Annotated in this window: 87 protein-coding genes (2 of these 87 only partly in view); 46 read left to right on the forward strand and 41 right to left on the reverse strand. The window is 72.9% G+C overall.

What is annotated here, in order from left to right; genetic code table 11:
• The 5 genes from DV20_RS35230 to fusA all read left to right on the forward strand — a co-directional run.
• Positions 1-6,704 carry the 3' portion of a non-ribosomal peptide synthetase gene (locus DV20_RS35230; RefSeq protein WP_235191071.1) on the forward strand. 10,342 nt of this gene lie to the left of the window's left edge, so the window shows 6,704 of its 17,046 coding nt (coding positions 10,343-17,046); its start codon lies beyond the left edge, outside the window; the stop codon is at positions 6,702-6,704.
• Between the two features lie 19 nt (positions 6,705-6,723).
• A complete protein-coding gene (panD, locus tag DV20_RS35235) occupies positions 6,724-7,137 on the forward strand; it encodes an aspartate 1-decarboxylase (protein WP_043787605.1) in 414 nt (137 codons plus the stop codon).
• Positions 7,138-7,204: 67 nt separating this feature from the next.
• Positions 7,205-8,230, forward strand: coding sequence for an ABC transporter substrate-binding protein (locus tag DV20_RS35240; protein WP_043787606.1), 1,026 nt, complete (start codon positions 7,205-7,207; stop codon positions 8,228-8,230).
• Positions 8,231-8,241: 11 nt separating this feature from the next.
• Complete coding sequence (locus DV20_RS35245; RefSeq protein ID WP_043787607.1) at positions 8,242-8,451, forward strand: MbtH family protein; 210 nt, start codon at positions 8,242-8,244, stop codon at positions 8,449-8,451.
• A 480-nt stretch (positions 8,452-8,931) separates the two neighbouring features.
• On the forward strand, positions 8,932-10,875 hold the full coding sequence (gene fusA, locus DV20_RS35250; RefSeq protein WP_043787610.1) for an elongation factor G: 1,944 nt from the start codon (positions 8,932-8,934) through the stop codon (positions 10,873-10,875).
• Positions 10,876-10,975: 100 nt separating this feature from the next.
• On the opposite strand, the gene DV20_RS35255 is transcribed toward fusA, so the two are convergent.
• Together DV20_RS35255 and DV20_RS35260 are read right to left on the reverse strand one after the other, a co-directional pair.
• Positions 10,976-12,175 carry a cysteine desulfurase-like protein gene (locus tag DV20_RS35255; RefSeq protein ID WP_043787611.1) on the reverse strand — a complete coding sequence of 400 codons (1,200 nt, stop codon included), beginning with the start codon at positions 12,173-12,175 and terminating at the stop codon, positions 10,976-10,978.
• Between the two features lie 54 nt (positions 12,176-12,229).
• Positions 12,230-12,454: a hypothetical protein gene (locus DV20_RS35260; protein ID WP_043787613.1), complete on the reverse strand. Its 225-nt coding sequence runs from the start codon at positions 12,452-12,454 to the stop codon at positions 12,230-12,232.
• Between the two features lie 97 nt (positions 12,455-12,551).
• On the opposite strand from DV20_RS35260, the gene DV20_RS35265 reads away from it, so the two are divergent.
• Positions 12,552-13,802: a glycosyltransferase 87 family protein gene (locus tag DV20_RS35265; protein WP_043787615.1), complete on the forward strand. Its 1,251-nt coding sequence runs from the start codon at positions 12,552-12,554 to the stop codon at positions 13,800-13,802.
• Here DV20_RS35265 and DV20_RS35270 read toward each other — a convergent pair.
• Positions 13,753-14,187, reverse strand: coding sequence for a DUF4383 domain-containing protein (locus DV20_RS35270; protein WP_235191072.1), 435 nt, complete (start codon positions 14,185-14,187; stop codon positions 13,753-13,755). The genes DV20_RS35265 and DV20_RS35270 overlap by 50 nt on opposite strands.
• Positions 14,188-14,272: 85 nt before the next feature.
• On the opposite strand from DV20_RS35270, the gene DV20_RS35275 reads away from it, so the two are divergent.
• Positions 14,273-14,734: an SRPBCC family protein gene (locus DV20_RS35275; protein ID WP_043787616.1), complete on the forward strand. Its 462-nt coding sequence runs from the start codon at positions 14,273-14,275 to the stop codon at positions 14,732-14,734.
• Between the two features lie 13 nt (positions 14,735-14,747).
• Here the strand turns inward: DV20_RS35275 and DV20_RS35280 are convergent, their stop codons facing one another.
• The 4 genes from DV20_RS35280 to DV20_RS35295 are packed head-to-tail and all read right to left on the reverse strand — an operon-like array spanning position 14,748 to position 23,055.
• Positions 14,748-16,211, reverse strand: coding sequence for an MFS transporter (locus DV20_RS35280; protein ID WP_043787617.1), 1,464 nt, complete (start codon positions 16,209-16,211; stop codon positions 14,748-14,750).
• On the reverse strand, positions 16,202-20,662 hold the full coding sequence (locus DV20_RS35285; protein WP_043787618.1) for a type I polyketide synthase: 4,461 nt from the start codon (positions 20,660-20,662) through the stop codon (positions 16,202-16,204). The genes DV20_RS35280 and DV20_RS35285 overlap by 10 nt, the downstream gene beginning before the upstream one ends.
• On the reverse strand, positions 20,659-22,368 hold the full coding sequence (locus tag DV20_RS35290) for a fatty acyl-AMP ligase (protein WP_043787619.1): 1,710 nt from the start codon (positions 22,366-22,368) through the stop codon (positions 20,659-20,661). Before DV20_RS35290 ends, DV20_RS35285 begins: the two co-directional genes overlap by 4 nt.
• A gap of 18 nt (positions 22,369-22,386) precedes the next feature.
• Positions 22,387-23,055, reverse strand: a complete 669-nt coding sequence (locus DV20_RS35295; protein ID WP_043787621.1) for a hypothetical protein — start codon at positions 23,053-23,055, stop codon at positions 22,387-22,389.
• A 387-nt stretch (positions 23,056-23,442) separates the two neighbouring features.
• On the opposite strand from DV20_RS35295, the gene DV20_RS35300 reads away from it, so the two are divergent.
• The 3 genes from DV20_RS35300 (at position 23,443) to DV20_RS35310 (ending at position 26,844) form a co-directional block, all read left to right on the forward strand.
• Positions 23,443-24,447 carry an alpha/beta hydrolase gene (locus DV20_RS35300; RefSeq protein ID WP_235191074.1) on the forward strand — a complete coding sequence of 335 codons (1,005 nt, stop codon included), beginning with the start codon at positions 23,443-23,445 and terminating at the stop codon, positions 24,445-24,447.
• Entirely contained in the window at positions 24,444-25,274 is an 831-nt protein-coding gene (locus DV20_RS35305) for an SDR family NAD(P)-dependent oxidoreductase (RefSeq protein WP_043787623.1), read from the forward strand. The genes DV20_RS35300 and DV20_RS35305 overlap by 4 nt, the downstream gene beginning before the upstream one ends.
• A 355-nt stretch (positions 25,275-25,629) precedes the next feature.
• Positions 25,630-26,844 (forward strand): glycosyltransferase, encoded by a 1,215-nt coding sequence (locus tag DV20_RS35310; protein WP_043787625.1) that lies wholly within the window; start codon positions 25,630-25,632, stop codon positions 26,842-26,844.
• Here DV20_RS35310 and DV20_RS35315 read toward each other — a convergent pair.
• On the reverse strand, positions 26,841-27,830 hold the full coding sequence (locus tag DV20_RS35315) for a YdcF family protein (RefSeq protein WP_043787627.1): 990 nt from the start codon (positions 27,828-27,830) through the stop codon (positions 26,841-26,843). The two genes, DV20_RS35310 and DV20_RS35315, sit on opposite strands and share 4 nt — an antisense overlap.
• A 70-nt stretch (positions 27,831-27,900) precedes the next feature.
• Here DV20_RS35315 and DV20_RS35320 point away from each other — a divergent pair, with 70 nt between their 5' ends.
• Positions 27,901-28,266 (forward strand): DNA polymerase ligase N-terminal domain-containing protein, encoded by a 366-nt coding sequence (locus DV20_RS35320; RefSeq protein WP_235191075.1) that lies wholly within the window; start codon positions 27,901-27,903, stop codon positions 28,264-28,266.
• Positions 28,267-28,295: 29 nt separating this feature from the next.
• Here DV20_RS35320 and DV20_RS35325 read toward each other — a convergent pair whose 3' ends face one another.
• The 6 genes from DV20_RS35325 to DV20_RS35350 all read right to left on the reverse strand — a co-directional run bounded on the left by DV20_RS35325 (position 28,296) and on the right by DV20_RS35350 (position 34,490).
• Positions 28,296-28,991 carry a DUF998 domain-containing protein gene (locus DV20_RS35325; RefSeq protein ID WP_043787628.1) on the reverse strand — a complete coding sequence of 232 codons (696 nt, stop codon included), beginning with the start codon at positions 28,989-28,991 and terminating at the stop codon, positions 28,296-28,298.
• A gap of 110 nt (positions 28,992-29,101) precedes the next feature.
• On the reverse strand, positions 29,102-29,968 hold the full coding sequence (locus tag DV20_RS35330) for an NAD(+)/NADH kinase (protein ID WP_043787629.1): 867 nt from the start codon (positions 29,966-29,968) through the stop codon (positions 29,102-29,104).
• Between the two features lie 33 nt (positions 29,969-30,001).
• On the reverse strand, positions 30,002-31,480 hold the full coding sequence (locus DV20_RS35335; protein WP_043787630.1) for a flavin-containing monooxygenase: 1,479 nt from the start codon (positions 31,478-31,480) through the stop codon (positions 30,002-30,004).
• Position 31,481: 1 nt separating this feature from the next.
• Positions 31,482-32,324 (reverse strand): SDR family NAD(P)-dependent oxidoreductase, encoded by an 843-nt coding sequence (locus DV20_RS35340; protein WP_043787631.1) that lies wholly within the window; start codon positions 32,322-32,324, stop codon positions 31,482-31,484.
• Positions 32,308-33,198, reverse strand: coding sequence for an alpha/beta fold hydrolase (locus DV20_RS35345; RefSeq protein ID WP_043787633.1), 891 nt, complete (start codon positions 33,196-33,198; stop codon positions 32,308-32,310). Before DV20_RS35345 ends, DV20_RS35340 begins: the two co-directional genes overlap by 17 nt.
• Positions 33,195-34,490 carry a cytochrome P450 gene (locus tag DV20_RS35350; protein ID WP_043787634.1) on the reverse strand — a complete coding sequence of 432 codons (1,296 nt, stop codon included), beginning with the start codon at positions 34,488-34,490 and terminating at the stop codon, positions 33,195-33,197. Before DV20_RS35350 ends, DV20_RS35345 begins: the two co-directional genes overlap by 4 nt.
• Positions 34,491-34,575: 85 nt before the next feature.
• Between DV20_RS35350 and DV20_RS35355 the strand changes: the two genes are divergently transcribed.
• Positions 34,576-35,163 carry a TetR/AcrR family transcriptional regulator gene (locus DV20_RS35355; protein WP_043787635.1) on the forward strand — a complete coding sequence of 196 codons (588 nt, stop codon included), beginning with the start codon at positions 34,576-34,578 and terminating at the stop codon, positions 35,161-35,163.
• A gap of 1,241 nt (positions 35,164-36,404) precedes the next feature.
• Here the strand turns inward: DV20_RS35355 and DV20_RS35365 are convergent.
• Genes DV20_RS35365 through DV20_RS35385 form a run of 5 tightly spaced genes read right to left on the reverse strand, consistent with a single transcriptional unit; the run spans position 36,405 to position 40,300 of the window.
• Positions 36,405-36,683, reverse strand: coding sequence for an HPr family phosphocarrier protein (locus DV20_RS35365; RefSeq protein ID WP_043787636.1), 279 nt, complete (start codon positions 36,681-36,683; stop codon positions 36,405-36,407).
• A gap of 11 nt (positions 36,684-36,694) precedes the next feature.
• Positions 36,695-38,146: a PTS fructose transporter subunit IIC gene (locus tag DV20_RS35370; RefSeq protein WP_043787638.1), complete on the reverse strand. Its 1,452-nt coding sequence runs from the start codon at positions 38,144-38,146 to the stop codon at positions 36,695-36,697.
• A 2-nt stretch (positions 38,147-38,148) separates the two neighbouring features.
• Positions 38,149-38,601, reverse strand: a complete 453-nt coding sequence (locus DV20_RS35375) for a PTS sugar transporter subunit IIA (protein WP_043787639.1) — start codon at positions 38,599-38,601, stop codon at positions 38,149-38,151.
• Complete coding sequence (gene pfkB, locus DV20_RS35380; RefSeq protein ID WP_043787640.1) at positions 38,598-39,542, reverse strand: 1-phosphofructokinase; 945 nt, start codon at positions 39,540-39,542, stop codon at positions 38,598-38,600. Before pfkB ends, DV20_RS35375 begins: the two co-directional genes overlap by 4 nt.
• A complete protein-coding gene (locus tag DV20_RS35385) occupies positions 39,539-40,300 on the reverse strand; it encodes a DeoR/GlpR family DNA-binding transcription regulator (protein WP_043787641.1) in 762 nt (253 codons plus the stop codon). The genes pfkB and DV20_RS35385 overlap by 4 nt, the downstream gene beginning before the upstream one ends.
• Positions 40,301-40,403: 103 nt before the next feature.
• On the opposite strand from DV20_RS35385, the gene ptsP reads away from it, so the two are divergent.
• Entirely contained in the window at positions 40,404-41,981 is a 1,578-nt protein-coding gene (gene ptsP, locus DV20_RS35390; protein ID WP_043787642.1) for a phosphoenolpyruvate--protein phosphotransferase, read from the forward strand.
• Between the two features lie 12 nt (positions 41,982-41,993).
• Here ptsP and DV20_RS35395 read toward each other — a convergent pair whose 3' ends face one another.
• Positions 41,994-42,965 carry an SEFIR domain-containing protein gene (locus tag DV20_RS35395; protein WP_043787644.1) on the reverse strand — a complete coding sequence of 324 codons (972 nt, stop codon included), beginning with the start codon at positions 42,963-42,965 and terminating at the stop codon, positions 41,994-41,996.
• Positions 42,966-43,223: 258 nt separating this feature from the next.
• Between DV20_RS35395 and DV20_RS35400 the strand changes: the two genes are divergently transcribed.
• The 5 genes from DV20_RS35400 (at position 43,224) to DV20_RS35420 (ending at position 49,800) form a co-directional block, all read left to right on the forward strand.
• Positions 43,224-43,808 (forward strand): toll/interleukin-1 receptor domain-containing protein, encoded by a 585-nt coding sequence (locus tag DV20_RS35400; protein WP_043787645.1) that lies wholly within the window; start codon positions 43,224-43,226, stop codon positions 43,806-43,808.
• Between the two features lie 3 nt (positions 43,809-43,811).
• The gene (locus DV20_RS35405) at positions 43,812-45,455 is read left to right on the forward strand and encodes a CATRA system-associated protein (protein WP_043787646.1); all 1,644 of its coding nucleotides are present in this window, start codon (positions 43,812-43,814) and stop codon (positions 45,453-45,455) included.
• Positions 45,452-46,090: a hypothetical protein gene (locus DV20_RS35410; RefSeq protein WP_043787647.1), complete on the forward strand. Its 639-nt coding sequence runs from the start codon at positions 45,452-45,454 to the stop codon at positions 46,088-46,090. The genes DV20_RS35405 and DV20_RS35410 overlap by 4 nt, the downstream gene beginning before the upstream one ends.
• Complete coding sequence (locus DV20_RS35415) at positions 46,090-49,185, forward strand: ATP-binding protein (RefSeq protein ID WP_051736258.1); 3,096 nt, start codon at positions 46,090-46,092, stop codon at positions 49,183-49,185. The genes DV20_RS35410 and DV20_RS35415 overlap by 1 nt, the downstream gene beginning before the upstream one ends.
• A gap of 66 nt (positions 49,186-49,251) precedes the next feature.
• Complete coding sequence (locus tag DV20_RS35420; RefSeq protein ID WP_043787648.1) at positions 49,252-49,800, forward strand: dihydrofolate reductase family protein; 549 nt, start codon at positions 49,252-49,254, stop codon at positions 49,798-49,800.
• Positions 49,801-49,867: 67 nt separating this feature from the next.
• Here the strand turns inward: DV20_RS35420 and DV20_RS35425 are convergent, their stop codons facing one another.
• The 4 genes from DV20_RS35425 to DV20_RS35440 form a co-directional block, all read right to left on the reverse strand.
• On the reverse strand, positions 49,868-50,641 hold the full coding sequence (locus DV20_RS35425) for an Asp23/Gls24 family envelope stress response protein (protein WP_043787650.1): 774 nt from the start codon (positions 50,639-50,641) through the stop codon (positions 49,868-49,870).
• 220 nt (positions 50,642-50,861) lie between these two features.
• On the reverse strand, positions 50,862-52,091 hold the full coding sequence (locus DV20_RS35430; protein ID WP_235191076.1) for an SGNH/GDSL hydrolase family protein: 1,230 nt from the start codon (positions 52,089-52,091) through the stop codon (positions 50,862-50,864).
• Positions 52,088-54,385, reverse strand: a complete 2,298-nt coding sequence (locus tag DV20_RS35435) for a beta-xylosidase/alpha-l-arabinosidase (RefSeq protein WP_043787653.1) — start codon at positions 54,383-54,385, stop codon at positions 52,088-52,090. Before DV20_RS35435 ends, DV20_RS35430 begins: the two co-directional genes overlap by 4 nt.
• Before the next feature lie 48 nt (positions 54,386-54,433).
• Positions 54,434-55,444: a LacI family DNA-binding transcriptional regulator gene (locus DV20_RS35440; RefSeq protein ID WP_235191077.1), complete on the reverse strand. Its 1,011-nt coding sequence runs from the start codon at positions 55,442-55,444 to the stop codon at positions 54,434-54,436.
• 133 nt (positions 55,445-55,577) lie between these two features.
• Between DV20_RS35440 and DV20_RS35445 the strand changes: the two genes are divergently transcribed.
• The 4 genes from DV20_RS35445 to DV20_RS35460 are packed head-to-tail and all read left to right on the forward strand — an operon-like array spanning position 55,578 to position 61,740.
• On the forward strand, positions 55,578-56,888 hold the full coding sequence (locus DV20_RS35445; protein ID WP_043787655.1) for an extracellular solute-binding protein: 1,311 nt from the start codon (positions 55,578-55,580) through the stop codon (positions 56,886-56,888).
• The gene (locus DV20_RS35450) at positions 56,885-57,856 is read left to right on the forward strand and encodes a carbohydrate ABC transporter permease (RefSeq protein ID WP_043787656.1); all 972 of its coding nucleotides are present in this window, start codon (positions 56,885-56,887) and stop codon (positions 57,854-57,856) included. The genes DV20_RS35445 and DV20_RS35450 overlap by 4 nt, the downstream gene beginning before the upstream one ends.
• Positions 57,856-58,680, forward strand: a complete 825-nt coding sequence (locus DV20_RS35455; RefSeq protein WP_043787657.1) for a carbohydrate ABC transporter permease — start codon at positions 57,856-57,858, stop codon at positions 58,678-58,680. Before DV20_RS35450 ends, DV20_RS35455 begins: the two co-directional genes overlap by 1 nt.
• Before the next feature lie 15 nt (positions 58,681-58,695).
• Positions 58,696-61,740: a glycosyl hydrolase 115 family protein gene (locus tag DV20_RS35460; protein ID WP_043787658.1), complete on the forward strand. Its 3,045-nt coding sequence runs from the start codon at positions 58,696-58,698 to the stop codon at positions 61,738-61,740.
• Between the two features lie 179 nt (positions 61,741-61,919).
• Here DV20_RS35460 and DV20_RS35465 read toward each other — a convergent pair whose 3' ends face one another.
• Positions 61,920-62,990, reverse strand: a complete 1,071-nt coding sequence (locus DV20_RS35465; protein WP_043787659.1) for a LacI family DNA-binding transcriptional regulator — start codon at positions 62,988-62,990, stop codon at positions 61,920-61,922.
• A gap of 110 nt (positions 62,991-63,100) precedes the next feature.
• Between DV20_RS35465 and DV20_RS35470 the strand changes: the two genes are divergently transcribed.
• Positions 63,101-64,096: an endo-1,4-beta-xylanase gene (locus tag DV20_RS35470; RefSeq protein WP_051736260.1), complete on the forward strand. Its 996-nt coding sequence runs from the start codon at positions 63,101-63,103 to the stop codon at positions 64,094-64,096.
• A gap of 35 nt (positions 64,097-64,131) precedes the next feature.
• Here the strand turns inward: DV20_RS35470 and DV20_RS35475 are convergent, their stop codons facing one another.
• From DV20_RS35475 to DV20_RS35505, 7 genes are all read right to left on the reverse strand, one after another.
• On the reverse strand, positions 64,132-64,692 hold the full coding sequence (locus DV20_RS35475) for a polysaccharide deacetylase family protein (protein WP_043787661.1): 561 nt from the start codon (positions 64,690-64,692) through the stop codon (positions 64,132-64,134).
• A gap of 66 nt (positions 64,693-64,758) precedes the next feature.
• Positions 64,759-65,688 carry an acyl-CoA desaturase gene (locus DV20_RS35480; protein ID WP_043787662.1) on the reverse strand — a complete coding sequence of 310 codons (930 nt, stop codon included), beginning with the start codon at positions 65,686-65,688 and terminating at the stop codon, positions 64,759-64,761.
• A gap of 373 nt (positions 65,689-66,061) precedes the next feature.
• Positions 66,062-66,265 (reverse strand): cold-shock protein, encoded by a 204-nt coding sequence (locus tag DV20_RS35485; RefSeq protein ID WP_004558414.1) that lies wholly within the window; start codon positions 66,263-66,265, stop codon positions 66,062-66,064.
• Positions 66,266-66,365: 100 nt separating this feature from the next.
• A complete protein-coding gene (locus DV20_RS35490; protein ID WP_051736261.1) occupies positions 66,366-67,661 on the reverse strand; it encodes a class I SAM-dependent methyltransferase in 1,296 nt (431 codons plus the stop codon).
• Complete coding sequence (locus DV20_RS35495; RefSeq protein WP_043787663.1) at positions 67,643-69,049, reverse strand: FAD-binding oxidoreductase; 1,407 nt, start codon at positions 69,047-69,049, stop codon at positions 67,643-67,645. Before DV20_RS35495 ends, DV20_RS35490 begins: the two co-directional genes overlap by 19 nt.
• Positions 69,050-69,141: 92 nt before the next feature.
• Positions 69,142-69,681, reverse strand: coding sequence for a DivIVA domain-containing protein (locus tag DV20_RS35500; protein WP_043787664.1), 540 nt, complete (start codon positions 69,679-69,681; stop codon positions 69,142-69,144).
• The gene (locus tag DV20_RS35505) at positions 69,678-70,112 is read right to left on the reverse strand and encodes a DUF6292 family protein (RefSeq protein WP_043787665.1); all 435 of its coding nucleotides are present in this window, start codon (positions 70,110-70,112) and stop codon (positions 69,678-69,680) included. Before DV20_RS35505 ends, DV20_RS35500 begins: the two co-directional genes overlap by 4 nt.
• 186 nt (positions 70,113-70,298) lie before the next feature.
• On the opposite strand from DV20_RS35505, the gene DV20_RS35510 reads away from it, so the two are divergent.
• The 5 genes from DV20_RS35510 (at position 70,299) to DV20_RS35530 (ending at position 80,853) form a co-directional block, all read left to right on the forward strand.
• Positions 70,299-70,721: a DUF6292 family protein gene (locus DV20_RS35510; protein ID WP_043787666.1), complete on the forward strand. Its 423-nt coding sequence runs from the start codon at positions 70,299-70,301 to the stop codon at positions 70,719-70,721.
• 25 nt (positions 70,722-70,746) lie between these two features.
• Positions 70,747-72,603 carry a S9 family peptidase gene (locus DV20_RS35515; RefSeq protein ID WP_043787667.1) on the forward strand — a complete coding sequence of 619 codons (1,857 nt, stop codon included), beginning with the start codon at positions 70,747-70,749 and terminating at the stop codon, positions 72,601-72,603.
• A 44-nt stretch (positions 72,604-72,647) separates the two neighbouring features.
• Positions 72,648-73,604, forward strand: a complete 957-nt coding sequence (locus DV20_RS35520; RefSeq protein WP_043787669.1) for a magnesium transporter CorA family protein — start codon at positions 72,648-72,650, stop codon at positions 73,602-73,604.
• A gap of 317 nt (positions 73,605-73,921) precedes the next feature.
• Positions 73,922-78,481, forward strand: coding sequence for a HAMP domain-containing protein (locus DV20_RS35525; RefSeq protein ID WP_043787670.1), 4,560 nt, complete (start codon positions 73,922-73,924; stop codon positions 78,479-78,481).
• Complete coding sequence (locus tag DV20_RS35530; RefSeq protein ID WP_043787671.1) at positions 78,478-80,853, forward strand: SpoIIE family protein phosphatase; 2,376 nt, start codon at positions 78,478-78,480, stop codon at positions 80,851-80,853. The genes DV20_RS35525 and DV20_RS35530 overlap by 4 nt, the downstream gene beginning before the upstream one ends.
• A 202-nt stretch (positions 80,854-81,055) precedes the next feature.
• Here DV20_RS35530 and DV20_RS35535 read toward each other — a convergent pair whose 3' ends face one another.
• A complete protein-coding gene (locus tag DV20_RS35535) occupies positions 81,056-82,153 on the reverse strand; it encodes a calcium:proton antiporter (protein ID WP_043787673.1) in 1,098 nt (365 codons plus the stop codon).
• 51 nt (positions 82,154-82,204) lie between these two features.
• The gene (locus tag DV20_RS35540) at positions 82,205-83,119 is read right to left on the reverse strand and encodes a LysR family transcriptional regulator (protein ID WP_043787675.1); all 915 of its coding nucleotides are present in this window, start codon (positions 83,117-83,119) and stop codon (positions 82,205-82,207) included.
• Between the two features lie 70 nt (positions 83,120-83,189).
• On the opposite strand from DV20_RS35540, the gene DV20_RS35545 reads away from it, so the two are divergent.
• The 3 genes from DV20_RS35545 to DV20_RS35555 all read left to right on the forward strand — a co-directional run bounded on the left by DV20_RS35545 (position 83,190) and on the right by DV20_RS35555 (position 87,031).
• Positions 83,190-84,923, forward strand: a complete 1,734-nt coding sequence (locus tag DV20_RS35545; RefSeq protein ID WP_043787676.1) for a pyruvate dehydrogenase — start codon at positions 83,190-83,192, stop codon at positions 84,921-84,923.
• A gap of 832 nt (positions 84,924-85,755) precedes the next feature.
• Positions 85,756-86,268, forward strand: coding sequence for a hypothetical protein (locus tag DV20_RS46815; protein ID WP_235191078.1), 513 nt, complete (start codon positions 85,756-85,758; stop codon positions 86,266-86,268).
• 94 nt (positions 86,269-86,362) lie between these two features.
• A complete protein-coding gene (locus tag DV20_RS35555) occupies positions 86,363-87,031 on the forward strand; it encodes an HNH endonuclease family protein (protein WP_043787678.1) in 669 nt (222 codons plus the stop codon).
• Here the strand turns inward: DV20_RS35555 and DV20_RS35560 are convergent.
• Positions 87,028-87,780: a fructosamine kinase family protein gene (locus DV20_RS35560; protein WP_043787679.1), complete on the reverse strand. Its 753-nt coding sequence runs from the start codon at positions 87,778-87,780 to the stop codon at positions 87,028-87,030. The genes DV20_RS35555 and DV20_RS35560 overlap by 4 nt on opposite strands.
• A gap of 54 nt (positions 87,781-87,834) precedes the next feature.
• On the opposite strand from DV20_RS35560, the gene DV20_RS35565 reads away from it, so the two are divergent.
• Positions 87,835-88,191: an MmcQ/YjbR family DNA-binding protein gene (locus tag DV20_RS35565; protein ID WP_043787680.1), complete on the forward strand. Its 357-nt coding sequence runs from the start codon at positions 87,835-87,837 to the stop codon at positions 88,189-88,191.
• On the opposite strand, the gene DV20_RS35570 is transcribed toward DV20_RS35565, so the two are convergent.
• Together DV20_RS35570 and DV20_RS35575 are read right to left on the reverse strand one after the other, a co-directional pair.
• On the reverse strand, positions 88,116-88,970 hold the full coding sequence (locus DV20_RS35570) for a GNAT family N-acetyltransferase (protein WP_043787790.1): 855 nt from the start codon (positions 88,968-88,970) through the stop codon (positions 88,116-88,118). The two genes, DV20_RS35565 and DV20_RS35570, sit on opposite strands and share 76 nt — an antisense overlap.
• 41 nt (positions 88,971-89,011) lie before the next feature.
• Positions 89,012-91,084 carry a putative Ig domain-containing protein gene (locus DV20_RS35575; RefSeq protein WP_043787681.1) on the reverse strand — a complete coding sequence of 691 codons (2,073 nt, stop codon included), beginning with the start codon at positions 91,082-91,084 and terminating at the stop codon, positions 89,012-89,014.
• A gap of 207 nt (positions 91,085-91,291) precedes the next feature.
• Between DV20_RS35575 and DV20_RS35580 the strand changes: the two genes are divergently transcribed.
• A complete protein-coding gene (locus DV20_RS35580; RefSeq protein WP_043787682.1) occupies positions 91,292-92,488 on the forward strand; it encodes a phospholipase D-like domain-containing protein in 1,197 nt (398 codons plus the stop codon).
• Between the two features lie 31 nt (positions 92,489-92,519).
• Here DV20_RS35580 and DV20_RS35585 read toward each other — a convergent pair whose 3' ends face one another.
• Complete coding sequence (locus DV20_RS35585; protein ID WP_043787683.1) at positions 92,520-95,495, reverse strand: AfsR/SARP family transcriptional regulator; 2,976 nt, start codon at positions 95,493-95,495, stop codon at positions 92,520-92,522.
• A gap of 313 nt (positions 95,496-95,808) precedes the next feature.
• On the opposite strand from DV20_RS35585, the gene DV20_RS35590 reads away from it, so the two are divergent.
• Entirely contained in the window at positions 95,809-96,171 is a 363-nt protein-coding gene (locus DV20_RS35590) for a DUF488 domain-containing protein (protein WP_043787684.1), read from the forward strand.
• Between the two features lie 137 nt (positions 96,172-96,308).
• On the opposite strand, the gene DV20_RS35595 is transcribed toward DV20_RS35590, so the two are convergent.
• Entirely contained in the window at positions 96,309-97,307 is a 999-nt protein-coding gene (locus tag DV20_RS35595) for a LacI family DNA-binding transcriptional regulator (protein WP_407638370.1), read from the reverse strand.
• Positions 97,308-97,498: 191 nt separating this feature from the next.
• Between DV20_RS35595 and DV20_RS35600 the strand changes: the two genes are divergently transcribed.
• From DV20_RS35600 to DV20_RS35650, 11 genes are all read left to right on the forward strand, one after another.
• Positions 97,499-99,016 carry a sugar ABC transporter ATP-binding protein gene (locus DV20_RS35600; protein ID WP_043787686.1) on the forward strand — a complete coding sequence of 506 codons (1,518 nt, stop codon included), beginning with the start codon at positions 97,499-97,501 and terminating at the stop codon, positions 99,014-99,016.
• On the forward strand, positions 99,013-100,053 hold the full coding sequence (locus tag DV20_RS35605; protein ID WP_043787687.1) for an ABC transporter permease: 1,041 nt from the start codon (positions 99,013-99,015) through the stop codon (positions 100,051-100,053). The genes DV20_RS35600 and DV20_RS35605 overlap by 4 nt, the downstream gene beginning before the upstream one ends.
• A complete protein-coding gene (locus DV20_RS35610) occupies positions 100,046-101,038 on the forward strand; it encodes an ABC transporter permease (RefSeq protein ID WP_043787688.1) in 993 nt (330 codons plus the stop codon). The genes DV20_RS35605 and DV20_RS35610 overlap by 8 nt, the downstream gene beginning before the upstream one ends.
• A 5-nt stretch (positions 101,039-101,043) precedes the next feature.
• Positions 101,044-102,105 carry a rhamnose ABC transporter substrate-binding protein gene (rhaS, locus tag DV20_RS35615; protein ID WP_043787791.1) on the forward strand — a complete coding sequence of 354 codons (1,062 nt, stop codon included), beginning with the start codon at positions 101,044-101,046 and terminating at the stop codon, positions 102,103-102,105.
• Positions 102,105-102,440, forward strand: a complete 336-nt coding sequence (locus DV20_RS35620) for an L-rhamnose mutarotase (RefSeq protein ID WP_043787689.1) — start codon at positions 102,105-102,107, stop codon at positions 102,438-102,440. Before rhaS ends, DV20_RS35620 begins: the two co-directional genes overlap by 1 nt.
• A gap of 5 nt (positions 102,441-102,445) precedes the next feature.
• Entirely contained in the window at positions 102,446-103,612 is a 1,167-nt protein-coding gene (gene rhaI, locus DV20_RS35625) for an L-rhamnose isomerase (RefSeq protein ID WP_200876560.1), read from the forward strand.
• 2 nt (positions 103,613-103,614) lie between these two features.
• Positions 103,615-105,645: a bifunctional aldolase/short-chain dehydrogenase gene (locus tag DV20_RS35630; RefSeq protein ID WP_200876566.1), complete on the forward strand. Its 2,031-nt coding sequence runs from the start codon at positions 103,615-103,617 to the stop codon at positions 105,643-105,645.
• 8 nt (positions 105,646-105,653) lie between these two features.
• A complete protein-coding gene (locus DV20_RS35635; RefSeq protein WP_043787692.1) occupies positions 105,654-107,075 on the forward strand; it encodes an L-fucose/L-arabinose isomerase family protein in 1,422 nt (473 codons plus the stop codon).
• Positions 107,072-108,481, forward strand: coding sequence for a rhamnulokinase (locus DV20_RS35640; protein ID WP_043787693.1), 1,410 nt, complete (start codon positions 107,072-107,074; stop codon positions 108,479-108,481). The genes DV20_RS35635 and DV20_RS35640 overlap by 4 nt, the downstream gene beginning before the upstream one ends.
• A gap of 93 nt (positions 108,482-108,574) precedes the next feature.
• A complete protein-coding gene (locus tag DV20_RS35645; RefSeq protein WP_043787694.1) occupies positions 108,575-109,606 on the forward strand; it encodes a LacI family DNA-binding transcriptional regulator in 1,032 nt (343 codons plus the stop codon).
• A 267-nt stretch (positions 109,607-109,873) separates the two neighbouring features.
• Complete coding sequence (locus DV20_RS35650) at positions 109,874-113,098, forward strand: TIM-barrel domain-containing protein (protein ID WP_043787696.1); 3,225 nt, start codon at positions 109,874-109,876, stop codon at positions 113,096-113,098.
• Between the two features lie 44 nt (positions 113,099-113,142).
• Here the strand turns inward: DV20_RS35650 and DV20_RS35655 are convergent, their stop codons facing one another.
• Positions 113,143-113,679, reverse strand: coding sequence for a DUF305 domain-containing protein (locus DV20_RS35655; RefSeq protein WP_043787698.1), 537 nt, complete (start codon positions 113,677-113,679; stop codon positions 113,143-113,145).
• Positions 113,676-114,608: a DUF1996 domain-containing protein gene (locus tag DV20_RS35660; RefSeq protein ID WP_043787699.1), complete on the reverse strand. Its 933-nt coding sequence runs from the start codon at positions 114,606-114,608 to the stop codon at positions 113,676-113,678. Before DV20_RS35660 ends, DV20_RS35655 begins: the two co-directional genes overlap by 4 nt.
• A gap of 217 nt (positions 114,609-114,825) precedes the next feature.
• On the opposite strand from DV20_RS35660, the gene DV20_RS35665 reads away from it, so the two are divergent.
• Positions 114,826-115,343: the start of a discoidin domain-containing protein gene (locus tag DV20_RS35665; protein ID WP_084093830.1), read on the forward strand. 1,207 nt of this gene lie beyond the right edge of the window; 518 of the gene's 1,725 nt are visible here — the first part of the coding sequence; the start codon lies at positions 114,826-114,828; its stop codon lies off the right edge, out of view.

Consider the following 115,343-nt stretch of genomic DNA (forward strand, 5'->3'; position numbering starts at 1 on the left):
ACGCGACCCTCACCGCGGACGAGGGTGCCCTGGAAGTCGTGTTCACCACGGGCGAGCCCACGCGGATCCACCGGGCCCGTCCCGTCCGCGCCGCCCTCGAAGCGCTGGGCAACCACCCGGCCGGCCAGCGGGACACCGGCGCGCTGGTGGCGGCGCTGCGGGCGCACGTGCGCGACCGGCTGCCGCAGTACATGGTGCCCTCGGCGTTCGTGCTCCTCGACCGGCTCCCGCTGCTGGCGTCCGGCAAGCTGGACCGGCGCGCCCTGCCCAGCCCGGACCGGCAGGCGGTCACCGCCGGCCGTCCGCCGCGGACACCCGTCGAAGAGGTCCTCTGCGGGCTGTTCGCCGAGGTCCTCGACACGTCGTCGATCGGCGTCGACGACGACTTCTTCGCCCTCGGCGGGCATTCGCTGATGGCGACCCGCCTGGTCGCGCGCCTGCGCGCGGTCTTCGGCGTCGAGCTGCAGGTGCGGTCGGTGTTCGAGACGCCGACGGTGGCCGGGCTGGCCGCCCTGCTCGCGACGTCCGGCTCGGCGCCCGCCCGGCCCGCGCTCGTCCGCGCCGAGCCGCGGCCGGACGTGCTGCCGCTGTCGTTCGCCCAGCAGCGGCTGTGGTTCCTGCACCGGCTGGAAGGCCCGTCGGCGACGTACAACATGCCCTCGGCGGTCCGGCTGACCGGCGACCTCGACGTCGACGCGCTGCGCACGGCCCTGTCCGACGTGGTGGAGCGCCACGAGGCCCTGCGGACCGTCTTCCCCGGGATCGACGGGGAAGCCCGGCAGCTCGTCCTCGACGGCGTCACGGTCCCGCTGCCGGTCCGCGCGGTCACCGAGGCCACGCTCGCCGACGCGGTGTCCGAGGCGGCGGGCACGGCGTTCGAGCTGGAGTCGGAGCTCCCGCTGCGGGCACAGCTGCTGCGGCTGGGCGCTCGCGAGCACGTTCTGGTGCTGGTGTTCCACCACATCGCCTCGGACGGCTGGTCGACCGCGCCGCTGTGGCGAGACCTGGCGACGGCCTACACCGCCCGCCAGGCCGGCGAAGCTCCCCGGTGGACGCCGCTGCCGGTGCAGTACGCGGACTACACGCTGTGGCAGCGGGACGTCCTCGGCGAAGCCGTGATCGAACCGCAGCTGGCCTACTGGCGGGACACCCTCGCCGGGCTGCCCGAGCGGATCGAACTGCCCACCGACCGGCCGCACCCGGCGGAGGCGTCCTACCGCGGCGAGCAGTTCGCCTTCGGCTGGGACGCCGGACTCCACAACGGACTCGTCGAGCTGGCCCGCGCCTGCGGGGCCAGCGTGTTCATGGTCGTGCACGCCGGCCTCACCGCGGTGCTGACCCGGCTCGGCGCGGGCACCGACATCCCGCTCGGCACGTCCATCGCCGGGCGCACCGACGCCGCGCTCGACGACCTCGTCGGCTTCTTCGTCAACACCCTCGTCCTGCGGGTCGACACCGGCGGCGATCCGTCGTTCCGCGACCTCGTGGCGCGGGTGCGCGAGCGCAGCCTCGACGCCTACGCCCACCAGGACGTGCCGTTCGAGCGGCTGGTCGAAGCGCTGAACCCGGCCCGGTCGCTGGCCTACCACCCGCTGTTCCAGACGATGCTGGCCTGGCAGAACAACGCCGTCGCCGACCTCGCGCTGCCGGGGCTCACCGTCGCGGAGGAACCCGTCCGCACCGGCACCGCGCGGGCCGACCTGACGTTCTTCGTCGGCGAGGGGCCCGGCCACCGGACCGGGATCCGGGGCACGGCCGAATACAACAGCGACGTCTTCGACCGCGCGACCGTCGAGGCGATCCTGGAGCGCCTCCGCGTGCTCCTGGCCGCCGTCGTCGCCGACCCGGACACCCGGATCGGCGCCGTCGACCTGCTCACCGCCGCCGAACGCGACCAGCTCGCCGCCGACCCCGCGACACCCCTGCCCGCGGAGACGGCCGCCGAGCTGTTCGCCGCCCAGGTCGCGCGGACACCGGACGTTCCCGCTTTGGTGTTCGGCACCGAGCGGCTCACGTATGCCGAGCTGGACACGCGGGCCACAGCGCTGGCCCGGGCCCTGCTCGCGCGGGGCGCCGGCCCGGAACGCGTGGTGGCGGTCGCGCTGCCGCGGTCGGTGGAGCTGGTCGTCGCGCTCCTCGCGGTGCTCAAGACCGGCGCCGCCTACCTGCCCCTCGACCTCAACCACCCGGCGGACCGCATCGAGCTGATGCTCACCGACGCGGCTCCGCACCTGGTCATCGCCGAAGACGGCTTCGGGGATCGCCTGGTCCAGCCGGGTGACACCGCAGCGGAGCAGGCCTGGCCGTCGATCGGCCCGGACCACCCGGCGTACGTGATCTTCACGTCGGGCTCCACCGGACGCCCGAAGGCGGTCGCCGGCACCCAGCGCGCCCTGGCCAACCGGCTGCACTGGGGCCGGGACCTCGCCCGAGGCGTGCGGATGGCCAAGAGCGCCTTGACGTTCATCGACGGCTCGACCGAGCTGCTCGGCGGCCTCGTCGCGGGCGACCCCGTGGTCCTCGCCGACGACGCGACGGCCACCGACCCGATCGCCATGGCCGAATTCGTCCGGGAGACCGGCGCGCAGGTGCTCACCGTCGTCCCGAGCCTCCTCGACAGCTTCGCCGAGGACGCTCCGGCCGGCGCGTTCGACGCGGTGACCACCTGGATCACCAGCGGTGAACCGCTGACCGAAGCCCTCGCCGAGAAGGTCGCGGCTCGCTGGCCGTCGGCGAAACTGGTCAACCTCTACGGCTGTTCGGAAGTCGCGGGCGACAGCCTCGCCCAGGTCTGCGGGCCGGTGGCCATCGGGCGGCCGATCGCCAACACCCGCGCGTACGTCCTCGACGCCGCGCTGCGGCCGGTGCCGCCGGGCGTGCGCGGGGAGCTGTACCTGGCCGGAGCCGGCCTCGCGCGCGGCTACCTCGGCCGGCCGGCGCTCACCGCCGAACGGTTCGTCGCCTCACCGTTCGAGCGGGGGGAGCGGATGTACCGGACCGGTGACGTCGTCCGCCGCCGCGCGGACGGGACGCTGGAGTTCCTCGGCCGCGCCGACCAGCAGATCAAGATCCGCGGCTTCCGGGTGGAGCCCGGCGAAGTCGAAGCCGTGCTCACCACGGACGCCGCGGTGGCGCGCGCGGCCGTGATCGCCCGCGAGAACCGGCTCATCGCCTATGTGGCGCCCGCGGGCGACCCGGTCGCGCTCCGGGCCCTGGTGGCCGAACGGCTGCCGGAGTACCTGGTGCCCTCGGCCGTCGTCGTGCTGCCGGACCTGCCGGTCAACGCCCACGGCAAGCTCGACCGCGCCGCCCTGCCCGCGCCGGAGGTCCGCTCGTCCGGCCGGGTCGCGCGAACCCCGGCCGAGCAGGCGCTGTGCGAGCTGTTCGCCGACGTCCTCGGCGTCGCGGCGGTCGGCCCCGACGACGGGTTCTTCGCCCTCGGCGGGCACTCGCTGCTGGCGACGCGGCTGGTCAGCCGGATCCGCGCGCTGCTCGGCGTCGAAGTGCCGATCCGGGCCGTGTTCGACGCGCCGACCCCGGCCCGGCTCGCCGAGACACTGGACCCGGGCCGCCGCAGCCGGCCGGCCCTGGTCCCGGCGCGGCGGCCGGAGGTCCTGCCGCTGTCGTTCGCCCAGCAGCGGCTGTGGTTCCTCGACCGCCTCGACGGAGCCAGTGCGACCTACAACATCCCGTGGGCGTGGGAGCTCACCGGACCGGTCGACATCGATGCGCTGCAGGCCGCGTTGGCCGACGTCGTGGCGCGCCACGAGGTCCTCCGGACGCTCCTGGTCGAGGAGCACGGCACGCCCCGGCAGGTCGTGCTCGACCGGGCCCACCCGGTGCTGGTCACCGAGACCGTGTCCGCGGCGGAGCTCGACGAGCGCGTCACGGCGGCGGCGTCGCACTGCTTCACCCTCGACGCCGAGCTCCCGATCCGGGCGACCCTCGTCTCCGCCGGGCCGGAGCGGCACGTGTTCGTGCTGCTGGTGCACCACATCGCGGGTGACGGCTGGTCGCTGCCGCCGCTGAAGCGGGACCTCGACACGGCCTACGCGGCCCGGCTCCGCGGCCAGCGTCCCCAGTGGACGCCGTTGCCGGTGCAGTACGCCGACTACACGCTGTGGCAGCGGGAGATGTTCGGCCGCGCCGACGCCCCGGACAGCCTCCTCGGCCGCCAGGCGGCCTTCTGGCGGGACACCCTCGCCGGGATCCCCGACGAGCTGGCGCTCCCGGCCGGCCGGCCCCGCCCGGCGCGGTCGACGAACCGCGGCGCCGCCGTGCCGTTCACCGTGCCCGCCGACGTCCACCGGGGCCTGCGGGAGCTGGCCCACCGCAGCGACACCAGCACGTTCATGGTCCTGCAGGCGGCACTGGCCACCCTGCTGACCCGGCTCGGCGCGGGCACGGACATCCCGCTGGGCACGCCGGTGGCCGGCCGGACCGACCACGCGCTGGAGGACCTCGCCGGGTTCTTCGTCAACACGCTCGTCCTGCGCACCGACACCGGCGGCGACCCGACGTTCCGGCAGCTGCTGGACCGCGTCCGGGAGGCCGACCTGGCGGCGTACGCCCACCAGGACCTGCCCTTCGAGCACCTCGTCGAACTGCTCAACCCGCCGCGGTCGCTGGCCCGGCACCCGCTGTTCCAGGTCATGCTCGCGGTCTACCACTCGGGTTCGGAGCCGGAGCGGCTGCTCGGGCTGGACGCGGCCTACCGGGACACCGGGCTGCGGCAGGCGAAGTTCGACCTGTCGTTCGACCTGGTCGAAACGGCCGGCGGCATCGACGGCGACCTCGAATACAGTCTCGACCTCTTCGACGAGCCGGCCGCCCGGACGCTCACCGAGCGCCTGGTCCGGGTGCTGGCGGCGGTCGTCGCGGACCCGGACCGGCCGCTCAGCCGGATCGACGTCCTCGACTCTTCGGAACGGGACCGGATCCTGCGCGACTGGGGTGCCGGGGCGCCGCTGACGCTTTCGGCGCCGACAGTCGTCGACCGGCTGGCCGCCCAGGTGGCGGCGACGCCGGACGCGACCGCGCTGAGCGACGCGTCCTCGCGCGTCACGTTCGCGGAGTTCGCCGCGCGGACCGACCGCCTCGCCCGGTGGCTGGCGTCCCAGGGCGCGGGGCCGGAGAAGGTGGTGGCGCTGGTGCTGCCGCGGTCGGCGGCGGTCGTCGAGGCGATCTTCGGCGTGTTCAAGACGGGTGCGGCGTACCTGCCGGTCGACCCGGATCAGCCGGTGGACCGGATCTCGGCGATCCTCGCCGACGCCGGTGCCGCGCTCGTGCTCACCAGCCGTTCGCTCGCTGCCCCCGTCCCCGGCGCGCTGTTCATCGAGGACATTGTGGACAGTGACGCGGCGCTTGCCCCGCCGTCGCCCGCGAATCCGGCGTACGTGCTCTACACGTCCGGGTCCACCGGCAAGCCGAAGGGTGTGGTCGTCCCGCATTCCGGGCTGGTGAACCTGTTCCACAGCCACCGCGAGACGCTCTACCGCCCGGCCGTCGCCGCGGCGGGCGGCCGTCGGCTGCGGGTCGGGCACGCGTGGGCGTTCTTCTTCGACGCGTCCTGGCAGCCGCAGCTGTGGCTGCTCGACGGGCACGAGGTGCACGTCGTCGACGACGACACCCGCCGCGACCCGGACCGGCTGGCCGCGGTGGTGCGCGAGCGCGGGCTCGACTTCCTCGAGCTCACGCCGTCGCACTTCGCGCAGCTGGCCGCGGCCGGGGTGATCGCCGATGACCGCTGCGCCCTCGGCGTCGTCGGCGTCGGCGGTGAAGCCGTCTCGCAGACGCTGTGGGAGACCCTGGCGTCGATGCCCGGCACGGCGGCGTACAACCTCTACGGCCCCACCGAGGCCACTGTGGACGCTCTGGTGGGCCGCTTCGGCGACGCCGACCGGCCGGTGGTCGGCCGTCCGGTGCACAACACCCGCGCGTACGTCCTCGACGGCCGCCTCTCGCCGGTTCCCGCCGGGGTGCCGGGCGAGCTGTACCTGGCCGGCGCCGGGCTCGCCCGCGGCTACCACGGGCGGCCGGAACTCACCGCGGACCGGTTCGTCGCCGATCCCTTCGGGACGCCGGGGGAGCGGATGTACCGCACCGGCGACCTGGTGCGGTGGCGGCCGGACGGGCAGCTGGAGTACCTCGGCCGCACCGACGACCAGGTGAAGATCCGGGGCTTCCGGATCGAGCCGGGCGAGGTCGAGACGGCCCTGACCCGGCACGACGACGTGACGCAGGCGCTCGTCGTGGTCCGGGACGAGCGGCTGGTCGCGTACACGACTCCGGCGACCGCTGATCCGGTGGCACTGCGGGAGTTCCTCGCGCGGTCGCTGCCGGAGTACATGGTGCCGTCGGCGATCGTGCCCCTGGACGCCTTCCCGGTGACGCCCAACGGGAAGCTGGATCGCGCGGCGCTGCCCGCGCCCGAGTTCGAAACCCGCGGCCGGGCCCCGGAAACGGCCACGGAAAAGGCGCTCTGCGAGATCTTCGCGGAGGTGCTGGACCTCGCCGCCGTCGGCGCCGACGACGACCTGTTCACCCTCGGCGGGCATTCGATGCTGCTGGTGGTCCTGCGCAACCGCATCACCGAGCGGCTCGGGACCGAGCTGCCCATCGCCGAGTTCTTCCGCACCCCCACCGCGGCCGGGCTGGCCGCCGTGGTGGAACCGGGCTCCGCCACCCGGAACCCCGCAAATTGAACCGAGACACGGAGTAGACGTGCACCGCACCCTGATGAACGCCAAGATCCACCGCGCCACCGTCACGCAGGCCGACCTGCACTACGTCGGCTCGCTGACCATCGACGCGGACCTGATGGCCGCCGCGGACATCGTCGAGGGCGAGAAGGTCCAGGTCGTCGACATCACCAACGGCGCCCGGCTGGAGACCTACGCCATCACCGGCGAGCCGGGGTCCGGCGTGATCGGCGTCAACGGCGCCGCCGCGCACCTGGTGCACCCGGGCGACCTGGTCATCATCATCACCTACGCGCAGGTGGAGGAGGCCGAGCGCGCCGGGCACCGGCCGCGGGTGGTGCACGTGGACGCGGACAACCGGCAGGTGCACCTGGGTCACGACCCGGCCGAGCCGGTGCCCGGAGCGGAAGCGCAGCTGTCGGGCCGTGGGCGGTGACACAGTTGCCTTGCGAGGGTGCCCTAAATAAGGTGTGCCTATCCTAAAGCTCAGCGAGAGGTCGTTCATGTCCGTGTTCCAAGGCGCTGCCGGGCTCAGCCGGCGTGGTTTCCTGATCGGGGCGGGCGGCCTCGCGGCCGCCGCCGCCCTCACCGCGTGCGGCAGCGGGGACGACAAGAAAGCCGGTGGCGCCACCGGCCCGTGGGAGTTCACCGACGACCGCGGTCAGAAGGCCTCGCGCGACCAGCGTCCGGCGCGGGTGGTGGCCTACGCCAGCTCGGCCGCCGCGCTCTGGGACTACGGCGTCCGCCCGGTCGGGGTGTTCGGCCCGCAGAAGACGGCCGACGGCGGCAAGGAGATCCAGGCCGGCAACATCGACCTGAACGCCGTCACGTCGATCGGCAACGCCTGGGACGACTTCAGCATGGAGAAGTTCGCCGCGCTCCGGCCGGACCTGGTGGTCACCGGCCTGACCGGCACCAAGCCGACGGACATGTGGGTGCTCACCGACGACCTCGGCTCCAAGGTGCAGCAGGTCGCGCCGATTGTCGCGCTCTCGGAGTACAAGGTCACGCTGCCGAAGGTGATCGAGCGCTACTCGCAGCTCGCGGTCGCCCTGGGCGGCGACGCGAACTCGGAAACCATGAAGAAGGCCAAGGAGGACTTCGACAAGGCGTCCGAGGACCTGCGCGCGGCGGCCAAGGAGAAGGCCGGCCTCAAGGTCCTGGTGCTCTACGGCGACAAGGACGGCCTGTACATCGCGAAGCCCGACTTCTTCGCCGACCTTGCGTACTACCGCGAACTCGGCCTGGACATCGTCTCCGGCGGCGGCAGCGAGGACTACTGGGAGCAGCTGTCCTGGGAGCAGGCGGGCAAGTACCCGGCGGACCTGATCCTGACCGACTCGCGTTCGTACGCGCTGCCGCGCGCCCAGATGACGCAGTTCCCGACGTGGAACCAGCTGCCCGCGGTGAAGGCCGGGCAGCTCGGCGACTGGTCGGCCGAGCCGCGCTTCAACCACCTGCTCGCCACGCCGGTCATCCAGAAGCTGACCGCGCTGGTGAAGGGTGCCCGCACGGACATCACCGCCTGAGGAGGCCCGCCGTGACCAACCCGTTCGAAGACCCCGCCGGGACGTACCTGGTCCTGGTCAACGCCGAAAACCAGCACAGCCTGTGGCCGGAGTTCGCGGACGTCCCGTCCGGCTGGACGGTCGCCTTCGGCCCCTCGTCGCGCCAGGAGTGCCTGGACCACGTGGAAGCGAACTGGACGGACATGCGCCCCAAGTCCCTGGCCGACGCCATGGACGCCTGACCCCCCTCCCGCACGACACGCCGGGAGCCCCGCTCCCGGCGTGTCGTCCCCCCAGTCACGCGTGTCGTCCCCTCAAGCACGCGTGTCGTCCCCTCCGACACGCGAGATGCCCCTCCCCGCACGCGAGATGCCTCTCTGCGCACGCGAGATGCCTCTCGTAGCACGCAAGATCGCCGCTCGATCACGCGAGTGAAGTGGCCCCGGGCCATCCGACGCGCGCCGCCCCACGGAAATTGCGTTGGCCGCGGCCCCGCCCGCCGCTACCCTTTCCCGGAACTCGCCCACCGCGTCGAACGAAGGGAGCCGGCCGTGCGTCGTCACGCTGCCGTCGCTCCCCGCTCGCGGTCCGAGGTGATCCTCGTGTCTCCGCGTCCCCGGTGCCTGCCGCGCGGCTCGCACCGGATCCCGTGACGCCTTCCTGACCTCGCCGTCGCGGGGAATCGCGCCGTCCCGATCACTTCGTCCACAAAGGACAGCGTCGTGCGCACCCCAATCCTGGCCACCGTCCGCAACCTGGGCATCCTCGCCCACGTCGACGCGGGCAAGACCACCGTCACCGAACGGATCCTCCACCGCACCGGTACCACCCACAAGACCGGCGAGGTCCACGACGGCACCACCGTCACCGACTTCGACCCGCAGGAACGCGACCGCGGCATCACCATCTTCGCCGCGGCCGTCAGCTGCACGTGGGACGGCCACCGGCTCACCCTCATCGACACGCCCGGCCACGTCGACTTCACCGCCGAGGTCGAGCGGTCGCTGCGGGTGCTCGACGGCGCCGTCGCCGTGTTCGACGCCGTCGCCGGGGTCGAGCCGCAGAGCGAAACCGTGTGGCGGCAGGCCGATCGGTACGGCGTGCCGCGGATCGCCTTCGTCAACAAGCTCGACCGCGCGGGGGCCGACCTCGACGCCGCCGTCGCCTCGATCCGGGCGCGGCTGCACCCGGCGCCGCTGGTCGTGCAGCTGCCGATCGGGCGGGAGGACGGCTTCACCGGCGTCGTCGACCTCGTACGCCCGCGGGACGTGCCGGACGACCTCGTCGCCGAGGCCCGCCGGAGGCGCCGCGTGCTCGAGGAGGCCGTCGCCGAGCTGCACCCGGTGGCCCTCGACGAGTTCTGTGCCACCGGCACGGTCTCGGCCGAGACCCTGGAAAAGGCGCTGCGGGAGCTGACCCTCAGCGGGGCCGGGCTGGTCGTGCTGTGCGGGGCGGCCTACCGGGACCGCGGGATCGAGCCGTTGCTCGACGCCGTGGTCGCGTACCTGCCGTCGCCGGCGGACGTCCCGCCGGTGCGGCCCGACCGGCCCGCCGATCCGGCGGCGCCGCTGGCCGCGCTGGTGTTCAAGGTCGTCTCGACGGCCACGGGACGGCTGACGTACCTGCGGGTGTACTCGGGAACGCTGCGGAAGGGAGACCAGGTGGCGGACGCGGGACGCGTCGAACGCATCGCCCGCGTGCTGCGCGTGCAGGCCGACCGGCAGTCCGAAGTGGACAGTGCGGTGGCCGGCGACATCGTCGCGGTGGCCGGGCCGAAGGCGGCGCGCGTCGGCGCCACGCTCTGCGCGCCCGGCGCCCCGGTGCTGCTGGAGCCGCCGGTGACGGCGGACCCGGTGGTCTCGGTGGCGATCGAGGCCCGGCGCGACGGCGACCGGCTCACCGAGGCGCTCGCCCGGCTGGCCGAGGAGGATCCGTCGCTGGTCGTGCGGGTCGATCCGGAGACCGGGCAGACCGTGCTGTCCGGTCTCGGCGAGCTGCACCTGGAAGTGGCGGTGGAGAAGCTGCGGCGGGACCGCGGCCTCGAGGTCGTGGTGGGCCGTCCTTCGGTGGCGTACCGCGAGACGGTGGTCAGCGGCGTGTCCGGGCTGGTCTACCGCCACGTCAAGCAGGACGGCGGGGCGGGCCAGTTCGCCCACGTGGTCCTGGACGTCGCCCCGGCGGCCGACGGCTTCGAGTTCGCCTCGGCGGTCGTCGGCGGCCGGGTGCCGCGGGAGTACGTCCGCGCGGTCGAGGCGGGCTGCCGTGACGCGCTGGCGGAGGGACCGCTGGGCGGGCACCCGGTGACGGGCCTGCGCGTGACGCTGACCGACGGGGCGACGCACCCGAAGGACTCGTCGGACCTGGCGTTCCGCACGGCGGGGCGGCTCGGGCTGCGTGAGGCGCTGCGCCGCTCGGTGCTGCGGTTGCTGGAGCCGGTGGCCGAGGTGTCGGTGACGGTCCCGCCCGAGGCGGTCGGCGGCGTGCTCGGCGACCTCGCGGCGCGCCGGGGCCGGGTCGCGGGTTCGGAGGTGCGGCCGGGCACGGCGGTGGTGACGGCGACGGTGCCGGTGGCGGAGCTGTTCGGCTACGCCACCCGGTTGCGGAGCCGGACCCAGGGCCGGGGCACGTTCACCGCCCGGCCGGCGGGGTTCGCTCCGGCGCCGTAGCACGTCGTGAATGACTCATTCGGGGCCTGCGAGGTCCTGAATGAGTCATTCACGACTCGGCATCAGGGACCCGTTCGGCGCCTCAGGGCAGGGGAGCGCCTCAGCCACGGGCAAGGGACTCCACGCCGGCCAGCAGCCGGTCCACGTCGTCCTCCGTCGTGTAAGGCGCGATGCCCGTCCGCACCGCTCCGGCGTCGCCGAGCCCGAGGTGCCGCGAGCACTCGATCGCGTAGAAACTGCCCGCCGGAGCGTTCACCCCCCGCGCGCCGAGGTGCTCGTACACCGCCTGCGACGCGACCCCGGCCACCGCGAACAGCACCGTCGGAGTCCGGTGCCGCTCCGGTGCCCCGTACCGCGTGACGCCCGGCAGCGCGGCCAGACCGGCGTCGAGCCGCGCCAGCAGGGCGTTCTCGTGCTCCTCCAGCCCCGCCATCGATCCCCGCAACCGCGATCGGCGGGACCCCGTCCCCGGTACCAGCCCGGCGAGGAAGTCGATCGCCGCGGTCGTGCCCGCCAGCAGCTCGTACGGCAGGGTGCCCAGCTCGAACCGTTCCGGGACCGCGTTGGTCGACGGCAGCAGCTTGTCCGGGTGCAGCGTCTCGAGCGCCGCCGGCGCCGCCGCGACCACGCCGAGGTGCGGGCCGAGGAACTTGTACGGCGAGCACGCGTAGAAATCGGCCCCGAGCTCCGTGATGTCCACCAGGGCGTGCGGGGTCAGGTGGACGCCGTCGACGTACAGCAGCGCGCCCGCGGCGTGCACCTGCGCCGCGATCGCCGGGATGTCCGGGCGCGTGCCCAGGAGGTTGGACGCCGCCGTCACCGCGACCAGCCGCGTCCGCTCGGACAGCAGCGGGCCGATCGGGGCGAGTTCGCCCGTGCCCGGGTCGAAATCCACCCAGCGCACGGTGGCGCCGGCCGCCGCCGCGGCCTGGACCCACGGGCGGATGTTGGCGTCGTGGTCGAGGCGGGTCACCACGACTTCGTCGCCCGGGCCCCACTTCTGGGCCAGCGTCCGGGAGAAGTCGTAGGTCAGCTGGGTCATGCTGCGGCCGAAGACGACGCCGGCCGGATCGGCGGCCAGCAGGTCGGCGACGGCGAGCCGGGCTTCGGTGACGACCGCGCTCGCCCGGCGCTCGGCCGCGGTGACGACGCCGCGGTTGGCGATCGCCGCGCACAGCGTGCCGGCCACCGCCTCCCCGACGACGTCGGGGACCTGCGAGCCACCCGGTCCGTCGAAGTGGGCGGCGCCGCCGTCGAGGGCGGGGAAGTGCGCTCGGATCGCCTGAACGTCGTAGGTCACGGCGCCAGCATGCCCAACCCGGGCCACCGGCCTCAAGATCCGCCCGGTGGGAAGTCAGCGCCCGCGGTTGCGGGGGTGCTCGCGGGCCCGGCGTTCGTTGCCGTGCTTGTAGTTGCCGGTCACCCGCGCCATCAGCAGCTGCGGGTCGTCACCCCGGGCCACCGCGGCCAGGAACCGGGCGGCGGCGGCCGCGCGCAGCGTCCCGGCGGGCCGCCCGTGGTGCGTGATCGTCACGGTGCCGCCCTCGTCGCGGTAGGCGAAGCCCTCCGGTGTCCCCATGCGCCCAGGGTGGCACGGGCGGCAACCGGTTTTCCCCGGGTCGGTTCCGGGGGGTTCCCGGATGGTGCCCGGGCCGGGACCCGACAGAATGCGAGGAATGACCGGAGGGGGAGCAGCGGCGCGGGCCAGGCCGGGGAGCTCGTGGGTCCTGCTCGGCGCGCAGCCGCTCGTGCTGGTGGCGGTGCTCGTGTCGTACAACGGCGGCCGGTGGCGGTTCCCGGCCTACCGCGTGGACCTCGACGTCTACCGGCTCGGCTCGACGGCGCTCCTGCACGGCCAGGCGCTGTACGGAACGCTGCCGCCCACCGGCGACGGCCAGTTCCTGCTCTTCACCTACCCGCCGTTCGCGGCGATCGTGCTGACCCCGCTGGCCGTGCTGCCGTACTGGGCCGCCTGCCTCGCGCTCACCCTGCTCACGCTCGGCGTGCTGGCGGTGGTCCTGGTGACGGTGCTGCGCGCGTTCGGCGCACGCTGCGACCGGCGGCGGGTGGCGGCGCTGCTGCTCGCCGCCGAGGTGCTGGAGCCGGTGCTGCGCACGCTCTACGCGGGGCAGCTCGACCTGCTGCTGCTGGCGCTGGTCGTGCTGGACGTTCTGGTGGACACCCCGCGCTGGCCGCGTGGCCTGCTGATCGGCCTCGCCGCCGCGGTGAAACTGACCCCGGCGGTGTTCCTGCTGTACTTCCTGTTCCGCCGCGACACGCGGACGGTGGTGACCGCCGCCGTGACGTTCCTGGCCGCGACGGCGCTGGGTTTCCTGCTGGCCGGCGCCGGCTCGGTGCGGTACTGGACGAGCGCGCTGTGGGACACCGGCCGCGTCGGCGAGCCGACCTACGCCGGCAACCAGTCGCTGCTCGGGCTGCTGGCCAGGGCCGGGGTGTCGCCGGAGGCGCGAACGGCGTGGTGGCTGCCGCTGGTGGCCGTCGTGCTCGTGCTGACGGCGTGGGGCGTGCGGCGCGCGCTGGCCGCGGGGGAGCTGACCGTCGCGCTCGGCCTCAACGCGCTCGGCGGGCTCCTGGTTTCGCCGATCTCCTGGACCCACCACTGGGTCTGGGCCGTGGTGGTCCTGCTCGGCTGGGCGGAGCTGGCCCGCCGGACCCGGCGGCGGGCGTTCGCGGTGCCGGCCGCGACGGGCGCGGTGCTCTTCGTCGCCGGGCCGCAGTGGTGGTGGCCGCGCGGCGGAGAGGTCGAACGGCACTGGGCCTTCGTCCAGCAGCTCACCGGCAACGGCTATGTCCTCTTCGGACTCGCGGTGCTGCTGACCGCGGTGCTGGTGCGGTTCCCGCGGCGGGAGGACCCGCTCAGCGGCGCCGTGCCCGCCCGCGCCGGAGCCAGCCCACGCCCAGGATGAGCATCGCCGTGCCGAGCGCCAGGTCGAGGCAGATCCCCGCGGTGTTCAGCGGCAGCGTGTCGGTGATCGCGGACGGCAGCGGCAGCAGCCCGGCCAGCCCCACCACGGCGTAGCAGGCACCGGCGACGACCAGGAACCGGGCGGCCCAGCGCGAGGAGCGGGTGCAGAACACGGCGGTGGCACCGGTCAGCAGGTGGACCAGCGTCCACACCCCGGAGACGGCGAGCACGCCGAACAGCACGCGCGGGCCACCGCCGGCCGGGACCCCGAACATCAGCTCCAGCGCGGCGAGGACGAGGAACAGCAGGCCGATCAGCATGCCCATGCCCTGCACGGGGGCGGGACCCCGCCGGGGGGCCCGGGTCTCGGGTTCGGTGGCCGTCATGCCTTCGGAGTTCCCCGCCGGCACCCTTTTAATGCACCGCATCAGGGGTATCCGGGCGATCCGGACGCCGACGAGGAGTGAGACGATGACCGAGTACCGCCACAGCGTGACCGCCGACATCCCCGCGGACGAGCTGTTCGCGTTCTTGAGCCACCCGGAGAACCTGCCCCGGTACTTCCCGGAGATGAAGGTCGCCGAGCCGAAGGGCGGGGACAGCGTCCACGTGGAGGCCGAGGTGCACGGGAAGCGCGTCGCGGGCGAGGCGTGGCTGCACACCGACCCGGCGACCCGGTCGCTGAAGTGGGGCGCGGAGGGACCCGACGACTACCACGGTGAACTGCGCATCGCCGAAGACGGCCCGGCGTCGTCGGAAATCACCGTCACGCTGCACAGCGTCCGCGAAGCCGAAGGCGACGAGGTCCAGCAGGGCCTCGAGCGCACGATCGCGGCGATGACGCACGCCGCGTCCGCCGACGCCGACGTCGAGGCGGCCGAGAGCCAGGGCGGCTGGACCTCCTACGACGACAAGAAGGACACGCCGAACTGAGGCGTATAACGACCTATACGTCTCCGCTGGTGAAGAACGAAAGCAGCGCGGCGACCACGAAAAGCCCGCACGCGACGGCCGCGGCGGCCTGCACACTCGCGGTGCAGGCCGCCCGGGCCGCCGCGAGCAGCTCGGGGGCCGCCGCCAGGCCGTGGGCCGCGGCTTCGGCCTGTGCCGGCCCGGCCGAAGCCAGCCGGGCCGCCGCGTCCGGCACGCCGGGCGGCAGCACCAGGCGGGCGGTGTAGACCGCGGCCGCCAGTGAGCCGAACGCCGTCGTGCCCAGGCCGGCGCCCAGCTCGTAACCGGTCTTCTCGACCGCGGCCGCGCCGCCCGCCCGGTCGGCGGGTGCGGCCGTCAGCAGCGTGTCCGTGCTCGACGTCAGCGCGAGGGCCATGCCCAGGCCGGCGCCGATCAGCGCGCCGCCGAGCCACCACGGCGACGTCAGCCCGCCCGCCGCCGGGACGCCGAGGGACGCGGCCGCCGTGGCGAACCCGGTCGTGCGGACGCGGGCGTTGCCGAACCGGTCCAGCAGCGCCGGGGCCACCACGCTGCCCACCGCGGACGCGCCGAGCACGAGCAGCAGCCGCGCCGCCGCGGCGGTCGGGGAGAGGCCGAGCACCACCTGCAGGTACTGGGCGAGCAGCAGGCCGAGCCCGACCAGCGTGCTCATCACCAGCAGCACCCCGCCGGCCGCGGCCGGCACGCCCGGCCGCCGGAAGAGGGCGAGGTCCAGCAGCGGAGCAGCGGCCCGCCGCTGGCGGCGCACGAAGAGGGCGAGCAGGACGCACCCGGCCGCCCCCGCCGCGAAGCCGCCCCCCGACGGCCCGACGGCGGCGGCGATCCCGAGCACCCCGCCGGCGGCGAGGACGGCGCTGAGCGCGTCCCACGGGGCGGGCCCGGGCGGGCTCCGCGGCAGCCACCGCAGCGCCGCCACCACGGCGGCCAGGATGACCGGCGGGTTGACCAGGAACGTCGCCCGCCAGCCCCACAGCTGGACCAGCAGCCCGCCGAGGACCGGCCCGAACACCGAGCCGGTCCCGGCGATGCCGCTGCACACCGCGATCGCCGTGCGGCGACGGCGCCGGTCCGGGAACAGTTCCCGCAGCAGCGACATCGTCACCGGCATGATGAGGGCGCCCCCGACGCCGAGCGTCGCGCGGCCGGCGAGGAGGGCCGGGACGCCGGGGGCGAACGCGCAGCCGAGTGAGGCCAGCCCGAACACCGCGTAGCCGAGGACGAGCACCCGCCGCCGTCCGAAGCGGTCGCCGAGGGTGCCGAACGGCAGGAGCAGCGGGGCCGCGGCGAGCGGGTAGCTCGCCACGATCCACACCTGGGCGGCGGCGCCGGGCCGCAGCTGCCGGACGAGGTCGGGCAGCGCGACGTGCAGCACGGTGGCGTCGACCGCGACGAGGAAGAGCCCGGCACCGAGCACGGCCAGCAGCGGCCACGCGCGGACGCCCGCCCGGGTCACGGCCACAGCAGGCCCGCCAGGTGCCGCGCGACGACGTCGACGTGCGGCGGGTCGACCACGGACAGGTGGTGCGCGGCCACCGGGACGATCTCCAGCCGCGGGCACAGGCCGTCCCACCCGGCGGCGAGGTCGGTGCGGGAGTAGCGCGGTTCCATGGCCAGCCCGGCGGCGTAGGGCTCGGTGGCCCGGTACAGCACCACTCGGCCGTCGTAGGGCCGCGGTGTCCCGCGTTCCGCGGCCAGGGTGTCCAAAAAGGACTCGCGCTGGTGCCGCAGCACGCCGGGGCTCAGCAGCCCGGCTTCGGCGACCCGGCGCATGGTGAGCTCGATCTGCGCTTCTTCGGGCAGCGGCGCGAGTTCGTCGTGGCCGAGGCGGACGGTCCGGCCGTAGGTGCCTTCGACGTAACCGGTGAAGCGCAGGAACCGCCGGGCCGACGACGCGCGCGGGTCGAGGTCCGGTTCGGGCAAGGGCATCATGGTGTCGATGAGCGCGACGAGCTCCACCGGCTCGCCTTCGTCCGCGAGCCGCGTGGCGAGGCCGTAGGCGAGGGCGCCGCCGAAGGACCACCCGGCGAGGCGGTAGGGCCCGTGCGGCAGGCGGGCGCGGACCAGCGGCAGGAGCCGTTCGACGCGGTCCTCGATGCGGGCGCCGGGCACGCGTTCGAAGCCGAGGCAGGGCACACCGGCGGGGAGCCGGTCCAGGAGCGGCCGGTAGACGGTGCAGGTGCTGCCGCCGGGGTGGAACAGCAGCAGGGGAGCGGTACCGGCGTCGCCGTGGTTGAGCACGTGCACGGGCCCGCGTTCTTCGCGCGTGTCGAGCAGGGCGCGCGCGACGTCGGCGACAGCGGCGAGGGAGTCGTGCCGGAGCAGCTCCGCCGGGTCGACGGGCGTGCCGAGCTCGGCGGTGAGGCCGTCGGCGAGCAGCCGGGCGAGAAGCTGGGGCTGGTTGGTGCCGGTGAGGCGGAGGTGCGGGCCGCCGTCGGTGCCGGTGTGCTGCCGCCAGAGCCGCAGGACGAGCCGGTCGGCGGCGTCCCAGGCCCGGCCGCGCGCGGGGGTCCGGCCGCCGCGGAGGTCCCGGCCGAGATCGGCGAGGGTGGCCCCGCGGAGAACGGCGGCGGGATCGGGTTCGGCGCCGAGTTCGCGCCGGACGGCATCGCGGATCCGGTTCGCCATGAGCGAGTCGAGCCCGAGTTCGACGAGAGGGGCGTGGGGGTCCAGGCGCTCGGGGGCGAGGCCCATGATGGCGGCGACGATGCTGGTCAGCCGGTCGGCGGGGGTGCGTGGGTCGGCTTCGGCGGGTGTGGCGGTGGGTTGGGTGGCTGAGCCGGGCGCGGTGCCGGTTTGGGTGGCTGAGCCGGGCGCGGTGCCGGTTTGGGTGGCTGAGCCGGGCGTGGTGCCGGTTTGGGTGGCGGAGCCGGGCGCGGTGCCGGCTTGGGTGGCGTCGGTGGGTTGGGTCGCGCCGTGCGAAGGGGTGGGTTGGCCGGCCCGGCCGGGCGCCGCGCTGGGTCGTCGGGGTGCGCCGGTGTCGGTGTACCAGTGTCGCTCGTGGCGCCAGGGCATCGGCGGTACGTCCGTGAGGTGGGCGTCCTCGTCCGGGGTGGTCAGGGTGATGCGGGTGCCCGCGCAGTACAGCGTGGCCGCGGCCGCGGCGAAGGCGCGGACTTCGTCCTGGCCCCGGCGCAGGGTGCCGGTCACCACCGCGTCCGTGATGCCGGCCGCTTCCAGGGTGCGGGTGAGCGAGCCCCGCAGGATCGGGTGTGGGGAGAGCTCGACGAACACGCGGTGCCCGTCCGTGGCCGCCGCGGTGACCGCCTGCCGGAAGCGGACCGGGCGGCGCAGGTGCGCGGCCCAGTAGCCCGCGTCGAAGTCCGGGAGCTCGCGCGGGTCGGCCAGCACCGTGTCGTACCAGGGCACCAGCGGCCGCCGTCCGCCCAGCTCGGCCAGGGCGTCGCGGAGGGACCCGAGGACCGGCTCCACCCCGGCCGAATGCCCGGCGACCCCGACGGGCAGCCGCCGCGCGCTCCGGCCGGCGGCCTCGAGCCCGGCGACGAGCCGGTCGAGCACGGCGGTGTCGCCGGCGACCGTCAGCTGCCCCGGCGCGGAGTCCACGGCGAGCTCGACCCCGGGGTGCCCGGCCAGTTCGTCCGGGGTCAGTTCCACCGCGGCCATCGCACCGCCCGGCCCGACCGTGCCCAGCAGGCGGGCGCGGGTGGCGACCAGGTGGACCGCCTCGTCGGCGGTCAGCACCCCGCCCACGACGGCGGCGGCCGCGGACCCGAGCGAGTGCCCGACGACGGCGGCGGGCCGGACGCCGAGGGCCTCCCACCGCGCGGCCAGCGCCACCTGGATCCCGAAGATCGCCAGCTGCGTTTCCGCGAGCGACCGGGGCGCGGCGCCGGTGAGGAGTGACCGCAGCGACCGTCCGGCGTGCTCGGTGAAGGGATCGCCGAGCTTGTCGACCTGAGCGGCGAACGCGGGTTCGGCGGCCAGGAGGTGACGGCCCATCCCGGCCCACTGCGACCCGTGCCCGGAGAAGACGAAGACGGGCCCCTCCCCGGCGACGGCGGCACCGGTAAACGCACCGGCGGGCAGCGGATCGGCGTTGTCGCCGACGGCCCGCAGCAGCCCGGCGAGCTCCCGGTGATCGGCGGCGACGAGGGCGGCCCGGTGCCGGCCGGCGTTGTCGCGGCGGAAGAGGGTATGGGTGACGTCGGCGAGCGAGCTGCGGCGCCCGTCGGGGGAGTCGAGCCAGGCGGCCAGCTGCGCGGCCCGTTCGGTGAGCCGGTCACGGGTCCGGGCGGAGAGAAGACCGATCCGGACGCCGGCGGTGCGGGACGGGTGGTCACCGTTCCGGCCCGCGGCGCTGGGGGAAGGCCGCTCGGCGTGCCCTGCCGGGGTGGTGGCGGAGGCTCGCGTGGCGCTGAGAGGCCCGTCGTCGGCGTGGGCCGGCGCCGCCGCTTCCTCCAGGACCACGTGGGCGTTCGTCCCGCCGAAGCCGAACGCCGAAACCCCCGCCGTCGCGCGGCCGGTGTGGCGGGGCCACGGCGTCGGCTCCGTCACCACCTTCAGCCCCAGCGCGCCGAAGGCGATGTGCGGGTTCGGGGCCGTGAAGTGCAGCTGGGGCGGCACGAATCCGTGCCGCAGGGCCAGCACCACCTTGATCAGCCCGGCGATCCCCGCCGCGGCCTCGGTGTGGGCGATGTTGGTCTTCACCGAGCCGATCAGCAGCGGGGCGTCCGGCGCCCGGCCCGCGCCCAGCACCGCGCCGAGCGCGCCGGCTTCGATCGGGTCGCCGAGCAGCGTGCCCGTCCCGTGCGCTTCCACGTAGTCCACAGTGGACGGATCGACGACGCGGTAGGCCTCGCGCAGCATCGCCTGCTGCGCCGCCGGGTTCGGCGCGGCCAGGCCGTTCGACCGGCCGTCGGAGTTGACGACCGACGCGCGGATCACCGCGAGCACCCGGTCGCCGTCGCATTCGGCGTCCGCCAGGCGCTTGAGCACCACGACGCCGCAGCCCTCGGCGCGCGCGATGCCGTCCGCGCCCGCCGCGAACGTCTTGCAGCGGCCGTCGCCCGCGAGCAGGCCCGCCGCCGCGAACGCCGCCGTCGGGCCCGGCAGCAGCATGAGGTTGACCCCCGCCGCCAGGGCCAGATCCGCTTCGCCGTCGCGCAGCGCGCGCACCGCGTGGTGCACCGCGACCAGCGAAGACGAGCACGCCGTGTCCACCGCCATGCTCGGCCCGCGCAGGTCGTAGACGTACGAGAGCCGGTTGGCCGCGATGCTGCCCGCCGCGCCCGTGGCCGTCCACAGGTCGGGCTCGCCGCCGGCCATCGTGAGGTGGCCGTAGTCGTGGGTGGCGATCCCGGTGAACACGCCGGTCCGGCTGCCGCGCAGGGACGACGGCGCGATGCCGGCGTGCTCCAGCGCCGCCCACGTGACCTCCAAGAGCATCCGCTGCTGCGGGTCCATCGTCGCCGCTTCGCGCGGCGTGATGCCGAAGTGCTCGGCGTCGAACCCGGCGACGTCGTCGAGGAACCCGCCGAGCACCGGGGCGGCCTCGGCGCTCCAGCGGCCCGGCGGCGCCGTCCGGACGGCGTCCCGCCCGTCGCGCAGCAGGTCCCAGAACTCGCCCGGTCCGTCCGCGCCGGGGAACCGGCAGCCCAGGCCGACGACGGCGACGGGATCGGTCCGGCGGCGGTCGGTGCCCGGCCGGACCTCGGGCTCGTCCCCGCCGGTGAGGCTGCGGACGAGGTGGTCGATGGTCGGGCTCTCCCACAGCAGCGTCGGCGGGAGCCGGCGGCTGAGCCGTTCCTCGAGGTCGGCGGCGATGCCGACGGCCTGGCGGGAGGACAGGCCGTAGTCGCCGAGCGGGTGGTCGGGCTCCGCGGTGACGCCGGTGTGCTCGGCGACGGTGTCCAGGAGCCAGCGGCGCAGGGTGTCGGTCGTCGGCTCGCTCATCGCGCCAGTGCCTTTCCGTAGTCGCCGGCGAGGTAGCGGTCGCGGCAGGCGCCGCGGGCGATCTTGCCGCTGGAGGTGCGCGGGACCCGTCCGGGTGGCACCAGGAGCACGTCCCGCAGCGCGAGCCCGTGCGCGTCGGAGACCCGCCGCCGGATCGCGGCGGCGAGCGCGCGTTCGGCAGGTTCGGCCAGGTCCGCGTGGCCGCGGTGTTCGGCGACCACGACAACGGCCTCGGTGTCGGTGCCCGCGACGGCGAAGGCGGCGACGCTGCCGGGGCGGATCGCGGCGTCGGCGGACGCGGCGGTCGCCTCGACGTCCTGCGGGTAGTGGTTGCGGCCGTCGACGATGATGAGGTCCTTGATCCGGCCGGCGATGTAGAGCTCGCCGTCGTGGCGGACGCCGAGGTCGCCGGTCCGCAGCCACGGCCCCTCGGGCAGGCCACCGGCCAGGCGGGCGCCGAACGTTTCGGTGCTCTCCAGCGGCTTCCGCCAGTACCCGTCGCCGACGTTCGGCCCGTGCACCCAGATTTCGCCGACCGACCCGTCGGGCAGTGTGACGGCGGTTTCCGGGTCGACGAGGGCGACGAGCTGCCCGGCGGGCGCGCCGCAGGCGACGAGCTGGACGCCGTGGCCGGCCGGCCGGGCCGTGCCGGTGGCGAGGGCGTCGCGGTCGAACGTGGTGACGCGCGGGGCCGCGGCGGGGCCGGTGGTGACGAAGACGGTGGCTTCGGCCAGCCCGTACGCCGGGCGGGTCATCTCCGGCCGGTACCCGGCCGCGGCGAAGGCGGTGTGGAAGCGGTCGAGGACGTCCGGGTTGATCGGCTCGGCGCCGTTGACGATCGCCGTGACGCGGCCGAGCCGCAGCCGCGCGCGGTCGACGTCGCGGATCCGGCTCGCGCAGTAGTGGAAGGCGAAGTTGGGGGCCGCGCTCCAGCCGCCCGGGTGGTCGCCGAGCAGTTCGAGCCAGCGGACCGGTCGTTCGACGAAGGCGAGCGGGTCCATGAGCACCGACCGCAGGCCGAGGGCCAGCGGGGTGATCAGGCCGAGCACCAGGCCCATGTCGTGGAACAGGGGCAGCCAGGAGACCGTGGTGGCCGCGGCCGGGTCGAGCCCGAGGCCGCGGACGGCCTGGGTGACGTTGGCGAGCACGTTCGCGTGGGTCAGCACCACACCGGCCGGGCTGCGGGTCGAGCCCGAGGTGTACTGCAGGTAGGCCACGTCGTCCGGGGCCGCGGTGGGCGCCGGCCCCGGCCGCACCGGTTCCGGCCGGTCGGCCGCGACGATGGCCAGGTCGCGCCCGAGGAACTCTTCGACCGCCGGCCGGGCGGCCGCGGTGGTGACGACGGCGGACGGCGCGCAGTCGGCGAGGACCGCGGCGAGCCGTCCGGCGTGGCCCGGCAGGCCCGGATCGAACAGCGGCACCGCGATCGCGCCCGCGGTGACCGCGGCGAGGAACCCGACGACGTAGTCCGGGCCCTGCGGGCAGAGCACGGCGACCCGGTCGCCCGGCGACACCGGCAGCGCGGCCGCGGCGGCGTCGACGCGCTCGGCCAGCTGCCGCCAGGTGAGCGTGCGCCGCCGCCCGGCGGGATCGGCGGCGAAGTCGGCGAAGGTCAGCGCGGGGGCGTCCGGGGTGGCCGCCGCCCAGTGGCGCAGGCACGCGGTCAGGGTGTCGCCGCCCACCGCCGGGAAGTTCTCCTGGGACATGGGTTCTCCTTGCGGGTTCTAGCGGCCCAGCCGCGGGGCCGCGTGCTGCCACGCGGCGACGGCCAGGGCGTCGAGGTCGAGGCCGGTCGTGCCGGCGTCGCGGAGCAGGACCAGCGCGCCGCCGGCGGCGATGGCGACGGTGCGCAGGCGCAGGCCGGGCAGCTCGGCGGGCTGGCCGGGGAGGGTGAGGATCTGCTGGTAGGACACCGATCGCGCGCCGGGAACGGCGGGCGCGGTCCCGACGGTCGTGGTCGAGACCGTGGGGACGTCCCCGTCGTCGAGCGTCACCCGGGCGCAGCGACGCGCCTGCGCGGCCCACTCGGCGAGGTCGGGCAAGTGCGGTGTGCGGGCGACGAGTTCGGACACCTGGCCGCCGGGGACCGCCGTCTGGAAGCCCTGGCCGGCGACGGCACCGGGGCCCAGCAGCCGGCCGTGGACGACGGCGGAGCACCCGGTGTCGTCGCGGCGGTCCTGAGTGGACAGTGCGGTGGCGACGTCGAACACCTCGCGCGGCGCGGGCGGCCCGGGGATCGCCTCGGCGGGCAGCAGTGCGGCCGGCGGCACCGCGGGCGGGCCGGGAACGGGGACCGCCGTGGCCGGTTTTGCGGGCGAAATGGTCGCCACCGCGGCCACGGCGACCAGGACGAGGGCGACGCGAGCCGGGGGAAAGCGAATTCGGGCAGCCATGAAGAACCCTTCCGGAAGTATTCTCGGGGAGATGCGGCCCCTGCGCTGGAACCCTTCGCCAGGGACGCGGAGTACGGCGTCCGATCCGGCGGCTTGGCGAACGCTACGCCGGGAAATCGGTTACCGGAAGCACCTCAAGACTCCGTAAACATCGGCGAGCACAGCGTGTGAGCTGCGGAGTTGCTGGTTACCGGCGAGTTCGGCCCGGTGTTGTGGCACGGGCGTCCGAGATCGGTGACGCTGCGCGACCGGTGACTCACCCTGGCGGGGGAGTTTGTTTTCCTGCGCTTCACATTGTCCGCTCACATGCTGGACAGGACAATTGCGCTCCGGGACGTCTTTCCTTTAGCTTGGCCGGACCATTCGAATGACCGGGAAAGGAAACGCATGCGCCCTTTCGTGAGGTGGTGCACGGCACTGGCGGCCGTGGCGTGCGCGCTGCCCGGCACGCCCGCGCTCGCCGAGTCCGGTGTCCCGGACGCCCGGGCCGACGACGGCTCGCACGTCGTCGCCCAGACCACTGTGGACGGTGACGCGCGGGTGCTCGACCTGACCGTGCGCTCGGCGGGCGTCGGGGCGTACGCGATGGTCCGGCTGATCCTGCCGCGGGCGTGGGCGGCCGAGCCGGACCGGCGCTGGGCCGCGGTCTACCTGCTGGCCGGCGAGACCCGGCGGGAGGACTACCGCGGCTGGAGCGCGAACACCGACGTCCGGCGGCTCGCCGACGACGCCGGTGTCCTGGTCGTCATGCCCGGCTCGGGGCCGGCGGGCTTCTTCAGCGACTGGTGGAACCACGGCAAGGACCTCGCGCTCAACCAGTGGGAGACCTTCACCGCCGTCGAACTGCCGCAGCTGATCGACCGCGGCTACCGCGGCGACGGCCGTCGCGCGGCGGCGGGGCTGTCCCTCGGCGGGTACGGCGCGCTCGAGCTCGCCGCGCGGCGCCCGGGCGTGTTCCGCTACGCCGCCTCCTTCAGCGGCAACCTCAACCCGGCCGGCCCCGCCGGCGAACTGCTGACGAGCGCGATCGTCACGTCGGCGCACCTCGATCCGGAAGCCCTATGGGGCGACCGGCGCCGGGAGGCCGCCCGGTGGGAAGCGCACGACCCGCTGGTGAACGCGGACCGCCTGCGCGGCACCGAGCTGTACCTCTCGGCGGGCAACGGGCTGCCGGGCCCGCTCGACGCCAAGCTCCCGCTCGACGTCCTGCCCGGCGCGATGCTCCTGGAGTTCCTCTGCGGCGCCCAGACCGCGGCGATGGCCGGCCGGCTGCGCGAGCTCGGCGTCCCGGCGACGGTCGACCTGTACGGAGCGGGTACGCACCAGTGGGCGTACTGGCAGGAGCAGCTGCACAAGACGTGGCCGCGGATGCTGCGGGTGCTGGCGTCGTGAAACCGTCCTATGTGGTCACCGGAGCGGCGGGCGGCATCGGCCGCGCCTGCGTGGCGGAGCTGGTCCGGCGGGGCGCCCACGTGTGGGCGAGCGTCCGCACCGACGGCGACGAAGCCGAGCTCGAACGCGCGTACGGCGAAGAGGTCACGGTGCTGCGGATGGACCTGCGCGACGCGGAGTCGATCGCGCGGTGCGGGCAGCGGGTGGCGGCGGCGGGACCGTTGCGGGGCTTGGTGAACAACGCCGGCCTGGCGCGACCGGGGCCGCTCGAGCACGTGCCCCTGGCGGCGTTCCGGGAGCAGCTGGAGGTGAACGTCACGGGCCAGCTCGCGGTGACGCGCGCGATGCTGCCGGCGCTGCGGCGCGCGGAATCGGCCCGGGTGGTGACGATCGGGTCCATCGGCGGCCGCATCGCCGGACCGATGGTCGGGCCGTACCACACGTCGAAGTTCGCGCTGGTCGGCTTGACGGACAGCCTGCGCGCGGAGCTGGCCCCGGAGGGCATCCGGGTGGTCCTGGTCGAGCCGGGAGCGGTGGCGACCGCGATCTGGCCCCGGGCCCGCGAGGCGGCGGAGGAGGTCCGCGCGGGACTCTCCCCGGCGGCCCTGCAGCGGTACGGCGGCCAACTGGCGGCGGCGGAACGCAGCGCGGCCCGCTCGGCCCGGACCGGGGTGCCGCCCCACCGGGCGGCCGAGACGGTGGTCCGCGCGTTGACGGCCCGCCGCCCGGCCCCGCGCTACCTGGTGGGCGGGGACGCCCGCCTGGCGGCGCTCCTGGCGAGCCTGCCGTTCCGGCTGCGGTACCGCTTGACGGAGGCGAAGCGATGAGCGGCCCGCTCGGCCGGCGCGGGGCGGCTCGGTGTGTGGGTTGCTCGGTCGCGGTGGGTCGGAGGTGGGGTGGTCGGCGCTGTGCGGTCCCCGGCCGGTCCGGGGCGGCTGGGCGTCCGGGTCGCTCGGTGGCGGTGGGTCGAAGGCGGAGTGGTCGGGGCCGTGTGGTGCTCGGCCGGTCCGGGGCGGCTCGGTGTGCCAGTTGCTCGGTCGCGGTGGGTCGAAGGCCGGGTGTTCGGCGCAGTGCGGTCCCCGGCCGGTCCGGGACGGCGCGGTGTCCGGGTCCCTCGGCCGCTGTGCGTCGGCGGCGGGGTGGTCCGCGCAGTGCGGTCCCCGGCCGGTCCGGGGCGGCACGATGAGCCGCCTGGTCGTCATCGTCGCGCCCGGGTCGCGCGGCGACGTCCAGCCGTGCGTCGCGCTCGGGTGTGGCCTTGCCGCCGGTGGGGATCGCGTGCGGATCCTCGCCGCTCCCGGCTTCCGGGTGCTCGTCGAATCGCACGGCCTGGGCTTCGCGTCGCTCTCCGCCGATCCCGCCGCCGTCCTCGGCTCGGCCGCCGGGCGGGCCTGGACCGGTGGCCGGCGGCGGGCCTTCCTCTCCGGGCTGCGGGCCGTCCTGCGGCCCGTGCTCGACCGGCTCCTCGCCGACGTCCACGCCGGTGCCACCGGGGCCGATCTCGTGCTCGCCCCCACGCTCGGCTTCCTCGGCGCGCACCTGGGTGCCCACCTCGGCGTCCCCGACGTCGAATTGCACTACCAGCCCAGCGTGCCGACCCGCTCCTTCGCGCACCCGCTCCTGCCGGGCGCCGCCCGGCTCGGGCCATGGGGACGGCACCTCAGCTTCGCCGCCGTCGACGCCCTCGCCTGGCAGGTCCTGCGGCCCGAGATCGACCGCTGGCGCGTCGGCACCCTCGGCCTGCCCCCGGCCGGGCGGCGGGGGCCGCGGCGGCGGTCGACCGTCCTGTGCGGGTTCTCCGACGCCGTCGTGCCGCGGCCGCCCGACTGGCCCGGCCGGGTGCACGTCACCGGCTACTGGTTCCTCGGCACCGCCGTCGCGCGGCCGGATCCGCGGCTGCGTGACTTCCTCGCCGCGGGGCCGCCGCCGGTGTACGTCGGTTTCGGCAGCATGCGGCCCGCGGACGCGGAGGCCACCTTCGCCGTCGTCCGGACCGCGTTGCGCCGGGCCGGGCTGCGCGGTGTCCTCGGCGCCGGGCTCGACGCCGACGACCTGCTGGTCGTCGGGGACGTCCCGCACGAGTGGCTGTTCCCGCGCACCGCCGCCGTCGTGCACCACGGCGGGGCCGGGACCACCGCCGCCGGGCTGCGGGCCGGGGTGCCCGCGCTGGTCTGCCCGGTCTTCTCCGACCAGCCGTACTGGGGCGAACGCGTCGCGCGGCTGAGTGCCGGCCCGCAACCGCTGCCGCTGCGGCAGCTCGACGTCGACGCGCTCACCGCGCGGTTGCGGGAGCTGACCGGGAACCCGCTGTTCCGGCGCGGCGCGCAGTGCGTCGGCGCACGGCTGCGGGCCGAGGACGGCGTGGCGCGTGCGTGTTCGGTGCTGCGCCGGGGCTAACCGAGGATCGCCAGCGCCAGGCCGGTGCCGACGATCAGCACGCAGGCCGCGATCGTCGTCCGGCGGTAGTGCAGGATGAGCGCCGCGAACTCGCGCAGGAGCGCGCTCGGCAGGAAGTACCGGGCCGTCGGCGAACCCGTCGCGTGGAACGGCAGGCCGAGCCGCCGGCACTCCACCGCCGTCCGGAACACGTGGTAGTTGCTGGTCACCGCCACCACCCGCCGCGCGCCGGCGGGGAGGAGCTCCGCCGAGAACCGCAGGTTCTCCTCGGTCGTGCGGGCCCGGTCCTCGCGCCGGATCCGGTTGTCCGGCACGCCGCGCTCCCGCAGGTAGGCGTGCATCGCTTCGGCTTCGCTGACCGTCTCGCCGGGACCCCGTCCGCCGGAGACGACCAGCAGGGGCGGCGTCGCCTCCCGGGCGTGGAGCCGGATCGCGCGGTCGAGCCGCCCGGCGAGCAGCGGCGGCACGCGCTCGCCGTTGAGGCCGCAGCCGAGCACGATGATCGCGTCGAACCCGCCCCGGCGGCCGAGCCGGCTGTAAACCACGGAATAGACCAGCAGCGACAGGAACAGGAACCCGAAGTAGCCGGCGAGCACGGCCGCGATGGCGACCAGCGCCGACCCCCACCGGCCGAGCGGCGCGAAGGCCAGCGCCTCCAGCGTCAGCAGCCCGGCGCCCAGGCCGAGCGACAGCAGGTTCCCGGCACTGCGCCCTTCCCGCCGCCACATCCGCACGCCGTTCGCGATCAGCGCGGCCGGCAGCACCAGCGCGACGAGCACCGCCGCGACACCGAGCAACCCCACCAGCAGCGGTGTCAGCCACTCCAGGTGCAGGGCCGCCCGCAGCAGCCACAACCCGGTCAGCAGCAGGGCGACGCCGAGCCAGACGGCGTTGCCCAGCCGTCGTGGTTCGCGCACCAGCCGGACCGCGAACACGACGAGAGCCACCCCGGCGGCGCCCGGCAGCACCGCACCGGCGATGTTCACCCGGCCTCCCTGGAATTTCCCCCGTACGGGTGCCAACGTAGCCGGACCCGGCTCTGGCATCGTCCCCGAGGTGACCGATGGACGACCGGCGTTCGTGCTGCACGAGCACTTCCGCCCGCAGCACCACTTCGACCTGCGGCTGGAGGAGAACGGCGTGCTGCGGTCGTGGGCGGTCCCGCGCGGCCTCCCGCCGGACGCCGGCACCAACCGGCTCGCCGTCGCCGTGCCCGACCACGCCCTCGGCCACCTGGGCTACGAGGACGAGACGAAGAAGATCGCCGACACGGGCTGGTGGGAGGAGCACGACCGGACGGCCAAGCGGATCCTGTTCACCCTGCACGGCCGGGCGGGCGCGGTGCGGTACGCGCTGATCCGGACGGCACACGACTGGCTCCTGCACCGCACCCGCGATCAGCCGGACGGCGAGGCCGGGTAGCCGCGACCCGACACTCCCGGGCGCTCCGGTCAGGTCGCGGGAGCGGCCGGGCGGAAGCGGACCCCGGCCGGCATCGCGCGGTGGGCCCAGTAACCCAGGACGCCCAGCAGCGCGATCTCCAGAACCATCATCACCCGCTCCACCAGGCCGGTCGCCACGGTCGGCAGGTGGCCGCCGAGGATGACGTTGACCGCGAACGGGACGATGAACGGCAGGTAGAACGGGATCGCCGCCAGGGCCAGCCGGCGGGACCAGGTGGCGATGCGCCGCCAGCGCGGGTCGTCGCGGTGGCGGCGGCCCAGTGCCCAGCCGACGATCGGCAGGCTCAGGCACGTCACCGCCGAGGCGTAGAGGTGGATCTTGCCCGTCGCCGTGACCGCGCCGCCCTGGGGGTCCTTGGCGAAGAGCGCGACCGCCGGCAAGCTCACGCACCACAGGGCTTTCGCCGCCACGACCGCCGGGCCGGCCAGCAGGCCGCGGCGGTGGAGCGCGACCAGCAGCAGCGCCGATCCCGTACTGGTGAGCAGCAGCGCGCCGTCCCACAGCCCGCGGCCGGGGCTCAGCGCGTAGTCGCTCAGCATCGTGCTGATCGGGTCGAGGGGCGCGAGCCGGCGGTCGAGGTGCAGCACGGCGAGCAGGACGACGGCGCCGGCGAAGGCGGCGAGCGCTCCCGGGACGAGGAGACGGGCGCGCAGACGGGGACGGACGGGTGCGGGACACAGCATGTGGGAAAACACTCCGGGACGGTTCGGCTGGTTCAGGCGCAGGCGCGGACGCTACCCGTGACCTTTCCGTGACCATTGCCGACGCGCCCGTGCTGTGACGCAGGACACCGTCAGTGGTCGCCGTCCTGGGGGATCTCGGCCGAATCCGTGAGCCGCAGCTTGCGGCGGGCGCGCTGGTAGAACGTCGTCATCCCGAGCCGGACCACCCGCGCCGCGCTCGGCCGGCCGCGCAGGTCGAGCCGTTCGCCGGGGGAGACGTACCCCTCCACCTGGCCGTCGACCTCCACCGCGAGCCGTCCGCTGGTCGGCAGCAGCTCCAGCGTCACCTCGTCGTGCACCGAGAGCACCACGCCCCGGCTGTACGCCGAGTGCGGCGCCGCCGGCGTCACCAGCAGGGCCTCCACCGACGGGCTGGTGATCGGGCCGCCCGCCGAGAAGCTGTACGCCGTCGAGCCGGTCGGGGTCGCCACCACGACCGCGTCGGCCGAGTAGCTCACGAACGGCTGGCCGCCGACGCGGACGGCGACCACCGCGCTGCCGTTGCCGGGGACGCGGACGACCGCGATGTCGTTGAACGCGGTGATCCGGCGCCCCTGCAGCACCGCGTCCACGGCCAGCCGCGGCTCCACCGTGAACTCGTGGTCGTCGATGGCCGACAGCGCGCCGGGCAGGTCCGGGACGTCGACCTCGGCCAGGAAGCCGAGCTTGCCGAGGTTCACCCCGAGCACCGGCGCGCGCTGCCCGTCGGCCAGCCGCATGGCCCGCAGCATCGTGCCGTCGCCGCCCAGGCTGACCAGCAGGTCGGCCCGGCGCCCGAGTTCCTCGGCCGTCACCCCCCGCGCGGCGCAGTTCAGCCGGACGATCTCGTCCTCGATGCCGAGGATTTCGATGTTCCGGTTGCCCGCCCAGCCGAGCACGGCTTCGACGGCGGCCGCGGAGTCGCGGCGGGGGTGCAGCACGAGTCCCGCGGAGCGCATGTCAGCGGCTCCGGGCGGGGGAGGTACCGGGCGTCATGCGCTCAGTCTGCCCGCTCCCGCCCCCGGCCGCCGCGAGAACCGCAGGGCGCCGTCGTCGATCCGGCCGTGGCGGAGCTTGACGACGTCGTGCGCGTAGCTCATGCCCAGCTGCCACGGCGCCCGCGAACCCGCCTTCGGGAACTCGTCGATCGACCGCAGGACGTACCCGGCGTCGAAGTCCAGCAGCGGCCGCTCGGTGACCGCCGGGTCGTCGTTGACCGGGACGGCCTGGTCGTAGCCGTGCCGGTCGAGGTGCCGCAGCAGCCGGACGACGTACTCGCCGACGAGGTCGGCCTTGAGCGTCCACGACGCGTTCGTGTAGCCGATCGTGAAGGCGAAGTTCGGCACGCCGCTGAGCATCATGCCCTTGTAGGCCATCGTTTCCGGCAGCTTCACCGGATTGCCGTCCACGGCCAGCTCGATGCCGCCGAAGGCCAGCAGGCGCAGCCCGGTGGCGGTGACGACGACGTCCGCCTCGAGCTCGTCGCCCGATTCGAGCCGGATGCCCCGCTCGGTGAACTCGGCGATCCGGTCGGTGACGATCGAGGCGTCACCGCGCCGGATGGACCGGAACAGGTCGCCGTCCGGGACCAGGCACAGCCGCTGGTCCCAGGGCTGGTAGCGCGGCTTGAAGTGGGTGTCGACGGCGTACCCCGGCGGCAGCTGCTTCACCGTCGCCTTGCGGATGAGCGCCTTCACCACGCCCGGGCGGCGCCGGCTGAGCTGGTAGATCAGCGTGCTCACCGCGACGTTCTTCCAGCGCGCGATCGGGTAGGCCAGCCGCGCGCCGAGCAGCCCGCGCAGCCGGTTGGCCAGCGCGTCCTCCGACGGCAGCGACAGGATGTAGGTGGGGGAGCGCTGCAGCATCGTCACGTGCGCGGCGCGGTCGGTCATCGCCGGGACGAGCGTCACCGCCGTCGCGCCGCTGCCGATGACGACCACCTTCTTGCCGGTGTAGTCGAGGTCTTCGGGCCAGTGCTGCGGGTGGACGACGGTGCCGCCGAAGCGCTCCAGGCCGGGGAATTCCGGGGTGTGCCCGGCCGCGTAGTCGTAGTAGCCGCTGCACAGGTAGAGGAACTTCGCGGTGAATTCGACGGATCGGCCCTCGTGCTCGGCCTCGACCGTCCACCGTGCGTCCGCCGTGGACCATCCGGCGCGGATCACCTTGTGCCCGAACCGGATGTGGCGGTCGATCCCGGCGTCGGCCGCGGTGTCGCGGACGTACTCGAGGATCGAGGGACCGTCCGCGATGGCCTTCGCGTCGGTCCACGGCCGGAAGCGGTAGCCGAGGGTCTGCATGTCCGAATCGGACCGCACACCCGGGTAGCGGAACAGGTCCCAGGTGCCGCCGATCGCGTCCCGGGCCTCGAGGACGGCGTAGGTCTTGCGCGGGAACGCCGTGCGCAGGTGGTGGGCCGCGCCGACGCCGGACAACCCGGCGCCGACGATCAGGACGTCGAGGTGTTCGCTCATGTCACACGGTCTCCGTCCGCCGGGCGCGCCGCATCACGCGCGTCAGCACGGCGTTGTAGTGGGTGGGGGTGATGCGGGCGAGCGCGTCGAACAGGTAGGCGTCCGGGCCGACCAGGATGCGGGCCTTCCCGCGGTCGACGCCGGCGTGGATGATCGCCGCCGCCTTGTCCGGCGAGGTCATCGTCATGGCCTCGAACTGCGCGGCCATCTGTTCGTGGGTGCGTCCCCGGCCCTCGGGGTCGCGGCGCACCCGGGCGTTGCGGGCGATGTTCGTCGTGATGCCGCCCGGGTGGACGGTCACCGCGCGGACACCGGTGCCGCGCAGTTCGTGGCGCAGCGACTCGGTGAAGCCGCGGACGGCGAGCTTCGCCGCGCAGTACGCGCTCTGGTACGGCATTCCGAGCAGGCCGAACACGCTGGAGGTGTTCACGATCGCGCCTTCGTCCTGCTCGACCAGCAGCGGCAGGAACGCCCGCGTCCCGTGCACCACGCCGCGGAAGTTGATGTCGTGCAGCCAGTCGTCGTCCTCCGGCACCGCGTCGAGCACGGTCGAGGTGACCGCGACGCCGGCGTTGTTGAACACCGCGGCCAGTGGCGCCGGGAGCCAGTCTTTCACTTCCGCGGCGAAGTGCAGCTGGTCCTCGGCGTCGCGGACGTCGAGGACGCGGGTCAGTACCTGGCCGGGCAAAGCGGCCGCGGTGGCCTTGAGGCCGTCTTCGTCGACGTCGGCCAGGGCGACCGGCGCGCCGAGCCGGGACAGCCGGGTGGCCAGTGCCCGGCCGATGCCCGACGCCGCGCCGGTGATCACGACCGGACGGCCGGTGATGCTACGAGGCCGGGACATCGCTGCTCCTCGCGTGCTGGTCGATCAGGTCGAGGACGGTCGGCCAGGCGCCTTCGGGCAGGTCGTGGCCCATGCCGCGGACGGTTTCGAGCCGGGCGCCGCGGATGGCCCGCGCGGTGGCGGCGCCGCCGGTGGGGTGCACCATCCGGTCGCGGTCGCCGTGGATCACCAGCGTCGGCGCGGTGATCCGGCGCAGCAGCGGCGTCCGGTTGCCGGACTTCATGATGGCGGCGAGCTGGCGGCCGACCCCGCCGCTCGTCGGGTCGCGGTCCCAGCCCGTCCCGGCCAGCTCGCGCACGAAGGCCTCGTCGAACGGGAAGCCGTGGGAGCCGATGTGGCGGAACATCCGGACGGCGCTTTCGACGGCTTCTTCGCGGGACTTCGGCGGCTTCGCGCCCATCATCCGCAACGTCGAGAGCGCCGGACGGCCGAGCACGCGGGACCCGGTCGTCGACATGATCGACGTCAGGGTACGGATCCGGTGCGGGTACAGCGCGGCGGTGGTCTGGGAGATCATGCCGCCCATGGAGACGCCGGCGATGTGGGCGGTTTCGAGGTCCAGGGCGTCGAACAGGCCGATGGTGTCGGCGGCCATGTCCGTCAGGTCGTACTGCTGCGCGGGGAACCGGCCGGCGAGCATGCCGAGGAGGCTCGGCGGCCGGAACCGCGGGTGCGTCGAGCGGCCGGCGTCGCGGTTGTCGAACCGGATGACCTCGTAGCCGCGTTCGGCGAGCTTCGCGCAGAAGGCGTCGGGCCAGCTGTGCAGCTGCTGGCCGAGCCCGGCGACGAGGACCAGCGGCTCGGCGCCGGTGTCCCCGATCCGTTCGTAGGCCAGGGAAATGCCCCGGCCGGCGTCGGCGATCTGTTCGGTCACTGCTCTCCTCCGGTCGTTCGGCGGCGCACGACCGCGCGGCCGCCCTTGGCGGGGGCGTAGGCCACGCCCCGCGAGTGCCAGCGTTCGCCGGGCGCGTCGGTCGGTACCAGCGTGAAGTCCCGCAGCAGGGTCCGCAGCACGACGGTCATCTCCATGGTCGCGAAGGCGGCGCCGAGGCAGCGGCGGGTGCCGCCGCCGAACGGGATCCACTGGTAGAGGTCCGGGCGCGCGCCCAGGAAGCGGTGCGGGTCGAAGGTGCCCGCGCGTGGGAAGACGGCGTCGTCGTCGTGGATCAGCGCGATGCTGACGAGGACCGCGTACCCCTTCGGCAGCGTCCACCGGCCGAGCCGGAAGCCGTCCTGCTTGACCTGCCGGGCGGTGAGGTCGATGACCGGGCGGGTGCGCTGGACCTCGAGGATCGTGGCGTCCAGCAGCTTGGGGTCGCCCTCGTCCAGTTCCGCCAGCAGCGCGGGATGCCTGCGGAGCCGCTCGACCGCCCAGGCCAGCGTGGTCGCCGTCGTCTCGTGCCCGGCGGTGAGCAGGGTGAGGAGCTGGTCGGCGATCTCTTCGCGGCTCAGCCCGGACCCGTCGTCGTAGCGGGTCTGCAGCATCATGGAGAGGACGTCGTCTTTTTCTTCGGTTCGGGCCTTGGCGATCAGCCGGTCGACGATGGCGTCGTACTCCCGCCGCATCCGCTCGAAGCGGCGCCACGGGTTGACGCGGCCGCGTTTCGGGATCGGCAGCACGGCCAGCCGCGAGCCGAGCGTGACGAACGGCGGGAGCAGTTCGCGCAGCTCGGCGAACTCGGCCCCTTCGGCGCCGAAGACCGCGCGGAGGATGGCGTTGAGGGTGATCCGCATCATCGACGGCAGCGTGGCGAAGGACTTTCCCTCCGGCCAGGTCGCCAGTTCGCGGACGGTCTCCTCTTCGACGATCTTCTCGTACGCCGCCAGCCGCCGTCCGTGGAACGGCGGGACCAGCAGCTTGCGCTGCCGTTTGTGCTCCTCGCCGGACAGCGCGAACATCGACCGGGAGCCGAGCACGCGGCCGAGGTTGACCTCGAGGTTGTCGACGAGCTCGGGCCCGGAGGTGAACAGCTGCTTGATTTCGGCGGGGCCGCTGATCACCACGGCGTTGCCGAAGATCGGCACGTTCACCGTGAACGCGTCGCCGTAGCGCTGCTTGAGCCGCCGCATCCCCCGCAGCGGCTGGGTCAGCGCGTAGGCGCCCTGGACGGCGCGGGGCGCGGTGGGCCCCGGTGGCAGCGTCGTGGGGCGTGTCATGGTCGTCATCGACCCTCCAGGAAAGGTGGTACGCGAGCGTACCGTCGGTACGGTACGCCGGTGTACCATCCGGTTTCAAGAGGAGGGGTATACGGTGACTTCCGTGGACGTCGACACCCGCCCGCACCGGCAACGGCTGCTGGACGGACTGGCCGGGTCGATCACCGAGACCGGCTTCCGCGACACGACGGTGGCCGACATCGTCCGCCGCGCGCGGACCTCCCGCCGGACGTTCTACGAGCACTTCGCCAGCCGCGAAGAGTGCTTGATCGCGCTGCTGGCGGACGCGAACCGCTCGATGATCCGGCAGATCTCCGAGGCGGTGGACCCGCGCGCGCCGTGGAAGGTCCAGGTCCGCCAGGCGATCGAGACGTGGATCGGGTGCGCGGAGTCCGAGCCGGAGATCACCCTGAGCTGGATCCGGGACGTCCCCGCGCTCGGTGCCCCGGCCCGCGAGCTGCAGCGCGACGCGATGGAGGGCTTCATCGCGATGACCCAGCGGCTGACGGACACGCCGTCACTGCGCGCGGCCGGGATCAGCCCGCCGTCCCGCCAGCTGGCGATCATGCTGCTGGGCGGGCTGCGGGAGCTGATCGCAACGACCGTCGAGGACGGCGGCCGGGCCGGCGACGTCACGGAGGTCGCGGTGCGCGCGTCGATCGCGTTGCTCGGCCCGGCTTGACGGGATCTCGGTGCGGTGCGGCAGGGGATCGTCGGTGACCGCGTACCAGCTGCGCAGGTTCGCCGGCCGGTTCCACCGCTCCATGGTCTCCGCGAGCTGGTCGTGGACGAAGAGCGCATGACTGCAGGCTTCGTGCCAGGCACTGAGGAGCTGTTCGCGCGTGCGGCAATGACGGAAGAGCTCGGTCTTCAGCGCGAACAAGCAGTGCAGCGAGTGGCGGAAGGCCGCTTCTGCCGGGGCATCGGCGTTTTCCAGCCAGTCGGGAGCCGCTCCTTCGCAGACCGGGCAGGAGCAGTCCCACAGGTGCGCCATGTCCGGCGTCGCGGCGAAGAGGTCAGCGCAGGTCTCGAGCCGGTGATAGCCGAGCAGCCGGGTGACGAAGGGGGACACACCCGGCCGAGCTGCTCCGCCTCGTGCCGTTACCGGGTACAGGTGGCGAAGGGCACTGGTGGTCCCCACCGCCGCGGCGTGCGCGCCGTGACAGAGCACGCCGATCGCGGAGACGTCGGAACGCAGGAGGGCGACCGGCACGGTGGAGGTCGCCAGGAGGCGGAGGAAGCCACGTAACAGGTACTGCGCGCCGAACGGGTCTTTGGCGTGCTCGAGGACCAGGGCGACCGGCGCCTCGAAGGCGTTGATTTCGCGGGTGAGGGCGTCGGCGATCGCCGGCTTGGCGAACCAGCGCGCGGCCAGCGGGAGCACGGCGACGACGGGCTGCGGGTCCCGGGCGGCCGCGCGGAGGATCGTGCGGAGCCCGATCAGGTCACGCGGAGGCAGGTAGCCCGAGTCGGTCAACGGCAGCAGATCGAGTTCACGTTGCCGGCGGGACCACGCGGGGTGGGTGCCCCACCTCGCCCTGGCTCGTTTCCTGCCGGAGTACCGGTCGGCGTCGCAGAGTATCGGGCCGTCGAACCCCCGGTCGCGAAGCCGGCGGACGGTGGTTTCCGGTGATGTCCCGGTCAGCACGATCCCGGTCTCGTGCTCCTTCGCGATCGCGAGGACGGCTTCGGCGTCGGCCGGCCGGCACTGGATCAGAAGCCGCCCGGACAGTTGCTCGAGGGAATGAGCCATTCCTTCACGGTGAACGGCTTCCGAGGTGCGTGTCAGTGTGTTCACACCGATGCCGACCGGATATCGCGCCAACGGCGCAGCAGCTCTTCACGGGACGGAAGGGGCCGTGGTCATGTGAGTGATGTCGCCGCGGTCCCGGCCGTGGGGCACGACCGGAACCGCGGCGGCTGCTACGCGTCCAGGTCCTGCGCTATCAGCTCGGCCAGTGCGTCGACGGACTCCTGGGCCGCGTCGCCCTCGGCGGTCAGCTCCACCTCGTCCCCGAAAGCGGCGCCCAGGGTCATCAAGCCGAGGACGCTGGCCGCGTCGACCGGGTCGCCGGCCACCCCTCCGGTGATCTTGGCGATCTTCACCTTCGCGGCCTGGCCGGCCGCCGTGCGAGCGACCAGGCCCGCCGGCCGGGCGTGCAGCCCGACGCTGCTGGCGACGAGCGTACGACGTTGGTACACAGTGGACTCCTTCACGCGTTGACGGGCTGACCGGAGACGGCGGCGGAGCGCTCGACAGCCCGGAAGCGCACCTGCTTGAGCGCGATCACCGAGCCGGCGGCCACCAGCGTCCCGGCGATCAGCGCCACCAGGAACAGCAGCGGGTTGCCGATCAGCGGGAGCACGAAGATGCCGCCGTGCGGGGCGCGCAGCGTCGTGCCGAACGCCATCGACAGCGATCCCGTCACCGCCGAGCCGAGCATGATCGAGGGGATCACGCGGAACGGGTCCGCCGCGGCGAACGGGATCGCGCCCTCGGTGATGAACGAGGCGCCGAGCAGCCAGGCCGCGCGGCCGTTCTCGCGTTCGGCTTCGGTGAACAGCTTCTTGCGGACCGTGGACGCCAGGGCGAGCGCCAGCGGCGGCACCATCCCGGCCGCCATCACCGCGGCCATGATCTGCAGCGACGCCGTCGCGCCGGTGGTCAGGCCGCCGACCGCGAAGGCGTACGCCGCCTTGTTGACCGGGCCGCCCATGTCGAACGCCATCATCAGGCCGAGGAGCGCGCCCAGCAGCAGGGCGCTCGCGCCGCTGAGGCTGTTGAGCCAGTTCGTCAGCCCGGTCGTCGCGGCCGCCATCGGCTTGCCGACCACGACGTACATCAGCACACCGACCACAATGGACCCCAGCAGCGGGTAGACCACCACCGGCATGATCCCGCGCATCGCCTTCGGCACCCGGACCTTCTTCAGCGCCAGCACGACCCCACCGGCCAGCAGACCGGCGACCAGGCCGCCGAGGAAGCCCGCCCCCACGGTGACGGCGATCGCGCCGCCCACGAAACCGGGGGCGATCGCCGGGCGGTCGGCCATCGCGAACGCGATGAACCCGGCCAGTACCGGCACCAGGAAGTCGAAGGCGGCGCTGCCGATCTGGAACATCAGCGCGGCCCAGCCGGTCACCGACCCCGCGTCGAAGTGCTCGGTGACCTTCGGCGCGTCGACGATCTGGTAGCCACCCAGCGCGAAGCTCAACGCGATGAGCAACCCGCCCGCGGCGACGAACGGGATGAGGTAGCTGACGCCGGTCATCAGCCACTGGCGGACCTTGGTGCCGGTTTTGTCGTTCGCGCCGACCTTCGAGGTCAGCTCCGGGGCGGCCGGCGCGGCGGGAGCGGGTTCGCGGGCCGCGGCCTTGGCGCGCTCGAACAACCCGGCCGCGTCGTTGATCGCGGCCTTGACCGGCGCCTCGACGATCGGCTTCCCGGCGAAGCGGTCCCGGCCCCGCACCGCCAGGTCCGCGGCGAAGATGACGGCGTCGGCCCTCGCGATGTCCTCGGCCGACAGCGGTTCGGACCCGGCCGAACCCTGCGTCTCGACGACGATCTCGTCACCGTTGGCCTTGGCGGTCTGTTCGAGGGACTCGGCCGCCATGTAGGTGTGGGCGATCCCGGTGGGGCAGGCGGTGATGGCGACGAACTTCATGATCAGGCCACCTCCTGGCGGATGTACTCGGCGACGGCGGCGGGCTCGGCGGCGGCCAGGAGGTTCTGCTTGAACTCGGCCCGGACCAGCCGCCGGGCGAGGGCGGCGAGGACCTTCAGGTGGTCGCCGCCCCCGCCTTCCGGTGCGGCGATGAGGAAGATGAGCGTCGCCGGGCCGTCCGGCGCGCCGAAGTCGATGCCCGCGTCGCTGCGGCCGAACGCCAGCGTCGGCGCGGTGACGGCGGCCGAGCGGCAGTGCGGGATGCCGATGCCGCCTTCGAGCCCGGTGGCCATCTGCTCCTCGCGGGCGGCGACGTCCTTCAGGAACAGGTCGAGGTCGGTCACCCGCCCGGCCGTGACGAGCCGCTCGGCGAGCGCCCGGGTGGCGGCCCGCTTGTCGGCGGCGTCGAGGTTCAGGTCGACCAGGTCGGCGGTGATCAGGTCTGGGGTGGTCATGCGGCGGCTCCGCTGAGGGTGAAGGTGGGATCGGCGGGGAGCACGCGCACCTGGTCGGGGTGCACGTCCTGCGGGGTGGGCATGCGGCTGCCCTCCTGCGTGACCGCGGCGGTGCCGTAGGCGACCGCGGTCCGCAGGGCTCGGGGGCCGGTTCCTCCCGCATGGAGGAACCCGGCGAGTGCGGCGTCTCCGGCGCCGACGGTGCTGCGCACGGCGACCAGGGGGCCGAGTGCGTGGCGGGTTTCGGTCTCCTCGACCAGGACCGCGCCGCGGGCGCCGAGGCTGACCAGCACGCGGCCGACGCCGCCGGAGATCAGCTCCCGGCAGAACGTGACGACGTCGCCGAGCCGCGGCAGCGGGCGGCCGGCGAGCTCGATGAGCTCGTCGAGGTTCGGTTTGAGCAGGTCCGGGCCGGCCGCGCAGGCCGCGGCGAGCGGCGCGCCGGAGGAGTCGACGGCGACCTTCGCGCCGGCTTCGCGGGCGAGTTTCGTCAGCCGCGCGTAGAAGTCGTCCGGGACGCCGGCGGGGAGGCTTCCGCAGCAGACCAGCCATTCGGCGCGGGCGGCCAGCTCGACCGCCCGCCGTTCGAGGGTGGCGAGCTCCGCGGGGGAGATCTCCGGGCCCGGCTCATTGAGCTTCGTCGTGGTCCCGTCGGCTTCGACGAGGGTGATGTTGCTGCGGGTCGAGCCGGCGATGGGCACCGCGACGACCGGGACGCCTTCGGGGGCGAGCAGGTCGGCCAGCCGCTCGCCGACCGGGCCGCCGGCGGGCAGCAGCGCGACGGCCGGGGTTCCGGCGGCGGTCAGCGCGCGGGCGACGTTGACGCCCTTGCCGCCGGGGTCGAGCCGGACGGCCGACGCGCGCAGCACCTCGCCGCGGCGCAGCTCGGCCAGTTGCATGGTCCGGTCGAGGCTCGGGTTCGGGGTCACGGTGACGATCACGCCAGCACCACCTCCGGGCCCGCTTCTTCGAGTTCGGCCACCGCGCCGGCGTCGATGCCGCTGTCGGTGATCAGGACGTCGATCTCGCTCAGCCGCGCGAAGCGGCTGAGCTGGTCGGTGCCGTACTTGCTGTGGTCGGCCAGCAGCACCCGCTTGCGGGCGGCGGCGACCACGGCGGCCTTCACGGCGGACTCGGCCATGTCCGGCGTCGTGCAGCCGTGCTCGGCCGAAAAGCCGTTGGCGCCGAGGAAAGCGACGTCGACGAGCAGGCCGTCGAGCGCTTGCAGGGTCCACGCCTCGACGGCGGCCAGGGTCGTCCCGCGGACGCGGCCGCCCAGGATGTGCAGCGTGATGCCGGGGCGGGTGGCGAGGATCGAGGCGACCGGGATCGAGTTGGTGATCACGGTCAGTTCGCGCTCGGTGGGCAGCAGCGTCGCCAGCCTGCTGGTGGTGGTGCCCGCGTCGAGCAGGATCGAGCCGCGGTCGGGTACCAGGTCCAGGGCGGCCCGGGCGATCGCGTCCTTTTCGGCGGCGTTGGTCCGGTCCCGCTGCGCGACCTCGGGTTCGAAGTCGAGCCGCTCGACCGCGACCGCGCCGCCGTAGACGCGGCGGACCACGCCCTGGCGTTCGAGGACGCCGAGGTCGCGGCGGATGGTCTCGGGGGCGACACCGAGTTCGGCGGCGACGTCACCGACGTCGACGCGGCCGTCACGTCGTGCGCGTTGCGCCAAGAGCTGGTGCCGTTCGGCGGCGTACATGCCCGTTCTCCTCCGATGTTTGCCCGTTGCCGTTTGATTGTGCCCGTTGTTACCGTACTGTCAATCCCCAGTTACGAGATCCTTTGCTCCCGGAGGTCCTTCCATGCCGTTGTCCGGAGTCGGAGTCAGTCCCGGTCACGCCGCCGGTCCCCGCGTCCTCGTGGCCGCTGACCTGCCGGAACCCGCTTCTTCGCCCGCTCCCGCCGACCTCGGGGCCGAAGCGGGCAGGATCGGGCAGGCGGCGGCTTCGGTGGCGGCCGCGTTGTCCGATCGTGCCCGTTCCGTGTCCGGAGATGCCCGGTCGGTCTTGGAGACGACCGCCGCAATGGCGGCCGACCCGGCGTTGACGGCGTCCGCGGAGAAGCTCGTCCTCGAGCGATCGCTCCCGGCACCGCGTGCGGTGTGGGAAGCGGCGGGGGAGTTCATGGCGGCGCTGCGGGCGGCCGGCGGCTACCTGGCCGAGCGCGCCCGGGACGTCGCCGACGTGCGCGACCGGATCGTCGCGGCGTTGCTGGGCGTGGCCCCGCCGGGCGTGCCGGACCTGACGTCGCCGAGCGTGCTGGTCGCCCGCGACCTGGCCCCGGCCGACACCGCCGGGCTCGACCCGGACCTGGTCCTGGCCCTGGTGACGGAGGAGGGCGGCCCGACGAGCCACACCGCGATCCTGGCGCGGGCGCTGGGCATCCCCGCGGTGGTGGCCTGCGCCGGCGTGCTGGAGCTGGACGGCCCGGGCCTCGCGGTCGACGGATCCGCGGGCACGGTGGCGGCGTCCGACGGCACGGTGCGCGCCCCGGCCCGGACGTCCCGCCCGGCGTGGGACGGCGTCGGCCGCCTCGCCGACGGCCACCGCGTGAAGCTGCTCGCCAACGTCGGATCCGCGGCGGACGCCGCGGCCGCGGCGGCGGCCGGTGCGGAGGGGATCGGCCTGTTCCGCACCGAATTCTGTTACCTGTCGGCGGCGGCCGAGCCGACGGAGGCCGAGCAACGGGCGGCGTACGCGGCGGTGCTGTCGCCGTTCGCGGGCAAGCCGGTCGTCGTCCGCACGCTGGACGCGGGCTCGGACAAGCCCCTGGCGTTCCTGCCGATGGGCGAGGAACCCAACCCGGCACTGGGTGTCCGCGGCCTTCGCGTGGCGTTCGACCGCCCGGAACTGCTGGACCGCCAGCTGCGAGCGATCGCGGCGGCGGCCGGGGACAGCGGCGTCGAGCTGTCGGTGATGGCCCCGATGGTGGCCACGGCCGCGGAAGCGGCGTGGTTCGCCGCCCGCGCCCGCGCGGCGGGCATCCCCCGGGTGGGCGTGATGATCGAGATCCCGGCGGCGGCGTTGTGCGCCGGTTCGATCCTCGCGGAAGTGGACTTCGTGTCGCTGGGCACGAACGACCTGGCCCAGTACGTGTTCGCGGCGGACCGCCAGCTGGGCGCGGTGGCGGCGCTGAACGACCCGCACCAGCCGGCGTTGCTGAGGCTGGTGGAGATGGTCGCGGCAGCCGGCGCGGCCTCGGGCAAGCCGGTGGGCGTGTGCGGCGAGGCGGCGGCGGACCCGGCACTGGCGCCGGTGCTCGTGGGGCTGGGCGTGACGTCGTTGTCGATGAACGCGGTCGCCTTGGCGGGCGTGGGCGCGGCTTTGGCCGAGGTGGACCTGGCCGCTTGCCAGGCCGAGGCGCGGTGTCCCCGGCCCTGACTTCGCGCGCGGCTAAGTGACGGCCGGATCGCCGAGGGCGAGCTCGGGTGGCCGTCCCCGGCGGGTGACGATGACGGCCGCGGATCCGAAGGGGGACGCCGTGCCGGCCGGCCGTGACATCTCGAGGCGCAGCAGGCGGGCGCCGGTGACGTCGAGGTCGATCTGCGCCGGCTTCCCGGCCGCCACGTCGTGTTCGGACCGGGGCGCCCCGTCGAGCACCACGCGGACCCGCCCGACCTGGAAGGGATCCCGGGCGTCGTCGAGCACGCCTGCGACGGTGCTGAACCGCCGGTAGTGGCCGCCGAGGTCCAGTTCGATGAATCCCGTCCCGGCGGCGGACGGCGTCCCCGGCCGCAGGACGATGCTGTTCTCGTAGTGCAGGCCGTCGATCCACGCCGTGCCGCGCCGGACCCCCGGGCTGGTGCACGTCCACGGCAGTTCACCGGCGAGCACCCGTCGCGGTTCCCCGGCCCCGCCCCGCCAGACCCCGCGGCGGGGCTTCGGGTGCCGGCCCCGGCCGGTGATCGCGGCGAGCAGGTCGGCGACCTCGGCGTCGGTGAACTCCGAGATCACGTACCGGGTCATGGAGTAGGGGTTGAGGAACTCGGGGATGTCGTCGATCGAGTGGCCGGGCAGGACGACCGGGAGGACCCGGCGGGTGCCGTCCTCGATGTCCTTGGTCAGCTTGTTGCGGATGATGGCGGTCTCGAACTGGGCGCCGCGGCCCTCGTCCGGTGGCGCGTCGCCGTCGGCCCGCGCCCGGTACAGCGGAGACGCCACGACGATGACGAAGTCGGCCGCCTTCAGGTTCCGGGTCGCCCACAGTGACCAGTCGATGCGGACGTTGTCGTGCCACTGGTCGAGGACGACGTCGAGGCCGATCCGGCTGTGCAGGAAGGTCGCGAACCGCCGGACCTGCGTCTTGTGCTCCTCCGAGTCGTGCGAGTAGCTGAAGAACACCCGGGGGGCATCGTGCTCGGACATCGGGTTCTCCTCGGGATCGGTCGGTGATTCACCGATCCGCGAGATCGGTATTCCGGAAACGACGGCCGCTTTCCGCCGCAGTGCTCGCCTGTCATATATCCAGGGCTCGGCGAGTTGTCAAGAGTACGTTTTCCGGGAAATTCCGAGCCTGGCCAGTTATTGTCCTGGATCTGTCAGGTCTGCCGTCTTCTTCCGTGGACCGCAACGGATCTAGGATCGAACCCGCCTGCTGGGAGCGGCGAAGGGGCGGCGGCGCGCGTGTACGAGTACGACGTGTTCATCAGCTACTTGCGCACCGCGGGCGACATATCGGCGTGGATCCGGCACCATTTTCACCCGCGTCTGCTCGAAGTGCTCGACAACAACCGGTACGAGGACGTCAAAATCTTCTTCGACGACCAGGTCCGCGTCGGCGCCGCCTGGCCGGCGGAACTGAACTCGGCGCTGCAGCGCTCCCGCGTGCTGGTTCCGGTCTGCTCCCCGAAGTACTTCCGGGACGAATGGTGCCTGGCCGAATGGGCCTCGATGGCGGAGCGGGAGACACTGACCGCCGCCGCGCCGGGTGAGCACCGGCCGCCCCTGATCTACCCGGTGATCTTCTGCGACTCCCGGCACTTCCCCGACTGGGCCCACGCGCGGCGTCCCCGTGATCTGCAGCAGTGGAACCACCCCTTCGAGCACTTCCAGACCGCGCCCGCCTACCTCGACTTCAACCAGCAGATCAAACAGATCGCCGCGGAGCTGGAGGAGCTCATCGAACGAGCGCCTGAGTGGCGGAGCGACTGGCCGGTGCGCACGCCGCCCCCGGAACCGCCCCAGCCGGCGCGGATGCCGAGGTTCTGACCGATGCCGGGATCGGTGTTCACCTTCTACTCCTACAAGGGCGGGGTCGGCCGCAGCTTCACGCTGGCCAACGTCGCCGTCCTGCTCGCCCGCTGGGGCCACCGGGTGCTCTGCCTGGACTGGGACCTCGAGGCACCCGGCCTCGGCGACTACTTCCGGCCGCAGCTGCCGGAGCCACCGCGCGGGGGTGTGATCGACTTCGTCGACGACTTCCGGCACGGCCGGTTCGCGCCGGAGACGCACGTCCAGCGGCTGCTCACCGACACCGGCGTGCTCGACTTCGTCGCCGCCGGCGGTGAGGAGCCGGGCTACGTCACGAGGGTCCAGCAGATCGACTGGGACGGCCTGTACGACGACGGGTTCGGCGAATACCTCGAGAAGTGCCGTGAGCAATGGGTGGCGCGCTACGACTTCGTCCTCATCGACAGCCGCACCGGGATCTCCGACATCGGCGGGATCTGCACCGCGCACCTGCCCGACCACCTCGTCCTGTTGTTCACCGCGAACCGGCAGAGCATCCTCGGCGCGGTGGAGGCGGCCCGGCGCGCCGATGTGGCGCGCAATCTCCTGCCGTTCGACCGTTCGCGGCTGACCGTCCTGCCGGTGCTGTCGCGCTTCGACAACCGGGAGGAGTACGACCGGTCGGAGACGTGGCGCCGCATCGTCGTCGAGGAGACCGCCGAGCTGTACCGGACCTGGCTCGACCAGACGGTCGAGCCGGCGACGATGGCCCGTCACCTCACCCTGCCGTACGTGTCCTACTGGAGTTTCGGCGAGCAGCTGCCGGTGCTGTCGGAACAGACGCCGGGCGCCGACCAGATCGGCTTCGCGCTCGAGACGGTCGCGGCCGTGATCGCGTGCCGGCTCGACCGGACCGATCTGCTGGCCGAGAACCGGGACGCCTACGTGGCCTCCGTGCGGTCGAGCCGGCGGGAGTTCAAGCACGAGCTGCGGGTCAGCATCCCGAGAGCGGCCTTCGGCCCCGCCGGCGAGCTGGTCGCGGAGCTGGAGAAGCTGGACGTCCGGGTGGTGAAGTCCCTTTCGGGCGATCGTTCGCTGCTCGCGCGCGTCGAAGACGACGCCCGGCACCTCTGCCTGGTCGTCGACGGCAAGGTCAGCCGCTGGCAGGCGGCCGAAGTCGAGCTGTTCCTGCACCGCACCCTCGGCCAGGACCGCCGGGTGATCCCGATCCTCACGGCGGGTACGGACGCGTCGTCGCTGCCGGGCTACGTCGGGAACCTCCGCTACCTGCGCCTCAACGGGTCGCGGGGACCCGTTGAAGTGGCCCGGGATCTGGTCGGCCAGCTGAAGGGCTTCACCTCGCTGGCCGACGCCGACGCCGACGCCGATCTCGACCTCCCCGCACTGCTCGCACAGGCACGCGGATCCCGGCTGCGCCCGTCCCGGTGGGACCTCGTCGACGAGCTGGTCACGGCCCTGCAGACGGCCGTCGGAGCCGGCGACAGCGGGCGGGTCCACGACCTCGCGGCGGACCTCGAGGTGGCGGTGAAGCCCCGCTTCCCGAACGGCGCGGACCAGCACGCGGCCCCGCCGGAGACCCGCCGGTCGATCGACTGGCTCCTGCGGACCCTCGACACCCGCGCCCGGACCACGACGAAGCCGAACCACCGGAAGGATCTCGGATGACCGACCGCTTGGGACACAAGCAGACCGCGGCGATGTTCACGCTGATGGTGCTGGGCCGGGAGGTGCCCAACCCGGAATTGAAGGAGCTCGTGGGGTTCACGCTCGTCGGCAAGGAACGCACGCAGCTGAAGGACGCCGGGTACATCACCAGCGAACAGATCGGCCGCCCGTTCGTCCACCAGCTGACCGACCGGGGGTGGGCCTGGTGCGAGAAGGAGCTCGGGGAGGGGACTCCGCCGCCGCCCCGGCCGCAGAGCACGCTGTGCTCGGTGTTGTACCTGGTCCTCGGAGGTTTCGACCAGTTCCGCCGCGGCCGTGACCTGCGGTTGGCCGACGTCTTCGGCACGTCGGCTCCGCCATCGCCGGTCCCGGTCGAAGATCTCGAGACCCGGATCCGCGTCGCCTACCGGGAGCTCGTGACGGAGCCACGCGGCTGGGTCGGCCTGGTGGACCTGCGGCCCAAGCTCGGCGCCCCCGCGGCCGAGGTCGACGCCCTGCTCAAGGAACTGAGCCGCGCCGGCAAGATCCACCTCGTCCCCGAAGACAACCGCAAAGCGCTCACCGCGGCCGATCACGAGGCGGCGATCCGCATCGGCGGCGAGGACAACCACCTGTTGTCGATCGAGGCGTTGTGATGGACCGGTTGCAGGCGCTGGCCACGCTGAGTTTCGACTGGGCGGACACCCCCGACCACGTCTGGCGGGATTCGCCCTACCACGTCGACGGGCTGCACGCCGACGCGCTCGCGGCCATCGACACGGGCATCCGCGACGCCTCGATCACCGACGGCCCCAGTCCGATCGGCCTCGTCCTGCAGGGACTGAAGGGGGTCGGCAAGACCCACCTGCTGGGCTTGGTCCGGCGCCAGGTGCACCGCGCGCGGGGGTATTTCTTCCTCGACGACGTCACCGCGGCCGAGGCGTTCTGGGAGAACACGGCCGAGGCCCTGCGCCGCGGACTGGCCCGGACGGACGATTCGGGCGAGTCACAGCTGCGGAGGTTCCTGCTCCGGGTGTGCTTGCGGTCCCACGTCGATCCGGAAGTCGAGGCCCGGATCCGCCGTGGCCGCGGGCTGACCCCGGAGGACCTCGAGGCGTTCGTCGACGGGGTGGCGTCGCTCGACGAGGTGGTCGCCGACGAATGCGGGGACACCGCCCGGGCCCTCGTGCTCATCGCCAGCCGGGACCCCGGTGCCAAGTACGTCGGGGACGACTACCTGGACGGGGACACGGAACTCACCTCCGAAGCCCGGAAGTGGAACATCTACTCGCGGCCGAAACCCTCCCGGGTCCTCGTGCAGGAAATCACCCGGTTGCTCGCCCTCACCGGTCCCGTCGTGATCGCCGTGGACCAGCTCGACACCCTCGTCGCGCGGTCGGTGAAGCGCACGCAGGAAATCGGGGACAGCGCCGAGGAAGACCTGCTCGTGGCGCAGATCGCCGACGGCCTCATGGGGTTGCGGGAAGTCACCCGCAAGACCCTCACCGTGCTGGCCTGCCTGCCGAGCACCTGGCAGCAGATCAAGACGAAGGCGGCGGGCACCGTACCCGACCGGTTCCGCGAAACGGTGGCGCTCGGCCGGATCACCGACGCCGGCGTGGGCCGTGCGTTGGTGGAGAAGCGGCTCGGGGTGGCTTACGAGACCATGGACTTCACCCCACCGCATCCGACCTGGCCGGTGGCGCCCGTGGCGTTCGACGAACCCTGGGACGAGTGGACCCCGCGCCAGCTGCTGAAACGCATCGGCGCGCACATCGAGCTGTGCCTGCGCGCCGGTCAGGTCAAGGAGCTCACCTCGTTCGACGAGAAGGCCCCGGTGCCGGCCGCCCCGGTGCGGACCGAGGCCGAGCACGACCGGTTCGCCGAACTCGACGCCGAGTTCGAGAAGCTGCGGGCGGAAGCGGATCCGAAGACGCTGCTCGCCGAGAAGACCGTGGACCGGGCCATGCCGGATCTTCTCTCCGCGGCTCTGCGCTGCTGGGTCACCGAGGTCGGGGACGACGAGCTCGAATGGTCCTGCGAGCGCCAGAACGGGCGCAGCGAGGTCCACGCCTGGCTGTCCCGGACCCTCGACGAGGCCGCGGACCTGCAGGAGCATTGGGCGTTCCGTGCGATCGCGGCCCGCGACCCCCGGGCGGCGCTGAGCCGGTTCCGGAAGGCGCGCTCCGCGGCGGGACAGTTGCACGGCGCGGAGAACCGGCACCTCGTCATCCTCCGGGACGCCTGGGGACGCGGGGCCAAGACCCGGGAAGAGGTCGCGAAGTTCACCGCCGCCGGTGGCCGGACGATCCGGCTGGCCGACGGGGACGTGCGGACCTTCTGGGCCCTGCAGAAGCTGCTCGGCAACGGCGGTCGTGAGCTGCACGAGTGGCTGATCGACCGGCGGCCCGCCAGCCGGTCCGGCCTCCTGTCCGCCGTGCTGCCCGAGAAGCCCGCCGGGGTGGGTGCCGAAAAGGCGGCCGAGCGGCAGCCCGCCGGAGCCACGCACCCTCCGCCCGCCGACGGCGAAATTACCCTCGGGACCGTCGTCGGGTCCGGGGAGCCCGTGCGGATCGAACTGTCCGCCCTGCGCAAGCACGCCGCCGTCTTCGCCGGGTCCGGCTCGGGGAAGACCGTGCTGCTCCGGCGGATCGTCGAAGAATGCGCCCTGCAGGGCGTCTCCGCCATCGTCCTCGACCCCAACAACGACCTCGCCCGCCTCGGCGACGCCTGGCCGGAACCGCCGGGCGGCTGGACGAACGGTGACGCCGAGCTCGCCAAGCAGTACCTCGCCGAGACCGACGTCGTCGTCTGGACGCCCGGGCGGGCCACCGGGCAGCCGCTGGCCTTCCGGCCCCTGCCCGACTTCGCCGGGGTTCTCGACGACACCGACGAGTTCACCGCCGCCGTCGAGGTGGCCGTGGCGACCCTGGCCCCTCAGGTGCGGCTCACCGGTTCCACCGCCAAGGCCAACATCGGGCTGGCCGTGCTCCGGCAGGCCGTCGTCCACCACGCGCGGACCGGGTCCCGGAGCCTGCCGGACCTGATCGAGCTCATGTCCGATCTGCCCGAGGGCGTCAGCAACCTCAACGACGCCAAGCGCATCGCTGCCGATCTCGCCGAAGTGCTGAAGGCCGCGATGGTCAACGACCCGCTCTTCGCCGGCGGGGGCGAGCCGGTCGATCCGGGCGTGTTGCTCGCTCCCGGTGACGGCAAGCGGGCCCGCGTGTCCGTGATCAGTTTCGTCGGGCTGCCGGCCGAGGAACAGCGGCAGAACTTCGTCAACCAGCTGCAGATGGAACTGTTCGCCTGGATCAAGCGCCACCCCGCCGGCGACCGGCCGCTGGGCGCGTTGTTCGTCATGGACGAAGCCCAGACGCTGGCCTCCTCCGGGAGTCTCACGGCGAGCACGCGCAGCACGATCGTGCTCGCGTCCCAGGCCCGGAAGTACGGCCTCGGGCTGCTGTTCGCGACTCAGGCCCCCAAGGGGCTGCACAACCAGGTGGTCGGCAACGCGATGACGCAGTTCTTCGGCCGCCTCAACAGCCCGGCGCAGATCGCCGCGGCCAACGAACTGGCCCGCGCGAAAGGCAGCCCGGTCGCGGACATCTCGCGGCTCGAGCGGGCGCAGTTCTACGTGGCGGGGGAGGCCTTCGGCTTCCGGCAGGTGGCGACGCCGCTGTGCCTGTCGCACCACCCGGCCAGCCCGCTGCGGCTGGAGGAGGTGATCGCGCGGGCCAGGCTCGACTGAACGCTGTCGATCCGGGCGAGGCTCGTTCGACGCGTCGGTGAAGCCCAACCGACCGGAGGAGCCCCCATGATCCGTCTTTACATGACGATGTCCCTCGACGGCTTCGTGGCCGGGCCGGACGACCGTCCCGGCCAGGAACTGGGCCGAGGCGGCGGCCGGCTGTTCAACTGGCTGGACGACCGGCACGGCGACGGCGCCAGCGGGCAGATCTTCCGCGAAGCGCTGGCGACGGGGGCGCTCATCTCGGGCCGCCGCACCTTCGAGCTGGCCGGCCGGTGGGGTGGCGACCACCACGACGGCGTGCCGATCCACGTGCTCACCCACCACATCGACCCGGCCGACACCCCGCCCGGCAGCGCGCGGTTCTTCACCGACGTCACCGCCGCCGCCGAGGAAGCCCGTGCCGCGGCCGGCGACCGCGCGGTCATGGTGCACGGCGCCGGGGCCGCGCAGTCGTTGCTGGCCGCGGGTTTGCTGGACGAACTGGAACTCCACGTCGTCCCCGTGCTCCTGGGCGAGGGACGGCGGCTGTTCGACGGGACGAAGGCGGAACTCGAACTCGTCCGGCGCCTGGAGGACCGCGACGTGCTCCACCTGCGCTACCGGGTGCGGTGAGCGCGTCGCCCCGGCGGGGAGGACGCGGCAGGTGCCCGGCCCCGCGTCCGGGACCGGGCACCGAAGCTCAGTCCGCCTCGGGGAAGTGGATGTCGGTGACGTGGACGTCGACGACCTCGACGTCGAGGCCCAGGTACTGCTCGACGGCGTCGATCACCGCGACGCGGATCTGCTCGCCGACCGCCTTGACCGCGTGGCCGAACTCGACCACCACGGGGATGGTGACCCAGGCGACCTCGTCGGCGAGCTCGACCTTGACGCCGTCCTCGGCGACGCTGTGCACGCCGTCGGTCTGGGCGGCGATCCGCAGCACGATCTTGCCGACCACGCCGTCGGCGATCGTGGTGCTGCCGCGGGAACCCGGGGCCGGGCGGGCCGCGGCCGGCTCGGCGTCGGCGACCGGCTCGGTCCCGGCGACGGGTTCGGTCCCGGCGACGGGTTCGGCTTCGGAAGGGGATTGGGCTTCGGGAGCGGCTTCGGCGACGGCAACCGGCTCGGCCGTGTCCTCGTCCTCGGTCGCCGCTTCGGCTTCCGCCGCGTCGTCGGTGACGGCCTCGGCTTCGTCTTCGGTGGCGTTCGGGTCCGTGTCGTCGTCCTCGGTCTCGGCGACCTCCGCCGAGGCGTCGACGGTGTCTTCCCCGGCTTCTCCGGTTTCCGCCGTGGTTCCGGACTCCGATGCGGAATCCGCTTCCTCGACGACGACGGCCTCGTCCGGAACGCTCTCGGCGGCGGGCGCCTCGGTGACCTCCGGGGCGGGCTCGACGGCGCCGTAGGCGTACCCGCCCGGGTCGGGGTTTTCGTTCTTGGGGCGGCCGAAGATGCTGTTCATGACGTCGGACATGGTTTCCCTTTCCGGGAGCGACGACTTACCTGTGGGGACAGCAGACGGCGACATGTTAGGGGACGGCCCGTGACGTGCGTCACGGGCCCCGCCTTCGAGACTCGCTTGTGTCCCAACAGATATCCGCCCGATCACCGTCCGTCAGACCGCGTTCGGCGGTCGGTGATCACGCGGGGGAAACCGCGTCCGGAAATTGTCTTCTTTTTGCCGCTCGGCGTTTCTACCGGTCGTTCCGGAAAAGGACGGCCGGAACGCTCGAACCGAGCGCCTGGTATCCCGCCGGGTTGAGGTGCAGGTGGTCGCCGATGTCGTAGGCGGGCAGCAGCCGGGAGGGCGCCGAGGGATCGCGGGCCACCTTGTCGAAGTCCAGCAGCGCGTCGAAGTGGCCCGGCTGGCGGATCCACGCGTTGACGCGCTGACGGGCTTCTTCCCGCATCGGGTCGTCGTAGCCGGTGTTGCCGCCGAACGGGGTGATCGTCGCGCCGTACACGCGGATGTCCTGCGCGTGCGCGCGGGTCAGGATCTGGTCGTAGGCGTCGATCAGCTGGTCCGCCACGTCGGCGGCGGCCGCCGGGGTGGCCGTGCCGATGTCGTTGACGCCCTCGAACACGATCGCCCACGAAACGCCGCTCGTGGACAGCAGGTCGCGGTCCAGGCGGGCCAGCACGTTCGGGCCGAGGCCGTCCTGCAGGACGCGGTTGCCGCCCGCGGCCTGGTTCACCACGGACACGCCGTGCAGGCGCGCGGCCAGCACGTTCGGCCAGCGGTCGTTGCCGTTCGTCGTCGAGCCGCGGCCGTCGGAGATGGAGTCGCCGATCACCGCGACCGCGGACGCCGGGGACAGCACCTCGATGCCGCTGAGGAAGTACCAGTGGTCGACCGGGGTCGCGCCCGGCAGATCGAGGTCGGCGACGTGGTTGCCGGCCAGCAGGTACGACGTCGTGCGCGAGCCGGGGTGCGAGGTGATCGACGTCGACGCCTGGCCGTGCGCCAGGTACGCCGTCACCGCGATGTTCTCCAGCGGCCGCACCGGGAAGGGCAGCGGGTCGGAGACCACCTGCGCGCCCTGCGGGACCGTTGTCGACGGCTTGCCGTGGAAGGTCACCGGCACGACGCTGCCCGGTTCGACACCGGAGACGCCGGCCGCGCCGCCGGCCGGGCGCGCCACCGAGACCGCGGTCAGCGGCAGCGGCGCTCCGCCGAAGGCGTTGGAGAACCGCAACCGGATCCGCGGGCCGCCGGCCGTCACCTGCGCCGTCTCGCGCAAGGAGGCGTTGTCGAGCACCCGGTCGGCCCCGGTGAACGGCGCCGGCGGCATGTTGCCCGGCTCCGTCAGCTGGGGCATCGACGTCCACGTCGCCACCCAGTGCGCGGGCGCCGGGCGGGCGGAGGCGCCCACGAACAGCACGGTCAGCACGGCCAGGAAGAAGATCACCAGTGGACGTCTCACAATGAGAACTCCGGGCTCAGGACCCGGTCGGCGCCGACGACGCGGCGCGGCCCGGTCAGCGTGCAGTGCAGGGTCGCGACGATCTCTTCACTCGAGGTGCCCACCCGCAGCTCGACGTCCCCGGGGTCGACCTGGCGCTGCCGCGCGCGGCCGGTGTAGGACGTCAGGTCGGCGTGCAGGGCGATCTCCAGGACGCAGGTTTCGCCAGGGGGCAGGGAAACCCGGCGGGCGGCGATGAGCTGGCGCTCCGGCCGCGCCACCTCGGCCACCGGGTCGTGCAGGTAGACCTGGACGACCTCGGACGTCTCGCGCCGGTGGTCGTTGCGCAGGGTGACCCGGACCCGGCAGACGCCGTCGGTCGGCCAGAGCGAGCCGGTCGCGCTGACGTCCAGCCAGGTCGCCGGCGCGTAGGACAGCCCGTGCCCGAACGGGAACAGCGGCGACGGGTCCACTGTGGACACCTCGCTGCGGCGGCCGAGCGGGGCGGCCAGGTAGGTCGACGGCTGGCTCGCGCCGGCCGCCGGGAAGCTCACCGGCAGCCTGCCGGCCGGGTTGATCCGGCCGCTGAGGACGTCGGCCAGCGCGCCGGCCCCTTCCTCGCCGGGGTAGAACCCGCAGACCACCGCGGCCAGCCGCGGCAGCTGCCGGGACAGCTCGTACGGGCGTCCCGAGAGCAGGACGACGACCACCGGCTTGCCCGTGTCGAGCAGGGCGTCCAGGAGTTCCTCCTGGCGGCCCGGCAGCCGCAGGTCGGCCGCGTCGCAGCCTTCGCCGGACGTCCCGCCGCCGAACAGCCCGGCCCGGTCGCCCAGCACCGCCACGCACACCGACGCGTCCGCGCACGCCGCGACGGCCTGCGCGATGCCTTCGTCGTCCCCGCCGGTGACCGGGCAGCCCAGGGCGTAGGTCACGTCGTAGGCCGAGCCCAGCGCCTCGAGCACGGTCGGCACCGAAACGCCGAACGGGACGTCGGGGTGGTGGACACCGACGTGCAGCGGGAAGGAGTAGCAGCCGAGCATCGCGCCGGGGGTGTCCGCGCGCGGCCCGACCACGGCGACGCGGGTGCCGGGGGAGAGCGGGAGCGTCCCGTCGTTGTGCAGCAGGACGATCGAGCGCTCGGCGACCTCGCGGGCCAGCGCCCGCGATTCGGCGTCGTCGAGGTCGATCTCTTCCGGGACCTCCGGCGCCCAGCCGGCGTCGAGCAGCCCCAGCTCGCACTTCTGGCGCAGCACGCGTTCGAGGGCGCGGTCGACGGCGGCGACGTCGACCGCGCCCCCTTCCACCGCGGCGAGCAGCGGCTCGCCGTAGCAGTCCATGGTCGGCAGCTCGACGTCGATGCCCGCGGTGAGCGCCTGCCGGGCGGCGTCGGCGCGGTCGGCCGCGACGCCGTGGAGGCGGTGCAGGAACGCCACCGAGAAGTAGTCGGCGACCACCGTGCCCTCGAACCCGTAGGTGTCGCGCAGCAGATCCGTCAGCAGCGTCGGGTCGGCCGCCCCGGGCACGCCGTCGACGTCGGTGTAGGTGTTCATCACCGAGCGGGCGCCGGCGCGCAGCGCGTGTTCGAACGGCGGGAGCAGGACGTCGGCGATTTCGCGCGGGCCCACCGAGACCGGCGCGAGGTTGCGGCCGGCCCGCGAGGCGGAGTACCCGACGAAGTGCTTCAGCGTGGCGACCACGCCGGCCGACTCGAGGCCGGCGACGTAGGCGCTGCCGATCGTCCCGACCAGGTAGGGGTCTTCGCCGATGGTCTCCTCGACCCGGCCCCAGCGCAGGTCGCGGGCCACGTCGAGGACCGGCGCGAGGCCCTGGTGCACGCCCAGCTCGCGCATGGTCCGCCCGATCTTCGCCGCCATCCGGCGCACCAGGTCCGGGTCGAAGGTCGCGCCCCACGACAGCGGGGCCGGGTAGATCGTCGCCTGCCACGCGGCCAGCCCGGTCAGGCATTCCTCGTGCACCACCGCGGGAATCCCGAACCGGCTGCTGGCGACGATCTGCCGTTGCGTGCGCGCGAGGCTGTGCGCCCCGATCACCGGGTCGACCGGCCGGGTGCCGAACGCGCGGGTCAGCTGCCCGATGCCGTGCCGGACCAGGTCGTCGAGGTCGACCGCCGCGTCCACGAAGTCGTGCTGGTGCGGTGCCATTTCGCCGCCGGAGTCGATGCCGACCCAGACTCCGTAGAGCTGGGCGAGCTTTTCGCGCAGGGTCATCCGGGCCATCAGGGCCCGGACGCGTTCGCCCGGGTCGGCCGCGGGGTCGCGCCACTGCTCTCCGGCCGTGGTGGGCTGCGTGGTCAAGGCTGGTCCGCCCTTCGTCTGGGGAGGAGGTGAGGAGGAGGAAACGGTTCAGGGGAGGGCGCGGGTGGAATGCCGCACCACCAGGCCGGTGTCGAGCGTGACGTGGGTCCGCTCGACCTCGTCGCCGTTGATCAGCGCGATGAGCATCCGGATCGCCCGGTGCCCCATCTCGCGGATCGGCTGGTCCACTGTGGTCAGTGGCGGGCGGCAGAGCGCCGACTCGGGCACGTTGTCGAAGCCCACCACGGAAAGGTCGTCGGGCACGGCGAGCCCGAGCTCGCGCGCCGCACCCACGGTCGCGATGGCCGAGATGTCGTTCGCGGCGAACACCGCGGTCGGCCGGTCCGGGCCGGTCAGCAGGGCGTGCGCCGAGGCCGCGGAGACCTCCGGGTCGTAGGCGCCGACCCGGATCAGGTCCTCGTCGGGCGTGATGCCCGCCGCCGCCAACGCCCGCAGGTACCCGGTCTTCCGCAGCTCGGCCGACTGCAGGTCCGGCCGGCCGGCCAGGAACGCGATCCGCCGGTGCCCCAGGTCGAGGAGGTGCTCGGTGGCCAGCTGCGCGCCGCGGAGGTTGTCGGAGTCGATGGTCGGCAGGTGCGACGGCCCGGTGTGCGGGTCGACGGCGACGACCGGCGTGCCCGGCACGACGTCCAGGGAAACGGTGGGGGTGACCAGCACGGCACCGTCGACGAGGGTGCCGCTCAGCCGGGAGAGGTAGCGCTTCTCCCAGCCCGCCGGGTCTCCGGTGCGCCCGCCCGCGGAGTAGACGACGAGTTCGAACCCGCTGCCGCGGATGGCGTCCGCGGCTCCCTTGAGCAGCTCGGTCGAGAACGGCTCGAGGTCGGCGACCAGGATGCCGATGACGTTCGTCCGGTGGTTTCTCAGGCTTTGCGCCACCAGGCTCGCTTCGTAGCCGAGCTCTTCGATCACGGCGCGGACTCGCGCGAGCGTCGCGGCGGAAACGCCGTAGCGCTCGTTGATCACCTTCGAAACCGTGGCCACCGAGACGCCGGCCCGGGCGGCGACGTCACGGATGGTCACCCTGGAACTGGGCTGCATCGGCTCAGACTAGCCATAGAAAACGTTATCGACAACGATTGACACGGCATTTGTCCCGGAGCAGACTCTTCGCCAACCCGGGCGCCGAGCCGCCCCGTTCTACTCGGCCGAAGTCGTCAGGAGTGGACCCACGATGTTTGTGAAACGCCGGATCACCGTTCTCGCCGCCTTGGCGGCCGTAGTCCCGCTCGCGCTGGCCGCGTGCAGCGGGGGCGGCGATACCCCCGCACAGCAGCAACAACAGCAGCCGAGCGGCCCGGTCACGTTGACCTGGTGGCACAACGGCACCACCGATCCGATCAAGTCGGTCTGGGCGCAGGTCGTCGCCGACTACCAGAAGGCGCACCCCGAAGTCACGATCAAGGCCCAGCCGCTGCAGAACGAGGACTTCAACACGAAGGTCCCGCTCGCCCTGCAGTCGCCCGAGCCGCCGGACATCTACCAGTCCTGGGGCGCGGGCGACCTGTCCGGGCAGATCACCTCGGGCAAGGTCGCCGACATCACCGGCGACACCAAGTCGTGGATCGAGCAGGCCACCGGCAAGTTCGGCGAGAAGTGGCAGGTCGACGGCAAGCAGTACGGTGTGCCGTTCACGCAGCACTTCGTCGGCTTCTGGTACCGCAAGGACCTGTTCCAGCAAGCGGGCATCACCACCCCGCCGAAGACCATGGACGAGCTGAACGCCGCCGTCACGGCGCTGAAGGCCAAGAACATCGCGCCGATCTCCGTCGGCGGCAAGGACCGCTGGCCGGATGCCTTCTACTTCAACTACTTCGCCATCCGCGAATGCTCGACCGCGGTGCTCCAGCAGTCGGTGAAGGCGGTCAAGCTGGAAGACCCGTGCTGGACGAAGGCCGGTCAGGACCTGAAGAACTTCCTGGCCACCGAACCGTTCCAGACCGGGTTCGCCGGCACGCCCGCCCAGCAGGGCGCGGGCAGCTCCGCCGGTCTCGTCGCCAACGGCAAGGCCGCGATGGAACTGCAGGGCGACTGGGAGCCCGGCACGATGTCGTCGCTGACCGAGGACAAGGACCTGGACTCGAAGATCGGCTGGTTCCCGTTCCCGACCGTGGCGGGCGGGCAGGGCGACCCGGCGGCCGCGCTCGGCGGCGGTGACGGTTTCGCCTGCACCACCCGGGCCTCCAAGGCCTGCACGGCTTTCCTGCAGTACCTGGTCAGCGAGCCGGTGCAGACCGAGCTCGCCGCGAAGGGGACCGGCCTGCCCGTGAACGCCGCGGCCGCGAAGTCGCTGAAGACCGACACGCTCCGGCAGGTCAACGACTACGGCACGAAGGCCCCGTACGTGCAGATGTACTTCGACCGGGCGTTCCCGACGGCGGTCGGCGCCGCGCTGAACGACGCGGTGGCCAACATGTTCGCCGGCCAGGGCACTCCCGAAGGCATCGTGACCGCCGTCAACCAGGCCGCGGCGGGCAACAAGTGACCACGGCGACGACCCCGGTGCGGACGGCGGCGCGGCCGTCCGCACCGGCGGTCCACGCCCGGGGGAAACGCTCCGGCCTCGGCAAACGCCTGGAGCTGATGGTGCTGCTCGGGCCGGCCCTGCTGGTGTTCGCCGGGTTCGTCCTGGTGCCCATCGGAATCGCCGCCTTCTACAGCCTGTTCGAGTGGAACGGCTTCGGCGCGCTCGACGACTTCGTGGGGTTCGACAACTACGCCGACGCGTTCAAGGGCACGGTGTTCCAGAGCGCCATCGTGCACAACCTGATCATCGCCGGGTTGTCGATCGTGGTACAGCTGCCGCTGTCGATCGGGCTGGCGATGCTGCTCAACCGGAAGCTGCGGGGCCGCGCCGTGCTGCGCGCCCTGGTGTTCGCCCCCTACGTGCTGTCCGAGGCGATCACCGCGGTCATCTGGTCGCTCATGCTGCAGCCGAACAGCTTCGCCGACCAGGTGCTCGGCAGTGCCGGGCTCGGCGGGCTGGTGCACAACTGGCTGGCCGACCCGGGCATCGTGCTCTACACGCTGTTCGCGGTGATCACCTGGAAGTACATCGGCTTCGGCATCATCCTGCTGCTCGCCGGCCTGCAGGGCGTGCCGGCCGAACTGCGCGAAGCCGCGGCGCTCGACGGCGCTTCGGCGTGGCAGACCACCCGGCACGTCGTGCTGCCGCTGCTCGGCCCGACGATCCGGATCTGGATCTTCCTGTCGGTGATCGGCTCGCTCCAGCTGTTCGACGTCGTCTGGATCATGACCAACGGCGGCCCGGCCAACGCGTCGACGACGATGGCGACCTACCTGATCGACCACGGTTTCAAGCGCTACGAGTTCGGGTTCGGTTCGGCGGTGGCGGTGATCCTCTTCGTCATCTGCTTCCTGTTCGCCCTGCTGTACCAGCGGTTCGCGCTCCGCCGGGACACCCAGGGCGCCCTGACCAGGATGGTGGGCTGATGCGGTCCGGCAAGTTCGGCCTGTCGATGGGCTACCTCGCGGCGATCGTCATCGTCGGTGTGACGGTCGTGCCGTTGCTGTTCGTCGTGCTCGGCGGGTTCCGCACCAACGCCCAGATCAACACCGACCCGGCCGGGCTGCCCGGCCCGTGGGTGACCGACAACTACGCCTCGGTCCTGGGCTCCAGCGCGTTCTGGACGTTCCTGGGCAACAGCGCGCTGATCGCCGTGATCGCGACCGCGCTCGCGGTCGCGCTCGGGTCGATGGCCGGGTACGCCCTCTCGCGGTACCAGTTCAAGGGCCGGGAGGCGTTGTACACGCTGTTCACCATCGGCCTGCTGTTCCCGCTGACGGTGGCGACGTTGCCGCTGTACCTGTGGCTGCGCCAGCTGGGCATGCTCGAAAGCTTCTGGGGGGTGGCGATCCCGGAGGCGGCGTTCTCGCTGCCGGTGACCATCGTGATCCTGCGCCCGTTCATGCACGCGATCCCCGGCGAGATCGAGGACGCGGCCGTGCTCGACGGGACGACCCGGCTCGGGTTCTTCTGGCGGATCCTGCTGCCGCTGTCGACGCCCGCGCTGACCACGGTCGCCGTGCTGGCCTTCGTCACCAGCTGGAACGCCTACCTGCTGCCGCTGCTGGTGTTCAACGACTCCGGGCACTTCACGCTCCCGCTCGGCGTCGCGATGTTCCAGTCCCAGTTCTCCCAGGACACCGCCAGGGTGCTCGCCTTCACGGCCTTGTCGGCGATCCCGGCGCTCGCGTTCTTCGTGCTCGCCGAACGGCGCATCGTCGGCGGGCTGACCGGATCCGTGAAGGGCTGACTCAGGAGGTCTGCCGTGTCGTCCGAGGTCCACCGTCGTACCTTCCTGCAACTACTCGCCGCGGCCGGCGCGGCGGGGTCCGTAGCCGCGCCGGGCCTCGCCGAAGCCGGAACCGGGTTCCCGTTGTTCTCGCGGGGAAAGGCCGCGACGATCGTGGTCGGCGCGGGCGACTTCCCCGGCGTGCGGCGCGTGGTGGGCGACCTGGCCGCCGACGTCGAACGCGTCACCGGCGTGCGGCCCGCGGTGTCGGTCGACGTCGTGCCCGCCCGGGGCCCGGTCGTGCTGGTCGGCACGCTCGGCCGCAGCCGGCTGGTCGACGACCTGGTCGCGGCGGGCAAGCTGGACGTCACCGGCATCGCCGGGAAGTGGGAGACGTCGCTGAGCCAGGTCGTCGACGGCCGCCTGGTGCTCACCGGCAGCGACCAGCGCGGGGTGATCTACGGCGTCTACGAGGTCTCCCGGCGCATCGGCGTCTCGCCCTGGTACTGGTGGGCGGACGTGCCGCCGCGCCGGCAGGCGGAGCTGCACCTGCCGGGCGAGCGGTTCAGCCTCGGGACGCCGCACGTGAAGTACCGCGGGTTCTTCATCAACGACGAGAACCCGGCGCTCGGCACCTGGGCCCCGGCCTACTTCGGGCCGGGCCAGGCGCCCGGCTTCCCGAACGGCTTCAACCACCTGTTCTTCGCCAAGGTCTTCGAAACCATGCTCCGGCTGCGGGCCAACTACCTGTGGCCGGCGGTGTGGGGGCGCGCGTTCGCCGAGGACGACCCGCTCAACCACGCGACGGCCAAGGAGTACGGCATCGTCATGGGCACCTCGCACGAGGCGCCGATGATGCGCGGGATCGAGGAGTGGAACCGGCACGCGGTGCCCGCGGTCCGCGACGCGGCCGGGAACATCACCACACCGGGGCACGACCCCTACGGCGGCACGGGGGAGTGGAGCTTCCGCCGCAACGGCGAGGCGATCAAGGCCTACTGGACCGACGGCATCCGCCGGATGGTCCGCGAGGACTTCGAAGGCGTCGTCACGCTCGGCATGCGCGGCAACGGCGACGTCGGCCTGCCCGACGGCGACGGCATCGAGCTGATGCGCGAGATCATCGCGACCGAACGGGAGATCCTCGCCCGCGAGACCGGCCGCGACCTCACGACGGTGCCGCAGGTCTGGACGCTGTACAAGGAAGTCCAGCGGTACTGGGCGAAGGGCCTGCGCCCGCCGGACGACGTCATCGTCGTGTTCACCGACGACAACTGGGGCAACATCCGCAAGATGCCCGACCCGGCGCTGCCGCCGCACCCCGGCGGGTACGGGCTGTACTACCACTTCGACTACGTCGGCGGCGGCCGCAACTACAAGTGGGTCGACACCGCGCTGCTGGCGAACACGTGGGAACAGCTGCACCAGGTCTACGCCTACGGCAACGACCGGCTGTGGGTGGCCAACGTCGGCGACATGAAGGGCAACGAGCTGCCGCTGCAGTTCTTCCTCGACTACGCCTGGGACCCCGCCTCGCTGCCGGCCGAACGGCTGTCCACGTGGGAGCGTTCGTTCGCCTCGGAGAACTTCGGTGCGGCACTGGCCAGGGACATCGCCGGGGTGCTGCACGACTACGGCCGCCTGCAGTCCCGCCGCAAGCCGGAACTGCTGAACCGGCGGATCACGGTGGACGCCGCCGGGACGATCACCTACGACGACCGGATGACGCCGTTCAGCCTGGTGAACTACGGCGAGCTGGACACGGTCACGCAGGAGTGGCAGGAGCTCTCGGCCCGCGCCGAGAAGATCTCCGCCCGGCTGCCCGCGGCCTACCGCGACGCCTTCTACGAACTGGTGCTCTACGCCACGAAGGCGACGGCGAACCTGTACGCGCTGCGGCGCGCCGAGTTCACCAACCTGCTCTACGCGGCGCAGGGCCGGGCTTCGGCGAACGCGCTGGCCGCGGTCACGGAAGCCCGGTTCGCCGACGACCTGGCGCTGGCGGAGAAGTACAACACCGGCATCGCGGGCGGGAAGTGGCGGGGATTCCAGACCCAGCCGCACATCGACTACGGCGACGTCGAGCGGTACGGCCCGAACGCGCCGTGGCAGCAACCGGAGAAGGACAACGTGGCCCTGCCGGACGTGATCTTCCCCGCGGTGAAACGGATCGAGCTGCCGTCAGCGGCGTCGCTGGGGGTCGCCGTCGACGGCTCGGAGCAGTGGTGGCCGTCGGCACCCGGGCGGCCGGTGCTGCCGGAGTTCAGCCCGTACCAGAGCGCGCCGCCGCAGTACGTCGACGTCTTCAACCGCGGCCGTGAACCGTTCCGCTGCACGGTTTCGGCCGGGGCACCGTGGGTGCTGGTCGAGCCGCGCGGCGGCCGGGTGACCGAGGAGCTGCGGATGACCGTGCGGATCGACTGGGCCCGGGCGCCGAAGGGCACCACGACGGTGCCGATCACGGTGTCGGGCGCGGGTGCTTCCGTGGTGGTGGACGCGGTCGTGCGCAACCCGGAGCTGCCACCGGCGTGGCGGCGCGGGTTCGTCGAAGCCGGCGGGTACGTGTCGATGGAGGCCGAGCACTGCAGCGCGAACATCGGCGCGGCGGACGTGCGCTGGCGGCGCATCCCGGACATCGGACGGACCGGGGCGGGGATGACCCCGTTCCCGGTGACGGCGGCGAGCCGCGCACCGGGGACGGGGCCGCGCCTGGAGTACCGGATGACGCTGTTCACGACCGGGCCGGTGACGGTGTGGGCGTACCTGTCCCCACGCAGCAACGTGCTGGCGGGCGACGGACTGCGGTACGCGGTCTCGTTCGACGACGCGGAACCGCAGGTCGTGAACATCACGAAGGCGACGGGGGCGGACGACACGTCCATGAACCGCCAGTGGGAACGGACCACTTCGGACAACGTGAACCTGACCGCGACGCGGCACGAGATCGGGGCGCCGGGACCGCACGTGCTGAAGTTCTGGATGGTCGATCCGGCGGTCGTCGTGCAGAAACTGGTGATCGACACCGGTGGGCTGCGGGCGAGCTACCTGGGTCCGCCGGAGAGCCGGCGGTGGCCGTGGTGAGAAAGACCGAAGGGCTCGGCCCGGGACTACGCCGGCGGGAAAGGCTGCCGAGCGGCCGCCCGCCGGGGGCGCCCCCCGTTTTCCACTCTACCGGTGGGCACCGACAGTTCCGGGGCTCGGAAGCCGCTGACCGACCGCCGGCGCCGCGCCCGCCGGCCGTGGATCAGCTCCGCTCCGGTCTACCCGGCGCCGCCGGTCAGCACCCGGTAGCCCCGGTGCGCCGGCGCCGCCGTGCTGTGCCGGACCACCAGGCTGGTGGCCAGTTCGAGGCGGTGGCTCTCCGTGTCCACCCCGCGGGCCAGGGAAATCGCCAGCCGGGCGCCGGCCGCGGCCATCTCCTGCAGCGGCTGGCGGACCGTCGTCAGCTCCGGGGTCAGCCAGCGGGCGATCGGCAGGTCGTCGAAGCCCACCACCGAAAGGTCGTCCGGGATGCGCAGCCCCGCGTCGCGCGCCGCCTCGTACACGCCGAGTGCCTGCAGGTCGCTGCCGGCGAAGACCGCCGTCGGCCGGTCGGGGAGGGTGAGCAGTGAAGCCAGTTCCCGGTAGCCGGCCCGGACGTGGAAGTCGCCGCGGCGCACCAGGGCCGGGTCGAACGCCAGCCCGGCCGTCTCCAGCGCCGTGCGGTACCCGTCGATCCGGGCCCGGCTGCACAGCACCCCTTCGGGTCCGCCGATCATCGCGATCCGGCGGTGGCCCAGCTCCACGAGGTGCCGGGTGGCCGTCAGCCCGCCCTGCCAGTTCGTGGCCCCGATCGAGGGCGTCTCCGGTCCCGGCGCGCCGGCCGGGTCGACCACGACCAGCGGGATGTCCCGGGCCCGGAGCTTCGCCAGCTGCCCGCCGGTGAAGTCCGAGCACACCGAGACGATGCCGACCGGCCGCCGGGCGAGGACGCTCTCCAGCCAGCTCTGCCCGGGCGTGTGCCGTCCCGAAGATTCCGCCAGCACGACCGCCATTCCGTTTTCGCGGGCCACGCACTCCACCCCGCGGATGATTTCGAGTGCCCAGGTGCTTTCGAGTTCGTGGAACATCAGTTCCAGGAGCCGGGAACGGCGGGAACGTTCGTCGGCGCGCCGCCGGTACCCGTATTTGCCGATGACCGCTTCGACGCGGGCGCGGGTGCTTTCGGCGACGTCGGGGCGGCCGTTCAGCACTTTCGAAACTGTCGGGACGGAGACACCGGTCTCGGCGGCGATCCGGGCGATGGTCACCCGCGATCCGGACGGCTCGAGCTCGTCAGACTTCGTTGTCATGACGGAGATTCTAGGTCATCGAAACCTGATTTGAAACGGTTGGAAAGTTTCGGAGCACCATTGTCTCACGGAGGATGAAGATGCCGGGAAGAATTCCTAAGAAACGCGTCATGCTGACCGTCGCGGCCGTCATGGGTATTGCCGCGTGGCAGGCGCCTGCCGCTTCGGCGGGGCAGGCTTCGGTGCCGCTGCAATACACCACGAACCGTTACGTCGGCAGTGCCGTGGCCGCGGCCTACCTGGCCTCGGAAACCGATTACCGGGCCGTGCTCACCCGGGAATTCGACAACGTGACACCCGAGAACGAGATGAAGTGGGGCACGGTCGAAGCGGTCCGGGGCCAGTACGACTGGTCGGGCGCGGACGCGATCGTGCGGTACGCGCAGACGCACCGCAAGACCGTCCGCGGCCACACGCTGGTCTGGCACTCCCAGCTGCCGGACTGGGTCGGCGCGCTGCCCGCCGACGAGCTCCGCCGGGTCCTGCGCGACCACGTCACCACGGAAGTCAAGCGGTACAAGGGAAAGATCCGCGCCTGGGACGTCGTCAACGAGATCTTCAACGAGGACGGCACCTGGCGGGACACGGTCTTCCACCAGAAGCTCGGCGAGGGCTTCGTCGCCGACGTCTTCCGCTGGGCGCACGCGGCCGACCCGCACGCGAAGCTGTACATCAACGACTACAACATCGAAGGGATCAACCCGAAGAGCGACGCGGTGTACAACCTGGTGAAGACGCTGCGGCGGCAGGGCGTGCCGATCGCCGGCGTCGGCATCCAGGGCCACCTGTCGATCCAGTACGGCTTCCCCGGGCAGTACCGCGAGAACCTGGCCCGGTTCGCCGAGATCGGCGTGGAGACCGCGGTCACCGAGGCCGACGTCCGGATCCCGACCCCGCCCGACGCGGCGAAGCTCGCCACCCAGGCGGAGTACTTCGGCCGGCTCTGGGACGGCTGCCACGCCGTCCGCAAGTGCGTCGAGTTCACGACGTGGGGCTTCACGGACCGGCACTCGTGGGTCCCGGACGTCTTCCCCGGTGAAGGCGCGGCCTGCCTCTTCGACGAGAACCTGCACCCGAAGCCGGCCTACTTCCGCCTCAACCCCTGATCCGCGGCCCTGACCCGGTGTCCTGAATCAGTCATTCAGGACGTCCGGGCGGGGACGGCGGGGACCGGACCGGGACGCAGCCCGCGCTCGGCGAGCGCGGCGAGGATGCGGGGCACCGCATCGAGGGTGGCCGGGCGGCCTTCGTGCATCAGCACGACGCCGCCCGGCTGCGCTTCCCCGGCCGCGGCGGTGATTTCGTCCGCCGTGCAGCCCGCCCAGTCGCGGGTGTCGACGCTCCACAGCACCTCGGTGAGCTCGTGCGCCGCCAGTGCGCGGGCCACCGAGGCGTCCGTGTCGCCGTAGGGCGGCCGGAACAGCGACGGCCGGAGCCCGGTCAGCCGGGTCAGGAGGTCCTGCGTGCGCCGGATCTCCTGGTCGCGGCCGGCCGGGGAGAGCGTGGTCAGCCGGGGGTGGGTCCACGTGTGGTTGCCGATCGCGTGCCCCGCCGCGGCGATCGCCCGGACCAGGTCCGGGTGGGCCGCGGCGTGCTCGCCCCACAGGAAGAAGGTCGCCCGCGTGCCGCCGAGCGCGGCCAGCAGCGCCGGGGTCGTCTCGGGGTACGGGCCGTCGTCGAAGGTCAGCGCGACCGTGTCCATCGCTCCAAGATCACCGGCTCCGCGGCGGTGGGCAAGGACTTTCGGCCGGCTTTCGGCCGGCTTTCGTCAGCGGGCCAGCGCCGCCAGCCGCTTGGCCGTCGGCCAGCGGACGTTCCAGGCCCAGCCCAGCTTCTCGAACACCCAGATCAGCCGGGCCGAGATGTCGAGCTGGCCGCGCAGCACGCCGTGGCGGGCCGACGTGGGGTCCGCGTGGTGGGTGTTGTGCCAGGACTCGCCCATCGACAGGATGGCCAGCGGCCAGAAGTTCGCCGACCGGTCGCGGCTGGTGAACGGGCGCTCGCCGATCATGTGGCAGACCGAGTTCACCGACCACGTCACGTGGTGCTGGAAGGAGATCCGGGCCAGCCCGGCCCACAGGAACGCGGTCAGCGCGCCCCACCACGACATCGTGATCAGCCCGCCGAGCAGGGGCGGGAGCAGCAGGCTCAGCACCACCCACAGCGGGAAGAGCCGGTCGACGACGCGCAGGTCGCGGTCGGCGGCCAGGTCCGGGGCGAACCGCTCGACGTTGGTCTTGTCGCGGCCGAAGAGCCAGCCCATGTGGGCGTGCCAGAAGCCGCGGGCGAGCGCCACCGGGGACGTGCCGAACAGCCACGGCGAGTGCGGGTCGCCGTCGCGGTCGGAGAAGGCGTGGTGCCGGCGGTGGTCGGCGACCCAGCCGATCACCGGGCCCTGCGCCGCGAGGCCGCCGGCGATGGCCAGCGCGATCCGCAGCGCGCGCTTCGCGCGGAAGGAGCCGTGGGTGAAGTAGCGGTGGTACCCCACGGTCACCCCGAGGGTCGACACCACGAAGAACGCGCCGCCGATGGCGAGGTCGAGCCAGCTGATGCCCCAGCCCCAGAACACCGGGACGGCGACGGCCAGTGCCAGGAACGGGACCAACAGGAACGTGCGGATGGTGATGAGCTCGGGGATCGTCTGCTTGCCGGCGAGGACGGGTTTCGGGGCCGGACGGGCCTTCACGGAGGCGGTCATGCACTACTCGATTCGAAGTCTGCGCCGCGCCGGATCGAGCCGGGCGCGGAAGGGCCGGGGGCGGGAACACCCGGCGGTCAACGGTCTGGAGGTGACCGGGCGGGTCGCCGCTCCTGCCGGCGATCGGCCTCGAGGCCACGTGCGAGAGTGCGACCGGCCGGACGCCGGTCTGCGGGGGATTGCTCTCGACCTCTCCCACGCTACCCGACTGTTGTGAGTTCGCAGTGTGAGACGAACCCAGCGAGACGAACCCAGCGAGACGAACCCAGCGAGACGAACCCAGGGAGACGAGCACGGTGACGAACCCGGTGTGGGAGGAAACGAGGAAGGCCCCCGCCCCGGTGGGGGCGAGGGCCTTCGGGTGCCTCGTGGCTCAGATGACGCTGACGCGCTGGGCCTGCGGGCCCTTCTGGCCCTGGCCGATTTCGAACTCCACGCGCTGACCCTCGTCAAGCGACTTGAAGCCGCTGCCCTGGATCTCGGAGTAGTGGACGAACACGTCCGGACCCCCGCCGTCCTGCGCGATGAAGCCGAAGCCCTTTTCGCCGTTGAACCACTTGACACTGCCCTGAGCCATACCCATACCTACTCTTTGTAGTGAGCCTGGACGCCCCGTTCGGACACCCGGTCTCAAGACCATCCTCCCATTACTGGCCCGGCGAGGCCACCCCCGGTGGTCAAACTCCCCAATCGGGGCGCAGCGGCATGCTCATCCCGCCCTCGCTGTCGGTCCGTACGCCCAGGATGTGGTGCAGTTCGATCTCGCGCCGCTCGAAGGCCAGCCGGCAGGCCGCGAGGTACAGCGCCCACACCCGGCTGCGCCCGGCACCGGCCTCGGCGACGGCTTCGTCCCAGTGCTCGTCGAGGTTGGCGCACCACCCGGCCAGGGTCTTCGCGTAGTGCTCGCGGAAGTTCTCCGCGTGCCGCACCTCCAGACCGGCGTCGTGCATGGCGGTCATCAGCTCGCCCGGGGCCTCGAGTTCGCCGTCCGGGAAGACGTAGCGGTCGATGAAGCCCCGCGAGCGGTGCGCGACGCTCGTGTCCGGGTTGGTGATGCAGTGGTTGAGCAGCCGTCCGTGCGCCTTGAGCTTGCCCGCCAGGAAGCGGAAGTAGCCGGGGACGTTGCGGGCCCCGATGTGCTCGGTGAGGCCGATGGAGGAGATCGCGTCGAACCCGGTCTCGGTGACGTCCCGGTAGTCCTGGTGGCGGATCTCGGCGCGGTCGGCGATGCCCAGCGCGACGACGTTCTTCTGCGCCCACTGGGCCTGCTCGCGGGAGAGCGTGACGCCGATGGCCTCGACGCCGTAGTGCCGGACGGCGTGCGCGACCATCCCGCCCCAGCCGCAGCCGACGTCGAGCAGCCGCATCCCCGGCTTGAGGCCGAGCTTCTTGCAGACGAGGTCGAACTTGTGCGCCTGCGCCTCCTCCAGCGTGGCGTCCTCGTGCGGGAACACCGCGCAGGTGTAGGCCATGGACGGGCCGAGGACCAGCTCGTAGAACCGGTTGGACACGTCGTAGTGGCTGGCGATGGCCTCGCTGTCGCGCGCCTTCGAGTGCCGCAGCGCGGTCAGCCCACGCCGGAACCGGCTCGGGTGCTCCTCGGCCGGCGGCTTGACCACCCGCAGGTGGCGGGGGCCGAGCTTGCGCAGCAGCCACAGCCGGTCGGCCGGGGTGAGCTGGTCGACCTGCGTGGACAGCGCCCGCAGCGCCGTGTACAGGTCGCCCTTGACGTCCAGCGCACCGGCGACGTACGCGCGGGCCAGGCCGAGGTCGCCGGGGGAGGACATCAGGTAGTCCAGCGCCAGCGGGGAGCGCACCTCGATGCCCACCGGCGCGTCGGCCGGGCCGCTGCGGCTGCCGTCGTAGGCGGTGATCGACACCTCGGCGCGGGGGCCGAGCAACCGCTCGAAGACGGCGCCGACGGTGATGTTTTCCTCAGTCACGTTCGTTCCTTTCACCGGCGGCGGACGCATTTTTCGTAGAGGCCGAGCAGTCGCTCGCGCGGGTCGTAGGCGCGCTTGAGTTCCCGGTAGGCGTCGCCGTTGTAGAGCCGCCAGAACTCTTCCTCGGTGTAGAAGCTGTCCGAGTAGAGCGACTTGTGCCCGCCGAGGCGGGTGACCTCGGCTTCGATCATCCGGTTGTGCACGCCGTCGCGCTCACCGGGGTCGAGCGGCACGGCCGACCAGAACCCGAAGTTGACGTACAGCTGTTCGGGGTCCAGTTCGTACAGCGGCCAGCGGACGCCGCCGGGGCGCTGGCGCAGCGGGCAGATCCAGACCGGGCTGATCGGGATCTCCCGTTCGAAGAACTCGAGGAACTCCGCGGCCCGGCCGAGCGGCACCTCGATGTCCTGCACGATCGTCTCCTCCGGCGGCAGCCGCCGGAGCTTCAGCAGCCGCTCGGCGATCCGGAACCGGCGGTCGAGCGCGACGGCCTTCCAGTAGACCGAGGACCGCAGGAACCGGCGTCCGAGCAGCAACCGGGGCAGCCGGTGCTGGACGCCGAACGCCCGCGAGCACCAGAACCAGTCGGTGTCCCAGCGCCAGAGGTAGTCGCGGACGGTCAGGTGGTCGGTCTCGCGGGCCCGGATCGACCGGTAGTAGATGTCCAGCCAGGTGTAGTCGCTGGTCGCGGGCGCGGTGTCGGTGAACGTGCCGAGCGTCAGGTACAGCTCGTCCGGGCCGAAGACCGTGCCGTCGACGAAATCGACGTGCTCGCCGTCGTGTTCGCTCTTCGCGCAGATCTCGCCCAGCGCCTCGAAGAACTTCCCGCGGTCGTGGTGGCGGACGTGCCGCAGCTTCACGAACGGCTTCACCGGCTCCAGCAGGATCCGCAGCCGCAGCGCGTAGCCGAGGGTGCCGTAGGAGTTGGGGAAGCCGTGGAACAGGTCGCGGTGCTCGTTGTCCGCCGTGGCGACGACGATCCGGCCGTCGCCGGTGAGCACCTCGAGCTCCAGCACCGACTCGTGCGGCATGCCGTTGCGGAACGACGAGGACTCGATGCCGAGCCCGGTCACCGCGCCGCCGAGGGTGATCGTCTTCAGCTGCGGCACGACCAGGGGCATCAGCCCGTGCGGCAGCGTGGCGTCGACGAGCTGCTCGTAGGTGACCATGCCCTCGACGTCGGCGGTGCGGGTGTCCGGGTCGACGCGCAGGACGTGGCTGAACCCGGAGACGTCCAGTCCCGGGTGCTTGACCGCGGCGCGGGAGCGGAAGAGGTTGGACGTGCGTTTCGCGAGCCGGACGGTCGCTTCTCCGCTGATCGCGGTGAGCTGCCGTCTCAGTGCGTCGACGCGGGCTTCGTGCGCGGGGAATGCCGGGCCCGGACGGGCTTCGGGCACCCCGGCCTGATCGGTTGTCACGCCCTTGATCCTGCCTCACCGGGGGTCCGCGTGGCTCGCCGGACGTCGGGAAATGACTCGTTCACGTAACCGGGGCCCGGAGTCGTGACGGCTCACGCGACCGCGCGAAGGGGCTTTTGCTCCTCGAGGACCGATTCGGCGTCGGCGAGGAAGGCGTCGATCCGCCGCAGCCGGTCGGCGGTGCGCCGCTCGATCGCGGCCAGCCGGTCGGCGCGGCGGCGGGCGTCGTCGACGATCCGGTAGGCCTGCGCCCGGGCGTCCTCGGCGCGCCGCCGCGCGGCCTCCTCCGCTTCCCGGGCGATCGCGGTGGCGCGCTCCCGCGCCGCGGCGACGATCTCGCCGGCTTCGGCGTGCGCGAGTTCGAGCAGGTGCCGGACGCGGTCGCCGACCGCGGCCGGGTCGGCGGGGGTGCGGCACAGCCGCTCGATGCGGGCGCTGAGTTCGGCGTGGTCGGCCCGGGCCCGTTCGAGCTGCCGCGCGAGCTGTTCGGCCTCGGCGACGGCGGCGTCGCGGTCGGTGGTCAGCAGGTGGATCTCGGCGAGCAGCTCGTCGATCCGCTCGTCGACCTGCTCGCGGTCGTAGCCGCGGAAGGTCAGCGCGAAGCTTTCGGGCAGGGGGAGCGGTGCGGTCATCGGGCCGCGACCGGCCGGCGCAGCAGCGCGGCGAGCTCGGCGGTGTCGCCCGCGGTCCGCAGTTTCACCGGGTCGGGCCGTCCCACGCTGTGGTCGTCTTCGTGCAGGGCGGTGACGAACCGCGCGACCCGGCGCGGCGACGGGGTCAGCGTGTCGCCCAGGTAGCGCAGGACGATCAGGTCCTCGCCGGAGTGCGTCTCGATCGCGGCCGCCCAGCCGCGTTCCTCGTCCCACACCAGCGCCACGTCGCGGTCGGGGTAGTGCGGCAGCCGGGTGTCGAGGGCGACGTACGCCGAGACCGGGCGGTCGTGGTCGAGCGTGCAGGACTCGAGGCCGATGCCGAGTTCGGCGGTGACCTCGCGGAGGTAGCCGAGCAGCGCGGGGACGGCGGGGTGCTGGTAACCGGTCGGGAGTTCGATCGATGCGGTCACGGAGTCGGGGTGCCTTTCTCTCGGGTGAGTCCGTTCTAACATGTCATCGGATCGATGACAAGCAAGATGTCGCCGGATGGACGACATCAACTGTCCGCTTCGCCGGGATTGAGCGGCGTGCCGCCGGGGTACCCGATCGAGTGATCGCGGAGGATCCCGCGGCGGGACGGGGAAAGCGAGGCGGCGTTGAGCATTCTGATCGACTTCGGGCGCGACACGGAGTTCTCGTTCGAGCGGCGGTTGCGCGGCTACGTGGGGGCGGTGGCCCAGGCCCTGGGGGTGGGATGGGAGTCCTGCACGCTCGACGCGGGCACCCCGGCGGCGGCCTACATCGCCCTCGACTGGCAGCTGTCCCGCTTCCCCGGTCACGACCTGGCCCTGGTCTGGGACGAAGAGAACGGCTGGGCCGCGGCGATCGAAGACGCCACCGGCCCGACCGTGCTGTGCTACCTGGGCGGAGAGGTCTTCCCGGAGCCCCGGGCGGTGGTCCGCTTCGTGGCGGCCGTCCGCGCGGACGACCCGGACACGGGCACGCTGGAGCCCCCGGTCCTGCGCGAGGCGGGCGACCACGAGCACCTGCTGGCCATGCTGCCCGCCGGCCGGAGCTGATCGGTTTCGGGCACACTGGGTTTCCATGGGGAACCTGACGGCGGAGGCCGTGGTCGACCGGCTGGTGCCGAGCACGCCGCGGCTGTCGCCGGACGGCCGGTGGGTCGTGTTCGCGAGCTCGCCGGTGGGTCGTCCCGGGGAACACCCGGTGAGCGGGCTGTGGATCGCGCCCGCGGACGGGAGCGAGCCGCCCCGGGAGTTCGCCGCCGCCGGGGTGGCGGACCGGGCGCCGCGGTGGTCGGCTGATTCCGCGTGGGTGTACTTCCTCTCCGACCGGGCCGAGCGCGGGACGGCGCAGCTGTACCGGGCCCGGCCGGACAGCGAGCCGGAACGGTGGACGGACTGGCGCACCGGCGTCACCGGCTACGTGCTCCTGCCGGAGGACGGCGCGGTGGTGCTCGTCGCGCCGGAGGAGAAGGAAGCGACGGCCGACCCCCGGGTGCGCGTGGTGCGGCCGGGTGCCGCCGAGGCGCCCACCTGGGACACCGCCGACCGGCCCGATCGGCTCTGGCTCCTCGACCTCTCGACCCGCACCGTCCGCCCGCTCGGCGGCTTCGGCTCCCGGCACGTCGTCGAGGCCACCGCCCGGCCGGACGGCCACACCCTCGCCGTGCTCACCTGGTCCGTCACCGACCAGGACCCCGGGCTCTACGAAGCCGGTCTCCACCTCGTCGACCCCGTCACCGGTGCCCGGCAGGACCTCGGCGCCCCGGCGCGGGAGGCCGAGTCACTGACCTGGTGGCGCGACGACGCCGGCTGGCGCCTGGCCTACCTCGGCATCACCCCGCCCGGCCTGATCGGCGGCCGCGCGGTCTTCGACGCCGACGGCCACCGGAACCTCACCGCCGGGATGAGCGGCTGCCCGATCGAACTGGCCGGGTCCGGCGACGGCCGGCTGCTGGCCCTGTTCGCCGAAGGCCTCGACACGACGGTCCGGCGCTTCGACTCCGCCGCCGTCGGTTTCACCGAGCTCCGCCGCGCGACCGGCAGCCTGCTGGACCTGAGCGCAGGTGGCGACCGCGTCGCCGTCGTCGCGAGCAGCGCCACCGAACCCGACGCTGTCCACTGTGGACCGCCCGGCGGTCCGCTCACCCGGATCGGCGAACCGCCCCGGCCCGGAATCCGGTGGGGCACCCAGGAACGCCTGTCCTACCGGGCCGGCGACGGCTTGGCGCTCGACGGTCTCCTGGTCCTCCCACCCGGCCGGACCCGCGCGGACGGGCCCTTCCCGCTGGTCACCCTGGTCCACGGCGGCCCGTACGACCGCTTCGCCGACCGGTTCCAGCTCGGCTGGTTCCGCAACGGCCAGTGGCTGGCCGCGGCCGGGTTCGCGGTGTTCCTCCCGAACCCCCGCGGCGGCCTCGGCCACGGTCACGCCTTCGCGGCGAGCGTCGCCGGCGACGTCGGCGGCGCGGAGTTCACCGACCTCCTCACCGGCATCGACCTGCTCGTCGAGGCGGGCGTCGCCGACGAAGACCGGCTCGGCATCGGCGGCGGGAGCCACGGCGGTTTCCTGGCCGCCTGGGCCGTCACGCAGACGGACCGCTTCAAGGCGGCCTTCGTCAACGCCGGCGTCGTCGACTGGCCGCTGCTCGCCGCGACCGGGGAGTGCGGCCGGTACGACCTCGCCCTCGGCGGCCGGGAGAACAGCCCGATCACCCACGCCCACCGCATCCGGACACCGGTCCTCATCCTGCACGGCGAGAAGGACACGAACGTCCCGCTCTCGCAGGCCGAACTCCTGCACCACGCTCTCCGCGACCGCGAGCACGAGTTCGTCGTCTATCCCCGGGAGGGCCACTCGCTGCGCGAACGCGACCACCAGATCGACTTCCTGCACCGCACCCGTGCCTGGTTCTCGGACCGGCTCGGGCCGGCTTGAACCCCGCCCTCGCGGGGTAACCGGAGGGGGTGACCAGGACCAGGGTGTACCGCGACGGCGTGCTGCAGAAGGAAGACTTCCCCGTCGAGGACGTCCCGGAGTTCCTGGCCGCACCGGGCACCACGGTGTGGGTCGACCTCTGCGAGCCGGCCGAAGCCGAGCTGGCGCGGCTCGCCGGCGAACTGGGCCTGCACCGGCTCGCCGTCGAGGACGCGGTCGCCGAACACCAGCGGCCCAAGCTCGACCGCTACGACGGTCACGCCTTCCTGGCCGCCTACGCGGTGCGGTTCGACGCCGGCACCGGCCGCGTCACCACGGCGGAGTTCGGTGCCTTCGTCACGCCGCGGGCGCTGGTCACCGTGCGCAAGGACGACGGCTTCGACATCGAACCGGTCGTCCGAGCCTGGGACGAGGCGCCGGAGCTGGCGAAGTCCGGCGTGCCGTTCCTGCTGCACGGCCTGCTCGACCACGTCGTCGACGGGCACTACGAAGCCGTGCAGGCGCTCGACGACGAGGTCGAAGCCCTGGAGGACCTGGTCTTCGAGGACCGCCCGGACTCCTCGGAGCTGCAGCGCCGCTCGTTCCGGCTGCGCAAGAGCCTCACCGCGCTGCGCCGGGTGGTGCTGCCGATGCGCGAGGTGATCAGCTCCCTGATGCGGCCGGAGCTGGAGCTGGCGGACGAGCTGACCCGGCCGTACTTCGAGGACGTCCACGACCACGCCCGCCAGGCCGCCGAGCAGACGGAAGCGCTGCGCGAGCTGATCGCGACGGTCCGGGAGACCCAGCTGAACCTGCAGGGCAACCGGCTGAACCTGATCATGAAGAAGGTCACCGGCTGGGCCGCGGTGATCGCGGTGCCGACTGCGGTGACCGGGTTCTACGGCCAGAACGTGCCCTACCCGGGCAACGGCGCGCCGAGCGGATTCTGGACGTCGACGGTCGTGGTGCTGGTGCTGTCGCTCGGGCTGTACGGGGTGTTCAAGAAGAAGGACTGGCTCTGATCGAACTCCACAGTGGAGTATCCACATCGGAGTGTCCACATCGGACGCTGAATCCGGGCGCGGCGAAGCGCGGCGACGGCGCGTGCGCGCAGGCCACCACACCGCGGTACGGCATTCAGCCGAACGGGTCAACGCGGCCGGATGGCCTGCGAGAGAACGGAAAGGCTTTCGAGCACCGCCTGGGGAGCGCACGTGGACACCGGCGCGGCTGGTTGCTCAACCGTTGCCGCTCAGCATAGTGCAGCTGCTCTATGCTGAGCCATCCGATGCGCGGACAGCGGGTCAGACGAAGGAACGGGTGACGGATGAGCGGGGCAATGGTCGAAGGGACGCGCCCGGGTGCGGGAGCGGACGCTTCGGGCGTGGGCGAGGCCGGGGAGCAGGAGCTGCGCCGGTTGCTGGCCGGTCTCACCGCCGTCCGCGACGGCGACTTCGGCATCCGGCTGCCGGGCGGGGCCGACGGCCTGCTCGGCGAGATCGCCACGGTGTTCAACGGCATGGCCGACCAGCTCTCCCTGTTCACCTCCGAGGTCACCCGCGTCGCGCGGGAGGTCGGCAGCGAGGGGCAGCTCGGCGGGCAGGCGAAGGTCCCCGGCGTGTCCGGCACGTGGAAGGACCTCACCGACTCGGTGAACGCCATGGCCGGCAACCTGACCACCCAGGTCCGCGACATCGCCCAGGTGGCGACCGCGGTCGCGAAGGGTGACCTGTCGCAGAAGATCGACGTCGACGCCCGCGGCGAGATCCTCGAGCTGAAGGACACCGTCAACACGATGGTGGACCAGCTGTCTTCGTTCGCCGACGAGGTCACCCGGGTGGCGCGCGAGGTCGGCAGCGAAGGCCGCCTCGGCGGGCAGGCCCAGGTGCCCGGGGTCGGCGGCGTGTGGCGTGATCTCACCGACTCGGTGAACTTCATGGCGGGGAACCTGACCGACCAGGTCCGCAACATCGCCCAGGTGACGACGGCGGTGGCGAAGGGCGACCTGTCGCAGAAGATCACCGTCGACGCCCGCGGCGAGATCCTCGAACTCAAGAACACGATCAACACGATGGTGGACCAGCTGTCGTCCTTCGCCGACGAAGTCACGAGAGTGGCGCGCGAGGTGGGCACGGAAGGCCGGCTCGGCGGGCAGGCCGACGTCAAGGGCGTCTCCGGCACCTGGCGCGACCTCACCGACTCGGTGAACTTCATGGCGGGCAACCTGACCGACCAGGTCCGCAACATCGCCCAGGTCGCCACCGCGGTCGCGAGCGGCGATCTCTCGCAGAAGATCAACGTGACGGCCCGCGGCGAGGTCCTGGAGCTCAAGGACACGCTGAACACGATGGTGGATCAGCTGTCCGCGTTCGCGGACGAGGTCACCCGGGTGGCGCGCGAGGTCGGCACCGAGGGCCGGCTGGGCGGCCAGGCGGACGTCAAGGGCGTCTCCGGCACCTGGAAGGACCTCACCGAGTCGGTCAACGTCATGGCCGACAACCTCACCGCGCAGGTCCGGTCGATCGCCCAGGTCACCACCGCGGTCGCCCGCGGCGACCTGTCCCAGAAGATCCGCGTCGACGCCCGGGGCGAGATCCTCGAGCTGAAGGACACCATCAACACGATGGTGGATCAGCTGTCCGCGTTCGCGGACGAGGTCACCCGGGTGGCGCGCGAGGTCGGCACCGAGGGCAACCTCGGCGGCCAGGCGACCGTCCGCGGCGTGTCCGGGACGTGGAAGAACCTGACCGACAACGTCAACGTCATGGCGTCCAACCTGACCGGCCAGGTGCGCTCGATCGCCCAGGTGGCGACGGCGGTCGCGCGGGGTGACCTGTCGCGGAAGATCACCGTCGAGGCCAAGGGCGAGGTCGCGGCCCTGGCCGACGTCATCAACACGATGGTCGACACGCTGTCGGCCTTCGCGGACGAGGTCACCCGCGTGGCCCGCGAGGTCGGCACCGAAGGCATGCTCGGCGGCCAGGCCCGGGTGCCGAACGTCGCCGGGACCTGGAAGGACCTCACCGACAACGTCAACTCGATGGCGAACAACCTCACCGGGCAGGTCCGCAACATCGCCCAGGTGACCACCGCCGTCGCGCAGGGCGACCTGACCCGCAAGATCGACGTCGACGCCCGCGGCGAGATCCTCGAGCTGAAGACGACGATCAACACGATGGTCGACCAGCTCTCGGCCTTCGCCGCGGAGGTCACGCGCGTGGCGCGGGAGGTCGGCAGCGAAGGCCGCCTCGGCGGCCAGGCCGAGGTCGAAGGCGTGTCGGGGACGTGGAAGCGGCTCACCGAGAACGTCAACGAGCTGGCCGGGAACCTCACCCGGCAGGTCCGGGCGATCGCCGAGGTGACCAGCGCGGTCGCCGAGGGCGACCTGACCCGCTCGATCACCGTCGACGCCTCCGGTGAGGTCGCCGAGCTGAAGGACAACATCAACTCGATGGTGGAGTCGCTGCGCGAGACCACGCGGGCGAACCAGGAGCAGGACTGGCTGAAGTCCAACCTGGCCACCATCACCGGCCTGATGCAGGGCCGCCGCGACCTCGCCGTCGTCGCGGCCGCGGTGATGGACGAGCTCGTCCCGCTGGTCAACGCCCAGTACGGCGCGTTCTACCTGGCCGACGACACGGCCGAGGTGCCCGAGCTGCGGCTGGTCGGCGCCTACGGCCACCCCGAGTCCGGCGCCGTCGGGGACGGCCCCGCGATCCGGTTCCGGGTCGGCCAGTCGCTGGTCGGGCAGGCCGCCCGCAGCCGCCGCGCGATCGCCGTCGACGACGTCCCGCCCGGCTACGCGACGATCTCCTCCGGCCTCGGCAGCACCACGCCGGCCAGCCTGATCGTGCTGCCGATCGTGGTCGAGGACCAGGTGCTCGGCGTGATCGAGCTGGCCTCGGTGCACGGGTTCACTCCGGTGCACCGGGCGTTCCTCGAACTGCTGATGGAGCAGATCGGCGTCAACGTCAACAGCATCGTCGCCAACGCCCGCACCGACGAGCTGCTCGGCGAGTCGCAGCGGCTGACCGCGGAACTGCAGGCCCGCTCGGAGGAGCTGCAGGCCCGGCAGGAGGAACTGCAGTCCTCCAACGCCGAGCTGGAGGAGAAGGCGGCGCTGCTGGTCACGCAGAACCGCGACATCGAGACGAAGAACCTGGAGATCGAGCAGGCCCGCCAGGAGCTGGAGGCCCGCGCCCAGCAGCTGACGCTGGCGTCGAAGTACAAGTCGGAGTTCCTGGCCAACATGAGCCACGAGCTGCGGACCCCGCTCAACAGCCTGCTGATCCTCGCCCAGCTGCTCGCGCAGAACCCGACCCGCAACCTCACCGCCAAGCAAGTCGAGTACGCCGGCATCATCCACTCCGCGGGTTCGGACCTGCTGCAGCTGATCAACGACATCCTCGACCTGTCCAAGGTCGAGGCCGGGAAGATGGACGTCACCCCGGAACAGGTGTCGCTGCGCGGCCTGCTGGACTACGTCGAGGCGACGTTCCGGCCGATGACCTCGCAGCGCAACCTGGACTTCCGGATCACCGTCGCGCCCGGCTCGCCGGCCGAGCTGCTCACCGACGACTCGCGGCTGCGGCAGGTGCTGCGCAACCTGCTGTCCAACGCGGTCAAGTTCACCGAGGTCGGCGGGATCGAACTGCACATCGAGCCGGTCGACCCCGAGCGGCTGCCGAAACCGCTGCGCGCGCACGGGCCCGCCGTCGCGTTCCGGGTCACCGACACCGGCATCGGGATCGCCGAGCACCAGCTCGAATCGATCTTCGGCGCGTTCCAGCAGGCCGACGGCACGACCAGCCGCAAGTACGGCGGCACCGGGCTCGGCCTGTCGATCAGCCGGGAGATCGCCCAGCTGCTCGGCGGCGTGATCACCGCCGAGAGCACCCTGGGCGAAGGCAGCACCTTCACCTTCTCGCTGCCGGTCGCCCGCCCGGACTTCGCGCCGCTGCCGGCGGGGGAGCACCCGGGCACCGCCGTCGCGACGACCGAGCCCGGTGCCGCCGTCGCGGCGTCGGGACCGCGGGCCCACCGGCGGCTGCTGGTCGTCGAGGAACGCCCGCACGGCCTGCTGACCCTCGTCGCCGAAAGCGCGGCGGCGGACCTGGCCGACAGCCGCGACATCGGGCTCTCGCCCGCCGACGTCGAAGTCGTGACGGCGGTCGGCACGCAGGAAGCGGCCGCCGCGCTCGCCACCGACGCCTACCACTGCGTGGTGCTCGACCTGGACCTGCCGGAGCGGACCGCGTTCACCTTCCTCGACGCGATGCAGGGAGACAGCGCGTTGCGGCTGGTCCCGGTGCTCGCGCACAACAGCCGCCGGCTCGACGGGGAGCTCGAACAGCTGGTGCAGTCCCGCGCGGACGTGCCGTCGCTGGAGGTGCTGTCCGGGCTGGACGAGCTGCGTGAGCGGATCGCCTTGCACCTGTCGGCGGAGGAACCCGGCGCCGTGCTGCCGCTGGTCCGCCCGGACGAGCCGGCCGCGCCGGTGCGCGTGGCCGACGTCGACACCACACTGGCCGAGCGGACGGTCCTGATCGTCGACGACGACCCGCGCAACGTCTACGCGCTGACCGGGATCCTGGAACTGCACGGGATGCACGTGCTGCACGCCGAGGACGGCCGCAAGGGCGTCGAAACGGTCGCGTCCCACCCGGGCATCGACCTGATCCTGATGGACGTGATGATGCCGGAGATGGACGGCTACACCGCGACGGCGAAGATCCGCGCGATGCCGGAGCACGCGGAGATCCCGATCATCGCGGTGACGGCGAAGGCGATGCCGGGCGACCGGGAGAAGAGCCTCGCGTCGGGCGCGACCGACTACGTGACGAAGCCGGTCGACGCCGACGACCTGATCGCGCGCATCAAGCGGCACGTGACAGCGTGACCGGGGACGAGCGGCTGCCCGCCGCCGACCCGGCCGTCCTGCCCGCGCCCGCCGAGGTGTCGGCCAACCTGGCGCGGCTGGCCGACACCGTCGCCCGCCTGCGCGGCGAGGTCGACCACGCGCACGCCGTCGCCGACGGCCGTGCGCTGATCGAGCTGGCCAAGGGCGTGCTGATGGAACGCCTGCACTGCACGCCGTCGGACGCGGCGAAGCAGCTGGAGTCGCTGGCCGAGCGGTCCGGGTTGACGCCGCTGGAGTTCGCCGCGGAGGTCGTCGGCGAAGCGGCCGAGGACCGCATCACCGAGGTGACGCAGGAGTTCCTCGCCCGCGCGGAAGGCGAAGAGTCCGTCGCCGTGCGGCTGCGGACCGCCGAGAGCGGCGTGCTCGCGGCGGGGGACACCCAGCGCGTCGCGGAGTCCATTCTGGAGCACGCGCTGCGGCCGCTCGGCGCGACCGCCGTCGCCGTGTGGCTCGCCGGGCCGGACGGATCGCTGACGCTGGCCGGTTCGGCCGGCTTCTCCGCCGAGGAGGCGGCGCGCTGGTGCTACGTCCCGCCCGGCGTGGCCACGCCCGCCCGCAACGCGCTGCTCGAGCGCGACACCGTCTGGCTCCCCACGCTCGCCGGCGCCGGGCTGCCCTCGATCGGGCAGCACACGCTGTCGGGCGGCGGCCGCGTGACGGTGCCGACCGGCACCGGCGGCCGGATCATCGGCGTCGTCGAGATGTGCTGGCCCGAGCCGCTGCCCGCGGAACCGGGGCGGCAGCGCCGTCAGCTGGAGGCGCTGGCCGAGCTGTGCGCGCACACCCTCGACACCTGGGACGGCGTGGTCGCGCCGGTGGCGGGCGGCGACTTCCTCGGCGAGCTGGTCGACTTCATCGACGGCCTGCACGACCCGGCCGTGCTGCTGTCGCCGTGCGTCGACGGCGGCGACCGGCTCAGCGACTTCCGCATCCACCACGCCAACGTCCGGTTCGCCGACCCGGGCGGGCGGCCGCGCAGCCGGATCGTCGGCACCCGGCTGCTGGAGACCTACCCGCTGGCCGCCGAGGAGAGCGGGCTGCTCGACAAGATCCAGCGCGTCTACGCCACCGGAGAGCCGTTCCGGGCCGACAGCATGGCGATCACCACGCTGGTCGACCAGGTGCCGCTGACCGTGCTCACCGACGTCAGCGTCACCCGGTTCGCCGGGAACGTGCTGCTGATCCTGCGCATCCAGGACGACGCGGCGAAGCTCGCCGTGCTGCTGCAGCACGCCCAGCGGCTCGGCCGCATCGGTGGGTTCGAAGAGAGCGTCGTGACCGGGGAGATCACCTGGAACACCGAGCTGTTCTCGCTCTACGGCCTGCCGCCGAGCGCGACCCCGCTGGCCCTGCAGGACCTGGCCGCGCACGCGCACCCCGACGACGGCCTGGCGATCGGCCGGTTCCTGCGGGCGGTCCTGCACCACAAGCGCCCGTCGTCGACGGCGTTCCGGCTGCAGCGCTCCGACGGCGTCGCCCGGCACATCCGGGTGGTCGCCGAGCCGGTCGTCGACGCCCGCGGCCAGCTGGTCGCGGTCCGCGGCGCCTACCAGGACGTCTCGTCGCAGCACTGGACCGAGGTGGCGCTGGCCGCGACGCGGGACAGGCTCGCCGAAACCGAGCAGGAGGCGATGGAGCGCAACCGGCTCGCGTTGCAGCTGCAGCACGCGATCATGCCGCCGGCCAAGGGCCCGATCGACATGCCCGGCCTGCGCGCGGTGGTCCGCTACCGGCCGGCGGAGAAGGAGCACCTGGTCGGCGGCGACTGGTACGACGCGGTCGCGTTGCCGACCGGCGAGGTGCTGCTGTGCGTCGGCGACGTCGCCGGCCACGGCATCGACGCGGCGACGGGCATGGTGAGCCTCCGCAACGCCCTGCGCGGCCTCGCGGCGACCGGCGCCGGGCCGGCCCAGCTGCTCACGTGGCTGAACCTGGTGGCCTACCACCTGACCGACCACGTGACGGCGACGGCGGTGGCGGCGGTCTACGACCCGGCGCACCGGAAGCTGCGCTGGGCCCGTGCCGGGCACCTGCCCCCGATCGTCCGCCACCGCGACGGCACGGCGACGACGTTGCCGCTGATCCGCGGGTCCCTCCTGGGCGCGGTCCGCGACGTGACGTACGAGGAGGACGAGCTGCAGCTGGCCGAGGGCGACATCCTGCTGATCTACACCGACGGCCTGATCGAGCGCCGCGACCGCCCGGTCCAGGATTCGGTGTCCCGCCTGGTCACGCTGGTCGACGGGCACGACGGCGGCCTCGAGCACCAACTGGACGCCCTGCTGACCTACAGCACCGCGGACACCGACGACGACACGTGCGTGGTCGGCATCGAGGTCATCTCCGCCTGACCCGTGTCGTCCCGCCCATCACGCGTGATGCCCCGCTGATCACGCATGATGCCTCTCCCATCACGGGCGATGCCTCTCCGAGCACGGGCGGGACCGCTCGCCGCCGGTCGACCGGTGGACCGGAGCGGCATCGGCCGTGCGCTGCGGGGACTTGTGCGTGATCAGGCGGGCATCTCACGTGACTGGAGAGGCATCACGGGGGTCAGGGGTTGATCGCCAGGACGAGGAAGCCCGCCAGCAGGACCAGGTGCACGCCGCCCTGGAGGCGGGTGGCGCGGCCCGGGACCACCGTGAGGACGCTGACCACGACCGTCAGGGCCAGCAGCACGATCTGCGTCGAGCCCAGGCCGAGCAGCAGCTGGCCCGGCAGCCACACCGACGCCAGCGCGATCGCCGGGATCGTCAGGCCGATGCTCGCGATCGCCGAGCCGTACGCCAGGTTGAGGCTGATCTGCATCCGGTCGCGCTGGGCCGCGCGGACCGCCGCCAGTGTCTCCGGCAGCAGCACCAGCAGCGCGATCACCACGCCCACGAACGACTGCGGGAACCCGGCGGCGCGCACCCCGGCTTCGATGGCGGGCGACTCCACCTTCGCCAGCCCGACCACCGCCACCAGCGCCACGAGCAGCAGCGCGAGGCTGCCCAGCGCGGCGCGGTTCGACGGCGGGACGGCGTGGTCGTCCTCCTTGACCGCGCCGTCGGCGGCCACCGGCAGGAAGAAGTCGCGGTGGCGGACCGTCTGCGTCAGCACGAACGTCCCGTACAGCACCAAGGACGCCAGCGCCGCGAACGTCAGCTGGGTGGGGGAGAAGGCCGGCCCGGGCGTGCTGGAGGTGAACGCCGGCAGCACCAGGCTCAGCGTGGCCAGCGTCGCGACCGTCGCCAGTGCGGCGCCGCTGCCTTCGGGGTTGAACAGCGTCGAGCCGTAACGGCGGGCGCCCACGAGCAGCGAGATGCCGACGATGCCGTTGGTCGTGATCATGACGGCGGCGAACACCGTGTCCCGCGCGAGCGAGCCGGCTTCCGGGCCGCCGGAGACCATCATCGTGACGATCAGCGCGACCTCGATGACCGTGACCGCCACCGCGAGCACCAGCGAGCCGAACGGTTCCCCCACCCGGTGGGCGACGACCTCCGCGTGGTGCACCGCCGCCAGCACGGTCGCCCCCAGCGCGACGGCGACGACGGCGACGAAGACCGGGCCGAGGTCGCGGCCCCAGGCGAGCGCCAGCACGAGCACGCCGAGCACCGGGGTGACGGAGGTCCAGGACAGCAGGAAGGATCTCAGCGCGGCGACCATGCCTCCACCCTGGCACACGCGGGCGGTTTCCGCTGCCGGGCAAGGCGATGCTCACATCGTCCCTTGTGGACGGTCAAGGTCGGCGGGCACCAGCCGCGGCGCGGCGGCCAGGACGTGCCGGCGGAAGGTTTCGCTCAGCGGCGGGAGATTCCGGCCCGCCGCCCAGGCGAGGCCGATGTCGCGCGCGGCGTCCACATCGGTCAGTTCCAGGTGCGGCGCCGGAAACGCCGCCGTGTGCGGCAGCGGCACCACGGACACGCCGAGCCCGGCGGCGACCAGGCCGCGCAGCGTCTCCACTTCGTCGCCCTCGAACCCGGTGCGCGGGGTGAACCCGGCCTCGGCGCACAGCCGCTCGGTCGTCTCGCGCAGGGCGTACCCCGGGCGCAGGAGGATGAACGTCTCGGCCGCGACGTCGGCGAGGCGCACCCGCCGCCGTCCGGCGAGCCGGTGGTGCGGGGGAACCGCGAGGCGCAGCGGCTCGACGAGCAGCCGGGACCAGTGCAGCCGCGGGTGCCCGGGGTCGCCGCTGGTGATGACGACGTCGGCGGTGCCCTCGAGCAGCTCGGCTTCGAGCCCGGCCTCGCCGTGCTGGCGCAGCTCGAAGCGGGCGCCGGGGTGCTCGGCGAGGAAGCCGCGCAGCACCGCGGGCACGAGCCAGGTGCCGAACGTGTGCAGGAACGCCAGCGGGACGACCCCGGTGTCCGGCGCGACGATCTCGCCGACCTCGCGCAGGCCCTGGTCGAGCTGGTCGAGCACGAGGTCGACGTGCCGCTTGAAGGCGTGCCCGGCCGGCGTCAGCCGCAGCACCCGCCCGGACCGGCGGAACAGCTCGGCGCCGGCGTCGTGCTCCAGCCGCCGGAGAGCCCGGGACAGGGCGGGCTGGGTGAGGTGCGCCCGCGCGGCGGTCTCGGTGACCGTGGCGCCGGCCGCGACCTCCCGGAACAGCCGCAGCGTCTGGACGTCCATGCCTCCAGTGTATGGATTTTCAGCCAATCAGGCATTGGACGCATCGGTCGGCGCGGGCCAGGGTGGAGGTATGGCTACCGTGGCAGAACAACTGGTCAGGACCCTGCGTGACGCCGGGGTCGAGCGCATCTACGGCATCGTCGGGGACAGCCTGAACCCGATCGTCGACGCCGTCCGCCGCACCGACGGCATCGACTGGGTCCACGTCCGCCACGAGGAGACCGCCGCCTTCGCCGCCGCGGCCGAAGCGCAGGTCACCGGCAAGCTCGCCGTCTGCGCGGGCAGCTGCGGCCCGGGCAACCTGCACCTGATCAACGGCCTGTTCGACGCGCACCGGTCCGGGGCGCCGGTGCTGGCGATCGCGTCGCACATCCCGTCGAACCAGATCGGCACCGGCTTCTTCCAGGAGACCCACCCGGACCGGCTGTTCGCCGAGTGCAGCCACTTCAGCGAGGTCGTGGCGGACCCGGCCCAGCTGCCGCGCCTGCTCCGGATCGCCACGCAGGCCGCCGTCGGCAAGGGCGGCGTCGCGGTGCTGACCATCCCGGGCGACCTGGCCGACCGCAAGGCCACCGGCCCGCTCACCGAGCGCCTCCCGCTGGTGACGCCGTCGCCCGCGGTGCCTTCCGCGGAAACCGTCCGGGAACTCGCCGGCCTGCTGAACTCCGGCGAGAAGGTGATGCTGTTCGCCGGCGCGGGCGTCCGCGGCGCGCACGACGAGGTGATGGCGCTGGCGGAGAAGCTCGCCGCGCCGGTCGGGCACTCGCTCGGCGGCAAGGAGTGGATCCAGTACGACAACCCGTTCGACGTCGGCATGAGCGGCCTGCTCGGCTACGGCGCCTGCTACGACGCGATGCACGAGGCCGACCGGATCGTGCTGCTGGGCACGGACTTCCCGTACGACAACTTCCTCCCGCAGGCGCGCACGATCCAGCTCGACCACGACGCCTCGCGCCTCGGCCGCCGCACGCCGCTGGACCTGGCGGTGCACGGCGACGTGCGGGAGACGCTGCGTGCGCTATTGCCGCTGCTGCGGCCGCGCACCGACCGGGCGTTCCTGGACCGGATGCTGCGTGAGCACGTGCGGAAGCTGGAGAAGGTCGTCGGCGCGTACACGACGAAGATCGAGCACCGACGTCCGATCCACCCCGAGTACGTCGCTTCGGTGCTCGACGAGGTCGCCGCCGACGACGCGGTGTTCACCGTCGACACCGGGATGGGCAACGTCTGGGCCGCCCGCTACCTGACGCCGAACGGGCGCCGCCGCGTGCTGGGTTCGTTCCGGCACGGCAGCATGGCGAACGCGCTGCCGCACGCGATCGGCGCCCAGCTCGCCCAGCCGGGCCGCCAGGTCGTGTCCCTCTCCGGCGACGGCGGGCTCGCGATGCTGATGGGCGACCTGCTGACGCTGCCGGCCTACGACGTCCCGGTGAAGGTGGTCGTGTTCAACAACGCCACCCTGGGCATGGTGAAGCTGGAAATGCTGGTCGACGGCCTCCCGGACTTCGGCACCGACCACGCCCCGGTGAACTTCGCGGCGATCGCGGCGGCGTGCGGTGTGTTCTCCGAGCGCGTCGAGGACCCGGACGACGTGCGCGGCGCGCTGGAGAAGGCGTTCGCCCACCCGGGTCCGGCGGTGGTCGAGGTGGTGACGGACCCGAACGCGCTGTCGATCCCGCCCCGCATCACCGGTGAAATGGTGCGCGGATTCGCACTGGGCGCGACGAAGACGGTGCTCAACGGGGGTGTGGGGAAGATGGTCGACCTGGCGCGCGCCAACCTGCGCAACACCCCGCGGCCGTAGCCCGGACCCGACGGCGGGTGCGGTCCATTGTGGACCGCACCCGCTTTTGCGTCCCGCCTCCGGCCGGTCCGGCTACACACGGTGGTGATCGACCACTCGTTCGGCTGCTGGGGCGGCGGCGGGGTTGCCTCCTACCGTCGAGGGAGTGCTCGCCGTAGGCGTCGTGGGAGGTGTGACCGGCGTGCTCGTGGCCCTCCAGCAAACCGGCGAAGACCGGCCGCTCCCACCGGCGGCGGAGCACGTGGTGGCGTTGCTGCGATCGTGGGGCCCGGGCCCCCAGCACCTGCCGGGGCTGGCACTGGCGGGCATCACCCTGCCGACCCGGCTGGGGCCCCGGTTCGTGGACGCACTGGTGTTCACCAGGTGCGGAGTGGTGGTGATCGCGGCCCACGAGCCGGGCCCGCCGGAGTGGCCGGGACCGGGCGACCGCACGGGTGCGGTGGTGGCGGCGGCGAAAGGGGCGCTTGCCGGGCATGAAGGGGGCCGGCATGTGACGGGGCTGGTCGCGGTGGTGCCGCCGGGGGCGGGGTCGCGGGGGAGCGAGGCCGCGCCGGGCGGTGGGTTGCCAGGCGGCGGGCCGGAGGCGGTTTCGCGGCTGGCTGGGCCCGGGGTCGCCGGGCGCGCGCACGAAACGGCGGAGGAGCATTCGCCGGGAAACGATTCGGCGGACCCGCACTCGGGCGGTCCGGCGATGGCTGGACCGGGGAGTGGTTCGGACAGCGGTGGGCCGGCGGTTTCGCAGCTGAGTGAGCCGGCGGCGGCCACAGAAGCGCGCTCAACCGGGCCAGAATCCGATCAGCCGAACAGTGCGGCAGCCGAGCCGGCCCCGAACGTGTCCAGCCGAGAAGTCACCTTACCGGAAGACCCCGCGCATCCCTCGGTCCTCCACTGGCCCGACCCGCACCCCGTCCCCGGGGTCGCCGTCGTCCTCGCCGATCCGCGGGGGCTGCGGCGGATCATCGCGCAGCACAACCGGTGGCGGACCGTCTGGTCCGCCGATGACGTCCTCGACGCCTGCTACGCCCTTTCGCTCGCGCACCTCGCCCCGCCCCGGGCCGCGCTCATCGCCGAGGGGTTTCCCGCGCGGCTTCCCGTCCTCTCCCGGGTGCCGGACCGGCCCGCCGTGATCCCGGTGGCCCCGGAGCTGCCGCCGCCGCCGGCGGTGGTCGCCGAGGACGAGCCCACTGCCTGGGGCGCGCCGGCGCGGGGGCCCGTCTCGGCCGCCTTCCCGCGGCAGCGGCCGATCCGGCAGGTCCCCTGGGGGCTGCTGTTCGTGCTCGCCGTGCTCGTCGCCGTCGGGGTGGTGGCCGCCGTGTTCGTCAACCAGGTGTTCCACGGCTCCTGAACTGCCACGATCGATTCGCGTCAGCTCCGGCATCTGCACCGTTTCCGCGCGGCGTCCGCTGGGCACCTCCCGGTAGACGTGAAAGGGGTTCACGATGCCGCGCACCCGAGCGCTTGTCCTTCTCGCCGTCCTCGCCGGTTCGTCCCTCACCGGCTGCAAGCTCGCCGACGAACTCGCGTCCGGGGCCGGGCCCGTGACGCAGGCACCCGGCACCGTCGCCGCCCCGCGGATCGCGCCCGCGCAGGCGCGCAACGAACTGGCCGCGCTGAAGGTCGCCGTGCGCGGCACCATGGACGGCTACAGCCGCGACGAGTTCCCGCACTGGGACAAGGTCGACGCGAACTGCGACGTCCGGGAGCAGGTGCTCAAGCGGGACGGCAAGGACGTCGAGACCGACGCGCAGTGCGCCGCGAAATCCGGCACCTGGGTCAGCCCGTACGACGGCGAGACCTGGCACAAGGCGTCCGATGTGGACATCGACCACATGGTGCCGCTCGGGCAGGCCTGGATCAGCGGCGCGAAGAGCTGGACGCGGGAACGGCGCGAGCAGTTCGCCAACGACCTCGTCCGCCCGCAGCTGAAAGCGGTCACCGACAACCTCAACGTGCAGAAGAGCGACAAGGCTCCCGACGCCTGGAAGCCGCCGCTGGTGTCCTACTGGTGCGCCTACGCCACCGACTGGATCGTCGTCAAGCGCAACTACGGCCTGACGATCACCGTCCCGGAGAAGAAGGCGCTGGAAACCATGCTCGACCGCTGCTAGAACGAGCGGGCCGCGGCCAGCGCCCGCTCCGCATAGGACTGTCCGAAGAGGACCGTGTGGACCAGGAGCGGGAACAGCTGGTGCAGCCCGATCCGGTCGCGCCGGCCGTCGGCCAGGGGACTGACCTCGTGGTACGCGCCGAGGATGCGGTCCAGGTGCGGGCAGCCGAACAGGTGCAGCATGGCCAGGTCCGTCTCGCGGTGCCCGCCGTGGGCGGCCGGGTCGATCAGCCACACCTCGCGGCCGTCCCACAGGACGTTGCCGTTCCAGAGGTCGCCGTGCAGCCGCGCGGGCGGCTCGGCCGACGACGGGATCCGCGCGCAGGCCCGCTCGAACACCGCCGCTTCGGCCGGGCCGAACGTCCCCGCGTCCACGGCCAGCCGGACGTAGGGCAGCACGCGGTCCGACGCGTACCAGGACGCCCAGCCGCCGGCCGGGACGTTGGCCATCGGCGCCCGGCCGATCCACGCCTCCGCCGGTCCGCCCGGTGGTGGCGCGCCGAACGCCGGGGCGCCCGCGGCGTGCAGCCCGGCCAGGCCGCGGCCGAAGCGTTCCGCCGCCGGGGCCGAGGGGCGCCCGGCCGGGACGCGGTCGATGACCAGCCGGTCCTCGTCGGCACTGCGCACGGCCGGGATCGGCACCGTGCCCGCCGCGGCCAGCCAGCGCAGGCCCGCCGCCTCGGCCGCCGTCGCGCCGGGAGCGTGGCCCCGCTTGACCACCACCTCGTCGCCGTCTCCGGACTGCGTCATGTCCCGCACGGTACCGGCGCGCTACGGTGGTCGCCTGAACAAGGGGGAGCGACGGTGACGGTGCGGGTCCGGGAACTCGAACAGCTGCTCGGAACGCTGGCGGAGGTCCAGCGTTCGGAAGCGCGCGACTACTCGTCGTTCAGCGTGCGCGGCAAGCGGTTCGGCTACTTCTGGCCGCGGACCCGGACCGTCGGCCTCAAGCAGACCGTCTCCGAGCAGCTGGCGCTGGTCTCGGAACGACCGGACGTGTTCGAGGTGCAGTTCACCGCCGGCGGCTTCGGCTGGGTGGTCGTCCACCTCGACGGCATCGACGCCGACGAGCTCGCCGAGCTCCTCTACGAGGCCTGGCGGCTGTCGGCCCCGGAGGAGCTGGTGTCGGAGGTGCCCTTCACCAGGATCGCCCGCGCGTAGAGCAGGTCGAACCCCTGGCGCTGCGCGTTCTGGTGCGACTTCGACCCGGGCTGCGTGGTGACGACGGCCAGGTCGCACCCGGCCTCGGCGGCCGCCGCGAGCCGGGCCCGCAGCAGGGCCGTCTGGACGCCGCGGCGGCGGTGGGCGGGCACGGTCGCGGCGCCGCCGAACTGCGCGATCCCCTCGGTCACGCGGAAGCACGCACCGCCGGCGAACTCGCCGTCCCGCTCCGCGACGTACCGCCGGACCCCGGCCATGTCGCGCAGTGCGTTCCGCAGGAGCTCACGGGGGAAGTGCTCGTTCGAGGGCAGCCCCTGGTCGTCGGCGACCGCGGACGCGTCGGCCATCGCGGACAGCCAGGCCTCCAGTTCGTCGTCGCGGCAGAGCCGGACGTTCCCGGGGAACTCGCCGGCACCCACCCGCCGCCCGAGCACGTTCTCGTACGACTCGAGCCGGTAGCCGCGCGCGGTCAGGAACGCCCCCACCGCCGAGTCGGCGAGCTGGGAAAGCTCGACCTGCACCGGCGCGCCCAGCTCGGCGAAGGCCGCTTCGACCTCGTCGAGGCCTTCGGGCAAGCCCGCGAAACCCAGGCCGGCGATCTTGGTGAAGGGCGAGCCCGCCTCGGCGAAGGTCGCGACGCCACCGGCGAGCGGGCGCCTGAACCCGGCACCACCCGTCCGGGCCCGTGTCGCGTCGCTGCAGGCCGCGACGAACCGCGCCTCCGCGCGTTCGATGCGCTCGGCCAAGGCCGTGTCACAGAAGAGCCGTTCCCCGTCCACGTCCCCACAGTGGCGGACGCGGACGGGGAACACCAACCGGTTTATCCCTCCACGCGGTGCGCCGCCCAGAACGACGTCAGGTCGGTCGACCCGGCCGCCGCCTGCGCCGCGGCCTTGAACTCCGCCGTGGTCGACACGCCGTACCAGTGCGACTGGGCGTACGACCTGAGCAGGTTCGCCATCGCCGTGTCGCCGATCAGCCGCCGCAGGTCGTGCAGGGTGCACTTGCCGTAGTTGTAGACCACCGTGGAGTACCGGGACGAATGCGCGTCCCAGTAGGCCATCGAGTTGGTCAGCTTCTCCGCGCTCGACTGCCACGTGATGCCGCAGCCGCTGCCGGTGACGCCGCGGTAGAGGTCGGTGGCGTAGTCGGTGAAGCTCTCGTCCAGCCACGGGGAGTTGTACTCGTCGTCGCCGACGATCCCGTAGAACCACTGGTGGGCGATCTCGTGCGGCAGCGCCACGTTCGACACCAGGTCGAGCACGAAGCCGGGGTACTCCATGCCGCCGAACCAGAAGTTGTTGTCCAGCACCACGTCCAGCTCACCGTACGGGTAGTCGCCGAAGCGGCCGGAGTGGACGTCGACGGAGTCGGCGGCCAGCGACAGCATCGAGTTCGCGCTGCTGGTGGAGATCCCGCTGACCGAGTAGACGTTGACGCGCACGCCCTTGCCGGACGTCGTCGCGATCTTCGCGAACGGCCCGGCGGCCCAGGCGAAGTCGCGCACCTTCGAAGCCACGGCGTGCGTGGTGGTCGTGCTGCCGCTGGTCGTCTCGGCCGACGTGCCGGTGGCCGGCGTCAGCAGCGACGCCGGGTGCACGAGCGTGACGTCGAAGTCGCTGATCACCGTGTAGAACGACTCGCCGTTGTTGGTGTACGGGTCGAGGTGCCAGCCCGCGCCGTCGCGGACCGCGAGCACCGGCAGCGCGTTGCCGATCATGTTGTACGCGCCGTCGTGGCCGAACCGGTCGGCACCGCTGGGCACGACGATCTTCAGGTCGAACCCGATGGTCGCCGACTGGCCCTGGGCCAGCGGCGCGGGCAGCGTGACCTTCATGGCCGTGCAGTCGACGCTGAGCGCGGACGGTGTGCCGCCGGTGACGTTCGTGACCGTGATCGGCGTCGTCGGGCAGGCGCCGTGGTAGTTGTCCCAGAGCCGCAGGTACACCTCGGGCAGCGCGGTGGCCGAGCCGTTGGTGAAGCTCACGCTCTGGTGCCCGGTCCAGGTGTCGCCCGCGGTGTTCGACGTCAGGTTCACCGTGTAGGCGGGGTTGACCGGGGTGCGCGCCGAGTCGGCGGGGGCGGCCGAAATCGTCCACGTGAAGGTGGCGCTGCCGCTGTTGCCTGCCGGGTCCTTCGCCGTCACGGTCACCGAGGACGTGCCCGCGGTCGCCGGCGTGCCGGTGATCTTGCCCGTGGCCGCGCCGATCGTCAGGCCGGCGGGGAGGCCGGTGGCGCTGTAGGAGAGCGCGTCGCCCTGCGGGTCGCTCGCCTGGATCTGCAGCGACGCGGCCTGGCCGACGGCGCCGGTCTGGGCCCCCGGCGAGGTGACGACCGGCGACTGCGGGTTGCTCGTCCCGGTCGTGCTCAGCGCGAAGTCGTCGAGGACGAAGTTGGTGGCCAGGCTGGAATCCTCGGTCCCGGTGATCTTCAGCGTCACCGTCTGGCCGAGGTAGCGGGAGACGTCCACGGTGCGCTGGACGTAGCCGGTGTTCTTGTCCAGGTTGGAATAGCTCGCGAGCGTGTCGGAGCCCGCCTGGACCACCAGCATGTCGTACTTGGTGCTGGTCGTCGTCTCCTTGGTGTCGATGTGCGACCACCACGAGAGCGTCGCCGACGCGCAGCCGGCGGGGAGCGTCAGCGACTGGGACAGGGTGTCGGTGTGCGTGCCGCCGGTGCCGTCCAGCCAGGCGATCATCGTCCCGCCGTGCGCGGGTTCCGCCGTGGTGGCGGCGGAGATGACGCCGCTGGTCTGGGTCCACGGCGTGGTGCCGCTTTCGAACCCGCCGTTGCCGATGACCTGGTCACCGCAGACCGCGGCCGCCTGGGCGGGTGCGGCGACGGCGACGGTGCCCAGCAGGCCGATGGCCACGCCGAGCACGGCAGGAAGCACCCTCGATCTCATGGAGGTCGTCCTTTCCCGGCTCCGCCCGTGGGAGCCAGGAGAAGCGTCCTCTTCGGCCCGGATGGGCGGAACCCGCCAAGAGTCGGGTTCCGCCCGCCCCCGTGCCGCTTTCGTCGTGTATGCGCGGCAACGTCCGGGTGTACGGATCTTGTACACCGCATCGCGAGCTTGGGTCCTTCCGACAGGAGGAAGACAATGGCCCCGAAGTTCAAGGCGCTCACCGTGGCCGTCGGCGCGCTGCTCGCGCTGGCCGGCAGCGGGACCGCGCACGCGGCGCCGGCCGCGGACGCCACCGGCATGGAAGCGATCTTCAACACCCCGCCCGAGAACGGCGACCGCGACCACTCGATCGAAACGCGGCTGGTCCGGCTGACCGACGGCACCCCGGCCGGGGCGGAGATCCACATCTCCCTCTTCAGCTGGACGCGCCCGGCCCTCGCCGAGGCGGTCAAGGCCGCGCAGGCCCGCGGCGTCAAGGTGCGGATCGCCCTCGACGGCGCCGCGGACGACGACCCGGCCAACACCGCGATGCTGATCCTCAAGTCCGCCGGCCTCACCCAGCTGGTCTTCTGCGGCACCGGCGGCGACAACACCGGGTGCATCGCCCACGACGGCAGCCCGCACTCGATCAACCACGACAAGCTCTGGATGTTCTCCGAGACCGAGGGCAAGAAGGACGTCGTCGTCATCGGCTCGTACAACCTGACCACCGTGCAGGGCAACATGTTCAACAACGCCCTGCTCACCCACGGCGACCCCGACCTGTACGCCTTCTACCTCGGGCACATGCAGAAGATGCTGGCGCAGAAGAAGAACAACGACTACTTCGCCGACGCCGGCTACCACAAGACCCTGACCACCATGGTCACCAGCTACCTTTCGCCGCGCGCCGACTCCCGGGGCGGCGATTCCGAGGAGTTCGCCACCGACACGTGGGCGCAGCTGCTGAAGTACATCACCAAGTACGAAACCGGCTGCTCGCTCAACGTCGTCCAGGCCAACATCGCCGACTCGCGCACCCCGGTCGTCGACGAGCTGGTCCGCATCGGCAAGCTGGGCTGCAAGGTCCGGATCGTCTACGACGACATGGGCACCGCCGCGCTGAGCGCCCTCAAGGGCAAGGCGAACGTGACGCTCAAGAAGTTCCACACGACGGCGAACGACCGCGAGATCACCGTGCACTCGAAGTACATGCTCTACACGGGCAACTACAGCGAGAAAGCCGGCCGCTCGCTGGTCTTCACCGGTTCGCACAACATCTCCGGCGCGGCCCTGCGCGACAATGACGAAATCCTCATCAAGGTGGAGAACGCCGCGATCAGCGCCGCCTACCAGGACAACTTCGGCACCATCCTGGGCCGCGCCAAGTGCACGCCCCCGGCCACCTGCTGAGTGGTAGGCCGGTGCTGACCCGCCTTGCCACTCACGACGGCTCGAGGACGCGGGCGGCTCGCGTCTCCAAGGGCCGGTAGCCGGCCTGGGCGGCGAGCTTGGCCGCCGCTTCGCCGTGGGTGCGGGCCAGGTCGGCGTCACCCAAGGCGAGCGCCGCTTCGGCGAGACCGGTCAGCGCCGCGGCTTCACACCACGTGAAGCTCGTTTCGCGGGCGATGTCCCATGCGGCGCTCAGGTGCGTGACCGCGTCCGCGGGGCGGTCCAGCCGGAGGCAGGTCTCCCCGAGCGAGGTCAACGCCGACGCTTCGGTGCCGCGGTCGCCGATGCGGCGGGTCAGCTCCACCGCCTCCGCCGCGTCGGCCAGGGCCCGGGTGCCGTCGCCCGCCCGGGCCTCCAGCACCGCGCGGCCGGACAGCGCGGCCGCTTCGCCGTACTGGTAGCCGAGTTCGCGGTTGGCGGTCAGGGCCCGCTCGTAGAACTCCGCCGCGACGGCGTTCCCGAGATCGCGGTGGACGTGCCCGAGATCGACCAGCAGCACGGCCACGCTGAACCGCGCGCCGTCGCGTTCGGCGATCTCCAGCGCGCGGGCGAAGTGGCCGAGGGCGGCGTCGAAGTCGCCGACCTGACCGCACGCGAAACCGAGGTTCGCCAGCGCCATCGTGATGCCCGGCATGGCGGCTTCTTCGCACAGCCGCAGCGCTTCCAAGCCGCACGCGATCGCTTCGCGCGCGTCGCCGAGGCGCTGGAGCACGGCGCTGAGGTTGTTGAGCGCCGCCGCCCGGCCGGGCGGCCACTCCGCCGCCAGCCCCTCGTCCAGGACCGTCGTCAGGTGTTCCCGCGCTTCGGCGTAGCGGCCGCTGTTGACCCCGGCGAGCGCGATCGACAGCCGCATCGCCGCCTGGGCCCGGTGATCCCCGGCGACCTGGGCGGCGGTCAGCGCCGTGGTCGCGGTGTCGATCCACTCGGTGTGGTGGCCGCGGTGGTGGAAGAACGCCCGGAGCGCGTCGGCCAGGTGCCAGGCGTACTCGCCCGGGCCGTGCGCGGCCGCGTGCTCGACGGCGGCGGCGAGGTTGGGCCACTCGGTGTCCAGCCAGGCCAGCGCGTCCTCGGTGCCCTCGAACGGCTGCTCCGGTTCGGGCCGGGGGAGCCGGAGGAAGTGGGGGATCAGCAGGCGGCCCGCCGCGTCGGCCGTCGCGAGGTAGTGGTCGAACAGCCGCCGCCGGGCCGCGTCCGCGTCGCCGGCGGTGTCGTCGGCCGCGAGCCGCCCGCCCGCGTAGCTGCGCAGCAGGTCGTGGAAGCGGTAGCGGCCGGGCAGGTGCCGTTCGACCAGGTTGGCCGCGGCGAGGGCCTTGAGCTGCCGGCCCGCCGGGCCGTCGGCGACCGCCGCGAGCCGCGCGGCCACCGGCGCGGTGAACGTCTGGCCCGGCACCAGCGCGAGCCGGCGGAACAGCAGGCGGTGCTCGGCGGGCAGCGCCCGGTACGACACGGAAAACGCGGTGGTGACGGCGCTTTCTTCGGCACCGTCGACGCTCAACCCGGCGAGAGGATCGCCGTCGGCGAGTTCGCGGGCCAGCTCCGCGATGCCGGACACGTCGCCGGCGCCGAGGTTCGCCGCGGCCAGCCGCAGGGCGAGGGGCAGGTGCCCGCACAGCCGGGCCAGCTCCGCCGCCGCGGCCGGCTCGGCGGCGACCGCGGGCGGCCCGAGCACGGTTTCCAGCAGCTGCCGCGAGTCGTCGGCAGGCAGCACGGACAGGGGCACGGCCCGCGCGCCGGTGCGGGCGATGAGGTCGCCGAGCCGCTGGCGGCTGGTGACGACCACCGTGCCCGACGGCGGCAGCAGCGGTGTCACCTGGGCGCTGTCGCGGGCGTTGTCGAGCAGCACGAGCACCTGCCGGTCGGCCAGCAGCGAGCGCCACAGCGCGGTGCGGCCGTCCGCGTCCGGCGGGATCGCCCGCGGGTCGGTGCCCAGCGCCCGCAGCAGTTGCGCGGCCGCGCCCGCCGGGGTGAGCGGCTCGTGCTCCGGGTCGAACCCGCGCAGGTCGAGGTAGAGCTGGCCGTCGGGGAACCGGTCGCGGACGCGGTGCGCCCAGCGGACGGCGAGCGCGGTCTTGCCGACGCCCGCGGTGCCGGTGACGACGCGGATGTCCGCCCCGGGACCGGGCCCCGCCGGTTCGTCGAGCCGGGCCAGCTCGGCGGCGCGGCCGGTGAAACCGCGGACGTCGTGGGGCAGCTGGGCCGGGCGCACCGGCTCGGGCGGCGGCTCCGGCGCGGGGTCCAGCGCCGGATCGCCGGCCAGGATCGCGGCTTCGAGGCGGACCAGCTCGGGTGCCGGGTCGAGCCCGAGCTGCTCGACGAGCCGGGCGCGCAGCCCGCGGAAGGCGGCGAGGGCGGCGTCCGTGCGGCCCTCGCGGTGCAGGGCGAGCATGAGCTGGCCGACGAACCGCTGCCGCAACGGGTGCGCGGCGACCAGCGTGGTCAGCTCGGCGAGCACGTCCCGGCCCCGCCCGAGCCGCAGCTGCGCGTCGATGCGGTCCTCCAGTGCGCTCCAGCGGGCTTCGGTCAGCCCGGCGAGCAGCCGCCCGGCGACGTCGGCGGACGCCGCACCGGCCAGCGCGTCGCCCCGCCAGAGCGAGAGGGCTTCGTCGAGCAGAGCGATGGTGGTCTCATCGTCGGCCGCGCGGGCCCGGCGGGTGAGGGCGGTGAAGCGGTGGGCGTCGACGGTGTCCGGGTCGGCGCGCAGGACGTACCCGTGGCCCTCGGTGGCGAGTTCGGGGCCGCCGGTGGTGCGGAAGACCGCGCGCAGCCGCGAGACCAGCGCCTGGACGGTGTTGCGCGCGCTGGGCGGCGGGTCGTCGGGCCAGAGGACGTCCACGAGGGTGTCCAGGGCGACCGGGAGCGGGGTCTCGAGGAGCAGGACAGCGAGGACCAGGCGCTGTTTGCGCGAGCCCAGCTCGACCGGGGCACCGTCCGCGGTCGCCTCGACGGCGCCGAGGACGCGGAACTCCACCCGGTCACCCTCCGCTCGCCTTCACCCGATCGTGGCGTGCAAGCGTACTGCAAGCCTGGTGCAGGCCCGGTCCGCCATCCTGGCGGGGCCGCGGGACACGTTCCCGACGATGTCCGCGGCCGGCTCGGCCGCCGGGGAACCGGCGGTTTCGGCTGTCGTCGTCCCGTACGCGGCACGAGCTGGGGGTAGGACCACCACGGCGGCCCCTCCACGGTCGCCGTGGTGGCCCTTTTCGCTGCCTCGGGCAGCTGCCGCCGCGGGCTGCCGCCGCGCTCCGGTGGCGGCGCGCCTGCGTGGGACGCAGAATGCGCGCATGCAGCCGACGGTCGTCCGGGTGGCGCGCCTGGCCGACCCGGCCGGGCCCGCCGACGGCACCCGCGTGCTCGTCGAACGCCTGTGGCCGCGCGGGACCGCCCGCACGGCGGTGGTCCTCGACGGCTGGTACCGCGGCCTGGCGCCGTCCGACGAGCTGCGCACCTGGTACGGCCACGACCCGGAGCGCTTCGCGAAGTTCGCCGAGCGCTACCGCGCGGAGCTGCGCGAGCCCGACCGAGCGGCGGCCCTGGACCGGCTGCGGAGGTGGGCCGCACAGGGCCCGCTGACGCTGCTGACGGCGAGCGGCTCGCCCTCGATCAGCCAAGCGGCCGTCCTCGCGGCGGTGCTCACCGAAGACTGAGCCAGCGTCGTCCGCCCAGGCACGCGTGTCGTCCGTTCAGGCACGCGTGAGCTCCGGCCGCCGACCGTCGACACGGACAGGTCCGCGGCGAAAGGCGGGTACCGCAGGTGCGAAAAGTCCGGCCGCCGGCGGGTTGCTCAGCGCAGGGTCGAGGCCCGGACGACCAGCTCCGGGGTGAATACGACTTTCCGGTGTTCGTGGCCGGGTTCGGTGGCTTCCGCCAGCAGCAGCTCCACCGCCGTGCGGCCCAGGCGCCGCCGGGGCTGGCGGACCGAGGTCAAGGGCACCGCGGCCGCCGCGGCGAACTCGATGTCGTCGTAGCCCACGATCGCCAGGTCGTCCGGGACGCTCATGCGGAGGTTCGCGCACGTCTGGAGCAGGCCCAGGGCGACCAGGTCGTTGGCGCAGAACGCGGCGGTCGGGCGGACCGGCGCCGGCAGTCCCGCCAGCCGCTCGCCGGCGCCGCGGCCGTCGGCCACCGTCAGCGCCGTCGTCGTCAGGTCGACCAACGCCTCCGGGCCGAGCCCGGCGGCCTCCAGGGCCCGCAACGCGCCGAGCCGCCGGTCGCGGACCTGGCCGACGCTCGTGTGGTTGCCGACGAAGGCGATCCGCTCGTGGCCCTGCTCGACCAGGTGCCGCACGGCGATCTCGCCGCCGTGGACGTCGTCGACCGCGACCGAGCAGTGCGTGGTGCCCTCGGGCGTGCGGTCGACGACGACCACCGGCGTGCCGCGGCGGGCGATCTCGCCCAGCACCGGCGCGTCCGGGTCGACCGGCGTGATCAGGATCCCCTGGACGCGCTGCTGTTCGAGCCGGCCGAGGTAGGCCGCTTCCCGCGACGGCTGGTGCGCGCTGTTGCAGAGGAACAGGGAAAGGTCACCGGCGGCGTCCGCGGCGTCCTCCATGCCGGCCGCGACGTCGGTGAAGAACGGGTTGCTGCCGTCGAGCATGACGTAGGCCAGCACCCGGCTGCGCCCGGCTCGCAGCTGCCGCGCGGATTCGTTGCGCACGAACCGGAGGTCGGCCATCGCGGCTTCGACGCGCGCGCGGGTCGCGGGGCTGACCCGGTCGGGCCGGTTGAGCACGTTGGACACCGTGCCGAGGGAGACGCCGGCCGCCGCCGCGACCTCCTTCATGCCCGCCGCGCGCGGCTCCCTGATCACCATCCGACCGCCTCTTCGACGCTGCCGTTGAAACGTAACATCACGCGCATGACCTGGGGAAGCTGCCGTTTGGCCACGCCTGCGCCGATGCATTGACTTCTCGTTCCGCCGCATAGTAGCTTCACCGCACCAGATTTGTGAAACCTTTCAATCCGGAGGTCGCGATGACGCGCCCAGACCCGGGCCGGGCCCCTCTGCTGGAGGTGCGCGGCGTGACGAAGTCGTTCGGCGCGGTCGCGGCCGTCGCCGGCGTGGGTTTCGGGCTGTACGCCGGAGAGGCCCACGCGCTGGTCGGGGAGAACGGTGCCGGCAAGTCCACCATCGTCAAGATGCTGGCCGGCGTGCACAAGCCCGACGACGGCACGCTGCTGCTGGACGGCGAGCCGGTCGAGTTCGGCTCGCCCGCCGACGCGAAGGCGGCCGGCATCGCGGTCATCTACCAGGAGCCCACGCTGTTCCCCGACCTCAGTGTCGCCGAGAACATCGTGATGGGCCGCCACCCGCGCAAGAGCCTCGGCCGGATCGACCGGGCGGCGATCCGCGCCGAGGCCGAGCGGCTCTTCGCCCGCCTCGGCGTCCGGATCGACCCCGCCCGGCCCGCCAGGGGACTGTCGATCGCCGACCAGCAGATCGTCGAAATCGCCAAGGCGCTCAGCGCCGACGCCCGCGTGCTGGTGATGGACGAGCCGACCGCCGCACTGACCCGGATCGAGGTCGAGCGGCTGTTCACCGTCGCCCGGACGCTGCGCCAGGAAGGCGCGGCGATCATGTTCATCTCCCACCGCTTCGAGGAGATCACCGAGCTCTGCCAGCGCGTCACCATCATGCGCGACGGCAGGCACGTCTCCACCGACGCTCTGGCGGACGTCACCGTCGACGAGATGGTGAAGCGCATGGTCGGCCGCGACCTGGACGCGCTGTTCCCCAAGCAGGACGTCGAGCCCGGCGCGGTCGTGCTGGAGGTCGAGGGCCTGGCCCGCGAGGGGGTGTTCCGCGACATCTCCTTCTCCGTGCGCGCCGGGGAAATCGTCGCGTTCGCCGGGCTCGTCGGCTCCGGCCGCTCGGAGGTCGTCCAGGCGGTCTTCGGCGTCGACGAACGGGACGCGGGAGTCGTGAAGGTGAGCGGGAAGAAGCTCAAGCCGCACTCGTCGCGGGCCGCGATGGCCGCCGGGATGGCCCTGGTCCCCGAGGACCGGCGCCAGCAAGGCCTGATCATGGACCTCTCGATCGAGCGGAACGTGACGCTCCCGCGCTCGCGCGCGCTGTCGAAGGCCGGCTTCCTCACCGGCGCGAGCGAACGCCGGGAGGCGCGGCACTGGACCGAGCGCCTGCGCACCAAGTACCGCCGCCTCGGCGATCCGGTCGGCACGCTGTCGGGCGGCAACCAGCAGAAGGTCGTGCTGGCCAAGTGGCTGGCGATGGCGCCGAAGGTGCTGATCGTCGACGAGCCGACGCGCGGCATCGACGTCGGCACGAAGGCCGAGGTCCACCGGCTGATGTCGGCGCTGGCCGCCGAAGGCGTCGCGATCGTGATGGTGTCCTCGGAACTGCCGGAGGTGCTCGGCATGGCCGACCGCGTGCTGGTCATGCGGGAAGGCCGGATCGTGGCCGAGCTCCCGCGCGCCGAGGCGGCCGAAGACTCGGTGATGTTCGCCGCGATGGGGCAGGGGGCCGCCGCATGACCGTGACCGAACAGGCCCGGGTGACCGGCGACCCGATCGTCCACTCGCGACGGTCGTGGGCCGCGAACGTGCTGAAGGCCCGGGAATCCGGCATCGCCGGAGCCCTGATCGTCCTGGTCGCGTTCACCGCGACGCAGAACTCGCGGTTCCTGTCCGGGCAGAGCATCCGCGACATCCTGCTGGGGACGGCGATCCTGGCCGTGCTCGCCGTCGGGCAGGCGATCGTGATGATCACCCGCAACATCGACCTGTCGGTCGGCTCGGTGCTCGGCCTGTCGGCGTTCGCCGTCGGCACGCTGATGAAGGACCACCCGGGCCTGCCCGTGATCGCCGCCATCCTGGCCGGGCTCGCCGTCGGCGCGGTGTGCGGGCTGGTCAACGGCGCCCTGGTGCGGTTCGGCCAGGTGCCCGCGCTGGTCGTCACGCTCGGCACGCTCTACGCCTACCGCGGCGTCAGCTACTTCTGGGCCGGCGGTCGGCAGATCAACGCCGACAAGCTGCCCGCGTCCTTCCTGGACTTCGGCACGGCGTCGCTGCTCGGCGTGCCGTGGCTGGTCCTCATCGCGCTGCTGGTCCTGGTGGCCGCGGGGATCGTGCTGCGCAGCTACCGCGCCGGCCGCGAGCTGTACGCGATGGGGTCGAGCCCCCAGGCCGCCCAGCTGGCCGGCATCCGGGTCGGCCGCAACACCAGCGCGGCGTTCCTGGTCAGCGGCGCGCTCGCCGGCCTGGCCGGGGTCCTGTTCGCCGCCCGGTTCGGCACCGTGGACGCGGCCGCCGGCACCGGCTACGAGCTCAACGTGGTCGCCGCGGCCGTCGTCGGCGGGGTGGCGGTGTTCGGCGGCAGCGGCTCGGTCTGGGGCGCGGGCCTCGGCGCGCTGCTGCTGACCGTCATCGGCAGCGCACTGGCCGTGCTCGACATCAACCAGTTCTGGCAGCAGGCGATCGTCGGCGCGCTGATCCTGCTGGCCATCGGCGCCGACCGGCTGGTCGCCGTGCGGGTCGCCAAGGCACTGAAGAAGAGGGATTCCCATGTCTGACCAGGGGAACCGGCTCGGCAGGCTGCTCAGCTGGGACGCCGCCGTCGTGCTGGTGACGGTCATCGTCCTCATCGTCGCCTCCGGCGCCGTCGAGAACTTCGGCACCAGCCGCAACTTCACCTTCCTGCTGCTCGACCTGCTCCCCATCGCGCTGGTCGCGCTGCCGATGACGTTCATCATCGTCACCGGCGAAATCGACCTCTCGGTGGCGAGCACGCTCGGCCTGACATCGGCGGTGCTGGGCTCGCTGTGGGACGCCGGGATGACGATCGAGACGATCATCCCGCTCTGCATCGTGCTCGGCGCGGTCCTCGGCGCGCTGAACGGCTTCTTCGTCACCGTGCTGAAGCTGCCGTCGCTGGCGGTCACGATCGGCACCCTGGCCCTCTACCGCGGGCTCGCCTTCGTCGTGCTGGGCGACGGCGCGGTCGCCGACTTCCCGCGCGACTACACGAGCTGGGTCACCGGGACGATCGGCGACGGCCCGATCCCGAACGTGTTGATCCCGCTGGTCGTCGTCGCCCTGGTGTTCGGCGTCGTGCTGCACGCGACCCCGATCGGCCGTGGCGTGTTCGCCGCCGGCGCGGGCGAGCAGGCGGCCCGGTTCGCCGGCATCCGCACCGGACGGCTCAAGTTCTGGCTGTACGTCGTGAGCGGCGCCGTCGCGGGTCTCGCCGGGGTGCTGTGGACGCTGCGGTACTCCAGCGCCCGCGCCGACAACGGGTTCGGCCTCGAACTGGCCGTGGTGGCCGCCGTGCTGCTCGGCGGTGTGTCCATCTTCGGCGGCAAGGGCACGCTGCCCGGCGTGCTCGCCGGGGTGGTCCTGCTGGCGACCCTGCAGAACGCCCTGCGCTTGCAGGACGTCTCCAACGAGGCGCTCAACATCGTGACCGGCGTGCTCCTCATCGTGTCGGTCCTGCTCCCCAACATCGTGCGTGCGGCGTCGCGGCGCCGTCCCCGCCAAGCGGTAACTCCGGAAAGGTGACGAAGATGTCCCGACGGTTCCTCACCGGCGCAGTGTCGGCCGGGCTGGTGCTGGTCCTGGCCGCGTGCAGCGGTACGACCAAGAACGACAACGCCGGCTCCGGCGGCCAGCAGTCCACCGCCGCGGCGAACCCGAACGCGGCGGCGAAGGAGGGCGTCAAGATGGCGTTCCTGCCCAAGCAGCTCAACAACCCCTACAGCGACATCGAGGTTTCCGGCGGCAAGGAGGCCCTCGGCGAGCTGAAGGGCGAGTACAAGCTCGTCGGGCCGAACGACGCCAGCGCGTCGTCGCAGGTCAGCTACATCAACACGCTGATCCAGCAGCAGCAGGACGTCATCGGCATCGCCGCGAACGACCCGAACGCCGTCTGCCCGTCGCTCAACCAGGCCCGCGGCGCCGGCATCAAGGTCGTCGCGTTCGACTCCGACGCCGCGAAGGACTGCCGCGACGTCTTCATCAACCAGGCCACCACGCAGGGCATCGGCGAGCAGCTGGCCAAGCAGGCCAAGGAGCTCTCGGGCGGCTCGGGCGAGGTCGCGGTGCTGTCGGCGACGCCGAACGCGACCAACCAGAACGCCTGGATCGAGGTGTTCAAGAAGGAACTGGCGAAGCCGGAGTACGCGAGCCTGAAGCTGGACAAGGTCGCCTACGGCAACGACGACGACCAGAAGTCGTTCCAGGAGGCCCAGGGCCTGCTGCAGTCGTTCCCGAACCTCAAGGTGATCATCGCGCCGACCACGGTCGGCATCGCGGCCGCCGCGCGCTACGTCAGCTCGTCGAGCTACAAGGGCAAGGTCGCGGTGACCGGGCTCGGCACGCCGAACCAGATGCGCGCCTTCGTCAAGGACGGCACGGTCAAGCAGTTCGCGCTGTGGAACCCGGCCGACATCGGCTACCTCGCCGCCTACGCGGGTGTCGCGCTGAAGTCCGGCCAGATCACCGGCAAGCCGGGCGAGAAGTTCAAGGCGGGCAAGCTCGGCGAGTACACGATCGGCGAGAGCGGCGAAATCGTCCTCGGCCCGCCGACGACGTTCGACGCGAACAACATCGACAAGTTCAACTTCTGATGCCCCGGTACTGCTTCTGCCTCCAGGTCAAGCCCGAGCGGACGGCCGAGTACGCCGAGCGCCACCGCGCCGTCTGGCCGGAGATGCGGCAGGCCCTGCACGACACCGGCTGGCGCAACTATTCCCTGTTCCTCCGCGACGACGGCCTGCTGATCGGGTACGTCGAGGCGGACGACCTCGCGGCCGCGCGGGCCGCCATGGCGGCGACCGACGTCAACACCCGCTGGCAGGCGGAAATGGCGGAGTTCTTCACCGGCCTCGGCTCCCGCCCGCCGGATGCCGGGTTCCAGCTGCTAGACGAGGTCTTCCACCTCGACGTCCGGGAAGGACAGTGATCGCCATGGCTGATCTGACCGCGGTCAAAGCGGCTTTGCGGGCCCAGCGCATCGAAACGCCGTCGTGGGCGTACGCGAACTCGGGCACCCGGTTCAAGGTGTTCCCGCAACCGGGCGTGCCGCGGACGCCGGAGGAGAAGATCGCCGACGCCGCGGTGGTCCACCGGCTCACCGGGGTCGCGCCGAGCGTGGCCCTGCACATCCCGTGGGACAAGGTCGACGACTACGCCGCCCTGACCGCGTACGCGCGGGACCTGGGCGTCGAGATCGGCGCGATCAACACCAACGTCTTCCAGGACGAGGACTACAAGCTCGGTTCGGTGACCAACCCGGACGCGGGCATCCGCCGCAAGGCGACCGACCACCTCCTGGAAGCCGTCGACATCATGGACGCGACCGGTTCGCGGGACCTGAAGCTGTGGTTCTCCGACGGCATCAACTACCCGGGCCAGGACGACATCCGCGACCGCCAGGACCGGCTGGCGGCGGCCTTGCGGGAGACGTACGAGCGGCTCGGGGAGCACCAGCGGATGCTGCTGGAGTACAAGCTGTTCGAGCCGGCGTTCTACGCCACCGACGTCCCGGACTGGGGCACGTCCTACGCCCACTGCGTCGAGCTGGGGGAGCGGGCGACCGTCTGCATCGACACCGGCCACCACGCGCCGGGGACGAACATCGAGTTCATCGTGGCGTTCCTGCTGCGGGCCGGGAAGCTGGGCGCGTTCGACTTCAACTCGCGGTTCTACGCCGACGACGACCTGATGGTCGGGGCGGCCGACCCCTTCCAGCTGTTCCGGATCATGTACGAGATCGTCCGCGCCGACGCCCTCGACCCGGCGTACGGGATCGCGTTCATGCTCGACCAGTGCCACAACATCGAGGCGAAGATCCCGGCGATCATCCGGTCGGTGATGAACGTCCAGGAAGCGACGGCGAAGGCCCTGCTCGTCGACCGCCCGGCGTTGCGCGCCGCGCAGCAGTCGGGTGACGTGCTCGGCGCCAACGCCGTGCTGATGGACGCCTACAACACCGACGTCCGGCCGCTGCTGGCCGAGCTGCGGACCGACGCCGGGCTCGACCCGGACCCGATCGCCGCCTACCACCGCAGCGGGTACCAGGACAAGATCGTGGCCGAGCGCGCCGGCGGCACGCAGGCCGGATGGGGAGCATGACGATGACCGTGCCGGAGCAGCTCATCGCGCGCAGCAACGCGCTCGGGGCGGACCCGCGCAACACGAACTACGCCGGCGGCAACACCTCCGCCAAGGGGGCGGTGACCGACCCGGTCACCGGCTCGCCCACCGACGTCCTGTGGGTCAAGGGCTCCGGCGGCGACCTCGGCACGCTGACCGAGGCCGGGCTGGCGGTCCTGCGGCTGGACCGGCTGCGTGCCCTGGTGAACGTGTACCCGGGTGTCGAGCGCGAAGACGAGATGGTCGCCGCGTTCGACTACTGCCTGCACGGCCGCGGCGGGGCGGCGCCGTCGATCGACACGGCGATGCACGGCCTGGTCGAGGCCCCGCACGTCGACCACCTGCACCCGGACTCCGGGATCGCGCTGGCCACGGCGGCCGACGGCCCGGCGCTGACCAAGGAGTGCTTCGGCGACCGGGTCGCGTGGGTGGACTGGCGGCGGCCCGGGTTCCAACTGGGCCTGGACATCGCCGCGGTCAAGGCGGCGAACCCGCAGGCCATCGGCGTGATCCTCGGCGGGCACGGCATCACCGCGTGGGGCGCGACCTCGGAAGAGTGCCAGGCCCACTCCCTGGAGATCATCCGGACCGCCGAGGAGTTCCTTGCGTCCCGGGGTGCTCCGGAGCCGTTCGGGCCGGTCGTCCCGGGCTTCGAAGCACTGCCCGTCCTCAACCGGCGGGCGCGGGCGGCCGCGCTGGCACCGGTGATCCGCGGGCTCGCCTCGACCGACCAGCGGGTCGTCGGCCACTACACCGACAGCGACGTCGTGCTCGAGTTCCTCGCGAGGGAGAAGCTCCAGCCGCTCGCCGCGTTGGGCACGTCGTGCCCGGACCACTTCCTGCGCACCAAGGTCCGGCCCCTGGTCGTGGACCTCCCCGCGACCGCGCCGCTGGAGGACGTCGTCGCGCGGCTGAAGGAGCTGCACGCCGAGTACCGCGACTCCTACCGCGCCTACTACGAGCGGCACGCCGACGCCGATTCGCCCGCCATGCGCGGGGCCGACCCGGCGATCGTGCTCGTCCCCGGTGTCGGGATGTTCTCCTTCGGCAAGGACAAGCAGACCGCGCGGGTGGCGGGCGAGTTCTACGTCAACGCGATCAACGTGATGCGCGGCGCCGAGGCGGTGTCCACCTACGCGCCCATCCCGGAAAGCGAGAAGTTCCGGATCGAGTACTGGGCGCTGGAAGAGGCGAAGCTCCAGCGGATGCCGAAGCCGAAGCCGCTGGCCGGGCGGATCGCGCTGGTCACCGGGGCCGGCTCCGGCATCGGCAAGGCCATCGCCCAGCGGCTCGCCGCCGAGGGTGCCTGCGTGGCCATCGCCGACCTGAACGGTGAGGCCGCCGCGGAGGTGGCGGCCGGGATCGGGAACGCGGACAAGGCGGTCTCGTTCCTCGCCGACGTCACCCATGCCGACGCCGTGCAGGCCGCCATCGACGCCACCGTGCTCGCCTTCGGCGGCATCGACCTGGTGGTGAACAACGCCGGGCTGTCCATCTCGAAGCCGTTGCTGGAGACCACCGAACGCGACTGGGACCTGCAGCACGACGTGATGGCCAAGGGCTCGTTCCTGGTCGCCCGCGCGGCGGCCAAGGCCATGATCGACCAGGGCATCGGCGGCGACATCGTCTACATTTCGTCGAAGAACTCGGTGTTCGCGGGCCCGAACAACGTCGCCTACGGTGCCGCGAAGGCCGACCAGGCCCACCAGGTCCGGCTCCTGGCCGCCGAACTCGGCGCGCACGGCATCCGCGTGAACGGCGTGAACCCCGACGGCGTCGTCCAGGGCTCCGGCATCTTCGCCGGCGGCTGGGGCGCCCAGCGGGCCGCCGTGTACGGCGTCGAGGAGTCGAAGCTCGGCGAGTTCTACGCCCAGCGGACCATCCTCAAGCGCGAAGTGCTGCCCGAACACGTGGCCGCCGCGGTGTTCGCCCTCACCGGCGGCGACCTCACCCACACCACCGGGCTGCACGTGCCGGTGGACGCCGGGGTGGCCGCCGCGTTCCTGCGCTAGGAGAGCCCATGACGCTCGACCGCATCACCCCGCGCCGCACCCGCGTCGGCCTCGTTTCCGGCGGGCTCGGGGCGTACTGGCCGCAGTTCCCGGCGCTGCTGCCCCAGCTGCGGGCTTCGGCCCGGCGCGTCACCGAGCGGCTGTCCACCCTGGACTGCGAGGTGGTCGACGCGGGCTTCGTCTCCGACGCCGTCGAGGGCGCGGCCGCCGCCGAAAAGCTGCGGGTGGCCGGGTGCGACCTGATCGTCGGGTTCCTCACGACGTACCTGACGTCGAGCATGCTGGCGCCGGTCGCGCAGCGTTCGGGCGCGCCGGTGCTGCTGCTGAACCTGCAGCCCACCGAGGCGATGGACCACGAGTCCTTCGATACCGGCGCCTGGCTGGCCTACTGCGGCGCCTGCCCGCTGCCGGAGATGGCCAACGCCTTCCGGCGCCTCGGCGTCGAATTCCGCTCGGTGTCCGGGTACCTGGAGGATCCGCGCGCCTGGACGCGGATTTCCCGCTGGATCAAGGCGGCCGGCGTCCGGGCGGCGCTGCGGCACGGCCGCCACGGCCTGCTCGGGCACCTCTACCCGGGCATGCTGGACGTCGCCACCGACCCGACGCTGGTGCCGGCCCAGCTCGGCGGGCACCTCGAGATCCTGGAGGTCGACGACCTGCGGGTGCGCGTCGAGGAGGTCACCGACGAGGAGACCGCCGCGCGCGTCGCGCTGGCCCGGGAAGTGTTCACTGTAGACGAGTCCGTTGTGGACGAAGACTTCGCATGGGGCGCCCGGGTTTCGGTGGCGCTGGATCGGCTCGTCGCGGACTTCGCGCTCGACTCGCTGGCCTACTACCACCGCGGCCTGGACGGCGAAACCCACGAACGCGTCGGCGCCGGGTTCATCCTCGGCGCGTCGCTGCTCACCGCCCGCGGCATCCCGGCGGTCGGCGAGTACGAGCTGCGGACGTCCCTGGCCATGCTGGTCATGGACCGGCTCGGCGCCGGTGGCTCGTTCACCGAGCTGCAGGCGCTGAACTTCCGCGATCGGGTGGTCGAGATGGGCCACGACGGGCCGGCGCACCTGGGCATCAGCGCCCGCAAGCCGCTGTTGCGCGGCCTGGGCGTCTACCACGGCAAGCGCGGCTGGGGCGTGTCGGTGGAGTTCGACGTCCAGCACGGGCCGGTGACGCTGTGCGGGCTCGGGCAAGGCCGCGACGGGACGTTCACGCTCATCGCGTCCGAAGGCACGGTGGTGCCCGGGCCGCTGCTGCGGATCGGCAACACGACCTCCCGCGTCGACTTCGGCTGCGACCCGGGGGAGTGGACCGACGCCTGGTCCGCGAGCGGCATCGCGCACCACTGGGCGCTCGGCACCGGCCACCGCGTCGCCGAGCTGACGGCCGTCGCGGACCTGCTCGGCCTCCAGCTGACGGTGGTGCGCCCGTGAAGCGGGTCGCGGCCGTCGACCTCGGCGCGTCCAGCGGGCGGGTGGTGGCCGGCAGCGTGGGGCCTGGCGTGCTGAGCGCCGAGGAGGTCCGGCGCTTCCCGAACGGCGGAGTCCGCGCCGGGCCGTCGCTGTACTGGGACATCCTGGGCCTGTACCGCGAGACCCTGGCCGGGATCCGCGAAGCCGGACGCCTCGACGGCATCGGCATCGACTCCTGGGCCGTCGACTACGGGCTGCTGGACGAGCGCGGCGCGCTGCTCGGCAACCCGGTCTGCTACCGCGACCCGCGCACGGACGGCGTGCCGGAATCGGTCTCGGCCCGGGTTTCCGACCGCGAGCTCTACGACGTGACGGGGCTGCAGCGGCTGCCGTTCAACACCCTCTACCAGCTGGTCTCGGAGCGCGGCCGCCTCGACGCGGCCTCGACGATGCTGCTCATCCCCGACCTGCTGAACTACTGGCTGACCGGGACGATCGGCGCCGAGCGGACGAACGCCTCGACCACGCAGCTGTACGACGTCCGCGCGCGGGCTTGGGCCACTTCACTGGCCTCGCGCGTCGGGATCCCGCCTCGGCTGCTGCCGCCACTGCGCGACCCCGGCACGGTGGTGGGCACGGCGGCCGAGCTGGGCGGCCTGCCGGTGGTGGCGGTCGGCTCCCACGACACGGCGTCGGCGGTGGTCGCCGTGCCCGCCGGCCCCGGCGCGAACTTCGCGTACATCTCGACCGGCACGTGGTCCCTGGCCGGGCTGGAGCTGCCGGCGCCGGAGCTGAGCGACGAGGCACTGGCGGCGAACTTCACCAACGAGGGCGGCGTCGACGGCACGATCCGGTTCCTGCGCAACGTGATGGGCCTGTGGGTGCTGTCGGAGACCTTGCGCACGTGGTCGTGCCCGCAGGACCTGCCGGCGCTCCTGGCCGCCGCCGCTTCGGCACCCGCGCTGGCGGCGGTGGTGGACATCGACGCCCCGGCGTTCCTGCCCCCGGGCGACATGCCGGCCCGGCTGGTCGCGGCGTGCCGGGCCACGGGCCAGCGCCCGCCGTCCGGCCGGGCGGCGGTGGTCCGCTGCATCGTGGACAGCTTGGCGCTGGCCCACCGCCGCGCGATCCAGGCGGCGGCCCGCGTTTCCGGTCGTCCGGTCGACGTGATCCACCTGGTGGGCGGCGGTGCCCGCAACGAGCTGCTGTGCCAATCGACGGCGGACGCGTGCGGGGTCCCGGTCCTGGCCGGCCCGGTCGAGGCGGCGGCGCTGGGCAACGTGCTGGTCCAGGCCCGTGCGCTGGGGGAGGACCTGCCGGACCTGGCGGCGATGCGGGCGTTGGTCCGGCAGACGCAGGAGATCCGGCGTTATGAGCCGTCAGGCAGCGCGGATTGGGCGGCGGCGGAGGCTCGCCTGCACGGCTGAGCCGGCCGGCTCGGCGAGCCGACGGACAACGCCGTCCGTGCCCTTCGCCCGCGACGGTGGGAGAGCGCTCTCACAGCGTGCTACAAAAGACGGGTGACGACGCAGCCGCCCACCCTGGAGGACGTCGCGCGGGTCGCCGGCGTCTCGCGCGCCACGGTCTCCCGCGTGGTGAACAGCGTGCGCAACGTCGATCCCAAGCTGCGTGAGACGGTCGAACGGGCCATCGCCGACACCGGGTACGTGCCGAACCGGGCGGCCCGCTCGCTGGTCACCCGGCGCACCGGGGGGATCGCGCTCGTCGTGTCGGAGCCGGAGCGGCACGTCGAGGCCTTCACCGGCGGTGTGTTCGGTGACCCCTTCTTCGGCCGGGTCGTCGAAGGCGTCATCGCGCACCTGCGGCCCCACGGGCTGCACCCGCTGCTGATGCTCGTCGACAGCGACGAAGAGCGCGAGAAGCTGATCCCGAAGCTGCGCCAGGAGCAGGTGAGCGGGGTGCTGCTGATCTCGCTGCACCCGGCGGAGGACCCGCTGCCGCACGTGCTGACCGGCGCGGGGGTCCCCACGGCGCTGTTCGCCCGGCCGGGCCGACCGGCGCCGGTCTGCTACGTCGACGTCGCCCACCAGGACGGCGCCCGGCTCGCGGCGGAGCGGCTCGTCCGGCGCGGCTGTCACCGCATCGCGACGATCGCGGGCCCGGCGGGCACCCCGGCGGGGCAGGACCGGCTGGCCGGGTTCCGCGACGCGATGGCCCGCCGCGGCTACGCGTACGTGGCGGTCGCCGAGGGCGATTTCACCGAGCAGGGCGGCGAACGGGCGATGGAGCGCCTGCTCGCCGAGGACCCCGCGCTGGACGGGCTCTTCGTGGCCAACGACCTGATGGCGTACGGCGCCCTGACGGTGTTGCGCGAAGCGGGCAAGCGCGTCCCGGAGGACGTGGCCGTGGTCGGCTTCGACGACAGCCGGGTCGCGCTCAGCTGCCGCCCCCGGCTGACGACCGTCCGCCAGCCGGTCGAGGCGATGGGCGCGGCGATGGCCCGCATGGTGCTCGAGCGCGTGGCCGATCCGGCCCTGCGCGCGGAGTCGGTGATCTTCGACCCGGAACTGGTGGTCCGCGACTCGGCCTGACGCGCCGGGTCCTGGTCGCACGCTGCTCGGCCTCGTCCACCACCTGACCTTCGCCGAGCGGGTCCGGTTCGGCCACCACGCCGCTGGTGGCCCGGACCCTGGGGACGGGGGGATGGCGGTCCCGGAGGGGCGCACCCCGGCGTGACCGGCCGCTGATCTGTCCGGGACAAGTTCCCGCCGGTGGTCTGGACATCGCCGGAGGCGCTGTGCTCAGCTTTCCAACGTTGTAACGCCGCCGAGTCCCCTTCACCGGAACGGAGTTCCCCCGTGCGGACCAGAACCGCCAGATCCATCCGGCGCGCCTGCGCGCTCGCCGTCGCCGGGAGCGCCGTCGCGGCGGTGACCGTCGCGACGCCCGCCGTGGCCGGGCCCGTGCGCCAGACCGTCACCGCCGGGAACGCCCGCTTCCAGGTGCTGTCCCCGACCCTGATCCGTACCGAGTACGCCGGCGACGGCCGCTTCACCGACGCGGCCACCTTCAACGCCGTCGGCCGCGGGGCCTTCACACCGACGCCCTACACGAGCACGGTGTCCGGCGGCGTCCTCACCATCCGCACGAGCGCGACGACGCTGACCTACCGCCTGAACTCGGGCCCGTTCGACGGCGGCAACCTCGAGGTCCGCACGAACGCCGGCGCGACCCCGGTGCTCGCCGCCCCGTGGCGCCACCTGACCTGCGCGACCGGCGCCCGGTGCGAGGCCGAGGACCTCACGACCGACGGCCTCGGCGTGGCCACCGACCACTCCGGCTACACCGGCGAAGGCTTCCTCGCCGGCTTCGAGAGCACCGGCAACTCGGTGACGGCGGACGTCCTCGCGCCCGCCGCGGGCACGTACTCGCTGACCGCGCGCTACGCCAACGGCCAAGGCGGGGACGGCCAGCACGTCACCCGCACCCTGAGCGTTTCGGTCGACGGCGGCGCGGCCCAGAAGCTCACCCTGCCCGCGACGGCCGACTGGAACGCCTGGGCGCTCGCCTCGGTCCCGGTCACCCTCGGCGCCGGCCACCACAGCGTCCGCCTCGAGCGGACGGCGGGCGATTCCGGCAACGTCAACCTCGACGGCCTGGCCGTCCTGACCACCGGAGCGCCCTTCCCGCCGGCCTCGGCGCGCGCGTTCACCGGCTGCCCGGCCGGGGTGAGCTGCGAGGCCGAAGCCGGGCTGCGCTCCGGATCCGCCGTCGTCGCGACCGACCACACCGGGTACGCCGGGCGCGGGTTCGTCGCCGAGCTCAACCGCGCCTCGACGCTGACCCACCGCGTCGCGGACGTCCCGGCCGACGGCACGTACCTGCTGCACGTCCGGTACGCCAACGGCACCGGCGGCGACGGCCGCCACGAGACGAGAACCGCGCCGGTCACCGCGAACGGCGTCACCCGCACGCTGTCGCTGCCGGCCACCGACGGCTGGGACGCGTGGCAGAGCGCGTCCGTGCCGGTCGACCTCAAGGCGGGCACGAACGACGTCGTCCTCGCCTGCCCCGAGGACACCAGCTGCCACGTCAACATCGACACCGTCGCCGTCACCCCGGCCGGGGGCACCGCCCCGCCGCCGCACCTCGCGCTCGGTGGCTACCGGCGCGGTCTCGACGGCGTCAACGGCGACAACGGCGGGCCGTCGACCACCGAAGGCCTGCTGCACTCCGACGGCTGGTACCTGCTCGACGACACCCCCTCCGCGCTGTACGACACGCGCACCCGCGCGGTGACGCAGCGGCCGCCCCACGGCGGAAACCCCTACCAGGACGGCTACCTCTTCACCTTCGGCCACGACTACAAGGCCGGGCTGCGCGACCTCGCGACCCTCACCGGGCCGCCGCAGCTGCTGCCGCGCTGGGCCTACGGCGTCTGGTACTCCGAGTACATCGACCGCACCGCGGCCGACTACCGCGACACGATCCTGCCGCGGTTCCGCAGCGAAGGCGTCCCGCTGGACGTCCTGGTGACCGACACGGACTTCAAGGCGCCGGACACGTGGAACGGCTGGCAGGTCGACACCGCGAAGTTCCCCGACCCGGCCGGCTTCTTCGCCTGGTCGAAGGCCCAGGGCCTGCACAACAACCTCAACATCCACCCCAGCATCATGGGTTCCGACCCGCAGTTCGCCCGCGCCCAGGCGACGGCGAAGGGCAAGCTGGCCAAGTCGAACTGCGGCACCGACTGCTACGTCTTCGACTGGGGCGACCCGGACCAGCTCAAGGCCTACCTCGACCTGCACGCCGGGATGATGCGGCAGGGCAACGACTTCTGGTGGCTCGACTGGTGCTGCGACGCCTCACGCTCGAGCCTGCCCGGCGTCACCCCGGACGCCTGGATCAACCAGCAGTACGCCGACCTCGCGGCCCCGGCGACCGGTCGCGGGTTCGTCATCTCCCGGGCGTACGGCTCGCTGCAGGCCGGCGGCTACGGCGGCCCGACCGGGCTGGCGACGGGACCGTGGGCGGACAAGCGCAGCACCCTCCACTTCACCGGCGACACGTCCTCGACCTGGGGGACGCTGCGGATGGAGGTCGGCATCACGCCGGCGGAGTCGGCGGCGACGGGCATGTCGGCGATCAGCCACGACATCGGCGGCCACAACGACACGACCGGCCTGCGCGGCAGCGAGACCTACACCTCCGGCGGCCAGCAGCACCAGACGTTCAAGCTGCCGGACGACCTGTACGCGCGGTGGGTGCAGCTGGGCACGTTCCAGCCGATCGACCGCCTGCACAGCAACCACAGCGACCGGCTGCCCTGGCAGTACGGCGACGCGGCCAAGTCGTCGGCGACGAAGTTCCTGAACCTGCGGGAAAACCTGGTTCCCTACACCTACACGCTGGCCCAGGAAGCCGCGACGACCGGCGTTCCCGTCGTGCGTCCGACGTACCTGGAGTACCCGGAGGAGCCGGGCGCGTACGCGGCGGCCCAGAGCGAGTACTTCTACGGGCCGGACATGCTGGTGGCGCCGGTGACGTCCCCGGGTGCTTCGGCGACGACGCCGGTGTGGTTCCCGCCGGGCCAGTGGACGGACTACTTCACCGGCAAGACGTACACGGGCGGGACCACCCAGCAGGTCACGTCGGACCTGGGCACGATGCCGGTGTTCCTCCGCGCGGGCGGCATCACGGTGACCCGCACGGCGGACGTCACCAACGACGTCCAGAACCCGCTGAACCGCGCGACGGTGACGGTGGCGCCGGGTGGCTCGGGGACGTTCTCGCTGTATGAGGACAACGGGGTGTCGTCGGCGCGTTCGTCGTCGGCGAAGATCACCTACACCGAGCGCTCCGGGGCGCACACGGTGACGGTGGCCTCGCCGGTGGGCTCGTTCCAGGCGGCGCCCCGCGAGTGGACGGTGAAGTTCCTCGGTGTCGCGTCGGCTCCCGACCGGGTGAAGGTGGGCACCGGCTGGGCACCGTCGACGGCGTGGAAGTGGGACGCGGCCACGAAGACGCTGACGGTGACCGCGCCGGCCCGCCCGGGCCGGGCACCGGTGACGGTCTCGTACTGAGGCTCGGTGAAGGGGAGCCGGACCGTCGGCGGTCCGGCTCCCCTTCAGGCCGTCTTCGCGAGCACTTCGCCTTCGCGGGCTCCCTCGGCGCCGACGTCCCGGGCCAGCTCGCGGGTTCCCGCGTCCGCTCCGGAAGCCTGTTCCCCACGCGCCAGCACGACGAGCTGCGCGGCGTGCGCCCGCAGCAGGGCGACCAGTCGCCGGTCGAACGCGACGCCGTGATCGCCGCGCAACGCCACCAGATCGGCCGCCGTGACCATCCCCGGCATCCGATGTCCACTGTGGACATCGCTCGCCGGCAGCCCGGCCCGGTCACGGGCGGCCCGCAGGCGGGCCAGCAACCGGTCGTGGCGATCCGCGCAGTCGGCGGCCGCCGAGCGGACCAGCGGGCTCGCCGCGTGATCCGGCGCCAGCCGGGCGGCCGCCAGCGCGTTCTCCGTCATCGGCACGACCAGCTGCAGCCACGCCACGTCGGTCGCGTTGACGGCCGCGGGCGCGGGGCCGGTGGGGACGGGACCGGTGGCGGCGCACCCGCTCACGACCAGCGCCACCACCGCCGCCCCTACGGCCCACCTGCTCACGGCCGGCCGGGCAGCCGGTAGTTCGGCCCGAGCACGCTGCCGCGGTCGGGCTTGTAGAGGTCGAACCCGCGCGGGTCGCACTGCAGGCCGCCGTTGATGCAGTGCCGGACCAGCGCCGCCAGCGTCTCGGGATCCCACGCGTTGAAGAAGTCGTAGTGCCACGAGTACCCGCGCCCGCTGGCCAGGTGCACGCCGGACATGTCGCCGCTGACCGGGAAGGCCATCTTGAACTCGAGCATCGGCACGGCCACCGGGTGCCCGGGCGGGCACGTCAGCGTCGCCCGGTCCGGGTAGGCCAGGTGGCTCTTGTGGTCGGCCGAATCCAGGTGGACGCCGTCCCAGCAGCTCGGCGCCTGGTACCGGATGTTGAGCTGGCTGCCGGCCACGCACCGGACGGGGACGTCCCAGTTGTGGAAGCTGTCCCCGCACTCCCAGCCTTCGACCGCGCCGGGCGCGTGCTGGAACTCGTCCTGCGTCGCCGTGGCGCTGCCGGCGACGTACCGCAGGCCGGGCGGGAACGGGACCACCTTCGTGTAGTCGAGGATGCCGGACTTGTAGTAGACGACCTGCGCGAAGTTCGGCAGCACGACCTGGTTGCCGTTGTAGACCGTCGGGAACCAGTAGGCGGACAGGTCGTCCGGCGCCAGGCAGGTCGTGGCGCCGACGCCCGCGGCCTGCAGGGATTGCGTGGTGCTGGCCGCGTTGGTGGTCTTGTTGCCGAGGAAGGTGTGGTCGTGCGACGCGCCGGGCAGCCCGGGGTAGACGATCGGGTCGTCCGGCTGGTGGTGGCTCGGGGCGCAGTTGACCTGGAACTCGTGATGGGTCACCAGGTCGTCGGCTCCGGCGGGCGACCAGGTGGCCGCGGTCAGGAACGCGCCGGCCAGCACGGTGGCGGCGGTGCAGGCGAGGAGCGCGGCTTTCGGTGCCAAGGGTCCTCCACGGTGAGGGGTGCCAAGGATGGGAGAGCGCTCTCCCGCAGCATGCGCGCCCGTTCGGCGAACTGTCAAGAAGCACCCGATTCGCGAAGCGGACAGTCATTGTCGGGTTCGCGCCCGGTGCTTGACAGCTCGCGGGTGCGTGCCGAACCATCGGTCGCGTCGGAGAGCGCTCTCCAAAGCGCCGTTCCCCAGCCGTCCGGGAGTCACCGTGGACCGACCGTCGCTGCTCCGTGCCGTTCTCGCCGTACTCGTGCTGGGTTTCCTGGCCGGTCCGTCGCCCGCGGCGGCGGCCGCCGGGCCCGGCGTCACCCGGGTGGCCGGCACGCCGGGGAACTGGCAGCTCACGGTCGACGGGACGCCGTGGACCGTCAAGGGCCTCACCTGGGGGCCGCCGCCCGGCGAAGCGGCCGCGCGGATGCCGGAACTGCACGCGATCGGCGTCAACACCGTCCGCACCTGGGGCACGGACGGCACGACCCGGCCGCTGCTGGACGCCGCCGCGGCGAACGGGATCAAGGTCGTCGCCGGGTTCTGGCTGCAGCCCGGCGGCGGCCCCGGCAGCGGCGGCTGCGTCGACTACGTGACGGACGCCAGCTATCGGAACACCGTGCTCGGCGAGATCCGGAACTGGGTCACCGACTACCGCACGCACCCGGGTGTACTGCTGTGGAACGTCGGCAACGAGTCGATCCTCGGCATGCAGAACTGCTACTCCGGCACCCGGCT

Origin of the sequence: Amycolatopsis rifamycinica (assembly GCF_000695625.1) — a bacterium.
Taxonomy (GTDB): domain Bacteria; phylum Actinomycetota; class Actinomycetes; order Mycobacteriales; family Pseudonocardiaceae; genus Amycolatopsis; species Amycolatopsis rifamycinica.

Coding starts and splice junctions, on each gene's coding strand:
- DV20_RS35240 (WP_043787606.1), top strand. CDS start 7,205: ATGTCCGTGTTCCAAGGCGCTGCCGGGCTCAGCCGGCGTGGTTTCCTG.
- DV20_RS35260 (WP_043787613.1), bottom strand. CDS start 12,454: ATGGGGACACCGGAGGGCTTCGCCTACCGCGACGAGGGCGGCACCGTG.
- DV20_RS35265 (WP_043787615.1), top strand. CDS start 12,552: ATGACCGGAGGGGGAGCAGCGGCGCGGGCCAGGCCGGGGAGCTCGTGG.
- DV20_RS35270 (WP_235191072.1), bottom strand. CDS start 14,187: ATGACGGCCACCGAACCCGAGACCCGGGCCCCCCGGCGGGGTCCCGCC.
- DV20_RS35275 (WP_043787616.1), top strand. CDS start 14,273: ATGACCGAGTACCGCCACAGCGTGACCGCCGACATCCCCGCGGACGAG.
- DV20_RS35285 (WP_043787618.1), bottom strand. CDS start 20,662: ATGAGCGAGCCGACGACCGACACCCTGCGCCGCTGGCTCCTGGACACC.
- DV20_RS35290 (WP_043787619.1), bottom strand. CDS start 22,368: ATGTCCCAGGAGAACTTCCCGGCGGTGGGCGGCGACACCCTGACCGCG.
- DV20_RS35295 (WP_043787621.1), bottom strand. CDS start 23,055: ATGGCTGCCCGAATTCGCTTTCCCCCGGCTCGCGTCGCCCTCGTCCTG.
- DV20_RS35300 (WP_235191074.1), top strand. CDS start 23,443: ATGCGCCCTTTCGTGAGGTGGTGCACGGCACTGGCGGCCGTGGCGTGC.
- DV20_RS35310 (WP_043787625.1), top strand. CDS start 25,630: ATGAGCCGCCTGGTCGTCATCGTCGCGCCCGGGTCGCGCGGCGACGTC.
- DV20_RS35325 (WP_043787628.1), bottom strand. CDS start 28,991: ATGCTGTGTCCCGCACCCGTCCGTCCCCGTCTGCGCGCCCGTCTCCTC.
- DV20_RS35330 (WP_043787629.1), bottom strand. CDS start 29,968: ATGCGCTCCGCGGGACTCGTGCTGCACCCCCGCCGCGACTCCGCGGCC.
- DV20_RS35335 (WP_043787630.1), bottom strand. CDS start 31,480: ATGAGCGAACACCTCGACGTCCTGATCGTCGGCGCCGGGTTGTCCGGC.
- DV20_RS35340 (WP_043787631.1), bottom strand. CDS start 32,324: ATGTCCCGGCCTCGTAGCATCACCGGCCGTCCGGTCGTGATCACCGGC.
- DV20_RS35350 (WP_043787634.1), bottom strand. CDS start 34,490: ATGACGACCATGACACGCCCCACGACGCTGCCACCGGGGCCCACCGCG.
- DV20_RS35370 (WP_043787638.1), bottom strand. CDS start 38,146: ATGAAGTTCGTCGCCATCACCGCCTGCCCCACCGGGATCGCCCACACC.
- DV20_RS35375 (WP_043787639.1), bottom strand. CDS start 38,601: ATGACCACCCCAGACCTGATCACCGCCGACCTGGTCGACCTGAACCTC.
- DV20_RS35385 (WP_043787641.1), bottom strand. CDS start 40,300: ATGTACGCCGCCGAACGGCACCAGCTCTTGGCGCAACGCGCACGACGT.
- ptsP (WP_043787642.1), top strand. CDS start 40,404: ATGCCGTTGTCCGGAGTCGGAGTCAGTCCCGGTCACGCCGCCGGTCCC.
- DV20_RS35395 (WP_043787644.1), bottom strand. CDS start 42,965: ATGTCCGAGCACGATGCCCCCCGGGTGTTCTTCAGCTACTCGCACGAC.
- DV20_RS35405 (WP_043787646.1), top strand. CDS start 43,812: ATGCCGGGATCGGTGTTCACCTTCTACTCCTACAAGGGCGGGGTCGGC.
- DV20_RS35410 (WP_043787647.1), top strand. CDS start 45,452: ATGACCGACCGCTTGGGACACAAGCAGACCGCGGCGATGTTCACGCTG.
- DV20_RS35415 (WP_051736258.1), top strand. CDS start 46,090: ATGGACCGGTTGCAGGCGCTGGCCACGCTGAGTTTCGACTGGGCGGAC.
- DV20_RS35420 (WP_043787648.1), top strand. CDS start 49,252: ATGATCCGTCTTTACATGACGATGTCCCTCGACGGCTTCGTGGCCGGG.
- DV20_RS35425 (WP_043787650.1), bottom strand. CDS start 50,641: ATGTCCGACGTCATGAACAGCATCTTCGGCCGCCCCAAGAACGAAAAC.
- DV20_RS35440 (WP_235191077.1), bottom strand. CDS start 55,444: ATGCAGCCCAGTTCCAGGGTGACCATCCGTGACGTCGCCGCCCGGGCC.
- DV20_RS35445 (WP_043787655.1), top strand. CDS start 55,578: ATGTTTGTGAAACGCCGGATCACCGTTCTCGCCGCCTTGGCGGCCGTA.
- DV20_RS35455 (WP_043787657.1), top strand. CDS start 57,856: ATGCGGTCCGGCAAGTTCGGCCTGTCGATGGGCTACCTCGCGGCGATC.
- DV20_RS35465 (WP_043787659.1), bottom strand. CDS start 62,990: ATGACAACGAAGTCTGACGAGCTCGAGCCGTCCGGATCGCGGGTGACC.
- DV20_RS35470 (WP_051736260.1), top strand. CDS start 63,101: ATGCTGACCGTCGCGGCCGTCATGGGTATTGCCGCGTGGCAGGCGCCT.
- DV20_RS35475 (WP_043787661.1), bottom strand. CDS start 64,692: ATGGACACGGTCGCGCTGACCTTCGACGACGGCCCGTACCCCGAGACG.
- DV20_RS35480 (WP_043787662.1), bottom strand. CDS start 65,688: ATGACCGCCTCCGTGAAGGCCCGTCCGGCCCCGAAACCCGTCCTCGCC.
- DV20_RS35485 (WP_004558414.1), bottom strand. CDS start 66,265: ATGGCTCAGGGCAGTGTCAAGTGGTTCAACGGCGAAAAGGGCTTCGGC.
- DV20_RS35490 (WP_051736261.1), bottom strand. CDS start 67,661: ATGCGTCCGCCGCCGGTGAAAGGAACGAACGTGACTGAGGAAAACATC.
- DV20_RS35500 (WP_043787664.1), bottom strand. CDS start 69,681: ATGACCGCACCGCTCCCCCTGCCCGAAAGCTTCGCGCTGACCTTCCGC.
- DV20_RS35515 (WP_043787667.1), top strand. CDS start 70,747: ATGGGGAACCTGACGGCGGAGGCCGTGGTCGACCGGCTGGTGCCGAGC.
- DV20_RS35525 (WP_043787670.1), top strand. CDS start 73,922: ATGGTCGAAGGGACGCGCCCGGGTGCGGGAGCGGACGCTTCGGGCGTG.
- DV20_RS35535 (WP_043787673.1), bottom strand. CDS start 82,153: ATGGTCGCCGCGCTGAGATCCTTCCTGCTGTCCTGGACCTCCGTCACC.
- DV20_RS35540 (WP_043787675.1), bottom strand. CDS start 83,119: ATGGACGTCCAGACGCTGCGGCTGTTCCGGGAGGTCGCGGCCGGCGCC.
- DV20_RS35545 (WP_043787676.1), top strand. CDS start 83,190: ATGGCTACCGTGGCAGAACAACTGGTCAGGACCCTGCGTGACGCCGGG.
- DV20_RS35555 (WP_043787678.1), top strand. CDS start 86,363: ATGCCGCGCACCCGAGCGCTTGTCCTTCTCGCCGTCCTCGCCGGTTCG.
- DV20_RS35560 (WP_043787679.1), bottom strand. CDS start 87,780: ATGACGCAGTCCGGAGACGGCGACGAGGTGGTGGTCAAGCGGGGCCAC.
- DV20_RS35580 (WP_043787682.1), top strand. CDS start 91,292: ATGGCCCCGAAGTTCAAGGCGCTCACCGTGGCCGTCGGCGCGCTGCTC.
- DV20_RS35590 (WP_043787684.1), top strand. CDS start 95,809: ATGCAGCCGACGGTCGTCCGGGTGGCGCGCCTGGCCGACCCGGCCGGG.
- DV20_RS35595 (WP_407638370.1), bottom strand. CDS start 97,307: ATGAAGGAGGTCGCGGCGGCGGCCGGCGTCTCCCTCGGCACGGTGTCC.
- DV20_RS35600 (WP_043787686.1), top strand. CDS start 97,499: ATGACGCGCCCAGACCCGGGCCGGGCCCCTCTGCTGGAGGTGCGCGGC.
- DV20_RS35605 (WP_043787687.1), top strand. CDS start 99,013: ATGACCGTGACCGAACAGGCCCGGGTGACCGGCGACCCGATCGTCCAC.
- DV20_RS35610 (WP_043787688.1), top strand. CDS start 100,046: ATGTCTGACCAGGGGAACCGGCTCGGCAGGCTGCTCAGCTGGGACGCC.
- rhaS (WP_043787791.1), top strand. CDS start 101,044: ATGTCCCGACGGTTCCTCACCGGCGCAGTGTCGGCCGGGCTGGTGCTG.
- DV20_RS35620 (WP_043787689.1), top strand. CDS start 102,105: ATGCCCCGGTACTGCTTCTGCCTCCAGGTCAAGCCCGAGCGGACGGCC.
- rhaI (WP_200876560.1), top strand. CDS start 102,446: ATGGCTGATCTGACCGCGGTCAAAGCGGCTTTGCGGGCCCAGCGCATC.
- DV20_RS35630 (WP_200876566.1), top strand. CDS start 103,615: ATGACCGTGCCGGAGCAGCTCATCGCGCGCAGCAACGCGCTCGGGGCG.
- DV20_RS35635 (WP_043787692.1), top strand. CDS start 105,654: ATGACGCTCGACCGCATCACCCCGCGCCGCACCCGCGTCGGCCTCGTT.